At 65.9% G+C, this 115,343-nt stretch carries 100 protein-coding genes and 2 pseudogenes (2 of these 102 cut by a window edge); 41 read left to right on the plus strand and 61 right to left on the minus strand.

Annotation, left to right across the window (positions count from 1 at the left end):
• Positions 1–2,438: the 3' portion of a molybdopterin-dependent oxidoreductase gene (locus tag ARTB_RS12280; RefSeq protein WP_243180672.1), read on the plus strand. Its footprint begins 415 nt before the window's first position; 2,438 of the gene's 2,853 nt are visible here — the last part of the coding sequence; the start codon falls outside the window, past its left edge; it ends in the stop codon at positions 2,436–2,438.
• A gap of 26 nt (positions 2,439–2,464) precedes the next feature.
• Positions 2,465–3,448 (plus strand): aldo/keto reductase, encoded by a 984-nt coding sequence (locus ARTB_RS12285; protein WP_243180673.1) that lies wholly within the window; start codon positions 2,465–2,467, stop codon positions 3,446–3,448.
• A gap of 93 nt (positions 3,449–3,541) precedes the next feature.
• Here the strand turns inward: ARTB_RS12285 and ARTB_RS12290 are convergent, their stop codons facing one another.
• Entirely contained in the window at positions 3,542–4,066 is a 525-nt protein-coding gene (locus tag ARTB_RS12290) for a DUF488 domain-containing protein (RefSeq protein ID WP_243180674.1), read from the minus strand.
• Positions 4,067–4,157: 91 nt separating this feature from the next.
• On the opposite strand from ARTB_RS12290, the gene ARTB_RS12295 reads away from it, so the two are divergent.
• The gene (locus tag ARTB_RS12295; RefSeq protein ID WP_243180675.1) at positions 4,158–4,802 is read left to right on the plus strand and encodes a uracil-DNA glycosylase; all 645 of its coding nucleotides are present in this window, start codon (positions 4,158–4,160) and stop codon (positions 4,800–4,802) included.
• 8 nt (positions 4,803–4,810) lie between these two features.
• Here the strand turns inward: ARTB_RS12295 and nboR are convergent, their stop codons facing one another.
• The 20 genes from nboR to ARTB_RS12395 all read right to left on the minus strand — a co-directional run bounded on the left by nboR (position 4,811) and on the right by ARTB_RS12395 (position 28,891).
• Positions 4,811–5,434, minus strand: coding sequence for a nicotine blue oxidoreductase (nboR, locus tag ARTB_RS12300; protein WP_243180676.1), 624 nt, complete (start codon positions 5,432–5,434; stop codon positions 4,811–4,813).
• Positions 5,435–5,455: 21 nt separating this feature from the next.
• Positions 5,456–8,242 (minus strand): pyruvate dehydrogenase (acetyl-transferring), homodimeric type, encoded by a 2,787-nt coding sequence (gene aceE / locus ARTB_RS12305; RefSeq protein WP_243180677.1) that lies wholly within the window; start codon positions 8,240–8,242, stop codon positions 5,456–5,458.
• Positions 8,243–8,389: 147 nt separating this feature from the next.
• Positions 8,390–9,121: a maleate cis-trans isomerase family protein gene (locus ARTB_RS12310; protein ID WP_243180678.1), complete on the minus strand. Its 732-nt coding sequence runs from the start codon at positions 9,119–9,121 to the stop codon at positions 8,390–8,392.
• An 8-nt stretch (positions 9,122–9,129) separates the two neighbouring features.
• On the minus strand, positions 9,130–10,593 hold the full coding sequence (locus ARTB_RS12315; protein ID WP_243180679.1) for an amidohydrolase family protein: 1,464 nt from the start codon (positions 10,591–10,593) through the stop codon (positions 9,130–9,132).
• Positions 10,594–10,618: 25 nt separating this feature from the next.
• A complete protein-coding gene (locus tag ARTB_RS12320; RefSeq protein ID WP_243180680.1) occupies positions 10,619–11,404 on the minus strand; it encodes an aspartate/glutamate racemase family protein in 786 nt (261 codons plus the stop codon).
• Entirely contained in the window at positions 11,404–12,084 is a 681-nt protein-coding gene (locus ARTB_RS12325) for a GntR family transcriptional regulator (protein ID WP_028275851.1), read from the minus strand. The genes ARTB_RS12320 and ARTB_RS12325 overlap by 1 nt, the downstream gene beginning before the upstream one ends.
• Positions 12,085–12,153: 69 nt before the next feature.
• A complete protein-coding gene (locus ARTB_RS12330) occupies positions 12,154–13,494 on the minus strand; it encodes an MFS transporter (RefSeq protein ID WP_243180682.1) in 1,341 nt (446 codons plus the stop codon).
• Between the two features lie 442 nt (positions 13,495–13,936).
• Positions 13,937–14,278, minus strand: a complete 342-nt coding sequence (uraH, locus tag ARTB_RS12335) for a hydroxyisourate hydrolase (RefSeq protein WP_230010411.1) — start codon at positions 14,276–14,278, stop codon at positions 13,937–13,939.
• Positions 14,275–14,772 carry a 2-oxo-4-hydroxy-4-carboxy-5-ureidoimidazoline decarboxylase gene (gene uraD, locus ARTB_RS12340; RefSeq protein ID WP_243180683.1) on the minus strand — a complete coding sequence of 166 codons (498 nt, stop codon included), beginning with the start codon at positions 14,770–14,772 and terminating at the stop codon, positions 14,275–14,277. The genes uraH and uraD overlap by 4 nt, the downstream gene beginning before the upstream one ends.
• Before the next feature lie 154 nt (positions 14,773–14,926).
• Positions 14,927–15,763, minus strand: a complete 837-nt coding sequence (locus ARTB_RS12345) for an alpha/beta fold hydrolase (protein WP_243180684.1) — start codon at positions 15,761–15,763, stop codon at positions 14,927–14,929.
• 84 nt (positions 15,764–15,847) lie between these two features.
• Positions 15,848–16,975: a phosphotransferase gene (locus ARTB_RS12350; RefSeq protein WP_243180686.1), complete on the minus strand. Its 1,128-nt coding sequence runs from the start codon at positions 16,973–16,975 to the stop codon at positions 15,848–15,850.
• 5 nt (positions 16,976–16,980) lie between these two features.
• Positions 16,981–18,111: a phosphotransferase gene (locus ARTB_RS12355; protein WP_243180687.1), complete on the minus strand. Its 1,131-nt coding sequence runs from the start codon at positions 18,109–18,111 to the stop codon at positions 16,981–16,983.
• Positions 18,108–19,457, minus strand: coding sequence for a phosphotransferase family protein (locus ARTB_RS12360; protein WP_243180688.1), 1,350 nt, complete (start codon positions 19,455–19,457; stop codon positions 18,108–18,110). Before ARTB_RS12360 ends, ARTB_RS12355 begins: the two co-directional genes overlap by 4 nt.
• Positions 19,454–21,175, minus strand: a complete 1,722-nt coding sequence (locus tag ARTB_RS12365; protein ID WP_243180690.1) for an ABC transporter ATP-binding protein — start codon at positions 21,173–21,175, stop codon at positions 19,454–19,456. Before ARTB_RS12365 ends, ARTB_RS12360 begins: the two co-directional genes overlap by 4 nt.
• A gap of 161 nt (positions 21,176–21,336) precedes the next feature.
• The gene (locus tag ARTB_RS12370; RefSeq protein ID WP_243180697.1) at positions 21,337–22,512 is read right to left on the minus strand and encodes a glycosyltransferase; all 1,176 of its coding nucleotides are present in this window, start codon (positions 22,510–22,512) and stop codon (positions 21,337–21,339) included.
• Complete coding sequence (locus ARTB_RS12375) at positions 22,509–23,729, minus strand: glycosyltransferase (RefSeq protein WP_243180700.1); 1,221 nt, start codon at positions 23,727–23,729, stop codon at positions 22,509–22,511. Before ARTB_RS12375 ends, ARTB_RS12370 begins: the two co-directional genes overlap by 4 nt.
• Complete coding sequence (locus ARTB_RS12380; protein ID WP_243180701.1) at positions 23,716–24,948, minus strand: glycosyltransferase family protein; 1,233 nt, start codon at positions 24,946–24,948, stop codon at positions 23,716–23,718. The genes ARTB_RS12375 and ARTB_RS12380 overlap by 14 nt, the downstream gene beginning before the upstream one ends.
• A 304-nt stretch (positions 24,949–25,252) precedes the next feature.
• The gene (locus tag ARTB_RS21770) at positions 25,253–26,794 is read right to left on the minus strand and encodes a sensor histidine kinase (protein WP_243180703.1); all 1,542 of its coding nucleotides are present in this window, start codon (positions 26,792–26,794) and stop codon (positions 25,253–25,255) included.
• 35 nt (positions 26,795–26,829) lie between these two features.
• Positions 26,830–27,495, minus strand: a complete 666-nt coding sequence (locus tag ARTB_RS12390) for a response regulator transcription factor (RefSeq protein ID WP_028275840.1) — start codon at positions 27,493–27,495, stop codon at positions 26,830–26,832.
• A 463-nt stretch (positions 27,496–27,958) separates the two neighbouring features.
• Positions 27,959–28,891 carry a serine hydrolase gene (locus ARTB_RS12395; protein ID WP_243180708.1) on the minus strand — a complete coding sequence of 311 codons (933 nt, stop codon included), beginning with the start codon at positions 28,889–28,891 and terminating at the stop codon, positions 27,959–27,961.
• A 136-nt stretch (positions 28,892–29,027) separates the two neighbouring features.
• On the opposite strand from ARTB_RS12395, the gene ARTB_RS12400 reads away from it, so the two are divergent.
• A complete protein-coding gene (locus ARTB_RS12400; RefSeq protein ID WP_243180710.1) occupies positions 29,028–29,948 on the plus strand; it encodes a 2-hydroxyacid dehydrogenase in 921 nt (306 codons plus the stop codon).
• A gap of 35 nt (positions 29,949–29,983) precedes the next feature.
• Here the strand turns inward: ARTB_RS12400 and ARTB_RS12405 are convergent, their stop codons facing one another.
• Together ARTB_RS12405 and ARTB_RS12410 are read right to left on the minus strand one after the other, a co-directional pair.
• Positions 29,984–30,607: a dihydrofolate reductase family protein gene (locus ARTB_RS12405; RefSeq protein WP_028275838.1), complete on the minus strand. Its 624-nt coding sequence runs from the start codon at positions 30,605–30,607 to the stop codon at positions 29,984–29,986.
• 88 nt (positions 30,608–30,695) lie between these two features.
• Positions 30,696–31,058 (minus strand): VOC family protein, encoded by a 363-nt coding sequence (locus ARTB_RS12410; RefSeq protein WP_243180711.1) that lies wholly within the window; start codon positions 31,056–31,058, stop codon positions 30,696–30,698.
• Positions 31,059–31,257: 199 nt separating this feature from the next.
• Between ARTB_RS12410 and ARTB_RS12415 the strand changes: the two genes are divergently transcribed.
• Both ARTB_RS12415 and ARTB_RS12420 read left to right on the plus strand, forming a co-directional pair.
• A complete protein-coding gene (locus tag ARTB_RS12415; RefSeq protein WP_243180712.1) occupies positions 31,258–33,000 on the plus strand; it encodes an ABC transporter ATP-binding protein in 1,743 nt (580 codons plus the stop codon).
• Positions 32,997–35,024, plus strand: a complete 2,028-nt coding sequence (locus tag ARTB_RS12420) for an ABC transporter ATP-binding protein (protein ID WP_279294209.1) — start codon at positions 32,997–32,999, stop codon at positions 35,022–35,024. The genes ARTB_RS12415 and ARTB_RS12420 overlap by 4 nt, the downstream gene beginning before the upstream one ends.
• Before the next feature lie 185 nt (positions 35,025–35,209).
• Here ARTB_RS12420 and ARTB_RS12425 read toward each other — a convergent pair whose 3' ends face one another.
• The 3 genes from ARTB_RS12425 to ARTB_RS12435 are packed head-to-tail and all read right to left on the minus strand — an operon-like array spanning position 35,210 to position 37,098.
• Positions 35,210–35,743, minus strand: coding sequence for a gluconokinase (locus ARTB_RS12425; RefSeq protein WP_243180714.1), 534 nt, complete (start codon positions 35,741–35,743; stop codon positions 35,210–35,212).
• A complete protein-coding gene (locus ARTB_RS12430; protein WP_243180721.1) occupies positions 35,743–36,054 on the minus strand; it encodes a putative quinol monooxygenase in 312 nt (103 codons plus the stop codon). Before ARTB_RS12430 ends, ARTB_RS12425 begins: the two co-directional genes overlap by 1 nt.
• Positions 36,055–36,063: 9 nt before the next feature.
• A complete protein-coding gene (locus tag ARTB_RS12435) occupies positions 36,064–37,098 on the minus strand; it encodes a LacI family DNA-binding transcriptional regulator (protein WP_243180722.1) in 1,035 nt (344 codons plus the stop codon).
• Between the two features lie 246 nt (positions 37,099–37,344).
• On the opposite strand from ARTB_RS12435, the gene ARTB_RS12440 reads away from it, so the two are divergent.
• The 5 genes and pseudogenes from ARTB_RS12440 to ARTB_RS12460 form a co-directional block, all read left to right on the plus strand.
• Positions 37,345–38,697 (plus strand): NAD(P)H-dependent oxidoreductase, encoded by a 1,353-nt coding sequence (locus tag ARTB_RS12440; RefSeq protein WP_243180723.1) that lies wholly within the window; start codon positions 37,345–37,347, stop codon positions 38,695–38,697.
• Between the two features lie 94 nt (positions 38,698–38,791).
• Complete coding sequence (locus tag ARTB_RS12445) at positions 38,792–39,823, plus strand: DctP family TRAP transporter solute-binding subunit (protein ID WP_243180725.1); 1,032 nt, start codon at positions 38,792–38,794, stop codon at positions 39,821–39,823.
• Between the two features lie 80 nt (positions 39,824–39,903).
• Complete coding sequence (locus ARTB_RS12450; RefSeq protein ID WP_243180730.1) at positions 39,904–41,823, plus strand: TRAP transporter large permease; 1,920 nt, start codon at positions 39,904–39,906, stop codon at positions 41,821–41,823.
• Positions 41,824–41,840: 17 nt separating this feature from the next.
• Positions 41,841–42,731: an NAD(P)-dependent oxidoreductase gene (locus ARTB_RS12455; protein WP_243180733.1), complete on the plus strand. Its 891-nt coding sequence runs from the start codon at positions 41,841–41,843 to the stop codon at positions 42,729–42,731.
• Positions 42,732–42,949: 218 nt separating this feature from the next.
• Positions 42,950–43,127, plus strand: a pseudogene (locus ARTB_RS12460) (carbohydrate kinase); the annotation flags it as partial.
• Positions 43,128–43,458: 331 nt separating this feature from the next.
• On the opposite strand, the pseudogene ARTB_RS12465 reads toward ARTB_RS12460, so the two are convergent.
• From ARTB_RS12465 to ARTB_RS12505, 9 genes and pseudogenes are all read right to left on the minus strand, one after another.
• Positions 43,459–44,456: pseudogene (locus ARTB_RS12465) on the minus strand (aldo/keto reductase family protein).
• 72 nt (positions 44,457–44,528) lie between these two features.
• Positions 44,529–46,034 (minus strand): glycoside hydrolase family 32 protein, encoded by a 1,506-nt coding sequence (locus ARTB_RS12470; protein ID WP_243180735.1) that lies wholly within the window; start codon positions 46,032–46,034, stop codon positions 44,529–44,531.
• A 101-nt stretch (positions 46,035–46,135) separates the two neighbouring features.
• The gene (locus tag ARTB_RS12475) at positions 46,136–47,056 is read right to left on the minus strand and encodes a carbohydrate kinase family protein (protein WP_439954123.1); all 921 of its coding nucleotides are present in this window, start codon (positions 47,054–47,056) and stop codon (positions 46,136–46,138) included.
• 90 nt (positions 47,057–47,146) lie between these two features.
• Positions 47,147–48,097, minus strand: coding sequence for an ATP-binding cassette domain-containing protein (locus tag ARTB_RS12480; protein WP_243180737.1), 951 nt, complete (start codon positions 48,095–48,097; stop codon positions 47,147–47,149).
• Positions 48,094–49,131 carry an ABC transporter ATP-binding protein gene (locus ARTB_RS12485; RefSeq protein WP_243180738.1) on the minus strand — a complete coding sequence of 346 codons (1,038 nt, stop codon included), beginning with the start codon at positions 49,129–49,131 and terminating at the stop codon, positions 48,094–48,096. Before ARTB_RS12485 ends, ARTB_RS12480 begins: the two co-directional genes overlap by 4 nt.
• 3 nt (positions 49,132–49,134) lie before the next feature.
• Positions 49,135–50,073: an ABC transporter permease gene (locus tag ARTB_RS12490; protein ID WP_243180740.1), complete on the minus strand. Its 939-nt coding sequence runs from the start codon at positions 50,071–50,073 to the stop codon at positions 49,135–49,137.
• A gap of 13 nt (positions 50,074–50,086) precedes the next feature.
• The gene (locus tag ARTB_RS12495) at positions 50,087–51,064 is read right to left on the minus strand and encodes an ABC transporter permease (protein WP_243180747.1); all 978 of its coding nucleotides are present in this window, start codon (positions 51,062–51,064) and stop codon (positions 50,087–50,089) included.
• A 139-nt stretch (positions 51,065–51,203) separates the two neighbouring features.
• Positions 51,204–52,880 (minus strand): ABC transporter substrate-binding protein, encoded by a 1,677-nt coding sequence (locus ARTB_RS12500; RefSeq protein ID WP_243180755.1) that lies wholly within the window; start codon positions 52,878–52,880, stop codon positions 51,204–51,206.
• Between the two features lie 55 nt (positions 52,881–52,935).
• A complete protein-coding gene (locus ARTB_RS12505) occupies positions 52,936–53,976 on the minus strand; it encodes a LacI family DNA-binding transcriptional regulator (RefSeq protein WP_243180757.1) in 1,041 nt (346 codons plus the stop codon).
• 623 nt (positions 53,977–54,599) lie between these two features.
• Here ARTB_RS12505 and ARTB_RS12510 point away from each other — a divergent pair.
• The 6 genes from ARTB_RS12510 (at position 54,600) to ARTB_RS12535 (ending at position 61,913) form a co-directional block, all read left to right on the plus strand.
• On the plus strand, positions 54,600–54,767 hold the full coding sequence (locus tag ARTB_RS12510) for a hypothetical protein (protein ID WP_243180764.1): 168 nt from the start codon (positions 54,600–54,602) through the stop codon (positions 54,765–54,767).
• A 229-nt stretch (positions 54,768–54,996) separates the two neighbouring features.
• Positions 54,997–55,869, plus strand: coding sequence for an aminoglycoside phosphotransferase family protein (locus ARTB_RS12515; protein WP_243180766.1), 873 nt, complete (start codon positions 54,997–54,999; stop codon positions 55,867–55,869).
• A 77-nt stretch (positions 55,870–55,946) separates the two neighbouring features.
• Positions 55,947–57,407 carry an HNH endonuclease signature motif containing protein gene (locus ARTB_RS12520; protein ID WP_243180913.1) on the plus strand — a complete coding sequence of 487 codons (1,461 nt, stop codon included), beginning with the start codon at positions 55,947–55,949 and terminating at the stop codon, positions 57,405–57,407.
• A gap of 494 nt (positions 57,408–57,901) precedes the next feature.
• Positions 57,902–58,987, plus strand: a complete 1,086-nt coding sequence (locus tag ARTB_RS12525; protein WP_243180768.1) for a hypothetical protein — start codon at positions 57,902–57,904, stop codon at positions 58,985–58,987.
• Positions 58,988–59,110: 123 nt separating this feature from the next.
• Entirely contained in the window at positions 59,111–60,403 is a 1,293-nt protein-coding gene (locus ARTB_RS12530; protein WP_243180914.1) for a C-glycoside deglycosidase beta subunit domain-containing protein, read from the plus strand.
• A gap of 31 nt (positions 60,404–60,434) precedes the next feature.
• Entirely contained in the window at positions 60,435–61,913 is a 1,479-nt protein-coding gene (locus ARTB_RS12535) for a sugar phosphate isomerase/epimerase family protein (RefSeq protein ID WP_243180777.1), read from the plus strand.
• Positions 61,914–61,977: 64 nt separating this feature from the next.
• On the opposite strand, the gene ARTB_RS12540 is transcribed toward ARTB_RS12535, so the two are convergent.
• The gene (locus ARTB_RS12540; RefSeq protein ID WP_243180778.1) at positions 61,978–62,922 is read right to left on the minus strand and encodes a LysR family transcriptional regulator; all 945 of its coding nucleotides are present in this window, start codon (positions 62,920–62,922) and stop codon (positions 61,978–61,980) included.
• A 228-nt stretch (positions 62,923–63,150) separates the two neighbouring features.
• On the opposite strand from ARTB_RS12540, the gene ARTB_RS12545 reads away from it, so the two are divergent.
• The 12 genes from ARTB_RS12545 (at position 63,151) to ARTB_RS12600 (ending at position 74,334) form a co-directional block, all read left to right on the plus strand.
• On the plus strand, positions 63,151–64,440 hold the full coding sequence (locus ARTB_RS12545; RefSeq protein WP_028275822.1) for an ABC transporter substrate-binding protein: 1,290 nt from the start codon (positions 63,151–63,153) through the stop codon (positions 64,438–64,440).
• 54 nt (positions 64,441–64,494) lie between these two features.
• Positions 64,495–65,454, plus strand: a complete 960-nt coding sequence (locus ARTB_RS12550) for a carbohydrate ABC transporter permease (RefSeq protein ID WP_439954124.1) — start codon at positions 64,495–64,497, stop codon at positions 65,452–65,454.
• Between the two features lie 3 nt (positions 65,455–65,457).
• Positions 65,458–66,294, plus strand: coding sequence for a carbohydrate ABC transporter permease (locus ARTB_RS12555; protein ID WP_243180782.1), 837 nt, complete (start codon positions 65,458–65,460; stop codon positions 66,292–66,294).
• Positions 66,295–66,300: 6 nt separating this feature from the next.
• Positions 66,301–66,672 carry a nuclear transport factor 2 family protein gene (locus tag ARTB_RS12560; RefSeq protein WP_243180784.1) on the plus strand — a complete coding sequence of 124 codons (372 nt, stop codon included), beginning with the start codon at positions 66,301–66,303 and terminating at the stop codon, positions 66,670–66,672.
• A 30-nt stretch (positions 66,673–66,702) separates the two neighbouring features.
• Positions 66,703–67,479, plus strand: a complete 777-nt coding sequence (locus ARTB_RS12565) for a TIM barrel protein (protein ID WP_243180787.1) — start codon at positions 66,703–66,705, stop codon at positions 67,477–67,479.
• The gene (locus tag ARTB_RS12570) at positions 67,473–69,035 is read left to right on the plus strand and encodes a GMC oxidoreductase (protein WP_279294210.1); all 1,563 of its coding nucleotides are present in this window, start codon (positions 67,473–67,475) and stop codon (positions 69,033–69,035) included. The genes ARTB_RS12565 and ARTB_RS12570 overlap by 7 nt, the downstream gene beginning before the upstream one ends.
• A 73-nt stretch (positions 69,036–69,108) precedes the next feature.
• Entirely contained in the window at positions 69,109–69,504 is a 396-nt protein-coding gene (locus tag ARTB_RS12575; RefSeq protein WP_028275817.1) for a C-glycoside deglycosidase beta subunit domain-containing protein, read from the plus strand.
• On the plus strand, positions 69,501–70,604 hold the full coding sequence (locus ARTB_RS12580; RefSeq protein ID WP_243180789.1) for a sugar phosphate isomerase/epimerase family protein: 1,104 nt from the start codon (positions 69,501–69,503) through the stop codon (positions 70,602–70,604). The genes ARTB_RS12575 and ARTB_RS12580 overlap by 4 nt, the downstream gene beginning before the upstream one ends.
• A gap of 20 nt (positions 70,605–70,624) precedes the next feature.
• The gene (locus ARTB_RS12585; protein WP_243180790.1) at positions 70,625–71,689 is read left to right on the plus strand and encodes a sugar phosphate isomerase/epimerase family protein; all 1,065 of its coding nucleotides are present in this window, start codon (positions 70,625–70,627) and stop codon (positions 71,687–71,689) included.
• Positions 71,690–71,697: 8 nt separating this feature from the next.
• On the plus strand, positions 71,698–72,096 hold the full coding sequence (locus tag ARTB_RS12590; protein WP_028275814.1) for a C-glycoside deglycosidase beta subunit domain-containing protein: 399 nt from the start codon (positions 71,698–71,700) through the stop codon (positions 72,094–72,096).
• Positions 72,093–73,316: a Gfo/Idh/MocA family protein gene (locus tag ARTB_RS12595; RefSeq protein ID WP_243180792.1), complete on the plus strand. Its 1,224-nt coding sequence runs from the start codon at positions 72,093–72,095 to the stop codon at positions 73,314–73,316. The genes ARTB_RS12590 and ARTB_RS12595 overlap by 4 nt, the downstream gene beginning before the upstream one ends.
• A gap of 13 nt (positions 73,317–73,329) precedes the next feature.
• Positions 73,330–74,334: a sugar phosphate isomerase/epimerase family protein gene (locus ARTB_RS12600; protein ID WP_243180795.1), complete on the plus strand. Its 1,005-nt coding sequence runs from the start codon at positions 73,330–73,332 to the stop codon at positions 74,332–74,334.
• Positions 74,335–74,406: 72 nt separating this feature from the next.
• On the opposite strand, the gene ARTB_RS12605 is transcribed toward ARTB_RS12600, so the two are convergent.
• Positions 74,407–75,450, minus strand: a complete 1,044-nt coding sequence (locus tag ARTB_RS12605; RefSeq protein WP_243180798.1) for a restriction endonuclease subunit R — start codon at positions 75,448–75,450, stop codon at positions 74,407–74,409.
• Positions 75,451–75,518: 68 nt separating this feature from the next.
• Here ARTB_RS12605 and ARTB_RS12610 point away from each other — a divergent pair, with 68 nt between their 5' ends.
• The gene (locus ARTB_RS12610) at positions 75,519–75,935 is read left to right on the plus strand and encodes a C-glycoside deglycosidase beta subunit domain-containing protein (protein WP_243180800.1); all 417 of its coding nucleotides are present in this window, start codon (positions 75,519–75,521) and stop codon (positions 75,933–75,935) included.
• Between the two features lie 29 nt (positions 75,936–75,964).
• On the opposite strand, the gene ARTB_RS12615 is transcribed toward ARTB_RS12610, so the two are convergent.
• Positions 75,965–77,227: an ROK family protein gene (locus ARTB_RS12615; RefSeq protein WP_243180809.1), complete on the minus strand. Its 1,263-nt coding sequence runs from the start codon at positions 77,225–77,227 to the stop codon at positions 75,965–75,967.
• 105 nt (positions 77,228–77,332) lie between these two features.
• On the opposite strand from ARTB_RS12615, the gene ARTB_RS12620 reads away from it, so the two are divergent.
• The 6 genes from ARTB_RS12620 to ARTB_RS12645 all read left to right on the plus strand — a co-directional run bounded on the left by ARTB_RS12620 (position 77,333) and on the right by ARTB_RS12645 (position 84,322).
• Positions 77,333–78,373 (plus strand): Gfo/Idh/MocA family protein, encoded by a 1,041-nt coding sequence (locus ARTB_RS12620; protein ID WP_243180811.1) that lies wholly within the window; start codon positions 77,333–77,335, stop codon positions 78,371–78,373.
• Entirely contained in the window at positions 78,370–79,167 is a 798-nt protein-coding gene (locus ARTB_RS12625; RefSeq protein ID WP_243180819.1) for a hypothetical protein, read from the plus strand. The genes ARTB_RS12620 and ARTB_RS12625 overlap by 4 nt, the downstream gene beginning before the upstream one ends.
• A gap of 171 nt (positions 79,168–79,338) precedes the next feature.
• A complete protein-coding gene (locus ARTB_RS12630; protein WP_439954125.1) occupies positions 79,339–80,835 on the plus strand; it encodes an MFS transporter in 1,497 nt (498 codons plus the stop codon).
• A gap of 16 nt (positions 80,836–80,851) precedes the next feature.
• Positions 80,852–82,429 carry a GMC oxidoreductase gene (locus tag ARTB_RS12635; protein WP_243180841.1) on the plus strand — a complete coding sequence of 526 codons (1,578 nt, stop codon included), beginning with the start codon at positions 80,852–80,854 and terminating at the stop codon, positions 82,427–82,429.
• Between the two features lie 75 nt (positions 82,430–82,504).
• On the plus strand, positions 82,505–83,467 hold the full coding sequence (locus ARTB_RS12640) for a LysR family transcriptional regulator (protein WP_243180843.1): 963 nt from the start codon (positions 82,505–82,507) through the stop codon (positions 83,465–83,467).
• A gap of 72 nt (positions 83,468–83,539) precedes the next feature.
• Positions 83,540–84,322, plus strand: coding sequence for an SDR family NAD(P)-dependent oxidoreductase (locus tag ARTB_RS12645; RefSeq protein WP_243180845.1), 783 nt, complete (start codon positions 83,540–83,542; stop codon positions 84,320–84,322).
• A gap of 18 nt (positions 84,323–84,340) precedes the next feature.
• Here ARTB_RS12645 and ARTB_RS12650 read toward each other — a convergent pair whose 3' ends face one another.
• The 13 genes from ARTB_RS12650 to ARTB_RS12710 all read right to left on the minus strand — a co-directional run bounded on the left by ARTB_RS12650 (position 84,341) and on the right by ARTB_RS12710 (position 98,332).
• The gene (locus ARTB_RS12650) at positions 84,341–85,117 is read right to left on the minus strand and encodes an SDR family NAD(P)-dependent oxidoreductase (RefSeq protein WP_243180847.1); all 777 of its coding nucleotides are present in this window, start codon (positions 85,115–85,117) and stop codon (positions 84,341–84,343) included.
• A 1-nt stretch (position 85,118) separates the two neighbouring features.
• Complete coding sequence (locus ARTB_RS12655) at positions 85,119–86,117, minus strand: fumarylacetoacetate hydrolase family protein (protein ID WP_243180848.1); 999 nt, start codon at positions 86,115–86,117, stop codon at positions 85,119–85,121.
• 11 nt (positions 86,118–86,128) lie between these two features.
• The gene (locus ARTB_RS12660) at positions 86,129–87,202 is read right to left on the minus strand and encodes an amidohydrolase family protein (RefSeq protein ID WP_243180850.1); all 1,074 of its coding nucleotides are present in this window, start codon (positions 87,200–87,202) and stop codon (positions 86,129–86,131) included.
• Positions 87,199–88,323: an FAD-dependent monooxygenase gene (locus ARTB_RS12665; RefSeq protein WP_243180851.1), complete on the minus strand. Its 1,125-nt coding sequence runs from the start codon at positions 88,321–88,323 to the stop codon at positions 87,199–87,201. Before ARTB_RS12665 ends, ARTB_RS12660 begins: the two co-directional genes overlap by 4 nt.
• A gap of 61 nt (positions 88,324–88,384) precedes the next feature.
• Positions 88,385–89,428 carry a cyclase family protein gene (locus ARTB_RS12670; RefSeq protein WP_243180853.1) on the minus strand — a complete coding sequence of 348 codons (1,044 nt, stop codon included), beginning with the start codon at positions 89,426–89,428 and terminating at the stop codon, positions 88,385–88,387.
• The gene (locus ARTB_RS12675; RefSeq protein ID WP_243180855.1) at positions 89,425–90,387 is read right to left on the minus strand and encodes a fumarylacetoacetate hydrolase family protein; all 963 of its coding nucleotides are present in this window, start codon (positions 90,385–90,387) and stop codon (positions 89,425–89,427) included. The genes ARTB_RS12670 and ARTB_RS12675 overlap by 4 nt, the downstream gene beginning before the upstream one ends.
• 6 nt (positions 90,388–90,393) lie before the next feature.
• Entirely contained in the window at positions 90,394–91,413 is a 1,020-nt protein-coding gene (locus tag ARTB_RS12680; protein WP_028275796.1) for a VOC family protein, read from the minus strand.
• A 321-nt stretch (positions 91,414–91,734) separates the two neighbouring features.
• The gene (locus ARTB_RS12685; RefSeq protein WP_243180857.1) at positions 91,735–92,574 is read right to left on the minus strand and encodes a hypothetical protein; all 840 of its coding nucleotides are present in this window, start codon (positions 92,572–92,574) and stop codon (positions 91,735–91,737) included.
• A 214-nt stretch (positions 92,575–92,788) separates the two neighbouring features.
• Entirely contained in the window at positions 92,789–94,099 is a 1,311-nt protein-coding gene (locus ARTB_RS12690; RefSeq protein ID WP_243180859.1) for an MFS transporter, read from the minus strand.
• Positions 94,096–95,181 (minus strand): sugar phosphate isomerase/epimerase family protein, encoded by a 1,086-nt coding sequence (locus ARTB_RS12695; RefSeq protein ID WP_243180861.1) that lies wholly within the window; start codon positions 95,179–95,181, stop codon positions 94,096–94,098. Before ARTB_RS12695 ends, ARTB_RS12690 begins: the two co-directional genes overlap by 4 nt.
• 111 nt (positions 95,182–95,292) lie before the next feature.
• Entirely contained in the window at positions 95,293–96,783 is a 1,491-nt protein-coding gene (gene pdxR / locus ARTB_RS12700; protein ID WP_243180863.1) for a MocR-like pyridoxine biosynthesis transcription factor PdxR, read from the minus strand.
• Between the two features lie 150 nt (positions 96,784–96,933).
• Entirely contained in the window at positions 96,934–97,635 is a 702-nt protein-coding gene (locus tag ARTB_RS12705) for an SCO1664 family protein (protein ID WP_243180918.1), read from the minus strand.
• Between the two features lie 13 nt (positions 97,636–97,648).
• Positions 97,649–98,332, minus strand: coding sequence for an MSMEG_4193 family putative phosphomutase (locus ARTB_RS12710; protein ID WP_439954126.1), 684 nt, complete (start codon positions 98,330–98,332; stop codon positions 97,649–97,651).
• A 140-nt stretch (positions 98,333–98,472) separates the two neighbouring features.
• Here ARTB_RS12710 and ARTB_RS12715 point away from each other — a divergent pair, with 140 nt between their 5' ends.
• From ARTB_RS12715 to ARTB_RS12725, 3 genes are read left to right on the plus strand one after another with little or no spacing between them, the layout of a single operon-like run.
• Positions 98,473–99,861 (plus strand): sigma 54-interacting transcriptional regulator, encoded by a 1,389-nt coding sequence (locus ARTB_RS12715; RefSeq protein ID WP_243180868.1) that lies wholly within the window; start codon positions 98,473–98,475, stop codon positions 99,859–99,861.
• 25 nt (positions 99,862–99,886) lie between these two features.
• Entirely contained in the window at positions 99,887–101,890 is a 2,004-nt protein-coding gene (locus tag ARTB_RS12720; protein ID WP_243180870.1) for a vWA domain-containing protein, read from the plus strand.
• Between the two features lie 32 nt (positions 101,891–101,922).
• Complete coding sequence (locus ARTB_RS12725) at positions 101,923–103,380, plus strand: MFS transporter (protein WP_279294212.1); 1,458 nt, start codon at positions 101,923–101,925, stop codon at positions 103,378–103,380.
• A gap of 40 nt (positions 103,381–103,420) precedes the next feature.
• On the opposite strand, the gene ARTB_RS12730 is transcribed toward ARTB_RS12725, so the two are convergent.
• The 10 genes from ARTB_RS12730 to ARTB_RS12775 form a co-directional block, all read right to left on the minus strand.
• A complete protein-coding gene (locus ARTB_RS12730) occupies positions 103,421–104,026 on the minus strand; it encodes a hypothetical protein (RefSeq protein ID WP_243180874.1) in 606 nt (201 codons plus the stop codon).
• A complete protein-coding gene (locus tag ARTB_RS12735) occupies positions 104,023–104,418 on the minus strand; it encodes a PEP-utilizing enzyme (protein ID WP_243180876.1) in 396 nt (131 codons plus the stop codon). Before ARTB_RS12735 ends, ARTB_RS12730 begins: the two co-directional genes overlap by 4 nt.
• A gap of 1 nt (position 104,419) precedes the next feature.
• A complete protein-coding gene (locus tag ARTB_RS12740; RefSeq protein ID WP_243180877.1) occupies positions 104,420–104,833 on the minus strand; it encodes a hypothetical protein in 414 nt (137 codons plus the stop codon).
• Between the two features lie 204 nt (positions 104,834–105,037).
• A complete protein-coding gene (locus ARTB_RS12745; RefSeq protein ID WP_243180880.1) occupies positions 105,038–106,741 on the minus strand; it encodes a phospholipase C in 1,704 nt (567 codons plus the stop codon).
• Between the two features lie 80 nt (positions 106,742–106,821).
• Entirely contained in the window at positions 106,822–107,829 is a 1,008-nt protein-coding gene (locus ARTB_RS12750) for a DUF6454 family protein (RefSeq protein ID WP_243180881.1), read from the minus strand.
• Positions 107,830–108,003: 174 nt separating this feature from the next.
• Complete coding sequence (locus tag ARTB_RS12755) at positions 108,004–109,557, minus strand: glycoside hydrolase family 32 protein (protein ID WP_243180882.1); 1,554 nt, start codon at positions 109,555–109,557, stop codon at positions 108,004–108,006.
• A gap of 36 nt (positions 109,558–109,593) precedes the next feature.
• Positions 109,594–110,481: a carbohydrate ABC transporter permease gene (locus ARTB_RS12760; protein ID WP_439954127.1), complete on the minus strand. Its 888-nt coding sequence runs from the start codon at positions 110,479–110,481 to the stop codon at positions 109,594–109,596.
• Position 110,482: 1 nt separating this feature from the next.
• On the minus strand, positions 110,483–111,442 hold the full coding sequence (locus tag ARTB_RS12765; RefSeq protein ID WP_243180883.1) for a carbohydrate ABC transporter permease: 960 nt from the start codon (positions 111,440–111,442) through the stop codon (positions 110,483–110,485).
• A gap of 83 nt (positions 111,443–111,525) precedes the next feature.
• Positions 111,526–112,821: a sugar ABC transporter substrate-binding protein gene (locus tag ARTB_RS12770; protein WP_243180885.1), complete on the minus strand. Its 1,296-nt coding sequence runs from the start codon at positions 112,819–112,821 to the stop codon at positions 111,526–111,528.
• Positions 112,822–112,984: 163 nt separating this feature from the next.
• Positions 112,985–114,007, minus strand: a complete 1,023-nt coding sequence (locus tag ARTB_RS12775; protein ID WP_243180887.1) for a LacI family DNA-binding transcriptional regulator — start codon at positions 114,005–114,007, stop codon at positions 112,985–112,987.
• Positions 114,008–114,232: 225 nt separating this feature from the next.
• On the opposite strand from ARTB_RS12775, the gene ARTB_RS12780 reads away from it, so the two are divergent.
• Complete coding sequence (locus tag ARTB_RS12780; protein ID WP_243180888.1) at positions 114,233–115,009, plus strand: electron transfer flavoprotein subunit beta/FixA family protein; 777 nt, start codon at positions 114,233–114,235, stop codon at positions 115,007–115,009.
• An 11-nt stretch (positions 115,010–115,020) separates the two neighbouring features.
• Positions 115,021–115,343, plus strand: the 5' portion of a protein-coding gene (locus ARTB_RS12785) for an electron transfer flavoprotein subunit alpha/FixB family protein (protein ID WP_243180890.1). It continues 661 nt past the right edge of the window; 323 of the gene's 984 nt are visible here — the first part of the coding sequence; its start codon is at positions 115,021–115,023; its stop codon lies off the right edge, out of view.

Below are 115,343 nucleotides of genomic sequence, written 5' to 3' on the forward strand. Positions count from 1 at the left end.
GCACCGGGTACACGGCCATCGAGGACGCCGTCTGCGGGAGGGGGAGCCGCCCGGTCACCTCTGGAACGGACCCCTCTGGCCCGGACACGGCGGCCGCGGGGCCCGGCCGGCCGGAGCCGCGCCCCGGACAACTGGGCGACGACGCTCCTGCCCCCGCCGGCCTCGCCATCGTCACGGGGCAGGCCCGCTACACCCTGGACGTCCCGGCCGAAGAGCTGCCCGGGCTGCTGCACGCGAAACTGCTGCGCTCCCCGCATGCCCACGCCCGGATCCGATCCATCGACGCAGCAGCCGCGCTGGCGATTCCCGGCGTCGCGGCGGTCTTCACCCATGAGGACTCCCCGGCGCAGCTGTTTTCGACCGCGCAGCACGAGCTCTACACGGACGACCCGGACGACACCCGCGTCTTTGACGACGTCGTGCGGTTCACCGGCCAGCGCGTCGCCGCCGTCGTCGCCGGGACGGTGGCGGCGGCGGAGGCAGGCGTGCGGGCCCTGAAGGTCGACTACGAGGTGCTGGATGCGGTCTTTACCCCGGAGAACGCCATGCTCCCCGGCGCCCCCGCCCTCCACGGGGACAAGGACGCAACCACGGCCCGCATCAGCCGGCCGGAGCGGAACGTCGTCGCGGAACTGCATTCCGAGCTCGGCGATATGGCGGCCGGGTTCGCCGCGGCGGACTTCATCCACGAACACACCTACCGGACTCAACGGGTGCAGCACATGGCGCTCGAAACCCATGCCTCCATCGCCTCCATCGGCGGTGACGGGCGGCTGCTGATCCGCACCTCCAGCCAGGTCCCGTTCCTGGTGCGGCGCACCCTGGGGCGGGTGTTCGGCCTGCCGGAAGAGCAGATCCGGGTGGTTGCCGGACGGGTGGGCGGCGGTTTTGGCGGCAAACAAGAGGTGCTCACCGAGGACGTTGTCGCTCTGGCGGCCCTGAAGCTCAACCGCCCCGTGCAGCTTGAATTCACCCGGACCGAACAGTTCACCGCCGCCACCACCAAGCATCCCTTCACCATCCATCTCACGGCCGGCGCCAGCCGCGACGGGAGGCTGACCGCACTGAAGCTGGAGGTGCTCACCAACACCGGCGCCTATGGCAACCACGCCACCGGGGTCATGTTCCACGGCTGCGGCGAGTCGTTGGCGGTGTACAAGTGCGCCAACAAGAAAGTGGACGCCCACGCCGTGTACACCAACACCGTGCCGTCCGGTGCCTTCCGCGGCTACGGGCTCAGCCAGATGATCTTCGCGATCGAATCCGGCATCGACGAGCTCGCGGCAGCGATCGGCATGAACCCCCTGGAGTTCCGCCGCCGGAACATGGTCCGGGAAGGCGACGACATGCTGTCCATCCGCGACGAGCCCCAGGAAGATGTCCGCTACGGAAGCTACGGCCTGGACCAGTGCACGAAGCTGGTAGAGGACGCCCTGGCCCGTGGACGGGAACGCTGCCGCGCGGCCGGCCTCGACAGCCCGGGACCGGACTGGGTGGTCGGGGAGGGGACTGCCCTGTCCATGATCGACACCGTCCCGCCACGCGGCCACTATGCCCACTCCAGGCTCCGGCTCCTGCCCGACGGGACCTACGCCGCCGACGTCGGGACGGCAGAATTTGGCAACGGCACCACCACCGTCCACGCGCAGCTCGCGGCCACCGCGCTGTCCACCTCCGCCGCCCGCGTCACCCTCCGGCAGTCCGACACCGACCTCGTGGACCACGATTCGGGCGCGTTCGGATCTGCCGGCACCGTGGTGGCCGGCAAAGCGACGCTGGCCGCCGCAGAGGACCTCGCCCTCCGCATCCGCGCCTTCGCCGCCGGCCTCCGCCGCGTGCCGCCCTCCGGCTGCGTCCTGGACGGGGACGCCGTGGTCTGCGAGGGAACCCGGGTGCCCCTGACGGATATTTACGACGCCGCTGAGCAGGCCGGCGTCGAGCTCGCCGCCGAGGGGCGTTGCGGCGGGACGCCGCGCTCGGTGGCGTTCAATGTCCAGGGCTTCCGGGTGGCGGTGAACACCGGGACGGGGGAGCTGCGGATCCTGCAGAGCGTGCAGGCGGCCGATGCCGGCGTGGTGGTCAACCCGCGCCAGTGCCGCGGCCAGATCGAAGGCGGGATCGCGCAGGCCCTCGGCTCTGCGCTCTACGAGGAGGTCACAGTGGACGACGCCGGCCGCGTCACCACCGACGTCCTGCGGCAGTACCACGTCCCCTCCTTCGCCGACGTGCCGCGCAGCGAGGTGTACTTCGCCGACACCAGCGACAAGCTGGGCCCGCTGGGCGCGAAGTCGATGAGCGAGAGCCCGTTCAACCCGGTGGCGCCGGCGCTCGCGAACGCCATCCGGAACGCCACCGGCGTGAGGTTTTCCGAGCTGCCCATCTCCCGGGACAAGATTTACCTGGCCCTGAAGGAGGCGGGGCTGGTTCCCCCGCTTTGAGGCCGTTAACGGCCTATAGTCGGACGATGGAACAACGAATCTTGGGCAAAACCGGACGAAACGTCTCCACCGTCGGGCTGGGGACCTGGCAGCTCGGCGCGGACTGGGGCAACGTGGACCCCGCACAGGCGCAGGCCATCCTGGCGGCCTCCGCCGAAGCGGGCGTCACGTTCTTCGACACCGCGGACGTCTATGGCGACGGCCGCAGCGAGCAGGCCATCGGCGCGTTCCTCGCGGACAACCCCGGTCTGGACATCACGGTGGCCACCAAGATGGGCCGGCGGGTGGAGCAGCGGCCGGAGAACTACAACCTCGCCAACTTCCGCGAATGGACGGACCGGTCGCGGCGCAACCTGGGCGTCGAGCAGCTGGATCTGGTCCAGCTGCACTGCCCGCCCACCGCCGTGTACAGCAACGACGAGGTCTACGACGCGCTGGACACGCTCGTGGCCGAGGGCGCCATCCGGAACTACGGCGTCAGTGTGGAGCGGACCGAGGAAGCCCTCGAGGCCATGCGCCACGAAGGCACCGCCACCGTGCAGATCATCCTCAACGCCTTCCGGCTCAAGCCGCTGGACAAGGTGCTGCCCGCGGCTGAGGCCGCCGGCGTGGGCATCATCGCCCGCGTCCCGCTCGCCTCCGGGCTGCTCTCCGGAAAATACACTGCGGACACGACCTTCGCCGAGGACGACCACCGGAACTATAACCGCACCGGCTCAGCGTTCGACGTCGGGGAGACCTTCTCCGGCGTGGACTTCGGCCAGGGCCTCAAAGCGGTGGCCGAGTTCGAGGAACTGGTGCCCGACGGCGTTAGCACCGCCCAGGCGGCCATCGCCTGGATCGCGGCGCAGGACGGCGTCAGCACGGTGATCCCGGGCGCGCGGAACGTGGACCAGGCGCGCGCCAACGCCGCCGCGGCGGATGTCAGCGGCATTGACGCCACCTTCGACGTCGGCGTCCGCGAAATCTATGACCGCTACTTCCGCGAATCGATCCACCCCCGCTGGTAGACCCTCCTCAAACCAATGCAAGGTCAGAAACGGCCCATGGCGGCGTGGTTCAGGGCCGTAGCTGACCTCGCGTTGTGGTTGGCGTAGCCGACGTTAGGCCGGCGGGTACCACACCCGCTTCCCCTCAACGCGGGCGAAGGAAGTCAGGGTGTGGGGTTTCGCGGACTTTTCCGTCATGATGTCCAGCACCCCGACATTCCGGACCAGGAGCGCGTCACCGATCAGCGAGCGGTGGCAGCGCCACGGGACGGCTTCCGCGCACATGATTGCCGAATCGTTGGCCCGCCCGCGGTCCAGCAGCTGGTCGATGGCCGCGGAGAATTCTTCGGTCTGCATGTAGTCCGCATATCCCCGAAACGACGCGTTGCGCCAGGCGCCGTTGGGGCTGTCCTTCCGGGCGTGCCGCAGACCACCGAGGGATTCCATTCGCCGGTAGGTGATTCCGCTGGCCCGCACGCTCGCGGCCAGCGCGTCCCCGTTGAACTGTGGATTGTGGCGCGACTTCGGGACGGTGCGCACGTCGATCAGCTTCTTGACGCCGTGGGCCTGCAGGATGCCGATGAATTCGCCAATGGGATGAGTGGAGTGCCCCACCGTGAAGATGGTCATGTCCGTCATCCCCCCATGCTAAAGCGGCTCGCCTGCGCCGACGGTGTAGCGGCCCGGATATTCTGGAGGACCTACCGGCTGTCAACGAAACGGGTACGGAATGACTTCATCCTCCATCGATGGCTTTGTTGACCGTCTTGCGGCCGTGGCAACAGGACCCGGGTGCAACAACTTCTTCGATCACACCGCGCCGGGAAATGCGCAGCGCCGGCGGAACCTGGCCATCTACCTGCGGGAGATGCAGGACCGCGACCCAAAGGTTCTGCTCGTGGGGGAAGCCCCCGGTTATAGGGGCATGAGGATCACCGGGGTTCCCTTCACGAACCGCACCATGTTCGAGGGCCCAGCCAACGAGTTTGGGCTTTTCGGGCCGGGGAAGGGTTACGTGCTCCCGGCGGAAGCTGCGGGAATCGCTGCGGAGCCGACGGCCACGGTGATGTGGCAGGTGCTGGCCGAGCTGGAATTCCTGCCCCTGCTGTGGAGCGCCTGCCCGTGGCACACCCACGTGCCCGGGCGGCCGCTGTCCAACCGCACGCCAAAGGCTTCCGAGGCTGCGCTGGGAACTCCGTTTTGGCAGGCGCTCGCTGAGACGTTCCGCATCGATACCGTGGTGGCCGTGGGCAACGTGGCCTACCGCAGCCTGCAGCGCAGCGGCATGGACGTGCCGAAAATCAGGCACCCGGCGCACGGCGGCCGGTCCGGGTTCAAGCGTGGACTGCAGGAGTTTTTGGCTCACTCGCGCTAAAACCGGCGCTAGTCGAGGAGGTGGAGCTGTTCGGGGGAGTCGAGGTCCTCGCCGTTGGAGAGGTCGCTGCAATCCACCAGATCAACCAGGTCCGGGTGGGCCCGCAGGAAATGCCGGGCGCCGGCGTCGCCCGTAGCGGTTTCCGCGGCTTCGGTTCGAAGACCGGCATCGAGCAGCAGCGGGTGTCCCCGCTGCAGTTTCCCGTCCGCGTCGCGGTAGGCGGCCGCCGTCACCCGGCCTGGCCGGTGGGACCCCAGCAGCCGGGTGACGGTCTTTTTGGTCAGGCCGGGCTCGTCCACCAGCGCAATGAGCACATGGTCCTCCGGGGCCGCAGCGGTGATACCGGCCCGGAACGAGCTGCCCATCCCGCTGGCCCAGTGCGGGTTGTCGATGACCCGGTGCCGGCCGAGTTCGGTGGCGGCGCGGACCCTTGCCGCATCCGCGCCAAGCACCACCACCACCTCCCGGCAGCCGCCCGATAGCAGCACGTCAGCGAGCACTTCGACCAGCGTGCGGCCGCGGAGGGGGAGCAATGCCTTCGGCCCGAGCCCCAGCCGCGTCCCGGCTCCGGCGGCCAGCAGCACCGCCGTCGTGCCGCCGGATCCGGTGCCGTGCGCTCTGCTGTCGCTCATCTGCCCACCATAACGCGCTTCTCAGGCGTCGCCGCCCGCTCCGCCGGTGGTCCCGGCGGTGACGTCCAGGAGCTTGTAGCGGTCTATCGCGTAGGCGGGCACCCCGCCGTCGACCTCTCCGCGCGAGGCCAGCAGCTGGAGGGTCTTCACTACAATCGAGTGCGTGTCGTTCTTGAAGAAACGGCGGGCCGCGGCGCGGGTGTCGGAGAAGCCGAAGCCGTCCGCGCCGAGCGAGGCGAACTGGTGCGGCAGGAACTGCCGGATCTGGTCCGGCACGGCCTTCATGTAGTCGGTGACCGCCACGACCGGCCCGGTGGCACCGGCGAGCTGCTGGGCCACGAACGGGACGCGGGCGGGCTGGCCGGGGTTGAGGAAGGCCTCTTCCTCGGCGGCCATGGCGTCGCGGCGGAGTTCGGTCCAGGAGGTCACGGACCAGACGTCCGCCGAGACGCCCCAGTCCTCGGCGAGGATCCGCTGGGCTTCGAGGGCCCACGGAACGGACACGCCGGAGGCCAGGATCTGGCTTTTAGGCCCGTCAAAGTCCGACGCCGACACCCGGTAGATGCCTTTCAGGACACCGTTGACGTCGAGGTTTTCGGGTTCGGCCGGCTGCACGATCGGCTCGTTGTACACCGTGAGGTAGTACATCAGGTTCCGCGACGGATCGTTGCCGGCAATTTCTTTCCCGGCTTCGCCACGCCCATACATCCGCTCCAGGCCGTCCCGGATGATGTGGCCCATTTCGTACCCGAACGCCGGGTCGTAGGTGATGACGGCCGGGTTGGTTGCCGCCAGGATCGGGGAGTGCCCGTCGGCATGCTGCAGGCCTTCGCCGGTCAGCGTGGTGCGTCCTGCCGTGGCGCCGATGATGAACCCGCGGGTCATCTGGTCGGCGGCCGCCCAGAAGGAATCGCCGGTGCGCTGGAAGCCGAACATCGAGTAGAAGACGTAGACCGGCACGAGCGGTTCGCCGTGCGTGGCGTAGGACGTTCCGGCGGCGGTGAAGGCCGCCACCGCCCCGGCTTCATTGATGCCCGGGTGGATCAGCTGGCCCTGGGCCGATTCCTTATAGGCAAGGACGAGCTCCCGGTCCACGGAGAGGTAGCCCTGGCCGTCCGGGTTGTAGATCTTCGCCGTCGGGAAGAACGCGTCCATGCCGAATGTGCGGGATTCGTCCGGCACGATCGGGACAATGCGGTGTCCGAACTTTTTGTCCCGGAGCAGGTCCCTGAGCAGGCGCACAAAGGCCATGGTGGTGGCTGAACGCTGCTTGCCGGAGCCTCGCTTGGCGGCCCCATAGGATGCGGGATCGGGCAGTTCCACGGGCGCATGGTCCGGCCGCCGCTCGGGGACGAAGCCGCCGAGTTGCTTGCGGCGGTCCATCAGGTACTGGATCTCGGGGGAGTCCATGCCGGGGTGGTAGTACGGCGGCCGGTAGAGGTCCGCTTCGAGCTGGTCGTCCGTGATCGGGATGCGCAGGTGGTCGCGGAAGGCCTTGAGGTCCGCGAGGGTGAGCTTCTTCATCTGGTGGGTCGCGTTGCGGCCCTCGAAGTGGGTGCCCAGGCCGTAGCCCTTGACCGTGTGCGCCAGGATGACCGTGGGCTTGCCCTTGAACTCGGTCGCGGCCTTGTAGGCGGCGTAGACCTTGTTGTAGTCGTGACCGCCGCGCTTGAGGTTCCAGATCTGGTCGTCGGTCAGGTCCTGGACCATTTCCTTGGTCTGCGGGGTCTTGCCGAAGAAATGCTCGCGGACGAACGCGCCGGACTCGGCCTTGTACGTCTGGTAGTCCCCGTCGACGGTCTCGTTCATGATCTTCACGAGCGAGCCGTCCTCGTCCTTGGCCAGCAGGTCATCCCACTCCCGGCCCCAGACGACCTTGATGACGTTCCAGCCGGCACCGCGGAAGAACGCCTCGAGTTCCTGCATGATCTTGCCGTTGCCGCGGACGGGACCGTCGAGGCGCTGGAGGTTGCAGTTGATCACGAAGTTGAGGTTGTCGAGCTTGTCGTTGGCCGCGAGCTGGAGCAGGCCGCGGGACTCGGGCTCGTCCATTTCGCCGTCGCCCAGGAACGCCCAGACCTGCTGGTCCGAGGTGTCCTTGATGCCGCGGTTGTGCAGGTACCGGTTGGACTGGGCCTGGTAGATGGCGTTCATCGGGCCGATGCCCATCGAGACGGTCGGGAATTCCCAGAACTCCGGCATCAGGCGCGGGTGCGGATAGGAGGACAGGGCGTGCCCTTCCTTGGACTTCTCCTGGCGGAACCCGTCCAGGTCCTCCTCGGAGAGCCGGCCTTCCATGAAGGCACGGGCGTACATGCCGGGCGAGGCGTGGCCCTGGAAGAAAACCTGGTCGCCGCCGCCGGGGTGGTCCTTGCCGCGGAAGAAGTGGTTGAAGCCGACCTCGTACAGGGTCGCGGCACCGGCGTAGGTGGAGATGTGGCCGCCGACGCCGATGTCCGCCCGCTGCGCCCGGTGCACCATCACCGCGGCGTTCCAGCGCAGCCAGGCACGGTATTTGCGTTCGATCTCCTCATCCCCGGGGAATGCCGCTTCCTGGTCGACCGGGATGGTGTTGACGTAGTCCGTGGTGGTGACCATCGGAACACCCACGGACTGCGCGCCGGCCCGCTGGAGCAGGCTTCGCATAATGTACTGGGCACGTTCGGTGCCTTGTTCCTGAATCAGGGTATCCAGGGACTCCAGCCACTCGGCGGTCTCTTCCGGATCACGATCAGGCAGCTGGTTTGTCAACCCGCTGAGGATATGGGAGGTATCTTCTCCTGCAGCCACGTCCACCTCACTCTTCATCGTTGAATGGTGATCAATATTTTTCATTATGTGAAAAAACTTTCTTGCATTTCGAGATTATCGAGAGAGGCTGGGACGCGTCAACATCAGCGGCGCATCACCGCGGCCCGGCAGTCACAATCGGTTGAAAGGTCGGTGCCTTGGCGGTCAGGCTGAGGTGAGCAACCTGCCCCACCGCGGGGAGAGCAGCGGGGCGCCGGCCATTTTGAGGCAGTGCCACAGGGTCACGGCCACCGAATCGAGCACGGGAACGCCCATGGCCGCCTCGATTTCCTCCGCGATGTTGGCACCGTAGAGATTGGTGCAGAGGTACACGAGCGCGTCCGGGTTCTGTGCCGCGAGTTCCAGCGATCCGGGCCGCATCTCGGCGTCGGAGACCCGGGCGAATGATTCGTTGTCGCTCAGGCCGAGGAAACGGTGGTCAAGTGTTTTGATCCCGTCCCGTTCGTAGGACGCCACGATCCGTTCGTTGACGTCCTCCGTGTACGGGGTGAACAGCCCGATCCGCTCGGTGCCGAAGGACCGGAAGGCCTCCATGTAGGCCAGTGTGGAGGTGGTGGCGGGAATGCCGGTGGCGTCCTGTATTCCCCTGACGAGTTCGCGGTCGTGATCGGCGCCGAGCCACGATCCTGAAGTGCCGTTCCACGCGATGACGTCGACGTCGGCGGTCGCCAGGATCCCGGCGGCAGCCCGCATTGCCGGGGCATCAAATTGCCGGTCGGAGGAATCGTCGAGGGCGATCCGCGTGACCTGGATCCTGGCGAAGTGGATTGTCACGTCGTCGCGGTCGCCGAGGATCCGGTAGCTTTGCGGCTCGAGGCAGGTGTTGGAGGACGGCACGATCATGCCGATACGGGTGGGGCGGGTTGCGGAAGGCATGGGTGCTCCTAGCGGGCAGCGGGGTAGACAGCGGCGGGGGCGGGGGTGGCGCTGACGGGGGCGGTGGCCGCGGCCGCCTGGTGCTCGCGGAAACCGTTTCGGGCCACAAACTGGCCCACGGGGCCGGGGTCATGGAAGCCGCCGGCGTCCAGCACGACGCGTCCGGCGGACACCACGACGGCGGGCCAGCCGGTGAGCGTCCTGCCGTCAAAGGGCGAGAAGTCAGTCCCCATGTGCAGGCCCGCGCCGTCAACGGTGAGTTCCTGTGCGGGATCGAAGACGACGAGGTCGGCGTCGTACCCTGCTGCGATCGTTCCCTTGCCCGGCAGGGCGTTGATCCGGGCCGGACCGGCGGCGAACACTTCCACGAAATCCTCCACCCGGGCTGCCCCGCCGGTGGCGTCCATCATGGCGGTGAAGGTGACAGGCATGCGGGTTTCGACTCCCGGCAGGCCGTGCGGCATGGCGCGGATGTCATCGGACCGCTCGCGCTTTTGCGTGAGGTCGTAGCAGGAGTGGTCCGAGGCCACCGTGTGGATGGCTCCGGCGGCAAGCCGGTCCCGCAACGCGGCGACGGTCTCGGGGCTGCGCATCGGCGGGCAGCAGGCGTACCACTCGGGGAAGGACGTGCCGTAGACGGTGTCGTCCAGGGTGAGGTAGTGCGGGCACGTTTCCGAGAAGGCGTCCATTCCGTGGCTGCGGGCCCCGGCGACGAGGTCTACGGCCCCCGGCGTGGACTGGTGCACAAAGTAGACGGGAGCGTTGGTGTACTCGGCCATCGCCAGGGTCTCCTTGACCGAGATCTCCTCCGCGAGTTCGGGCCGGGTCCGGTGCAGGTGTTCGATGCCGATGCGGCCGTCGTCCGCATGCTGCTGGGTGCAGTCGGCAATGATGGGATCGTGTTCGGCGTGGATGTAGGTGAGGCCGTCGAGCCGGACCATCTCGCGCATGACCTTCAGGATGGTGTCCCCGTCGGCCATGGTGGTGCCCCGGTTCGTGGTGTACATCTTGACCGAACGGACACCTTCGGCGGCGAGCTGTTCGAGCTGCCACGGCACAGTCTCGTCCCACTGGACCACCGAGCCGTGCAGGGCGACGTCGCAGCGGGACTCGCGTGCCAGTTCCTTCTTGTGCAACACCGCGGCCAGCGGGGTCTCGCGGGCGTCGCGGGGGATGCCGAAGTCGATAATGGTGGTGGTGCCGCCCCAGAGGGCAGCGGTGGATGTGGTCCGGTAGTCGTCCAGGGTTCGGAACCGTCCGGTTACCTGGGCGACATGGCAGTGGCCGTCCACGCCACCCGGAATCACCAGCTGGCCGGCGGCGTCGATGGTCCTGGCGGCAGCGGGGACCGGCTCAGAAGCGTCCACGAGCTGGACGATCGTCCTGCCGTGCACCACGACGTGCACATTCTGGCGGCCGAAACTGTTGACCACGGTGCCGTTGGCAATGACAAGGTCTGGGGTGTGGGACATCGTTGTCCTCCTTCGAGAAAGAAAATTAGTGGGACGGTGCGGGCAGCCGGGTGGCGTGCTGCGCCGTCGTGAGGGCGGCATCGAGGTTTTTCGAAAGCCCCTTGCGGGCCTTGACCGGTGGCGGCGCGAAGGCGCTGGCCCGGTGCGGACCGGACTGGAGGTTGACTACGGACTGGGCCATCTGGATGCCAGCGGAAATGCCGTCCACCACGGGGACGGGGATCTGGCCTGCAAGCTCGCGGGCAAGTCCGGCGAGCGGCGCGCCGGCGAGGATCACGACGTCGGCCCCGTCCTCGGCGACGGCCTGGCGGCTGAGCGCCAGCAGGGTCTCCTTGAAGTCCTGCTGCACGGAACCGATGCCGTTGAGGCTCTCGTTGATGGAGCGGATCGAGGCCAGCCGGCCGGCGAGCCCGAACCGTTCAACGCAGTCCAGATACCAGGGCCGGATGCGGTCCGAGATGGCGATGATCGAGAACCGGTGCCCCTGCAGGGCGGCGGCGCAAAGTGCCGCCTCGGTAATTCCGATGACGGGGACGTCGGCGAGTTCCTTCAGCGCCGGCATCCCTGGGTCGCCGAATGCGGCGACCACCACGCCGTCGACGCTGGCGCCGTCGCGAGTGTACTCTGCGATGATTTCGGCGACGGCACCGGCGGCGATCAGCGATTCAAAGCGGGTTTCGATGTATTCGACGCCGTGGCCGGCGGTCCGGACTACCAGTTCGGTTCCGGGCGAGGCTGAACGCCGGGCTTCGGATTCGATCAGCGAAGTGACATCGTTGCTGATGTTGGGGTTGATGACAAGGAGTTTCATTACTTCTTCCGATGAAGGTCGGGTTCCGTCCGGCGGAAATTCTCCGGAAACTGTTCCCGGTATTTGTCGATGTGCGACGCCGACTGGGCAGCCGCCCGGTCAGGGTCACCGCTGGCGATCGCGGTGTAGAGCGCCCGATGTTCTTCGATGAGTTCGGGGAGGTCGCTCACATGCCGGAACAGCCAGTGCATCCGGCCCTGGAGGGGTTCGAGCGCCGATTTGAGGAAGCCGTTGTTGGCGATCCGGGTGATGGCATCGTGGAATTCGCTGTTGGCCCGGTGGGCGTCCATAATGGCGCCCTTGGCTAGAGAGAGCTCGGCCGCGTCCAACAAGGCTTCCAGCGCACTGAGGTCCTCCGGTGTGGCGCGGGCCGCGGCCAGTCTGCAGGCCAGCACTTCGAGCGACTGGCGGACGTCGAAGAGATCCTCCACGTCTTTGGGGCTGAGCGAGCTGACTTCGGCCCCGCGAGCGCCGCGGTCGCTGACCAGGCCTTCCTGGCGCAGCATTCGCAGCGCCTCGCGGACCGGGAGGCGGGAGACGTTGAATTCGGCGGCGAGGTCGCGCTCCACCAGCCTGGTGCCGGGAACGTAGTGCCCTTCAAAGATCCTGTTGCGGAGGGTGTCCCGGACAGCCTCCCGGAGGGGGCGTTCCTTGTCCTGGGTTTCTTCTGCGGTAAGCATGGTGCTCCATTTCGGGTTCTTTATGGCACTGCGTTCCCGGCTTCGGGAACTGGTGTTTCGTGGCCTAGCTTAGACAGGGAGCCGCTTGTTGTAGTTCAGGGTCAGCACGGATGCGCCCATGATGATCGCGGATCCCACGAAGTACAGCAGCGCCCAGGTGTATGAGCCGGTGGCACCGACGATCAGGCCGACCGCGATCGGGGTGACGAAGCCGGAGATATTGCCGCTGAAGTTCATCGCGCCGCCCAGGACGCCGGCGTTGGTCCGGCCACCCAGGATCGAGGGGATGCTCCAGAAGAGGCCCACCCAGCGAAGGAAGAACATGACGACGGAGAGCAGGACTACCGCCGTCGTCGGGTCGGCAACGACGGTGACACCGACAAGGCCGCCGATCACTACGACGCTGGAGGTGCCCAGTAGGGTGCGCATGACGCGGTTGGCCGAGGCGCCGGATGCCCGCCATTTGTCGGCGATGGTGCCGCCGAGGATTTCGCCGACGAAACCGGCGCCGAAGATCACGAACGTGGACCAGCCGATGGTCTTCAGGTCAAAGCCCTTGGCCTGGGCCAGGTAGAGCGGGCCCCAGGTGAGCAGGCCGTAGAAGACGCCGTTGAAGCCCAGCCAGCCGAAGCACATGGCCCAGAAGGAACGGAACTTCAGGTAGGGGAGCAGGGCGCGCTTGCCCTTGCTGCCGTCGAGCTCGGCTTCGGCGTCCTCGGCGGCGTGGGAGGCCTCGATGTACTCGGCTTCGGCGTCGTTGACTCCGCGATGCTGGCGGGGGTTGTCCCGGACGTACCACCAGACGGCGAGGCCCATGAGGACGGTGGCGGCGCCGGCGATGATGAAGGAGCTCCGCCAGCTGCCCGTCGAGGCGATCAGGCCTGCGATGAGGATGCCGCCGAGCCCGGCGCCCAAAGGGGCTCCGGCGTCAAGGATGGTGGCGCCGCGGCCGCGTTCCGATTTGTGCATCCAGATGGCGTTCAGCTTTCCGCCGGCCGGCATGACGCCGGCCTCGGTGACGCCGATGCCGAGGCGGGCGATGAACATGCTGACAAAGCCTCCGGCCAGGCCGGAGGCCGCCGTTGCGGCACCCCAGCCGACGCAGGACGCGGTCATCACCTTGCGGGGGCCGAACTTGTCGATCAGCCAGCCGACCGGGATCTGCATGAGGGCGTAGGTCCAGAAGAACGCCGAGAGCAGGAGGCCCACGAGCTCCGGGGCCATGTTGAATTCCTTCTGGATGATGGGCAGGGCGACAGAGATGGATCCCCGGTCGATGTAGTTCACGGACACGAGGACCAACAGGAGGAGGAACATTTTCCATCGGACATTCGTGCGCCGTTGCACGCCGTCCTTGGAGCCTGTGGGTTCAGCAGGCTGTATTGCTGTTTCGGTATTTGGAAGAGACACAACTTCTCCTTGATAGAGAGTAAACATGCCGGCAAGTGATGGGGGATTTGTTTGAGGGGCAGGATGCCGGAGTGTGGGGCGTCCTGTGCGCGGGCCCTGTGTCGATCGCAGCGGTTGATAGGGGGCTGATGTCAGCGCTGACATCAGGTTCGGATCAGGTGCAGAATCTGGGAGGGCGGGGCCCGGCAAAGCTTTCTTGTTTTGGGATCCCGTTTTGGGATCCCAAAATTCAGATTAGGAGTGACGTGGGCCACTGTCAAGGGTCATGGGCCGGCTGGGCCGGTTCGCCGCGAAAATGTCGTTTGTGACTGGCCCGGGGTGCATGGCTGCGCGGGACCATGGCTGCGCCGGCCACCAGGCAGGGAGGCCTGCTCCCGGAGCGGTGCCGGGGGCCGGTAGCGGTGTGACGTGGTGCTGGCAGCCGGTCTTGGCTGCTCCGGGCTTAGCTGCCCCGGTAGGTGGAGTAGGCGAAGGGGCTCAGCAGAAGCGGGACGTGGTAGTGGGCCTGCGCTTCGGACACCGCAAAGGTCAGTGTGACTTCGGGGAAGAAGGTCTCGGTCCCGGCGGCCGCGTAATAGGCTCCGGTGTCGAAGCCCAGGCGGTAGGTGCCGGAGCCCAGGCTGTCGGGGCCGAGCGACTTGACGCGGCCGTCATCGTCCGTGGCGCCGGCCGCGATCCTGACCCAGCGTTCGCCGTCGAGCATGTCCAAGGTGACTGCGACGCCTGCGGCGGGCTTGCCGGAACCCGTGTCCAGAACGTGGGTGGTGACGTGGGAAGTGCTCATGCGCCTATCAGTCCTTCGAGTCGGAGTACCGCGATTTCGCGCAGCTGCTGGCCGATGACCACTTGTTCTTCTTCGGGAGTGTGGGCGAGCCGGGCGTTGAGGGCCGCCAGGATCTCCTCGCGGCTCCGGCCGGCCGCGCGGATCAGGAAGACCTGGCCGAATTTCTCTTCATAGCTCCGGTTCCCTGCGGCGATGGCTGCGGCGACGGCCGGATCCGGAGCGCCCAGGCTCGCCTGCTCCGATTGGGAGAGCCGGGCCTCCGCGCTGTTTCCTGCGGCCCGTTCGCCGATGCGGGGATGGTGGGCCAGCGCGGCTTCCACCTCCGCGTCGGTGAACGGTTCCGCCGCGCGGCCGGCGGTTTGGAGGAGGATTTCCGGACTGTCGAAGGGCCTCGAGCCGACGATCTCCTCAATCCATCGCTCGATGTCCAGGCAGGGGCGCAGGGCGGCGGCGGCCTCCGCGCGTCCGGCGGCATTAAAGTCGTCCAACAGCATGTGCCAGATCCTTTGTGTCAATGCTGGCATCCACGGTGTAGGGCTATACGGACAAAATATTCGTATCGTGGAACTGTTATTTCAGCATATGCAAAAGATTGAACCGTACCCGTCTGAGCTGTGTCAACCAGGGGCGGCTCCGCGACAGCCCCGGCTAACTCGCCAGGAACCGCAGCAGAACCTCGTTGACCTCCGCCGCGTGGGTCCACAGCATGCCGTGCGGGGCGCCGTCGATCTCCACATACTCGGCGCTCGGCAGCGCCTTGGCGAACTGGCGGCCCGCGACATCGATCGGCAGGATGTTGTCCGCAGTGCCGTGCACAATGAGGGCCGGGACATCAATTTTGGGGATGTCGGCACGGAAGTCCGTGTACCAGGTCGGCTGCGCTGCCGCCGACGCCGTGGCCCCACCACTGGTGGCGAGGTTCCAGCCGGCGTTCATGACCTCCTGGCTGAGCCGGGGGGTGCCGAGGAGGGTTTCGCTGTTGTAGAAGTTCTTGAAGAATTCCGTGAAGAAAGCGTACCGGTCCGCCGTCACGGCCTCCATCAGCCCGTCGAACACCGACTGCGGGACCCCGCCCGGGTTGTCCTCGGCCTGAAGGAGGTATGGCTCAAGGGAGCTCAGGAACACGGCTTTCGCCACCCGGGCAGAGCCGTAGGTTCCAAGGTAGCGGCCCACCTCGCCGGTGCCCATGGAGAAGCCCACCAGCACGGCGTCGTTCAGGTCGAGGGTGGTCAGGATGGTGTTGAGGTCCGCCGCGAACGTGTCGTAGTCGTAGCCCTCGGTGGGCTTGCTGGACTGTCCGAAGCCGCGCCGGTCGTAGGTGATCACACGGTAGCCGGCACCGAGCAGCGCTGCGCTCTGCTTTTCCCACGACGAGCCGTCCAGTGGGTAGCCATGGATCAGGACCACGGCCTGGCCGGATCCGTGGTCCTCGTAGTAGAGCTCGACGTCTGTGCTGTTTTCGCTTCCAACCTTGATGTAAGCCATGCCAGCGGTCCTCCCGGTTCGGCGCAATGCGCGGTGGTTCGGTGTGGGCGGTTCGGTGTGGGGCGGTTTCGATCTGGTGTGCAGTCAGTACGTGGGCTCCACTTTAGCGGCCGGAACTCCCGCCGCCAGTGCCTGTTCACCATCCGGAATGAGGAAGTCCTCCGCCAGGTCCGCCCATTGGGGCCGGAAGGAATACAGGCAGCCGAGCCTCAGGCGGGTCGCGGCTGCGTAGGCGTCGAAGCGCGCCGGGGTGACATGCAGTTCCTCGGCGGTGGCAATGACGTGGCGGCGGGCGGTTTGGTACCTTTCGGCGGTCAGGCGTTGTTGGTGCAGGCGCAGCTGGAGGTGCACGGCGATGTTGCCGAGGTCGGCGGCGGCCTCGGCGCGGCAGGCTTCGTCGAAGTCCAGCAGACCCAGGGGAGCGCCCGGATCCACGGTGAAGACCTGCTTGTCGTGAAGGTCCCCGTGGGACCACACCAGCGGATCCGGATCGGTCCGGAGCAGCTTTTGGGCGGCCTGCCCTGCGGCCCCGCGGACGGCCGCGCGCTCGGCTTGCGCCGCCGGAATGTCCCCGGCGTGCACCAGCCACAGGTTCACCGTGTGTTGCAGTCTCGCCAGTTCGACGGCGGCCGTCCGGGGCGGGAGCGCCTCGAGGCTCGGGCGGTGCGCCGGAGTCCGGGCCACGGAATGCTGCCGGACCCAGGCCCGGGACCATTTTTGCCAGGCATTTTCAAAGACCACATCGCTGACCGCGGGGTCGATTCCCAGCTCGAACAGGGAACGGCCGGGCAGCGTCACGAGGGTGAGGCAGCCAGGGGCGGAGGAAACAATTTCCGGGGTGAGGAAGTCCCCTGCGCCGAGGAGCTCGTTCATCCGGGCGTGCCTGCCCACTGCTTCATCGGACTGGCGGGCCCGGAAGAGCTTGAGATGGTGCTCCCCGGCTCTGACCACGGCACGCTTGTGGGCCCGGTGCACCACCACCACCCCCAGCGGCGACGCGCGCTTCAGGGCGGGGAGACGCCGGTCGCGGCCGTCCCGCAGGAGCTCCAGCTGGCCCGCCCGGAGGTGGGCTGCCCGGACCCCTGCCCGGCCGGGAACCCCCAACTCCAGGACGTAGTCCTCCGCGGAGTCGTCGGGCCAGGACCGGATGACCTGCCATTCGGTGTTGTCAGCATCCAGGACGGCGGCCGGGACGGGCGGGTGCCAGCCCATGTGGATCAGCTCCGGGATCCGAGGGACCGGCTGGCGGCCAAGGCGGTGGATCCGAAGGACTCACGATGCTTTACCCGGTCCTCGAGAACGCGGGTCGCCAGCAATGAGCCCGAAGGGAACGAAGAACAGGCCAGTCGCATCCAGCGTGCGTCCGAATAGGCATCGAACCGATCCGGGCTGACCTGCAGTTGCTCGGCGACGGCCAGCACCTCCGTGTGGGCCGTGAGGTATCGCGCCGACGTCAGGTTGTTGCGCCGCATGCGCCGCTCCAGATGGAAATCCAGGTAGGCGAGGTCGCGGGCGGCCTCGGCCCGGGCAGCATCGTCGAAGTCCAGCAGCCCGAACGGGGGCCGGCCATCGCCGGCGATGATCTGCCGGTCGTGCAGGTCTCCGTGGGCCCATACCAGCGGGTCCGGTGCCGTGCCGAGCAGGTTCGCCGTGACGTAATCTGCCATGGCGATCAAGGTGCCGCGTTGGGTGGACAGTTCCGGAACATCCTCTGTGTGGCGCAGCCACAGTTTCAACCAACGGGCCACGGCCTGCACTTCCACCTCCGGTGAACGGACCGGCAGGGCGCCCAGAACGGTTTGCCTGCTGACGTCGGACGCCGCGCTCAGCTGGGCGAGCCACGCGCTGGACCAGTGTTCCCATGCGCCGGCAAACTCCTTCTCGCCGATCGTCGCGTAGTCCTCGCCGATTTCGCCCAGCGTCGGTCCGGAGAGGGCGCTCAAAACGAGGGTGTCCGGGGAGCTCTGAAGCACCTCGGGCGCCGTAAAGGCGCCGGCGTCCAGCAGGAGGTCCATCTGAGCGTACCGTTCGGCCGGGACCGCGGCCCTGCCTGGCCGGAAGACCTTGATGTAGCATCCCTCCGCCCGGATGATCGCCCGCGTGTAGGGCCAGTGGGAAATGATTTCCCCGCGCTGTCTTTCCGTCCGAAGGGCTGGCAGCTCGGGATCGTCCTCCGGCAGGATCTCAAAGTGGCCATGGCTCAGATGTGCTCCCCGAACGCCGGGCCGTTCTGCAGTCCCGACCTCCAACAGGTACTCTCCGGGTTCTTTATCGGGCCACGCGTTGTGGACGCGCCACGCCGTGCCGGCGTCGTCGGTGTATTTCCAAAGCGGCGGGTGCCAGATCATGCGATCAGCTCCAGGGCCCGGCGGATATGCCAGCTCGTGTCGGCCGGCCAGTCGCTGGCCCGGTTCCTGAACGGGTCGACGCTGTTCAGGAACAACCGGAAGGCCGCCCAAGTCTCCACCCTGGCCTGCGATACGTACCCGCCAGCCTCGCGGTAACCGTCGATCAGCTGGGCCGTCTTGCGGCCGCCGGCGACGGGCCCGACGCCGGCGGGGTCTGCGATGTCCTCCACCGCGGCAAAGGACCCAAGGTCCCTGGCCGGGTCGGAGGTCCTGACTCGGTCGAAATCGATGATGCGGACGGCCGGGCCGTCCACCAGGACCTGGTCCGCCGAGAAATCGCCATGGACCAACACCGGCTGTTGCCTTCGGGGGCCGGCGGCGCCGACAGCTGCCAGGAGCCGGCCGGTGAGCGCGTCCACCGAAGCCTCGAGCCCGGGGAGCAGACAGGTGATCATGGACCGCGTGGCCATGAGCTGGCGTACAAGGTCCTCCATGTCCGCCATCGGGTCCGCCCCGGGATCCGTGTCCATGCCATGGATCGCCGCCAGGGCTTGGCCGGCCCGGTAGGCGGCCGGATCGTTGCCGCCGCCGCCCAGGTCTCCCTGGCCCCAGCCCGGGGAGGCACTGATGCCGTGCGCGGCGCATTCCGGGTCCGCGAGTTCGGGCAGGACCGGGATGCCGTGGCTCTGAAGCCGCTGCCGCAGGCGGAGTCCCGCGGCAGCCTCGTCAGCTTGGACGGCGGTCTTGACGACGACGGGGACCGTCTCCGTGGGGACCCTGGCAACGAGCCTGCGCTCCGGGTTGTATCTCAGCACGCTGACCGGGGGGTCCAGGAAGCTCCCTGCCGAGGGGAGCGCTCCGAGCCGTCGGAGTCCGTGGTCCCGGAGCCACCGCAGGTTGGGGCGTAGCGGCCAGTCCTCCTGGACGGGACCGGCCGCCACGGCGACGTCGGGGTGGAGATGATCGGGCTGGATAAGCCGGATGCCGCCGCCGCGCTGTTGCGAACTGTCTGCCCGCTGCTGCAGTTTCCCGACGTGCTCCGGTGTTGTTGTCAGTGCCCAGCCGTAGCTGCCGGCACCGCCGGCATAACTGCCGCTGCCGTAACTGCCGCTGCCGGCCCGGCGGAAGGCAACGAGGGCGGAGGTGTGCGGTTTGTAGCGGGTCCTGAAGATCTGGACACTTTCGCCCAGGAGCTCGGAGAGCAGCTCGTCGTCGAGCACCCAGTTCAGGCCAGGGACCCGGACGTCACGGGCCGCCAGGGCACGGTCAGCGTCGCGCCGCTGCGCCTGCAGCCACTGTCCCTGCAGCCATCGTCCCTGCAGCCGCTGTCCCTGCGGGGTGCTCACGTCGGCACCTTGAACAGTTCACCCGGCTCGGGGGTCTGCTGCCGGTGGACCCAGCCGGCAAAGCGGGAATCCGGATCGGCCAGCAATGACTGCGGCGGCCCGTCTTCCAGGATTTGGCCGTCTTCGAGCCAGATCACCCGGTCGCACGATTGGGCCGAGTTGACGTCGTGGGTGATCGTGATGGAGGTCCGGCCCTCGGTGAGTGTGTCCAGGGCGCTGAGGACCGAATCCCGGGATGCCGGATCGAGGCCGGCGGTCGCCTCGTCCAGGATCACGATCGGGGCCTTGCGGAGCATGGCACGGGCGACGGCCAGCCGTTGACGCTGGCCCCCGGAAAGATCGTTGGCCGCCTCGCCAAGGACGGTTTCATAGCCCTGGGGCAGTGCGCGGATGAAACCGTCGGCCTGGGCGAGGGCCGCCACGGCTTCGATCTCCTCATCGGTGGCATCGAGGCGGCCGAACCTGATGTTCTCCCGGACGGAGGTTCCGAACAGCACGGAGTCCTGGAGCAGGATTGAGACATGGGAACGCACGGAAGCGATCTTCAGGGCCCGCAGGTCCTCGCCGCCGAGGCTGACACTTCCCTTCCACGGGTCCACCATCCGGAGGATCATGCTTGCCAGCGTGGACTTCCCGGCCCCGGAAGGCCCCAGCACGGCGCAGTGCTGACCCGCCGGTATGGTCAGAGTGATTCCCTTGAGCACCGCGGTTTCCTCGAAGTGGCCGGCCCAGACGTCCTCGAACACAATGTCCGGGTGCGGGTTCTTGAGGGCGACGGCGTGCGGTGACTCGGGCACGTCACTCTGGGCCTCAAGCAGGTCCGCAACCCGTTCCCCGGAGGCCGTCGCGCGTGCGATACGGCTGGTGTACCTGGCCACGTCCTTGAGTGGCCTCAGCCCGGTTTTCAGGTAAGTCAGGAAAACGACCAGATCTCCGGGTGTCATCGCGTGGTGCATCACCCTCCATCCACCGGCAGCCAGGACCACCGCCGTCGCGATTCCCGTCAGGACGTCGGTCTTCCGTTGCAGGCTGGCGGCCAGCCGCAGCGTGACCACCCCTGAGCCAAGTGCCGACTGGTTGCTCTTGCTGAAGCCCGAGCTGAGGGTGTCTTCGAGTCCGTACGCCTGGACTTCGCGCATTGCGCCCAACGTCTGGGCGGCGGTGGTGGCCAGGGCGCTTTCACCCTTGCGTGACTTGCGGGCCGCCGTAGTAATCGATCCCGAGTTCTTGCGGGACACCAACACGAATATCCCGATGGACACGAACGTCACCAGTGCGATCAAAGGATCGAGCCAGAGCATGATGATCATCATTGCTATCAGCGACACGAAATTGCCGATGAGGGGGAGCCCCGCCGTGACGGCCACATCCTGCAGCCGGGACACGTCTCCGACGAGCCGCTGGACAGTGTCGCCGGTGGAGGCGCGGCTGTGGTGGCGCATCGACAGGCCCTGGAGGTGGCGGAAGGTTCGGGCGCGCAATTCGGAGGAAATCCGGGTACCCACCAGGGCAAACGAAATCGCGGACACGTAGCCGGCCACGGCCCGGATCAGGCAGATGACAACCACCGCACCGGCGCAGAGGAGCAACACCTCCGCGCTCGCCTCCACGCTGAGCGGGGACCTGCGCAGAGTGGCGCCGAGTGAGTGTGAGACGGAGTCGAGGACGATTTTCACCGGCCACGGCTCAAGAAGCCGGAAGAGGATTTCCACGGCCATGGCAATGAATCCCCAAGTGATGAGCAGCCTGTGCCCGCGCAAATGCGGGCGGACGCACCGCAAGGTCCGCCGCAGCGGTGAGAGTTCAGCCGGTGCGCTGGTGCGGGTCCGTCGCCACAAGGTCCGCCAGCTGCGGGGGTGCGAATGTCTGGCAGTGGTGGTCATTGCCTGGCCAGTCTGCGTGCAGGCGGCAGCGCCCCGGTGATCCGGGACAGCACCCCGCTCCAGCTGAACCGCTGCACGGCGTCGTTGCGGGCCTCGAGCCCCAGCCTTTCCCGCAAATTCGGGTCTTGGCCGAGCCGGAGGAGGGCGTCCGCGAGCGCGGCAGGGTCCCCCGGCGGGACGAGGATCCCGGTGCGGCCGTCCTGGATGATGGACGGAATCTGGCCCACGGCGCTCGCGATCACAGGCAACCCGGCCGCCATGTACTCAAAAACCTTCAGTGGCGAGAAGTAATCGTCCTGGCCAGGTCCGTCCGGGGGATAGGGAGCGGCGGCGGCGTCGAATTCTGCCAGGAGGCCGGGCACCGCAGCTGGCGCGACGGCGCCTGAGAATACCGTCGGCACGCCGAGGGATTCGGCGAGGCGTTCGAGGTCCTGCCGGCCGGGGCCGTCACCCACCACATGGAGCTGCCAGCGCAGGCCCGGGTCGGCGGTCTGCTGGTTGGCCAGGGCGACACCGTGCAGCAGGCCGGGGACACCGTGCCAGGGCTTCAAGGTTCCGACGAACCCGACGGTGAGGTGGTCCGGATTCCGTCGGCCGGGGCGGCGGGCCGTGATCCGTTCGACGTTCACTCCGTTCGGCGCCAGCACAGTCCTGGCGGTCGGCACCCGCGCCCGCACCCAGCGGACCACGGGATCCGAGACGCAGGCCACGACGTCGGCCGTCGCGGCGTTGCGGCGGAACACCGTCTCAGCCTTCTTCACATCGAGCAGCTGGCGGTACCGCTGCTGCTCCTCGATCAGCGGAGCATTGACCTCAAGAACGGACGGCACGTCCAGGATGCGGGCCACCACCGACAGTGCCGGGCTAAACAGCGAATACCGCTCGTAGAACAGCCCGCAACCGTTGCGCAGGACCTCGTCCGCCAGGCCCAGCGCGGCGTCCTGGACCGCCCGTTCCCGCGCCGAGGCGGGGACGGATTCCGGCTTGACTTCGACGACGTCGAGATCGGCAAGATCGCTGGGCCGCTCCGTGCCGAGCAGGGTGCAGTAGACGGTGACGACGGCGCCGGTGCCACGCCACGCCCGGACGATTTCCTGGACATGGACGGAGGAGCCCTTGGTGCCGAAGACAGGAACGCCGGGGTCGGCGCAGAGATAGGCCACGCGGGTCATGCGACTCTCCTTTCAGAACGGGAGAGGGACCTCAGGAGCTCGGCCTGGCGGTGGACGTCGTAGTCCTCCTCGATCAGGGCGCGGGCGTTGCGGGACATGGCGAGCCTGTCCGTGGCAGGGGAGCCGAGCGTGCAGATGCCGCGGGCCAGGGCGTGCGGGTTGCCCGGCCGGACCAGGACCCCGGTGGAGCCGTTCCGGACTACTTCGGGGATCCCGGTGACGGACGTGCTGACGCAGGGGACGCCCGTGGCCATGGCCTCGAGCAAGACCGTGGGCATGCCGTCCGCGTTGCCGTCTGCGCCGACCACGCAGGGCGCCACGAAGACATCGGAGGAGTGGAGCAGTTCGTGGACCTGGTCCTGGGTCTGCGGGCCGAGGAGGCGGACATGGCTGCCGAGTCGGAGCTGGCCGATGCCGGTCTCCAGTTCCTCGGCCATGAGCCCGGTACCGGCGATCCGGAGGTCCAGTTTGACCCCCTGGTCCAGCAGTTCGGCGGCCGCGGGCAACAGATACTGGAAGCCTTTTTTCTCCACCAGGCGCCCGACGGCGGCGATCCGGAGGGTGGCTTCGAGCGGCCGGGGTTCCCGGTACGGGAAGCGCTCGAGCTCCAGGCCGTTGCGCACCAGATGGAGCCGGGCGGTCGAGGACGGGAAGCGGCGGCGCAGGTAGCGCATGTTGTACCGGCTGATGGTCACGGCGTGATGGGCCTGCTCGAGCTTGAGCCGCAGGTCCTCGTCCTGGACCGATTCATGGAAGATGTCCACCGCGTGCGCGGTGAACGAGAACGGGATGCCGGTGATGAGGGACGTCAGCCGGGCCACGGTGGTTGATCCCGAGGCGAAGTGGACGTGCATGTGCCGGATGTTGCGGTTCTGCAGCGCGGTGGCCAGGTTGATGGCCTGCACGGCGTCGTCTGCCGAGGCGGCGGCGAGTTCGCCCAAATTCCGGCCGACGGCGGCTGTGAGCCCGGCCGCGTCGGCCATCCGGAGGCTCTCCCACAGGGCCACAGTCTTGATGGGGCGGTCAATGTACGTCACCGGTGCCTGGACCCGGGCGAGCTCGGGGTGGAACCGGGGGTCGTCGGTGGGCCGGAGCGAGAAGATTTCGATCCGGTCCCCGGCGGCCTCGCGGGCCAGGATCTCCGAAACGATGAACGTTTCGGAGAACCGCGGGTACATCTTCAGGACGTACGCCGTCCCCGGTTCAAACGGCGACACGGCTGGCACCTTTCACGCTCACGGCGGCATCGCTTTCGTCCGCGTTGAATTGTTCGGCACTGGCCCGTTCGGCGGTGACCTGATCGGCACTGTCCCGCTCGGTATCGGCCAGCCCGGTGGTGGCCAGCGGCCGCAGCAGCTCGGCGGCCAGCTGCGGAACCCGGATCAGGCCGTCCAGCACGGCACGACGGCGGTCCACGGTGGTGCCGAACCGGGCGGCCAGCCAGGCCGCCAGGATCTCCGGCGTCAGCGTGCCAATCTCGTGTTGCTCCAGGTACCCGGCCGCGGCGAGGGAGGCGGCCCGGATCCGCTGCTCGGCGCGCGACTGCGTGCGGGGCACGATCAGGGCCGGGACAGGCGTGCTCATGATTTCGCACACCGTGTTGTAGCCGCCCATGGCCACGACTGCGCCGGCGTGCCGGATGTGGAACACGATGTCATCGACTGCGGCGACCACTTTGACGCCGGGGCGGGCCCGCTGCCGGAGGTCGTTGAGCTGCTCGGCGGGCATCTGCGGCCCGGCGACCACGAGGTGTCCCAGCCCGTCCGGGATCGGCGTGGCGACGGCGACGCGGGCCAGGGCATAGCCGTCCGAACCGCCGCCGACCGTCGTCATGCAGTACCGCCCGGGCATGCAGCTGGTGCCGGAGGCCGAAGGGCGCCCCTCGGCGAGGTAGCCCGTGTACCGGATGAGCTTTCGGAGGGCGAACGGTATTTCGCCGGCTGCTACGGGATCATGGACCGCGGGATCGCCGTAGACCCAAATGGCGTCGAACAGGTCCTTCACCACGCGGGGACCGCCCACCCTGGCCCATTCGGCGAGGGCCGCGGCGGGCGAGTCAAGGACCTCTCGGAGGCCCAGCACCACGCGCACGGGCCCGGCGGTGCGGGCGTGGCGCAAGGCTGTTTCGAGTTCGCCATGAACGCCCGTGGCGTGCCGGTCCACCACCACGAGGTGGGGGGAGAAACCGGCCAGCGTTGCCTGCAGCAGCCTGGCCCGCAATGGCACGAGCTCCCCCATGGGCAACGTCAGATTCCGCGGCAGGTAGCCCGCGGAACCCTTCGCCACACCGGGAAGGAGTACCCAGTCCCAGCCCTCGGGCAGCCGGAACGCCGGTGCGAGGGCTGTGCCGGTGATGAGGATTCCGGTGACGGGGCGGCCGATCAGGCCGGGAAGCTGATTGTTCAGCGCGTGGGCCAGTGCTAGATTCCGACGCACATGTCCCAGGCCCACTGAATCATGCGAGTACAGCACTATCCGCAATGGCTCCACAACAATCCTCCCCCGCCCCCGGTGCCCCCGGACACGGTCGCGAACGCGACTGTGTACGGGCAGGTGCTGTCTGATGTTATGCACCAGCGTGCGCCCCGAGAGTGAGGATGGGATGAGGGGATGATTAAGGATTCCTCATCCAAGGGCCCGCGTTTGCGGCGCCGCGCTTAGGCACGTACACCGGCAGGTGCGGGCCAGGCCAGACGGCGGGCAAGGTAAGGCGGCGGGCAAGGTAAGACGGCGGGCCAGGTCAGACGCGGACGCCGGAGGACTGCAGGGGGATCCGGATCAGGAAAGTGGCCCCGTGGCCGAATTCGGATTCCACCGTGGCCACGCCCCCATGCGCCTGGGCGATGGCCGCGACAATGGCAAGGCCCAGTCCCGAGCCCTCCACGCCGCGGCCCGTGTGCGCCCGGCCGAACCGTTCGAAGATCCGCCTCTGGTCCTCGGTGGCGATGCCGATCCCGTCATCGCGCACCCACAGCACGAGGGTGTCCTGCGGGGGCAGCGAGGTGCCGTCGTTCGCCGTCGGGCGCTCAATCCGGGAGCCGAGCGCGATGGTGGAGGACGGACCGGTGTACTTGACGGCGTTCGCGGCGAGCTGGACCAGTGCCTGGGTGAGGCGCTGCGGATCCGCCTCCACCACGTAGTCGGCTCTTTCATCGATCTGCCAGTGCCGGTCGGCCAGGACGTGCACTTTCTCCATGACCTGATCCAGGAGTTCCGGGACCCGGACGGGTTCACGCTGGATGAAGCCGATCTCGCCGGAGTTGGCGAGCAGCAGGAGGTCGTCCACCAGGCGCTGCATCCGGTCCACCTCGTCCAGCAGCACGTCCCTGGTGGCAATGACATCGTCCGGATCATCGACCGTCACGAGCTCGAGGTGCCCGCGGAGGATGGTCAGCGGGGTCCGCAGTTCATGGCCGGCGTCGTCCAGGAACTGCTGCTGTTGCTGGGCGCCCTCATCGAGTCTTTCCAGCATGGTGTTGAAGGTCTTGGCAAGCAGGGTGACGTCGTCCTCGCCCTTGCGCACCTGGACCCGCTGCGTGAGGTCCTCCGGACCCACCGCCCGGGAAGTCTCGCGCATGCGGCGGAGCGGATCGAGCAGCCGGCCGGCAACCACGCTGCCAATCACCGCGGCAGCCAGGAGCATGCCGAGGGCCACCAGCGAATACGTCCGGACCGAGCTGGCGTTGTGCTCGCGCTGGTCGCCCGCGTCCCGGCCGACCAGGAAGAATGTCCCGGGGGCGCCTTTCATGGGCACCACCACTGTTCTGAGCGGACGGCCGTCCGAGTTCAGCTCGCCGAAGGACGCGCCGGCCTGGTTACTGAGCTGGGCGGCATCGGCCAACATGCTGTTGTTCAGGAGGTTGCTGTCCCCGTTGCCCTCAACGGTCCATGCCACATGCCCATCCACTATCCCTGCCATGACCTCGTTGCTGCGCGGCTCGATATCCTCCGCGGCCTCGTGAAGTGCGCTGATGTACTTCCTGTTGGCGTAGTCTCCGGACGTTTTTTTGTTGGTCTGGACGAGCTTGACCACGGCGTTGGCCTTGTCCAGAACCGCCTGGTCTGTCCTGGCGTCAGCCTCCTGGAACTGCACCACGAACGTGACCATCCCGGCCGTGACCACTCCGGCGAGCATCATGCCCAGCATGGCGGCCACCACCCGGAAACGCACCGAGTGGAACTTTGCGCCCCAGCCGGACGGGTCCTGGGTTTCCGCCTCAGGGAAGGCAACCGCCGGCGCGGCCTGGCCGACTTCACTGGGATGTTCATCCGAGGTGGCCACTCTGTTCCCTTCCTGCGCGGATCAGCTTGCTGTGCCTAGCTGAGGCGGTACCCGGCGCCGCGGGTGGTGAGGATTCGGTCCGCGCCGAGTTTCATCCGCAACTGACGCACGTAAACATCCACCACGTTGGACGTGCCGTCGAAGTCGTAGCCCCAGACATGGCTGAGCAGTTGCTGCCGGCTCAGAACCTGCCCGGGGTGGAGCAGGAACATTTCCACCAACGCGAATTCGCGGGCGGAGAGTTCCACCATTCTGCCGTCGACGCTGACCGAGTGGGTGAGCAGGTTCAGTTCCAGGGGCCCGTAGCGCATGACGCTTCCCGCCAGCACGTCGCCGGTGTCCGACTTGCGGATCCGGGCCTTGATGCGGGCCACGAGTTCCTCGAAGTGGAAAGGCTTGACGATGTAGTCGTCGGCGCCGCCCTCCAGCGCTGCGACGGTGTCGCTGGATGATCCGCGGGCCGTGAGGAAGATGACCGGGATGCCCACCTGGCCGCGGCGCAGTGCCGCGAGGACGGCGTACCCGTCCAGGCGGGGGAGCCCGATGTCCAAAAGCAGGAGATCGAATTCGCCGCTGGAGGCGTAGTCCACGGCCGTGACGCCGTCGGCGACCACTGTGGGCACGTAGCCAGCCGCGCGCAGGCCCTTTTCGATGAAGCGGGAGATGCGTTCTTCGTCTTCTGCAATAAGGATGCGGGTCAAGGTGACTCCCTGGAAAAGCCCGGATCCGGAAGGCCCCCCTAGCCGCGCATCTGCACGGTCCTCTTCGCGGGATCCTAGGCCTGCTCCAATACTGCGGCGTCTCCTACATGTGACTGGGAGGAATTCCGGGGCCCCAGCAGCCTCGATCAGCCCGGAGTGCGGGCCGGACCCGTGCCCCGCTGTGTGGGGCCGGCGGTTGAGCTGGTGCGGACCCGTCAGGGCGGCGCGGCAGGACGTGCTGGACCGCGCGCTGGACAAGAGGCCCCTGCGTCGGGGCGACTGAACGTTCTTGATTCAGAAGGAATGGACATCTGGTGCTCCTCCAGAGGACGGCCCCACGGCGTGGGGTTCCATCGGGCAGCTGCGGCTGAGACTATTCCCGCTTCTTTCATCCTGCCCCCGTAATGGAGCCTGCGCCACCTTTGATCGGTTGATTTTCAGGCTATTAACAGGGACCTCACCATCACCGCCCAAAAAGCGCGCCGGTGAGCTGGCGGGTCAGGTCGTGGATGAGGTCCAGGCGGTCCGCACTGTCGGCGTCGTCCGGGCCCCACGTATAGATGACCACCGCGTAGGAGCGGTCCCCGGCGCTGAGCAGGGCGGCGTCGTGGACGTAGCCCTGCACCACGCCGTACTTGTGGTGGACCGTGATGCCGGGCGCAACGGCGGCCGGGACGAGGTCCTCGTCATTGGTGTGCTGCATGTAGCCGAGCAGCTCCGCGGTGTGATCGGCGTTGAGCAGCTTGCCCGTGGTGAGCTGCGCCAGGAGCCGCGCCATGTCCGGCGGGGCCACCAGGTTTTGCTCGGGATCGTAGGTGATGCCGAGGGTGGCGGCGTAGGCGGTGAGGTTGGGGTAGCCGATGTCCCGCATCAGCAGGAGCCATGAGTCGTCGCTGCTGGTATTGATCATGGCTTTGAGCTGGAACGCGGCATTAAACGCACCCAGGGGAGCATCGAGTGACTTATCGCCGGTTTCCACGAGGTGGTAGTAGGCGGCGGCCGTCAGGACCTTCGCGGTGCTCGCTGCGGTGTACGGTGCCACGTCGCCGTAGCTCTGCAGCTGGCCGTCGCGGGTGTCCAGCACGGCGACGCCGATCCGGTGATCGGGGTGCGCGCCGATGATCCGCTGCATCTCGGCGGGAAGGTCGACGGCGGCGGCGGGGGCTGCCGGTGCGGTCTCCGCCGGGCCCGGCTCCTGCTGCTGGGCGACGGTCAGGACGTCACCGGTCAGGAAGTCGCGGGTCAGGAAGTCACGGGTGTGGGAATCACTGCCGGGTGCGGTGCGGATCGCGCCGAGGACCACGACGGCGGCCAGCACCAGCACGGCGGCGGCCCAGACGAGCACCACGTTCCTGCGGTGGGTGGGAGCGGCCGGCCGGGGGCCCGGATTCGTCATGTGCGTGGGCCTTTCCGGACTCGACTGGGTGGTGCCTCCGACGTTAGGCCGGGCCGGGGGTGAAGTCCACGGAGCGCGCGGGGCGCGGCCCAAGTGGGACAAAAATCCCAGATGCGGTTCCACTACGCTGGCATTCATGACCCGGAAAATTACTGTCAGCCTGCCGGACGCCGCGTTGCGTGAGTACCTTCAGCCGCACCCGGACGTCACTGTCCTGGAGTGGGACCTCGCCGGTGAGCCGCCCCTGCCGCGGATCGACATCGTGGTCCCGCCGTACATGGGCGGGCCGGCGGTCCTGCGGAGCCTGGCAGCGGTGGACACGGCCCTGGTGCAGAGCCAATCGATCGGGTACGACGGCGTGGCGGAGTTCCTGCCGGCCGGGCGGGTCTTCGCCAACGCGTCCGGCGTGCACGAGACCTCCACCGCGGAGCTGGCGCTCGCCCTGATCCTCGCCAGCCAGCGCGAGCTGCCCCGCCTGATCCAGAACCAGCAGGACGGCCGGTGGGATGCCCGGCCCACGGCCAGCCTGGCCGACCGCCGTGTCCTGATTGTTGGCTACGGCGGGGTGGGCAAGGCGATCGAGGACCGGCTGCTTCCATTCGAGACCACCGTGACCCGGGTGGCCAGCACCGAACGGACGGATGACCGCGGCCGGATCCACGGCATCGCGGAGCTGCACACGCTCCTGCCGGAGCACGACATCGTGGTGGTGGGGGTTCCGCTCAGCGACTCCACCCGGCACCTGATTGATGACGCCTTCCTCGCGGCCATGCCGGACGGCGCCCTGGTGGTGAACGTGGCCCGCGGCCCGGTGGCGGACACGGAGGCACTGGTCCGGCACACCGCCTCCGGCCGGATCCGCGCCGCGCTGGACGTCACTGATCCCGAACCCCTGCCGCAGGACCACCCGCTCTGGCGGACCCCGGGCGTCATCATCAGCCCGCACGTGGGCGGCGCGAGCTCGGCGATGCGCCCGCGGATGGGCCGGCTGCTGCAGCGGCAGATCGAGATCATGCTGGCGGGCGAGCCGCCGGTGAATGTGGTGTTGAACGGCTAGTTGGGCGGCACGGGCCCCGGCCCGGGCGTGTCGCTTTAGCCCTCCTGGGTCACGGCCGACATATCGCCGACGCCAGGTGTGCCGTCGGCGAGCGCGTAGCGCTGCTGCACCGCGCCCTTCTGTGAGGCGACGACCGGCTCGATGAGCCTGAGGTTCGTCGGAACTACCCCGTCCGCGAAGACCTTCTTTCCACCGCCGAGGAGGATCGGATATACCCAGAGCGTAAGTCGGTCGAAGAGCCGCTCGGCAAACAGGGTCTGCACGAAGTCGAGGCTGCCGATCACGTGGATGTGCTCGTGCCGGTCGCGCAGTTCGCGTACGGCGGCGACGGTATCAGGACCGAGGAGCGTGGAGTCGGCCCATTCGAGGGCCGGCGACTGGCGCGAGGCCACATATTTCGGGATGCGGTTGAACAGCCGTGCGATGTCACCGTTGGCGTGCGGCCAGTAGGCGGCGAAAATGTCGTAGGTCCGGCGTCCGAGCAGAAGCGCGTCCATCCCTTCCATCCCGGAGACGACCTGCCCGCCGACGACCTCGTCGATGAGGGGTGCCTGCCAGCCGCCAAACGCGAAGCCGTCGGCAGGGTCCTCGTCGGGCCCGCCGGGCGCCTGCGCAACGCCGTCGAGAGTGGTGAACAGGTCGATATGGATGAGTCCCATGCCGTGCTCCTTCTCCGTCGCCCGTCGTCGCCGCGGCGACGGGATCACTTCGAGGCTGGCACACCGTTCCCCTGCGAAGCAACAGGTTTCAACGGCTCCCGGCGGTGTCCACCACGCAGAACCTGTTGCCCTCCGGATCGGCAAGGATCACGTAGTCGGCGTCCGAGGGCCGCTTGCTCCATTCGACCCGGGTGGCGCCCAGGGCCAGGAGGCGCTGCACCTCGGCATCCTGGGTGTCCGTGTAGAGGTCCAGGTGCAGGCGCGGGGGAATCTGGACGGCCGCGGGGACCCGGTCCAGGGAGACGCAGGTGCCCACGCCGCCCGGCGGCTGCAGGATCACGAAGTCCCCGTCGGGCTCGTACCGGGGCTCGTAGCCCAGGGTTGCCTGCCAGAAACTCATCTGGCGTTCGAGGTTGTCCACCCGGATGACGATTGAGCCGATGCGCAGCATCCGCCTCAAGCTACACCCGGGCCGCAGGCCCGGCAAGCAGTCCAGCCCGGCAAGCAGTCCAGCCCGGCAAGCAAACCGCGCATTTGAACATCGCCGCAGGCCCGCCCCCGATTCGCCCTGAGAGGAACCCAGCTATCTCCCGGCGGCCGGACGTAGACTGACCCACATCAGTGCCTGTGACGCGTGAAGTGGAGACCGGATGCTCTGGAAACTGCTCGTCGAATACCTGAGGCCGCAGCGGCGGCTGTTGCTCGCCGTCGTCGTCTTCCAGCTGGCGGCGTCCATTGCCTCGCTGTACCTGCCCACCTTGAACGCGGACATCATCGATCAGGGCGTGGCGACGGGGGACACGGACTACATCCTGCGCGTCGGCGGCCTGATGCTGGCGGTCACGCTGCTGCAGGTCATCTGCACCGTCGTGGCCGTGTACTTCGGGGCGAAGGCCGCGATGGCGCTGGGCCGGGACGTCCGGGGTGCTATCTTCAGCCGGGTCGCCGCGTTCTCCGAGCAGGAAGTCACCCGGTTCGGCCCGCCCAGCCTCATCACCCGCTCCACCAACGACGTCCAGCAGGTCCAGCAGCTGGTTCTGATGTCCGCCACGCTCATGGTTACGGCGCCCATGCTCTGCATCGGCGGGGTGATCATGGCCATCCGGCAGGACCTGCAGCTGTCCTGGCTGATCGCCGTCAGCGTCCCCGTGCTGCTGGCCGCGGTGGGTTCGATCATTTTGCGGATGGTGCCGCTGTTCCGGGTGATGCAGGCCCGGATCGACACCGTCAACCGGGTGCTGCGCGAACAGCTCACCGGCATCCGCGTGGTGCGGGCCTTCGTCCGGGAGAACGTGGAGACGGCCCGCTTTGCCCGCGCCAACGAGGACGTCACGGACACTGCGCTGCGCGCCGGCAGGCTCATGGCTCTCGCATTCCCCACCGTGATGCTGGTCCTCAACGTCTCCAGCACGGCCGTGATCTGGTTCGGCGCGTTCCGGATCGAGGACGGCTCCATGCAGGTGGGCACCATGATCGCGTTCCTGAGCTACCTGATGCAGATCCTGATGTCCGTAATGATGGCCACGTTCATGGCGATCATGATCCCGCGCGCCGCCGTCTCGGGGGACCGGATCGGCGAGGTCCTCGGGACCGAATCCAGCGTCCGGCCGCCGCTGCGCCCGGTGTCGCGCGCGGCCGGGCGGGCAGCCCGTGGCGAGCTGGAGATGCGCGACGTCGGGTTCGCCTACCCGGGTGCCGAGCAGCCGGTGCTGTCGGACGTGAACTTCACCGCCCGCGCGGGGCAGACGACGGCGATCATCGGCAGCACCGGTTCCGGCAAGACCACCCTGGTGAACCTGATGCCGCGGCTCTTCGACGCGACCTCCGGTTCAGTCCGGATTGACGGCGTGGACGTCCGTGAGCTGCACCCGGACCTGCTGTGGGGGCACATCGGCCTGGTCCCGCAAAAGCCCTACCTGTTCTCCGGCACGGTGCGCAGCAACCTGCTCTACGGCAAGCCGGACGCCACCGAGGACGAGCTCTGGCGGGCCCTGAGGATTGCCCAGGCGCAGGATTTTGTGGAGGATCTGGAGGGCGGGCTGGATGCACCGATCTCGCAGGGCGGCACCAACGTCTCCGGCGGCCAGCGGCAGCGGCTCGCGATCGCCCGGGCGCTGGTGAAACAGCCCGAGCTGTACATCTTTGACGACTCCTTCTCCTCGCTGGACACCGCCACGGACGCCCGGCTGCGGCAGGCACTCAAGCAGCACACCGCCGGCGCCACCATGGTGATCATCGCCCAGCGGGTCTCCAGCATTGTGGACGCGGACCAAATCCTGGTGCTCGAACGCGGCAGGATCGTCGCGCAGGGCACGCACGAGGAGCTGCTGGAGGCGTCGGAGACGTACCAGGAGATTGTGAACTCCCAGCTCGCAGCGGAGGAGGCAGCATGAGCCGCACCGACAAGGCGCCGACGCCGGCCCCCGCCGCCGCTCCTGCCGCCGGGGCCCCCGGGGCCCCCGCGGCTCCCGCGGCGAAAACCCCCATGCGGATTCCCCGTCCGGCGGGCGGTCCGTTTGCCGGGATGAACATCCCGGCCGAGAAGGCCATGAACTTCGGACCGTCTGCCCGGCGGCTGCTGGGGGAGCTGCGGCCCGAATGGCTGTGGCTGACGCTGGTCCTGGTGCTCGCCGTCGTCGGGGTGACGTTCTCGGTGATCGGACCCCGGCTGCTGGGCGAGGGCACCAACCTGATCTTCGCCGGCGTCGTGTCCAAGCAGCTGCCGCCCGGGGAGACCCAGGACCAGGTGATCGCCCAAATGCGCGCCGCCGGGCAGACCCAGCAGGCGGACATGCTCAGCGCCATGACGCTGACCCCCGGCGCCGGGATCGACTTCACCGCGCTGGCCACCGTGCTGCTGTGGGCGCTGGTGCTGTACGTGCTGGCGTCGGTGTTCGGCTGGATGCAGGCGTACATCCTCAACGGCGTCGTGCAGCGCACGGTCTTCCGGCTACGGGAACGGATAGAGGCGAAGATCAACCTGCTGCCGCTGCGCTACTTCGATTCCGTGCAGCGCGGCGAGCTGCTCAGCCGGGTGACCAACGACGTCGACAACATCTCCCAGAGCCTGCAGCAGTCCATCAGCCAGGCCGTGACCTCGGTGCTGACCGTGGCCGGGGTTCTGGTGATGATGGTCCTGCTCTCGCCCACGCTGGCGCTGATTGCGCTGGTGACCATTCCGCTGACGCTGGTGACGACGGCGGTGATCGCCAAGCGCTCCCAGAAGCTGTTCGTGGCGCAGTGGAGGCATACCGGGGAGCTGAACGGGCAGATTGAGGAGACCTACACGGGGCACGCCCTGGTGAAGGTGTTCGGCCGGCAGCGCGAGGTGGAGGAGCGGTTCCGGCAGAAGAACGCGGAGCTGTACCAGGCGAGCTTCGGCGCGCAGTTCATTTCCGGCCTGATCATGCCGGCCATGACGTTCATCGGGAACCTGGTCTACGTGGGGATCGCCGTGGTGGGCGGCCTGCAGGTGGCCTCCGGGGCGATGCAGCTGGGCGATGTGCAGGCGTTCATCCAGTACTCACGGCAGTTCACCCAGCCGCTGGCCCAGTTGGGGTCCATGGCGAACCTGCTGCAGTCCGGCGTGGCCTCGGCCGAGCGGGTGTTCGAGCTGCTGGACACGGACGAGCAGTCGCCCGATCCTTCGCCGTCCGAGGCGCCTACTGGTGGCCGGGGGCGGCTGGTGTTCGAGGACGTGTCCTTCTCCTATTCGCCGGACAAGCCGCTGATTTCCTCCCTCAGCCTGGTGGCGGAGCCGGGGCAGACGGTGGCCATTGTGGGCCCGACGGGTGCGGGCAAGACCACCCTGGTGAACCTGATGATGCGCTTCTACGAGCTCGACGCCGGCCGGATCACGCTGGACGGCGTGGACGTCACCGCGATGACCCGGGATGAGCTGCGCTCGCGGATGGGCATGGTGCTGCAGGACACCTGGCTGTTCGGCGGGACCATCCTGGACAACATCGCCTACGGCCGGCCCGGCGCTTCGGAGGACGAAATCCTGGAGGCCGCGAAGGCGACGTACGTGGACCGGTTCGTCCGGTCCCTACCTGAGGGCTACGACACCGTGCTCGACGACGAGGGTTCCAACGTCTCGGCCGGCGAGAAGCAGCTGCTGACGATCGCCCGGGCGTTCCTGGCTCGGCCGTCGGTGCTGATCCTGGACGAGGCCACCTCTTCCGTGGATACGCGGACCGAGGTGCTGGTGCAGAAGGCGATGAGTGCTTTGAGGAGCGACCGGACTTCGTTTGTCATTGCCCACCGGCTGTCCACCATCCGCGACGCCGACCTCATCCTGGTGATGGAGGCGGGGCAGATCGTGGAGCAGGGCACGCATGCTTCGTTGCTGGAGGCGGGCGGGGCGTATGCCGCGCTGTACGCGGCGCAGTTCGCGGCGCCTGTGGCGGAGGTCTAGAGAAAACAACAATTCGTCTGTCGGTCTCGAGACGGAGACGCTCAGCGTTTTTGCGCGCAATCAACTTTACGTAATATCCGCTATCGGCGGTGGCCCGCGGGACCTCAGGAGACAGTTAGGTGGCCCGACCAGGTCATCGTCTTGACAATCTGGGGATAGTCGGGCGGGACTCAGCGAGTCTTCATTTAGTCCGCAGGTGAGACCTCCTTTGCGGAAGCCGCGGCGGTTGTTGGAAGTTGAGCGAGGATCCGGTTGGCCATTGCCTCGATGCCGTCGTGGGTGGGTACGGTAAGTCCGGCTTCGTCTGCTTGTAGGGGTTCCAGTGTTTCCAGCTGGGATTGGAGGAGGGAAGGCGGCATGAAGTGTCCGGGGCGTTGGGCCACTCGGTTCTGCAGGACGGGCAGCTCGACGCTGAGTTGAATGAACACGGTTCCGGGTGCTTTGGCCCTGATGGCGTCTCGGTAGGCTCGTTTTAGTGCCGAACACGCCACGATGATCCCCTCCGGGTGGATGGACGCCAGTTCGGCGCCTACAAGTCCAAGCCAAGGCCATCGGTCCTGGTCATCCAGGGGGTTGCCGGCGGCCATTTTCTGCACATTTTCCTGCGGGTGCAGGGAGTCGGAATCGACGAAAGTGGCGCCCGTGCGTTGGGCCAGCGCTGCCCCGACGGTGGATTTTCCTGCTCCTGACACGCCCATCACGACAAGGACGGGTTTCATTACAGCGTCCCTTGGTGCTCGGTCCCCGCGGGAATCGGTGAGAGCCGGGTAACTTCGACAGGTTCCTGAAGGAGGCCGTCGAGCGAGGCATTGAGGCGTTTGACGGCCTCTCCCTCACCGTGGGCGTCGAGCAGTTCTGCGGTTTCCCACTTTTCAATCATGACGATCTGGCCGTTAGGCGCTTCGTGGATGGAGTACAGCAGGCATCCAGGTTCCTGGTGCACTTCGGCGATTGCGGGGGAAAGGGCGGCAGCTACCGCGCTCAAGGCCCCTTCTTTGGGTGTGAAAACGGCGGTAACAATGACGGTCATGGGATTTCCTTAGCTGATGGGGGAGAGAGTGAGGGGTGAGCAGCTGCTGCGTGGGACGAAGTCGGCCTTAACTTCAATCGTTCGGGGGGCTGGAGGGAGCCGGCCCTGCATCCTTCCCAGGACCAGCTCCAGGGAGTGCACCGCGAGCATGTCGATCGGCTGACGGATTACGCTCAATGGCGGGCTGGTCAGTTCCGTCCAGGGATTGTCGTCAAAGACTATGACCGAGAGCTCGTCGGGTATCCGCACGCCGATCTGGACGAGGCGTCGAACGGAGCTCTGAACCTGGGCGGTGTTGGCCACAATGAGCCCGGTCGGACGGTCTGGCAGAGCGAGAAGAGACCCGGCTGCATCGCCCCCGCCGTCTCCCCGAAACGGTACATCCCGGATCAGCTGGGGGTCGACACTTATCGAAAAGTTGTTGTGCGCGCTCTTGTAGCCCTCGATCCTGGACCGACCCGTCGAGGTGCTGACGGGCCCAGAGATCAGGCCAATACGCGTGTGTCCGAGACCGAGCATGTGTTCGGTGGCGCGTCGGGCCGAATCTACGTTTTCGATGCTCACTAGGTCGACGTCCGCGAGTTCCGGAATGCTGCGGTCGACGAAGACTACATTCACACCCAGAGACTGGAGGCGCGCCCACTTTTCAATGTTTGATCCGGTGGGCGTGGCAATGACGCCTCCCACGGAACGGTCGAGGAGTGTATCCAGGCTGTCGGCTTCGAGGTGGGGGTCTTCCTGGGTGGTCATCACCATCACTTGCACTCCGTGGCTACGGGCCTCCCAGACGACGCGGTCGGCTAGCTGCGCAAAAAAGGGGTTTGCCAGGTCTGCTACCACCAGGCCAATAGTGGGGGTATGGCCGATGCTGAGTTCACGGGCGGCGGCCCGGGGCCGGTACCCGAGTTCATCGATGACCCTCAACACGGTTTCGCGCTTGGCCGGCGCGACGGGGCCCGAGTCAGGGTTCAGGACCCGGGACACGACAGAGACTGAAACGCCGGCCGCGGACGCGACATCGCGAATAGTTGATGCCTTCTTCACTTCTCCTCCTCGTTGAGGGTCCTGTCTCGGCAGCTGATCACCACGAGCTGTTCGTCTGCCCTGGGATGCGTGCCTGAGGAACCTTCGATTGCGTTCCGGTGTGACCGTTGACACAGCCTAACACCAAATGGTACAAAAGTGGAACCGGTTCCACTCCGGTCCCAAAAACTCCCGTTGTGACGAAGAAGTTGCTCGCCTCTAAGGTGGCGGCCTCTCCGACGCGATATGTCAACCAGAGAGATCCCCATGAACCTGCACAAACTTCTTAGCGACCGCGAGCAAGAAGGCCGCCCCATCCGCGTTGGCCTCATCGGCGCGGGCCGCTACGGCACCATGTACCTGGCCCAGGCCAACAACATCCCCGGCATCCACGTCGTCGCCATCGCGGACATCAACGTCAAACGCGCGGAAGGCGCCTTCGCACTCGTCGGCTGGCCCACGGACCAGATCGCTCCGGACATCGCCACCGCCCTCAGGGAACGCTCCACGACGATCGTGGCCAACGCGGACGAGCTCTTTGATGTCGACATCGACGTCATCGTGGAAGCGACGGGCAACCCCATTGTGGGTGTGAAGCATGCACTGCGTGCCATTGAAACGAAGAAGCACATCATCATGGTCACCGTTGAGGCCGACGCCCTGGCAGGTCCCGCCCTGGCCAAGCGTGCGGAAGCCGCCGGTGTTGTCTACTCGATGGCTTATGGCGACCAGCCGGCCCTCATCATGGAACTCGTGGACTGGGCACGCACCAGTGGTTTCGACGTTGTCTGTGCCGGCAAGGGCGCGAAGTACCTTGAGCACTATCACGAGATGAACCCGGACAACGTCTGGGAGAACTGGGAGTTCTCCAAGGAACTCACCGACTCGGGGCAGCTGAACCCCAACATGCACACCTCGTTCCGTGACGGCACGAAGGCTTCCATCGAGATGGCCGCCGTCGCCAACGGCGCCGGACTGGTACCTTCTGACGCCGGGCTGTCGTTCACACCGGGGGATGTCGAGGAAATCGCCACGATCTGCCGGCCCGCCGACGTCGGGGGAGCCCTCGCCCACGAAGGCACGGTCGACGTCATGTCCAGCGTCAACCGCGACGGTTCCTGGATCCCTCACAACACCCAGGAAGGCGTCTTCGTCGTCGTCAAGGCCACGAACGACTACGTTTCCGGCTGCTTCAACGAGTACCCGTGGCACCCGGACCCCACCGGCCAGTACGCCGCCCTGTACCGCCCGTACCACTACGTGGGCCTGGAGCTGAACGTCTCCATCGCCAACGCCGCCCTCCGGGGGATCTCCACCGGCTCGCCCGTCGGTTTCTTCGGTGACGTCGTCGCGACGGCCAAGAAGGACCTCAAAGCCGGTGAATTCCTCGACGGCGAAGGCGGATACACGGTCTGGGGCAAGCTCGTGTCGGCCAGGCACTCAGTCGCAACCGGGGCCCTCCCGGTGGCGCTGGCCCACCACGTGGAACTGCGCAACGACGTCGCCAAGGGCGAGATCGTCGGCTGGGACGACGTCATTATCGACGACTCCCTGGCCCAGGCCCTTGAACTGCGCCGCGAAACCGAAGCACTCGTGACGGAACCCGCCCTCAGCGCCTAACGCTCCCCGCACTAAACCGGGCGCGGCCATGAACTTCATTCGATGTCGTTCACGCCTCCGGAACCAGACTCCTTCCAACGAAGAAAGGCATCACATGAAATCCAAAACCCGCGCCCTCACCGGTGTGCTGGCCTGCACCCTGGCCGCCACGCTCCTCGCCGGTTGCGCCTCCGGAGCGCCCGGCTCCTCCGGCGGCGCACCGGCGAAAATCCAGCTTTCCATTCCGGATCCGCTCACCTCGTCCGTGGGCGTTTCCGCCCAACACTTCGCCGATGAAGTCAAGAAATCCTCCAACGGGTCGGTGATTGTCACGGTGGTTCCGAACGGAACGAGCTTCAGCGGGGACCAGAACGCCGCCGTCACCCGTCTGCAGGGCGGCTCACTCGATGCCCTCATCCTCTCGACCTCCGTGTACGCCTCCGTGGTGCCGGAAATGAACGGCATCAGCATCCCCTACCTCTTCAAGGACACCACCGAGGAAGCTGCGTTCCTGGCAGGAAAGCCGGGCCAGGTGCTGAAGGAAAAGCTCGCATCCAAGGACACCGTAGCGTTGTCCTTCCTCACCCGGACCGGCCGCGAGATCACCAACTCGGTGCGCCCCATAGAGGAGCCTGCGGACCTCAAGGGCCTCAAGATCCGTGTCCCCGGCAACCCGCTCTGGACCGACTTCTTCGGGAAGCTGGGAGCAAGCCCGACCACCATGGCCTTCTCCGAGGTCTTCACGGGCCTGCAGACCGGAACGATTAACGGCCAGGAAAACCCGATCGAGGTGCCGTGGACCAATAAGTTCTCCGAGGTGCAGAAATATGTGTCACTGACCAACCACATCAACGACGCATGGGTGCTCGCCCTGTCGTCGAAGAAGTGGGAAGGACTTTCCGAGGCCCAGAAGAAAGCCCTCACCGACGCGTCGGCCGAAACGGCAACGTTCAAGACCGGCTACGACGAAGAGCAGTCCAAGAAGCAGCTGGATGAACTCGCTGCCAAGGGCATGGCGGTCAACGAGCTCAGCGCCGCCGGCCTGGAGGAATTCAAGGCCACGTCCAAGAGCCTCTACCCGCAGTTCTCCCAGCTGATTGGCAAGGAGTTCTTCGACGAGGCCATCGCTTTCACGGCCTCCAAGTAACCCCGCACGGGGCCGGGGCGCCAGCGGCGCCCCGGCCCTCCCACCACGTCCCGCTCTCAACGTCGACAGTCTGGAAGAACATGAAACACACGCTCGCTCCCGAGGAACTCGAGGAGGTCATTCCGTCCGACGCGGAAGAAATCCTGCACCACGGTCACGTCCCGCCAGGCTGGAGCGGCGCCGTCTGGCTCGACAAGGTCCTCGAATGGACCGTGGGCGCGGCGATCCTCGCCGAACTCGTCGTCATCCTGCTGAACATTGCGGTCAGGGTCGCCACGGGTGATTCAGTGCTCTGGACCCAGGAAGTGTCAGAAATCGCGCTCCTGACCATCGCCTTCATCGGCGGAGCCATCGCCTACCCCAAGGGTGCGCACATGTCGGTCCAGGCCCTCATCATGCGCCTGCCCGCAACATGGAAGCCCTACCTGGCCGCCCTGGTCGACTGGCTCGTCTTTGTCATGAGCGCAGGCGCATTTGCTCTCTTCGTGCCGACCCTGGCCCAGCAGATCGAAGAAAAGACGCCCATCCTGCAACTGCCCGTCTTCTGGGTCTCGATGCCATTCTCCGTCGGCATGGTGCTCATCGCATGGTTCGCCCTCGTCAAACTCCGGCGGCAGGAACGCCGGCCCGTCCTGACCGCCGCCGGCATCGCCGCGGCGATGGTCGCCGTCGTCATGCTTGCCCCGCCCCTGTTCTACTACGCGTCCCCTAACGTCCTCCTGGGCGTGGTGCTCGCGGTGCTGTTCCTGTTGCTCTTCCTTGGCCTCCCCATCGCCTTCGTCCTGGCCCTGGCCTCGGGGATCTACCTCTACCTGGGCGGCATTTCCGATGTCAGCGCCATCCCGATCGGCATGGCCTCGGGCGCCAAGGGGTTCGTGCTCCTGGCCATCCCGTTCTTCATCCTCGCCGGCACGGTTATGAACTCTGCCGGCCTCACCCTGCCCCTGGCCAAGCTCGTCGACGCCCTCATCGGCCACCTGCGCGGCGGTCTTCTGCAGGTGGTGGTGGTCACCATGTACATCTTCTCCGGCATTTCCGGATCCAAGGTTGCCGACGTCGCGGCCGTGGGCACCACCATGCGAGGCATGCTCGAAGAGCGCAAATACCCGCGCGGCGAGGTGGTGGCGGTCCTGTCGGCCTCGGCCATCATGGGTGAAACCATCCCGCCGAGCATCGTGCTGCTGATCCTCGGCTCCATCACGACCATCTCGACCACCACCCTGTTCCTGGCCGGCTTCGTTCCGGCGGCGTTCCTAGCCCTTGTCGTCATGGCGCTCGTCTTCCTGAGGGCCCGCAAGCAGGGCGGTGTCGCCAGCCCCAAGGCCACCTGGCGGACCCGCGGTTCGGCAACCTTCTTCGCCCTGCCCACCCTCCTCCTGCCGGTCGGCATGGTGGTGGGCATCATGAGCGGCTTCGCGACCCCGACGGAAGTCTCCTCGGTGGCCGTCGCCTACGCGTTCGTGCTGGCCGCCGCCTACCGGCGGGGCAGCAAGAAACTCCTCGGTGACACCCTGCGCGAAACGACGACGACGGCGGGCATGGTGCTCTTCATCATCGCCGCAGCCTCGCCTCTGGCCCAGACCCTCGCCCTCGCCGGCGTCTCGCAGCAGATCCACGACCTGATGTCCGGACTCGGAGACTCCCCGATCCTGTTCATGCTCTTCACCATCGTCCTGCTCATCATCATGGGCCAGCTGCTCGAGGGCCTGCCCGCCGTGCTCATCTTCGCCCCGCTGCTGCTGCCGATCGCCACCGACTTCGGCGTCAACCCGGTGCAGTACGCCATGGTGCTCATCATCGCCATGGGTATCGGCTCCTTCGCACCCCCGGCCGGCGTCGGCTTCTACGTCGCCTGCGCCACCGCCCGCGAAACCGTGGAAAACAGCCTGAAGCACTTCTGGCCGTACCTGATAGCAGTATTCATCGGGCTCCTCGTCCTGGCCGCGGTTCCCTGGTTCAGCACCTTCCTCCCCGCCCTGGCCGGGCTCATCCCCTTCTAACCAGGAGACAGCGAACAATGGAAGCTTCTTACGACGGACTGCCCGTATCAGTGTCGTTGCTGGGGACAGGTCCCATGGGCGCCCCGATCGCCCGCAACATCATCGCCGGCGGCGTGCCCCTGACCCTGTGGAACCGCACGCCGGAAAAGGCCCACGCGGTTGGCGGCGGCACGGTCGTGGCCTCCGCGGCCGGTGCCGCCAGCGAGGTTGTGCTAACCGTGTTGCCCGACCTGCCTCAGGTTGCGGCCCTGCTTCCCGGTGAGGACGGCCTGCTGGCGGGATGGAAGGCCGCCGGCATAGAGCGTCCGATCCTCGTGATTCACGGGACGGTGTCACCGGTGGCGGTAGCGGAGTTCGCCGACGACTGCTTGCGGACCCACGGGGTGACCGTCATCGACGCGCCGCTCAGCGGCGGCACGATCGGTGCGGAGGAGGGTCGGCTGAGCATCATGGTGGGCGGCCCCCGCGGCGCAGTGGACCGCATCACGCCGGTGTTCGAACTGTACGCCTCGACGCTCGTGTGGTTCGGCGAGACCGGTGCGGGCTCGACCGTGAAGGCATGCAACCAGATCGTTGTGGCTGCCACTGTAACGGCCCTTGCCGAGGCGATGGCCCTAGCAAGCACCACCGGTTTGGACCTCGAGAAAGTGCAGTCCGTGCTTTCCGGCGGTCTCGCAAATTCGGAAGTGCTGGCGCAAAAGGGACAGAGATGGATTGACGCCGACTTTGAGGGAGGTGGATCAGCCAAGAACCAGCTCAAGGACCTCAGATTCATCACCGAGACTGCCGGGCGTAAAGGACTGAAGCTTCCATTAGCCACGTGCCTCGAAGGCGCGTTCGAAAACATGATCGAAGCCGGCGACGGCGACATGGACCATACGGGTATCTACCGGACCATCCTCACTTAGCCTGCAAACCGGGAGCCCAGGCTATTCCCTTGATAAGCCTCTTGTTCAAGGGGCAGGCGGGGGCGTACCCATGGGGACGCTGGAGCCGACCAAATGGGTGTGCCCATGAGGCCAATGGTGCCGCTGAAGGCCATACGAAAGAATGGCAGGGCCAGCCCCCGACATAAAGGGCAGCCGGTACCGGTCTCCCCAGGTGGCCGGGACTTTTGATCGTAGGACTGATTCTGGGCTTTCTCACCCGAGGAACCGAAATGCTTCGCCCCAGCTGTCCTGGAGCAGTTCGGACACACCGCAGCTGCAGCCGCAGCCATTACCGTCCAGCGCCCGGGAGCGAACCCCCCAACCCTGGAAGAATTCAATATGGCAATCGGAGCCCTCCCGGGCGTGTCCGTATAGCGGTGGGTCCGGAGCGGATCTTGACGTGTAGCGGACGATGAAGGCCACCGCAGAGCCCGCAGCCGGTGATGCCACTCGGCCATCCCCCAATGACCTGGGAAGTCCGCTAAATAGTGTCCTTTGATGGCCTGGGCCGAACACCTCAGCGAAGTGCGCCGCGATTTCCCGGCCGTGAGAGCCTTTCGGACTCAGCGACAATTGGGATCTCGCCCGGCCCGATATCAGTCATCACGGTTTTGGAGCGGTCGCGGTTGCCGGATTTTCCCGGCGCGGGCTGACACATCGTGTTTGCCGTAACCGATGTGCTCGTCCGTCACAGCTACCCGCGATGTCATGGGCGGGCCGGGAATGACTCCACTTTTGCGGGGTCACGTTCAATGACCGGGTCCAAGACTTCGTCGACCTGTGCCAGCAGGGCGGGGGCCAGTTTCACTCCGGCTGCGGTTGCGGTGTCTTTGAGCTGGTCCGGGCGTGAGGCTCCGACGATGGCTGCTGAGACGTTGGGGTTTTGCAGTACCCAGGCGACGGCGAGTGCGGGCATGGAAAGGCCGGCGTCAGCGGCGAGCGGTTTGAGCTGCTGGATGCGGCTGAGGATGTCTTCGGTCAGGTAGCGGTTGTCTGACTTGATCTTGCCGTTCTCGCCTGTGAAGCGGGATGCTGCCGGGGCCTCTTGGCCGGGAACGTATTTTCCGGTCAGGACGCCTTGGGCCATGGGTGACCAGCAGATCTGTCCCAGGCCCAGCTCCTCGCAGGTGGGGACGACTTTCTTTTCGATGACCCGCCAGAGCAGGGAGTACTGGGGCTGGTTGGAGATCAGGTGGATGCCCAGTTCCCGGGCGAGGGCGGCGCCGGCGCGGATTTCGTCCACAGTCCATTCGGAGACGCCGATATACAGGGCTTTTCCTTGCCTGACGACGTCGGCGAAGGCCTGCATCGTCTCTTCCAGCGGCGTCTCGTAGTCATAGCGATGGGCCTGGTAGAGGTCCACGTAGTCGGTCTGCAGCCGCTTCAGGGAGCCGTTGATGGATTCCATGATGTGCTTGCGCGACAGCCCGCGGTCGTTCCGGCCCTCGCCGGTGGGGAAGTAGACCTTGGTGAAGATCTCGACGTTTTCGCGCCGCACACCGGCTAGCGCTTCACCGAGGGTGTGTTCCGCGCGGGTGCCGGCGTAGGCATCGGCGGTGTCGAACGTGGTAATGCCCAGGTCCAGCGCCTCCCGGACGCAGGCCGTGGCCTCGTCCTGGTCGATCTGCTCACCGTGGGTGACCCAGTTCCGTAGGCCAGTTCGCTGATGTACATCCCGGATGAACCAAGTTTGCGGTATTCCATGCTGGGGTGCCTTCCATATCTTGTTGCTAAGACCGTATTCCGGCGTGCGGCTGCGTCGTGTGGGATGCCGGCCTATACCAGGGGCGTGATCCTCAGGCTCTCGACTGTGGCCGAGCCGCCGCGGGCGTAAATGGAGACTCGGGTGCTTGTTTCGTCCGGGAAGATCAGGTCCGTAAGCACGAGTTCGCCGTGTTGGGCGAAGACCTCAACGGAGCAGTGGTCGACGTAGATCTTCAGGCCGTATCGGCCGTCCCGGGCGCTGATGGGGGCGGTATCGACGGAGGCGAATCCATCGTGGAAGCCGGTGTCGCCGGAGGCGGTCCGGTCGAGGATGAGTCGGCCCTGGGCGGGGTTGATGCTGATTCGGGTTCCTTCCGTGCCGCTCCCTCGAACGATGAGGCCGAATTCTTCGGCCGTCCCAGGCGTGAACTCGGCTTCGATGAGCTGAACCGTGCCCGTGGCGGCTGGGAGCGGGCGCGTTTCCTCTGCCAGATGGATGGGGCCGTCCTGAACTGCCGGCGCCTGATTGGGGCATACGGCTTCCTCGACGACGTTCTGGATTAGTCTGGTGCGGCCGCCAACGGTGGCCAGGGAGAGTTCCCGGGGCAGAGACATGGGGCTCCGCCAGGGTGAAGTCGGGATCTGATTGGCGTAGTCCCAGTTGTTCATCCAGCCGACCATGATCCGCCTGCCGTCGGGGGCGTCGCTGAAGGAGACGGCGGCATAATAGTCCCGTCCCCAGTCCAGCCAGTTGTACTCCTGTAGGCGGTCGGGGTCCTGCTCCCCGCTGGTGATGGTGGAGTCGGAGATGAATTGGACGCCATCGAAGTCTCCTGTGAAGTATTGCCCGGCTGAACCGCCGTTCGGGCCGCCGGGGTTCAGATTCACCGTCAGAACCCACTTCAGCTCCAGTGGATTGCCGTCCACCGGCAAAGCGAACAGGTCCGGGCACTCCCAGATTCCGCCGGTGGCGTTGGCGGGGCCGAAATCACTGAGGTGTTCCCACGTTTTCAGGTCTTCGGACTTGTAGAGGACTACTTTGTAGTCGTGGGCTTCGACGGCCGCCATTACCCAGTAGGAGCCGGCCCCGCCGTCGTAGCGGAAAACCTTGGGGTCACGGAAGTTGGCCGAGTTGCGGCTGAGTACGGGATTGCCAGCGTATTTTTTCCAGGTGAAGCCGCCGTCCAGACTGTAGGCCAGTGATTGCGCCTGGACGCCGTGCAGCGGAGAAGGCGCCTTGTAGGCGCTGGTGTAAATGGCCACCAGCGGTGGCGCCAATTCGGTGCCGAGTCCGCTGCTGTTTTGGCTGTCGAATACGATGCTGCCGGAGAAGATGTCCTCCCGCTCGTCGCAGGCAATCGCGACAGGCTGTTCGGTCCAGTCGGTGAGGTTCTCCGACGTCGCGTGGCCCCAGGACATGTTTCCCCAGGTGTCTCCAAACGGGTTGTTTTGGTAGTAGAGGTGGTAGAGGCCCTGATGGTAGATCAGTCCGTTGGGATCATTGAGCCAGGTGTTTCGGGCTGTGTAATGCAGGGCGGGCCGGAAGGCTTCCGGGTGTGTGGTGGTCACGGCCGTCATGGGAGGTGCACTCGTTTCAGGTTCGGAATGGGGCAAGGAAAGGGCCAGGATCTGACGGTGATCGTCAGATTGGCCGCGGTGTTGAAGACGGAAAGTGGTGGTCAGCTGACCAGGGCTTGCATTTCAGCCAAGGAGGGCAGGTCCGCCCCTGGACGGCCGACAGTTATGGCGGCTGCCATGGATGCCATGCGGGCGATCTTTTCAAGAACGGGCGGAGCCAGGCCCTCGCCTCCTCGGGTCAGCAGCCCCAGAATGAGGGCCGCCATGTAGGCATCTCCTGCCCCGATGGTGTCCGCGACAACGGTTTCCACGGAGGGGACACTGATTTCTGTGTCTGCGGTGAGCAGGAAGGATCCTTCTGATCCGCGGGTGACCACGACCAGGTCCGTGCCCAGTCCGCGTATGTGGCGGGCAGCCTCCTCCGGCGAATTGCGCGGATACAGCCATGCTGCGTCCTCGTCGCTGAGTTTCACGACGTCCGTGAGGGGAACGAGCTCTTCGAAGATGGTTCTGGCTTCGTGGTGGCTGCCGAGCAGTTCGGGTCGGATGTTCGGGTCATAGGTGACGGTGCTGGTTCCTGCGCAGTCCTGCAGGAGGGATTTCACCCCTGAGGCCCCCGGGGCGAGGAAGCTGGCGATCGACCCGGTGTGCAGGAGCGTGGGGAGGTACGCCGGGGCAACCGGTGGGAGGTCCCAGGCGAGGTCGAAAGTGTAGGTTGCGGACCCGTCGGCGGCCAGTGTTGCCGTGGCGGTCGATGTAGAGGCCGTGGACTGGCAGCCCGGAAGGATATAGACGCCTGCGCCGCTGAGATGGCTGCTGATGGCAACTCCCCGGCTATCGGTACCGATTGAGGTCAGGAACCCGGTTGAAACATCGAGACGGGCGAGTCCGTAGGCCACGTTGGCGGGGGAGCCCCCCGGGTGCTCGGTGGCGCCGTTCCCCGTGTGGACCACATCGATAAGTGCTTCGCCGACAACGATCACCTCGGGTAGGACGGACAGTGTGGCAGGGGGGTTCATCATGGATTCTTTCTGGGTTTTCGACAGCCAATGGAGCTGTGCGGGTCTGATTCCGCGGGGAAAGCGGCCTCTCGGACGGCGGATTTGGGGCCGTCAGTGGGCAGGGTCCGGTACTTTGAGCGCCCAATGGGATTTGCTCAGGGCGATCCGTTCGCCGGTGCCCCGGGGAGCGTTCCGCCCTGTGGCGTCCCTCTTCGGTGGGCGGACGGTCTGGGTTCTGCGGGCGTCGGGTACGGCGGAGAGCAGCAACTGTGTGTACGGGTGATGAGGGGCGGCCATCAGCTCGATGCTCTCGCCACCCTCGACCAGGTCCCCGGCGCACATCACCATGGTTGTGTCCGCGATGTAGCGTGCGGAGGCGAGGTCGTGGGTGATGTAAAGCATGGACACGCCCCGTTCATCACGGAGTTTGCGCATCAGATTGAGAATTCCGATGCGGACCGAGACGTCGAGCATCGAGGTGGGTTCGTCGGCCAGTATGATTTCCGGTTCCACGGCCAGGGCTCTGGCGATGGCGACGCGCTGCCGCTGTCCGCCGGACAGCTGATGGGGGTATCGGTCCAGCATCTGCTCGCCCAGACCGACTGTTGCCATTAGTTCACACAGCTTGAGTTTGAGGGCACGCGGGCTGTCGTTTTCTCCGTGAAGCTGCAGGGGACGCGTCAGGAAGTGCTCGATGCGGTGTGCCGGGTTGAGGGATCCGAAGGGGTCCTGGAAGACCATCTGGACCTTGCTGCGGTATCTCATTGACGCCCGGCGGCGTTCGGTGGCAAATATGTCTTGTCCGTCGAGGATGAGCTGGCCGCCTGTGGGCTGCTCGAGGCGGGCGAGGATCCGGGCGATGGTGCTCTTTCCGCTGCCGGATTCCCCGACGAGTGCCACAATCTCGCCGCGGTTGATGTCGAAGGAGACGTCGTTGACCGCACGTACGGTCGAACGGAACGGGAAACTTCCAAGCTGATAGTCCTTGCTCAGGTTGCGTACCTGAACCAGGGGCGCGGTCGCCGCTCCTGGGAGGGATGAGGTGCTGTATGCGGGGCTCATCGGCGTGACCTTTCGCGGGGGACGACATATCCGGGTACGAGCAGACAGGCTGCCTCGTGGTTTTCGGCTCCTGGAAGGAGCGGGGGTTCGATGGTGCGGCAGGAGTCGATAGCAAGCGGGCACCGGGGGTGGAAGCGGCACCCGGTGGGGGGATGGGCCATGTTCGGCGGGGCGTCCGGGATACCAATCAGCTCCACTCTCGGTCCGGTCAGCGGAGGGAACGCTCCCATCAGTGCGTTCGTGTAAGGGTGAAGCGGGTTGTCCAGCATCGTCTTGGAGGGAGCGACCTCGACCAGCTTTCCTGCATACATCACAGCCATGCGGTGGGAGAGTTCGACCATGAGTGAGATGTCGTGGGTGATGAACAGAATGGAAAAACCCAGCTGCTGCTGAAGTTCTTTGATCTGGTGCATGATTTCCTGCTGGACGACCACGTCCAGGGCAGTGGTGGGTTCGTCCATGATGAGGAGAGAGGGTTTAAGCGCCAGCGCTATCGCGATCACTGCCCGCTGACGCATTCCGCCGGAGAGCTGGTGCGGGTAGGACTTGAGGCGGTCCGGGCTGATGTCGACAAGTTTCAGCAGCTCCACGGCGCGTTCGCGGGCGGCTTGCTTGGACATTTTTTCGTGCGTGGTGAAGACATCGACGATCTGATCTCCGATGGTCATGACGGGGTTCAGGGAGTTCATCGCGCTTTGGAAGACCATGGCCACGTCGCGCCAGCGGGTACGTCGCAGTTCTTCCTCGCCCAGGTCCAGGAGATTCCTTCCGGCGAGCTCGATGGAGCCCCCTGTGATTTTTGCCGGGGTCTGCAGGAGCCGCATGATCGCGTTTGCGATGGTCGACTTGCCGCAGCCTGATTCACCGGCGAGGCCGAACACTTCTCCGGCGCCGATGTCGAAGCTGACACCATCCACGGCGGTGACGTTTCCGCTTTCCGCCGTGTATTGGACCTGCAGGTTCTTCACGCTCAGCACGGGGCCGGCGGCGGCAGGACCGATGTTTCCCCGTTCCAGTTCAGTCAGGGTTTCCATCTGTCAGCCTTTCTTTTCCACGCGCAGGCGAGGGTTGGTGATTTCATCAACGGCGTAGTTGATCATGGCCAAGGCAAATGCGACGACGGCGATGGCGCCGCCGGAGGGCAGGAGCACCCACCAGTCGCCGGTCATGAGCGCGCCGTCGTTGTTTGCCCAATAGAGGTTGGTTCCCCAGCTGACGGACCCCGTGTCGCCGAGCCCCAGGAACTCCAGGCCTGCCTGGGCGCCGATGCCGTAGATGACGCAGCCCAGCAGGGTGCTCATCACGATGGAGGCCATGTTGGGCAGGATCTCCCGGAACATGATGCGCCATGCTTTCTCGCCGGTCACGACGGCCGAAGCGACGAAGTCCTTGCTGCGCAGGGACAGGGCCTGGGAGCGGAGGACCCGGGCGCTGCCTGCCCAGCCCGTGATGATCAGGACGATGACGACGGTGACGGGCCCCGGCGGCAGGAATGCGGCGAGAACCACGAGGAGCGGAAGCCCGGGGATGAGCAGGAATATGTTGGTCAGCAGCGAGAGCAGTTCGTCGATGGCTTTGCCGAAGTACGCGGAGGCTATGCCGACGAGGCAGCCGATGAAGGTCGCCGCCAGACCTACGGTGAATCCGACGGCCAATGAGCTTCGCGATCCCCACAGGGTGAGGGCGAGCACGTCCTGGCCTTTGGAAGTGGTTCCGAGCAGGTGGTCCGCGGATGGTGCCAGGGATGCTTCGGGGCCGAAGTCGGAGGGGTTCCCCGGTGCCAGGAGAGGGGCCAGCAGCGCCAGGAGGGCAAATAGCACCAGGATGGCCAGTCCGAAGAGGGCCTTCTTGTTCGTGAGGATGCCGTGGACGAATCCTCCATGAACCAGGCGTCCGGGGGAAGGAGGTTCAGGTATCTGAACGGTGGGGTTGCCGGCCGCGGTGATTGTGGCGGGTGTTGAGTCTGTAAGTGACATGGGGGACCTGTTTCTAGCTGACCCGGACCCGGGGGTCCAGCCGTACGTAAATGATGTCGACCAGGAAGTTAGCTGCCAGCACGGCGGCGGTAATGGTGAGGAAGATGCCTTGGGTCAGCGGGTAGTCCAGCGCCTGGACGGAGGTCAGAAGCTGGTAGCCGATGCCCGGGTACGCGAATACGGTTTCGGTGAGGAGAGCGCCGCCGACGACGAATCCAAGGGACATGCCGAACGACGTCACGGAGGGCAGCATGGCGTTGCGGGCCGCGTACTGGAACATGATCCGTGCCGGACGGAGTCCCTTGGCCCGGGCCATCGTGATGTAGTCCTCAGCGGTGGTGGCGATCATCGTGTTGCGCATCCCCAGCATCCAGCCGCCGATGGAGACCAGGACGATGGTCAGGGCCGGAAGGATGAGGTGAGTGGCTACGTCGCTGATGTATTCGAGGGAGAACGAGGGGCTGAGGCCTGTGGAGAAGGCATGGCTCAGGGGCAGCCAGCCCAGGGTTATCCCGAACAGATATAGAGCGGCCATGGCCAGCCAAAAATAGGGAAATGATCCGACAAAGATCAGCAACGGGGGAAAGACCGAATCCAGGAACTTTCCGCGACGCCACGCTGCCAGAATGCCGAGGAAATTGCCCAGAATGACGGCAATAACCAGGGAGGTGCCGCCCAGCAGGAGGGTCCACCCGATTTGTGATGCGATCACCTCCGAAACGGGGGAAGGGAACCGGGAGAGCGAGATGCCCATGTCCCCGCGGAAGATGTTGCCGATGTAGGCGAGGTACTGCTCCCACAGGGGCCGGTCGTCCAGGCCGAAGAGCCGCCGGAGCGCATCCACCTGGTCCGGGCGCATCTGAGACTGCACTTGGGAAAACATTCGGCTGACAGGGTCCCCGGGCATCAGCCTGGGGAGGAAGAAATTCAAGGTGATGCAGGCCCAGAAGGCGATGATGTAGAACCCCAGGCGGCGGAGGAGGAATACCATGATTCCGCTTCTTTCTTGATGATTGTTGCGCCGCCCGGGGATCGGTCCGGGTCCGGCAGGTGGTAACGGTGCAGGTGCCGTGTGTGCGGCGGCCATGGTGGCTGTCCGGGGCCGGTTGCCCCGAACAGCCACCAGATGGCTACTGCGCAGGCTTGAGTGAGGTCAGGACCAGCACTGTGGTGGCGGAGCGTGCCGAGAGAGTGGCATACGGGTTGTCGTTGCTCGGCCAGCCCGTGAATCGCTGATCGGTGTAGGCGCCCCACGCCGGGCCGGAGAACAGCGGGATCACCGGGGCTACGTCATTGAAGCGTGCCTCCAGGGAATTGACGAGGGTCTTCTGCGCTGCCGGCTCTGCCGTTGCCGCCAACTTGTCCAGGGTCGCGGTCGCTTCCGCGTCGCCAAAGCGGTGGTAGTTTTCATTGGCCTTTGCACCGACCGGCACAACGACCTTCTGTGACATTACGCCGCGGTAGAATTCGTACGGCGTCGCGCCGGCGTTGCTCCAGACGATGCCGCTGTCGAAGGATCCGTCAGTGTAGCCGGACACGACCTGGGACCAGTCCGGGGAGTTGACCTCGACTTTCACGCCAAGTTTTTCCATGTTTTTAGAGATGATCTGGCCGACGGAAAGCCAGTCCGAAGATGCCGATCCTACAGAGAACTTAAACTGGAACGGTTTGCCGTCCTTGAGGGTGCGAATGCCGTCAGTTCCCTTCTTGTAGCCGGCGTCATCGAGCATCTGGTTGGCTTTGTCGACATTCAGCTTGGTCCAGTCGCAATTCTCAACGATGCCCTGGTCGCGCCAGCTGGCGTAGGTGTCGCTGAGGCCGGTGCAGTCGGCCGGATGCGTGTAGCCTGACATGCCCAGGCTGTCGACCTGGTCGCGGTCCACGGCCATGCTGAGTGCTTTGCGGACGACCGGATCGTTAAAGGGAGCCTTCGTGGTGTTCAGCTGCCAGTTGATCGTGCCACCGGTGGTGGGGTACCAGAAGTGGCGGTGTGCCGGATCCTTGTCGATATAGGTTTTCTGGATGTTGGGGATGAACTGGTCGCTCCAGTCCACGTCGCCGTTCTGCAGGGCGAGGTTGGCCCCGGAGTTGCCGGCGAAGGCCAGCATTCTGATGCCGGTGAGCTGCTGCTTTTCCGGCTGCCAGTAGTTGGGGTTCTTATCCAGTTCAAATGACTGTGTCTGGAAATGGGAGACCTGTGTGTAGGGGCCGGTGCCCACCGGGTTGTCGTTGGTGGCTTTTGCCGGGTCCGCGATCTTGGACCAGACATGCTTAGGGGCGATGACCTGCTGGCCGACTTCGTAAAGTCCGGGGGAGTAGGCCTTGTTGAAATCGAAGCGCACTGTGTGGGCATCTACGGCCGAGACTTTGGCCAGATAGTCGAGTCCTCCCTGGATCTTCTTCTGGAGGTCAAAGGTGTACACGACGTCGTCGGCGGTCAGTGGCTGTCCGTCTGACCACTTAACGCCGTCGCGGAGCGTGAAGGTCACGCCCTTGCCGTCTTCGTCTGCTTTCCACGAAGCCCCGAGCCAGGGGACCGGTTCCCCCTTGACAGGGTTGACGATCAGCAGGGGTTCGAAGACCGACTGCTGCGTCATCGGCAGTGCGTTCGGGGAGAACGGATTGAAGTTGCTGGTGAACGTTGCGGTGTCTTCCCGGGGGATTGTCAGGAGCCCGTTGGAGGCGCTCCCACCCTTTGCTGTGCTTCCAGATGTGTTTCCGGCGCCGCAGCCGGTGAGGGCCAGGGCGCCGATCGCCAGTGTGGCCGCAACAACGGTCAGTGACCTTTTGGGGTGGATTTTGGGCATGAGGGAGCTCGTTTCGTCAGTGAAATGGAGTGGGGAGGTTAGCGGGGAATGGAAGTCAGGACGCCGCGACCGGCAGGCGCACAGATGTACGCTCCACCAGAGGGCACTCGACAATGCGTTGGAGCGGGGCCAGATCACGGTTCGCTGCCAGTTTGGCCAGCATCGCGACGCCGGTTGCCCCCATTTGCTGGAACGGCAGTGCAACTGTCGTCAGGCTGGGCCGCAAATAGTTGGCGATGACTTCCTGGTTGTCGAAGCCAACCACGGAGATATCGTCACCAATACGGAGCCCTCGTTCTTTGATGGCGTCGTAAGCGCCCATGGCCATGCGGTCAGTGGCGCAAAAGATCGCGGTAGGTGGCCGGCTGCCATCCAGGAGGGCGACTGCCGCGCGGTAGCCCTGGTCTGCCTCGCCGTCTTCGTTGATCACCAAGCTCTCATCCAGGCCGATGCCTGCCTGTTCAAGTGCTCGGACATAACCAGCCCGGCGGCCGATGGCGGCCGGAATGACGGGATCAAGGTTGATGAGCCCTATCCGGTCATGTCCGGCCCCGATAAGCCTCATCGTGGCAACATAGCCACCCTGAGCCTCATCCGGAATGACGGAATGCAGTTTTGTTGCTTCGTCAAAGCAGTGAACCAAGACCGTCGGCACCTCCTCCGCAACAGCAGGCAACCGCACACCCCTATGCCAGCTTGTGGCGTAGATCAGACCCTCGACACGGTGCTCGAGCATCGTCTCGATGGCCCGCCGGTCGGCGTCACTGCTGCCGTCGGTGCTGGCTATAAGAAGCGTCTTACCCTCCCGCGCGGCCTGTTCCTCGGCGCCGCGGACAATGTTGGCGGCATAAGGAGCGATCACGATTTCCGTGATCAGCCCGTAGAGCTTGGTCTGCTTGGAAGCCAACGCGCGGGCTCCCGCATTCGGGCGGTAGCCCAGTTCGCTCACAGCCTGGTGGACGCGGTCACGGGTTTCTTCTGGAATTCCGTTCCCCGTTCCACCATTAAGGACAAAGGAAACAGTCGTCCGGGAAACTCCGACATGGTTCGCGACATCCTGCATCGTCACTTTGGCCTGCCGTGGGTTCGTCTCCATTGACCGTCCGATGTCTAGTAATAGGGGTGAATATTGGATGAGAGTCTAGCCGCACCTACTGATGCGCGTTACTAACGCGCGTTAGTGGATGTGAGATAGAACATATCCCGCATTGGGTTGGGGTGTCAAGGAGCGTATGAACGGCCGACTTGTAACGCGTCAGCCTGGAGTGGCTGCAGATAACCGCACCGTGATCGCGCCCGCGAGCCGGCGGGGCGATCCGGCCGCCTGGCTCTGGAACGGGGCTGGAGGGAGGTCTTTGCAGCTCATCCCACGCGCCAGCTTGAGGTAACGTCGATTATCGTAACGATTGGCAAGGGAATTTGGCCGGGCGTGCGGCGTCGTGCGCAGGAACGGCGAAGCAGCCAGCGCCGCGGTTAGCGGGACTCAGTCATCGCCCCAAGCAGTCCGCTCATTCTGATCGTATGTGCGAATGCCGCCGTTTCAGCGGTCCGACGTTTAGCTTGGCGCCGCCCGAGGGAAAGGGACGACGATGTTCACCCTGCAGATTAGCTATCTGGTCCGGGAAAACGAGGCTTTCAAGAAAGTCTTCGACCCGCAGCCCGCGCAGCCTCGGGCCCCCGGTCTGTTCGCTTGTTCGGGGTACCGAGGACCAGGACAGCGTGGCCGTGCTCCTTGACTTCGACACCAAGGACGCCGCGACGGTCTTTATGGAAAAGCTGCGCAGCCAGGTGTGGAACAAACCCGAGGTGATCGGGCAGCTGATGATGGCAGCGCCGACAGCCAGGATTCTGGAGGAGGTGGCCCGCGAGGAACAGGGCGCGGGCTGACCGCTGAGAATCCGGTGGTCCAGGCTGGGATGAGTTTCACGCAGCTTCATGCCGTCCCAGGAAGACGGCGGGACATCCCGCCGTCGTCCGATTCCATGTCCTCGTTCCGCGCCCCGTCCGCTCTTGGGGGTCTTGAACTATATGCGGACAAGGGAATGGACCGGACTGCATAACAGGCGCAAGGAAGGCGGATTTCTGAATGGCTCGAATGCCGCCAGCCACGGTGGACGTGAGTGACAGCGTTGTCCAGCGCCTCGTCCGGGACCAGCGGCCCGACCTTGGCGACTGTCGGATAGCGCGGGTTGCGAACGGCTGGGACAACGCGACCTTCCGGCTCGGTGACGATCTGGCCGTCCGGCTGCCCCGCAGGGCGGAGGCCGTTCCGCTGATACTGCATGAGCAGCGCTACCTTCCCGACATTGCTCGCCGCTCCCCGGTTGCCGTTCCTGTCCCCGTCCATGCCGGCAGGCCGACGTCGGACTTTCCATGGCCGTGGAGCATCGTGCGGTGGGTCCCCGGAGCCGCTGCGGCCGACGTCGGGCCGGCAGGCCGCGGGCCGGCGGCTAAGGGCCTGGCGGATTTCCTGCTGTCCCTTCACGTGCCCGCCGAAACGGGAGTCCCGGTCAACCCTTTCCGAGGCGTGCCGCTGACGGACCGTGACGCTGTGCTGGTGGAACGGCTCGGGGACCGCGAACGCTACCCCCAGGCGGCAGCGCTGAGAGCAGTGTGGGCGCAGGCCTGCGCCGCCAAAGCCTGGGATGGTCCGGCGATGATGCTCCACGGGGACCTCCACCCTGGCAACATCCTGCTGGCGGACAACGGCTCCCTGGCCGGCGTCATCGATTTCGGCGACGTCGGGGCAGGGGACCCGGCTGTCGATCTTGCGGTGGGGTGGCTGATGTTCGACGCCGGCACCCGCCACCGCTTCATGGGCGCCTTCGGCTCCGCAGTAGATGGAGACACCAGGATGAGGGCCCGCGGTTGGGCCCTCATCCTGTCCACCGCCATGCTGAGCAACTCCGACGATAATCCGCGGATGTTCGCCGTAGGAAAGTTTGGGATCAGGCAGATCCTGGATGACGGGCTTCGCCTGCAACTCTGACGCCAGCGTTAAATGTCAGTGGCGCCTCATATGCTGGGAGTGTGGAAGGCAAAGCAGCTGCGGAGACGTTGGAGGCCATGGAGGCCTCCCTTGCCAGGTTGTCTGCATTTGCCGGTCGCGGAGCCGGGAACGCGGCCTCGACTGGCGCCGACCCTGTTCGGGACGAAGCGGACGCGTGCCTGGACGGTATGGCTGAGGTCGCCAGCATGGAAGCCAGGCTGGCCGCCCTGAAAGTGCACTTCGCCGCCGGATATGCCCGCGCTGCCGTCGCCATGGCGGGCCCAGCCGTTTCCCCGCAGGAGCGCACCGCCCAGGAAATGGCCGTGACAGCAGAGGTGGCCTGTGTCCTGACCGTGAGTGAAAGATCGGCGGCGGCGCTCCTGGCAGAGTCGGCCACCCTGACCACTAAGTTGCCCCTGACGCTGTCTGCGCTGCAAGCAGGGAGCATTTCATGGCAACACGCGCGGGTGATGTGTGATGAAACGTCCGGTCTGGACCTCGCCGCGGCGGCTGCTTTGGAGGCGCATTTCCTGGACCCCGAAGCTCCCTTTGCCGCGCGTGGCTGCCCCGCGGGGGAGCTGGCGCCGGGCAGGTTCCGGGCCAAGGCGCGCAGATGGCGTGAGCTGCACCATCCCGTAAGCATCGAAGCCCGCCACCGCAAGGGTGTGGAGGACCGTCGGCTGGAATATGTGCCGGACCGGGACGGCATGGCCTGGCTCTCGGCCTATCTGACTGCGGATGTGGCGGTGGCTGCATGGTCCCGTGCCACGGAAGCGGCCCGTGCCCTGCAGGAGCCGAATGAATCCCGGACCCTGACCCAGCTCCGTGCGGACGTCGCCGCCGACTGGCTGCTGGCGGGGGTGGCGGAAGGAACTCCGTCACCCAAGGCGCAGGTCCTGGTGACCGTGCCGGTGCTGTCTCTTTTGGGCACCGAGTCGGAACCGGCCACGCTGGACGGGTATGGTCCCGTTCCGCCGAGCATGGCCCGCCGGCTTGTAGGGGATGGCGCCGGATCGTTCCTGCGTGTGCTGACCGATCCGCGCAACGGAGCGCCGCTGGAGATCGGACGGACCAGCTACCGGGTTCCGAAGGCGATGCGCCAATGGTTGCGGCTTCGGGACGGCCGGTGCCCTTTTCCGGGCTGCAACAACCATTCCCTGGATAACGAAGCGGATCATCTGTTGGCTTGGTCCGAGGGAGGCGGCACCGGCGTCACCAACCTGGGCCAGCCATGCCGGCGGCACCACCGGCTCAGACACACCACAGCATGGAGGCCGGTTGACGCGACCCGGGACCAGCCACCCGGCTGGATCTCACCTGCGGGACGCTCCTATCCAAGCGAACAACAAGACTGGGAACCACCACACTGGCCGCAGCACCTCGGCCACGCGGGTGAAGGCCGGGAGTTGGAACCGCCCGGCTGGCCGGACGTACTTGCCGGCGCCGTCGGACCCGGAGAGACCGTCGGACCCGGAGAGACCGGGCCGCCATTACCCGTGGATCCCTTTCCTGACTGGGCGCTGTTCATCGCGGCGTAGGATCGGCGCTCCACTTTCCCTCCCCGTCCAATTAAGGGTTCGAAGGATGTTCCGGCTATTGGCCTGCCCCCCTGCCTCCGCCGTGACCCTGAGCCGCGACCCTCCGCCGTGACCCTGAAAGGCCGGACCGGCCAGGACCAGCGCGATTCAGGCCACTGTCCCCATGCCCATCACGGTCCGGGTCAATCTCGACTCACCGGACGAGTTCGTCGGGTCTGCTTGCTACGGCGATCATGCGACGCATGACGCCGAATGGACGGGGAAGAAGGCCTTGATGAAAGTTTCTTCATGACCGTTTCATCCCTGCCTCATTGTTGAAGTTCACGCTGGACACACGAACGGCCTGCGCCGGAAGAGCCTGCGTATGGGGAACGGGGGGAATGGTGGACGGAGCATGGCTGTCTATTGTTAATGGGCACGGGACGCCTGGAACGCGTCACCCTACTGCGTCGCACCACTCGCTGGTATCTCCGCCGGTACATGGAATTGATTCCATGGATTGGCCCTCCGCCATTCCGGCGTCTGCCGACGACGATACCGGCACATCCTGGCTGGTTCAGCGGGCGTGGCCAGAGAAGACACCAGGAGAATTTGTACTGGAGGTCCGGACGCCGGGAGTGCCCGGCGTCCGGGGAGCTTATTTGCGTCGCGGGCAGTTCGAACTAATCCCTTTGGACGATCCGGGACTTCCCGCCTTACGGGGGGAAGCGCAGCAGGGGGAATTGATTTCGTATTGGCCGTACCACCAGGCTGTCGTCCGGGCGGAGGGCCGCTATATAAAGATCTTCGGACCCGGGGGCGCCGTCGTACCGGCCGAGCGCTGCGCGCAAATGGACGTCCTGCTGGACGCCGGCAACTTCACAACGCCCAGAATCCTTCGTCAGAGTTCCCAATCGGACGTCATCGTTTTCAGCGCCATGCCGGGACCGACTCTGAACGAGCTGGGCCGGGTGGAAGCGGCCGTCTGCGATGAAGCGTTCGCCAGGGCATGGGAGAAATGGTCGCGCGCCTGGGTCGCGGAACTGAACGGCTCCCATGGCCCAGCAGCACGAGGCGTTCTCGACAGCCTTCCGCTCCGTTCAGCAGAGTGGGAAGCCGCGAAGGTGTGTCGACGGGTGGACGACTGGTTGCAGCACAATGAAAACGTCCCCGAGTTGTCGTCTCAGCGCGCTGTCTTGCGCGCCGCTGTAGAGCACGTGGCCATGAACCTGATACGGACGGCACCGGATCCGGTGGTATGGGCCCACGGAGACCTCTACGACAAGCAAATCATCGTTCCTGACGGCGACATCCCGCCCGGACTGCTGGACTTCGACAGTACGGCCCGGCACGAGGCCGCCCGGGATCTGGCCGGCTTGGACGTCCATCTGGAGCTTCATCTACGAAATAACCGCATGACGCCCGCGCGATATCTGACCGCTCACACGCAGGTGCTGGCCGTGGCCGAGGAACTGCGCGTCAGTCCAGTCCGGTTCGATGCGTACTCGGACGCCATCTGGCTCCGTCTGGCACTTTCTCCGTTACCTGGCCGCTTCTCTCTGGCCATCGGCGTCCTCGCGGAACGGGCCGAAAGGAGCTGAGGCCCTCGAAGCGGCCAGCCCGGCGAGCCCCTGGCATGTTTTGCCGGTTAGGCGCTCACTTAGGTTCAAAAGCGACGGAATGATTGCTACTCTGGATTCTGCACCTAGAGAGAGTGAGCAATGATGCTTCTCGAAAGAGACCTCATCCAGTCCGTCGGCTTCCGCAACGTAACGGACGGCGGACGTGTAACCGGCTTTCAGTTCCGGGTCCGGATGCCTTCCTACCGGGGCATGGCCGCGTCCCTCATCGATGGCATCGCCGTTCGCGTTGGCGGCATCGTCGACGTCGGACCTGACGTTCCGCTGTGGACCTTCGGCGGGCGGACCTACACCCTGCAGCAGCTCTGGGAAAGTGATGGCGTGCGCTGGCCCCTTGAGGAAGCGGCAGTGGTCACCGTTCCCCTCGACGGCGGCCTGCCGCAGGGCGTCCACGAGCTCTCCATAGAGCTGCGGCTGCGGATGTCCTACATACCAGTCGAGCACCAGCCCACCACTCACCGGACCAGCCGCAAGGTGACGCTCGCGCCGGAAGGCGGCGAAGGTACCTTCCGCTACGGCGTTTCCCTCTACAGCTTTATGGGCGATTACGGCACGGTGATGGACCTTGAGACGGCGCTGGCCGCCGTCGCTGACGTGGGCGCCACCGGCGTCGAGATCCTCGGCGAGGGCCACGTTCCCAACTATCCGGAACCGTCCCCGGCCTGGATCGATAACTGGTTCGGCCTGCTGGAGAAGTATTCGCTGGAGCCGACGAACTACGGTTCCTGGATAGACACCCGTCTTCATTCGGGCCGCACCATGACGGTCGCCGAGGGTGCGGAGGCCCTGCAGCGGGACCTGCGGCTTGCCAACCAATTGGGTTTCGGCTTCGTGCGCCCCAAGATCGGCGTGGTGTCCAGCGATCTGGTCCCAGCCCCCATCTGGACCGAGTCCGTGGAACGCTCGCTTGATCTGGCCCACGAGCTGGGGATCATCATCTGCCCGGAGATTCATTCGCCGACGCCCATCAGGCACCCCGTCGTCGAGGACTACATCGGCCTCATCGAACGGACCGGAACCAAGAACTTCGGCCTGCTCATCGACACCGGAATCTTCCAGGACCGGCCCATTCCGCTGCGCGCAGGTGAGACCCGCGAGACCCGGCCCGCCTTCCTCGACGGCATCGGCGTCGACCCCGCCGACTTCGCCGATATCGCCCAGTATGTGGTGTTCGTCCAGGCGAAGTTCCACGACATCAACGAGCAGCTGGAAGACCAGCAGATTCCCTGGCTGCCCGTGCTCAAGGCCCTCAAGGACTCCGGCTACACCGGTTATCTCTCCAGTGAATACGAAGGCGAACGCACGCCATGGCGTGCCATTGAGCAAGTGCGGCGCCAACACGCCCTGATCCGCCGCATCACCGGCGAACTTACCTGACCCATCCCATTTCCCAGTAAAGAGAGCAACAATGCCAAACGGACTTCTTGACGATGCAAGCCTCCGCACCCATCCCGACGGTCTCGCGCTGGCCTTGACCCTGCCGTGGTACCGGAGTCTGTGGCTCTCCTCGGTCTCCAGCCTGCGGCTCACCGTCGACGGCCAGGATATCCCCGCCGGGAACCTGTCCCTGGAACTGGGTGGTGTCCGCTATGCGCTCCCGGACCTGCCCGCTCAAAGCGAAACTCTCTGGTACCTCCAGGAACATCCCTTGCTTATCGCCACAACGGAGACCCCTGTTGCCCTGGGCGAGCAGCACACCGTCCGGCTCATCGGTGAGCTGCGCCTGCCGTACATGCAGATTGCTCCCGGCCAGGACGGCGGTCCCGGCATGTACGTTCCCAACTTCGTGAACCAGACGATGGAGCTGACCGTCACGGACAGGGCTGCGGGGGCACCGGAACTGACGACGGCGGTCACGCCGCCCCCACCGAAAGCGGAGGATGATCCGTTCTCGCTGGGGCTCACCCTGTACTCGGCAAGCGCCGAATTCCGGGCCGGCTGGTACGACTTCGACGGTCTGCTGAACCGCGTGGCCGAGCTCGGCATCGGCCCCGGGATCGAAATTGTGGCATCGCAGGTCCTGCCTACCTATCCCAACGTGACTGACGACTTCGTGCGCTCGTGGCAGCGCGCCTTCGACAAGCACGGCTTCACCGCCAGCTCCTTCGGCGCCAATCTGGACATGGGACGCCGCCGTGACCGCGACATGACCCCGGACGAGGAGTACGAGTTCACGCAGACACTCTTCCACGGCGCCAAGAAGCTCGGTTTCCCGCTCGTCCGCATCCAGAGCGCGAAGCCGGAGCTGCTTCGCCGGCTGCTGCCGCTCGCCGAGGACCTCGAACTCAAACTTGCCTACGAGATCCATGCACCGCTGGGACCCAACTCGCCCGAGATCATGAAGGTCCGCGACGTCTACGCCGAGCTTGATTCACCGCTGCTGGGCTTCGTGGCTGACTTCTCCTCCACCATGCACAGCATGTCTCCCACGCTCCTGCGCGCGGTTCGCCGTGCCGGGCTGGACGATGACGCTGTGGAAAGGCTGCAGGCTATCTGGGGCACTGAGGCACCGATACGGGTGCGGCAGGAGGAGTTCATTGCGTACCTGCGGGGACGTGACTTCGATCCTGCCCGGCTTGGATCCTTCGCCCACCTGGCGTTCAACATGCACGGCCACGTCAGCCCGAAGGAGTGGGCTGACATCATGCCGCAAATCATGCACGTCCACGCGAAGTTCTACGACATTGATGAGCAGGGCAACGAGCCGGCCATCGACTATCCGGAACTGGTCCGCGTATTCGTCGAAGGCGGCTACCGCGGTTACTGGTCCAGCGAATGGGAAGGTCATGCCTTCGCCGAGCTCGGTGAGGTGGATCCGCTGCTGCTGGTGCGGAAGCAGCATGACCTTATCCGCAAGAGCATGCGGACGGCCCTGGCATCAGCCTGACCTGAAAGACCGACGTCCCATAGCCTCGATGCCCGTCCGTTTAGCCGGCCGGGCATCGAGGCGTTTAAGGGGCTTCCTTGGTTGCGGCGGCTGCCACGATGTCGGCAGCCTCTTTGAAGAGGCCCCGCATCCACTCATGCTCGGAGTCGCGGTTGTGCACGGGGTGCCACCACAAGGCATTAACCAGCGGCGTGGCATCGAAGGGCAGCGGCAGGATCCGAATCCCGCCCACGCGCAGGGCGAACGGCACCAGGGCCGCCTGGATGAGCGCGATCCGGTTGGTCCCAACCACAAAGTGCGGCAAGGACTGGAAACTTTCAACAACCACGTCCACGCGGGGCTCAACGCCCAGCTGCTGGATCTGCCGTTCCGCCGAGGTTGAGGCTGAGCGCGTCTGATAGGTCATCACCCAGGGAAGTTCAGCGATGTTTTCCATGGTGATTTGCTCGCCGACGGCTTCATTGGACGTGGAGACCACGGCCACCCACCCGTCCCTCCACAGGTCCAGGTAGGGCAGCCCGGTGAGGAATCCGTGGGGAATCACCATGCCGTCCACCGACCGAAGGCGGTTGGCTGCATCCTCCACCACCATCGGATTGTGGAGCATAAACCGGAACCGGACAGCTGGGGCGCGCTCGGCTGCAAGCTCGGAAACAACCCGGCCAATGGTCGTGAAGCCGTAATCCGAGCCGTAGATGGAGAACTCGCGCTCGGATTCTGTGGGCTCCCAGGTGGCCTGGCTTTCGAAGACGCGGCGTGCGGCCTCCAGTGCGGTGGTGGTGTGCTCCGCGAGCCGGAGGGCGAAGGGGGTGAGCTCGTAAGCATTGCCGCGGCGGGCCAGGATCGGGTCACCGAAGTGGGATCGGAGCCGGGCGAGCGAGGCGCTGAGCGCCGGCTGGCTGAGGTGGAGCCGCTCGGCCGCCCTGGTAACGCTTCGCTCGGTAATGAGGGCATCCAGCGAGATCAGCAGGTTGAGGTCGAGACGGGAAAGCAGGACATGTTTCGTCACGGCGCAGCGATCCTTTGGAAGTGGAACCGTTTCAAGGGAGTTTATCAGCGGGATCAATAACGTAGGCGAAGCCATCAGGGATCTGGATGGACCTTCCGCGGACCCCCGTTAAACTTATGTCCGTCATAGCAAAGACTTATGTGTCTTTTAGGCACATCTCCTGCATACTTGTGAGTGACCGGGGTCACGACACCCGGATTTTGGACAATGAAGTCAGAAAGGCTGGACATGACACAGCACCGTCGCTATTCAGGCCTGAAGGTCGGCGCCCTCGCCGTCCCCACCGTCGCAGCACTCATTCTTACCGGTTGCTCGGCCTCCACCGGCAGCAGCTCCTCTTCGGGTGGTTCCCAGGAATTTTCACTGTCCTTCGCGACATCCAACACCATCGAGAGCCCCTTCCAGGTGTTGGCAGAAAATTACATGAAGTCACACCCGAACGTGAAAATCACCTTCAATCCTCAGCCGAACGACTCCTACGACCAGACCCTGCGCACACAGCTCCAGGCCGGAAACGCCTCAGACGTCGTAGTGACCTCACCCGGCTCCGGCACCGGCCGCAGCATCCTGCCGCTCGTCCAGGCAGGTTTCCTTGAACCGCTTGACGATGCCGCGAAGCAACTGCTCCCCGAGGGAAGCGCCAGCACCTTTGGAACCGACGGCAAGGTGTACGGCCAGGCCACGGAAATTACGATCTCTGCCTTGGTGAGTAATGAGACGGCTGCAACTGCAGCCGGTGGCTTCCCTGCCGACTTTTCCTCCCTCCAGCAGCAGTGCAAGGCTCTGGAGTCCTCCGGTAAATCCCTCTTTGCCCTTGCCGGATCAGCCCCTCCCAACACAGGGCTGATGGCGATGTCCCTGGCAGCCTCGCGCGTCTACGCGGAAGACCCGAAATGGAACGATAAGCGCGCTGCGAAGGAAGCCACCTTCGCGGGCTCGGACGGTTGGAAGTCAGCCCTCGAAGCAGTTAATACCTTGAAGGACGCGGGCTGCTTCCAGAAGGGTGCTGCCGGCGGCGGCTTCGATGCCATCACCAAGGGGCTTGCCAGCGGAACGTCCGTGAGCGGCTTCATCCCGGCTCCAAGCTGGAAGCAGCTGCAGTCCGCCGCTGGGGGCTCCCAGTTCGCCGTTCGGCCGTTCCCGGCGGAACAGGGCTCAGGTAATAGCTACGTATTTGCCAGCGCAAACTACGCCTTCTCCATCAACGCGGCCTCCAAGAACAAGGACGCTGCCAAGGCCTTCCTCGACTGGGCCGCCCAGCCTGAGCAGACCAAGGCATTCGCAGAAATCGACGGTGCCCTGCCGGTCAGCGGACTCGACAAGTACGATTTCGACGGCGGCGCCTATAAGAACGTCGGCGGCCTGATGAAGGACGGCAAATACGGCCCCCTGCCCAACATCCAGTGGCCGAATTCCGCCGTCTACGACGCACTGGCCACGGGGGTCCAGGGCATCATCACCGGCCAGAAGAGCCCTGACCAGGTCCTGCAGGCCATGGACGCGGCCTGGGATCAGTAGCAGTTCTTGACCATCAACGTTCCGACGACTCAAAGGGACAAGCAAGGAATACCAATGACTGCGACGATGCAACCGAAAAGCGAAGCAGCTGAAGCACCCCGGCGAGGCAAGCGGACGCCGGGGGCGGGTGAGAACACCCGTCCCCGGCGCGGGCCCATGCAGTTCGGACACTGGTGGTGGGCGCTGCCCGGGATCGCCCTGGTGTTTGCCATCCACTACGTGGCAACTGGAATCGGCGGATTCTTCGCCTTTACCAACTGGACGGGCATCGGCTCGTTCAAAATCACGGGCTGGACAAACTTTGAGGCCATCTTCAAGGACCCCACGAAACTCGGAGCCCTCTCCAATACCCTCTTTCTGGCCTTTGGCTCGGTTCTCCTGGGCAACATCGCCGGGTTGGTTATTGCGCTGGGCCTGAACCGCGTCGTCAAGACGCGCTACATCCTCCGGACCCTCTTCTTCATGCCGGTGGTGCTCAGCCCGCTGGCCACGGCCTACATCTGGAAATACATCTTCGACTTCGACGGTCCGCTCAATGCCTTCCTTACGGCAATAGGCGCCGGCGACCAGGCCAAGCCGTGGCTGGCCGACCCGCAGTGGGCCATCTGGACCGTGCTTGTGGTGCTGGTCTGGTCTTCCACCGGCTTTGCCATGGTGATTTTTATGGCCGGCCTGGCCGGTGTCCCCGTGGAAGTGGAGGAGGCGGCGGCCATTGACGGTGCCAATCTGTGGCAGCGGTTCCGCAACGTTACCCTGCCCGCCATCCGCCCCGCCGTCGCCATCGCCACCACGCTGGGAATCGTCCAGGGGCTGCGCGTCTTCGATCCCATCATGGCGCTCACCGGCGGCGGACCGGCCGGAGCGACGGAAACGCTGGCCACGCTGGTTTACAAGCAGGCCTTTGCGCTCGGGAACTTCGGGGGCGGTGCCGCCCTGGCCCTGGTGCTCGCCGCCATCATCCTGATCTTCGCCGTTCTCCAGCAGCGGCTGACGCGTTCGAACCCTGAGGACTAAGCCATGTTCCGCTACACCAAACTCACCCTGCTCCGCGAAGTCGGCCTATGGGCGCTCGCCCTGGTGTTCCTCGCGCCGTTCTACTTCCTGGTGACAACTGCCCTGAAGCCGGACAGCGAGTTGTTCACCACCTCGGCCCTGGCTCCGCCAACAAACCCCGACTTCAGCAACTTTATCGACGTCCTCACTGCCACCGGCAACTCCAACGTGGTGATGGGCCTGGTCAACAGCGCCATCATCACCGCAGGCAGCATCGTGGGGCTGATCGCACTCGGCTCCATCACCGGATATGTCATCACCCGCAGCACCCGACGCTGGAGCAAGGGCGCGTATTACCTCTTCCTGATCGCCATCATCCTCCCCGGCCAGCTCGGCGCCGTCCCTCTCTACATGGGTGCACGGGCCCTTGGACTCACCGGATCCGCTTGGGGCCTGATCATCCTCTACACGGGCATGCTCCTGCCGTTGTCGATCTTCCTCTACGCAAACTTCTTCCGCGGCCTCGGCACGGACTACGAAGAAGCGGCCACCATCGACGGCGCCAGCAAATCCCAGATTTTCTCCAAGGTGGTGTTCCCCATGATGGCCCCAGCCACGGGAACGGTCACCATCTTCGCCGGGCTCATCGTGTGGAACGACTTCTTCACGTCGCTGATCTTCCTGGGCGGCTCCGCCAACCAGACGCTGCCGGTGGCCATGTACTACTACATCGGCTCCCTGGTTTCCCAGTGGAACTCGATCTTCGCGATAGTGATCGTTTCCATGATTCCCATCCTGGCGCTGTTCCTGTTCGCGCAGAAACGGTTCATCCAGGGCTTCTCCGGCGGCCTGAAGGGCTGACCCGCGATGGTTGACAACCGCGCAGCGTTCGAGCGCTTCGTGGAGATCTTCTACACCCAAAAACGGGTGCGTGAAGCCTTCGACTTCCTTGTGGCCGGCGACTACCGGCAGCACAACCCGGCCATTCCTGACGGGCCGGAGGCGGCAGTAAGTATGCTGACGCCGAAGTTCGACGGATCGCCAGACTCCCGGTTCGAGGTTCAGCGCATCCTGGTGGACGGTGACCTGGCGTTGGTGCATGTACGCGCTTCAGGTCCCGGGCGTCCCGACGCCGCCGTCGCAGACATTTACCGCTTTGAAAACGGGCGGATTGTTGAGCATTGGGACGTGCTTCAGACGGTTCCCGAGGACCCGGTCCACGACCACCCCATGTTTTAAACCACTACTTCAATTCTCTAGGAGACATCCATGTTCCAACTTTCGCCCAATATCGACCTTTTGTTCGCCGAAGCAGGCGAAAGTGCTGCTGACCGGGTTCGCGCGGCGGCAGCAGCCGGCTTCGACGCCGTCGAAATGTGGGGCCCGACGGGCAAAGACATTCCGGCCCTGAAGCACGCACTCGAGGAAACCGGAGTCCAGCTCACCTCCCAACTGGCGGAACCGCGTATGCAGTTCATGATCCCGCCCCGCAACCACGATGCTTTCTACACCGGGCTGGACGCCGGCGTCGAAGTGGCACAGCAGCTCGGCTGCCCCCGGTTGGTAGTGGGCAGCGGTACCGGATTCGGCGGGCGCAAGCGGCAGGACCAGCTGGACGAACTGATTGAGATCTTCACCCGAGGCGTCGCGCACATCGAGGGTTCCGGCATCACCCTGGTTCTCGAACCGGTCAACGTCAGGGTTGACCACCCGGGAGCCCTGCTGGACCGGACCTCGGAAGCCGTCTATGTCGCCAAGGGCGTCAACTCGCCCAACTTCGGCGTTCTCTACGACCTCTACCACTCCACGGTCGAGGGCGAGGACGTGGCCGCCGAGCTCGCCAACGCCGGCGACCTCATCAAGTATGTTCAGATCGCAGATGTGCCGGGGCGCGGCGAACCCGGTTCCGGTTCCATCGACTGGCACGCCCGGCTCACGGACCTGGGGAACAGCGGATATGCCGGCCCCATCGGGCTCGAGTACTACCCGACGATCGACTCGGCGAAGTCCGTCCGGCGCATCCAGGAACTGGTGGCGGGATGGTGAGCGGTAACCGGTATCCCGTTGCGGTCGACGTCGCCATCGTCGGCAGCGGCCCCACGGCAGCGGCATACGCACGGATCCTCAGCGAGGAAGCCCCTGGTGCCACCATCGCCATGTTCGAGGTGGGCCCCACGGTCAGCAGTCCACCCGGGGCGCACGTCAAGAACATTGAGGATCCTGAACGCCGCAGCCTCGCGCAGCGGGCATCGGAAGGCCCCGGCGCAGGTGCCGAAACGGTGAACTCACCCGGCGCGGTCAAGAGCGGGGAGCGACGGGCCAGGCCCGGAACCTACCTGCTGCAGGACGGCTACGCCTTCCCCGGCGAGGACGGGATGCCCGTCGCCGCCATGTCCAGCAACGTGGGCGGCATGGCCGCCCACTGGACCGCTGCCTGCCCCCGCCCGGGCGGCAAAGAGCGCATTCCGTTCCTGCCGGACCTTGAAGAGCTTCTTGACGACGCCGACCGACTGCTGGGGGTGACCACCCGCGCCTTCGACGGGGCTCCGTTCTCTGACCTCGTCCGGGAACGACTCGCCGCCGCCGTGGACGCGGGCCGTGACACCGCCTACCGCGTCCAGCCCATGCCTCTTGCTGTGCACCGGCGGGAGGACGGCGGCCTGGTCTGGTCAGGTTCCGACGTCGTGATGGGGGATGCGACCCGGGAAAATCCGCAGTTTGAACTCTATGATGAGTCGCTGGTAACGCGTGTGCTCCTGGAGGATGGCGCTGCTGCCGGCATCGAAGTCCAGGACCGCCGCAGCGGCGAAACCCATCAGGTGGCGGCCCGCTACGTTGTGGTGGGTGCAGATGCCCTGCGCACGCCGCAGCTGCTGTGGGCTTCCGGGATCCGGCCCGACGCCCTGGGCCGCTACCTCAACGACCAGGCGCAGGTAGTGTTCGCGAGCCGGCTGCGCGATGTCACCGCTCCGCAGGGCCGGGCAGCCGCCAGCGGCGCGCTCAGTGAGCAGAGCGGAGTTGCCTGGGTTCCCTACACGGACGGGGCGCCCTTCCACGGCCAGATCATGCAACTGGATGCGTCACCGGTTCCCTTGGCCGACGATGACCCCGTTGTCCCGGGCTCTATCGTGGGGCTTGGGCTGTTCTGCGCCAAGGATCTGCAGCGCGAGGACCGGGTGGCGTTCGACGACGGTGTCCGCGACTCGTACGGGATGCCCGCCATGCGCATCCACTACCGCCTCACGCGGCGGGATCACGAGGTACTGGACCGCGCCAAGCAGGAAATTGTCCGCCTGGGCAAGGCGGTGGGTGAGCCGCTCGACGAGCGTCCGTTCGTCATGCCGCCCGGCGCATCGCTTCACTACCAGGGCACAACCAGGATGGGCGCAAGGGACGACGGCCAGAGCGTGTGTTCGCCCGACAGCCAGGTGTGGCAGGTCCCCGGCCTCTTCGTGGCTGGCAACGGCGTCATTCCCACCGCCACGGCATGCAATCCCACGCTGACCGCTGTAGCGCTCGCAGTGCGCGGGGCCCGGAAACTCAAAGAAGAACTCAACAGCTCTTTACTTATGTCTGAATCAGACAATAGACTGACTAAATAATGAATAAGTGGTGCGATGCCGCTGCTATTTCGTTCAATCACAGGCAACGCATGCCGCAGACAAGGAGGTCTCGATGATCGCCGACCGCATAATCGAGCAGGGAACACTGATCACCCAAGACGGCCGTACCGCCGTCGAAGTCCGCATCCCCTGGTACCGGGCCCTGCCGGGTTCCTGCATCGCTGGAGCTGCATTGACAGTGGACGGCGTCAGCGCCCCCGAGGGCTCACTGCGCTGGACCATGAACAACCGCACTTTCAGCTTCGAGGAACTCGTGGACGAGACCGGCGAATGGTGGTTCCCGCTGGACTCGGCAGTCCTTTCGGGCGACCTTCCCGTCCCGGACAGCCGGACCGAGCACGAGGTCAGGGTGGACCTGAAGCTCTACATCCCCTACATCATCACCGACCACGGCGTGCTGCACATCGAAGAGCACGACACCAAGACCATGAAGGTGGCACAGCGATGACCAGCCTCGGCACGCCGATCCAGGGCGTCACCCTTTACAGCTTCACCCGGGCCGTCCACGCCCGGCAGTACGACCTCGATGGCCTGATCCGCAAAGTGGCGGCCGAAGGCTTCGGCCCGGGGCTCGAAGTCATCGGATTCTCCAGCCTGCGCGGCTTCCCGGACCGGATCGATGACAACTTCGTTGGCCAGTTCCGTGATCTTGTGGCCGAGGTTGACCTGGTCCCCACCTCCCTCGCAGTCAACGTTGACACCGGTATCCGCCGCGACCGGCTCATGAACCATGACGAGCTTGTCGAATACATGCGCAAGCAGATCGACGTAGCCGCCAGGCTCGGCTTCCCGATCGCCCGGGTGCAGATATCGCTGACTCCGGACGCCATGGAAAGCCTGCTGCCCGTGGCCGAGAAGTACGGCGTCACCCTGGCCCTCGAAGTCCACGCGGACCAGCACGGCGCCCACGAACGTGTCCTGGCCCTTCGCGACCGCTACGAGAAACTCGATTCCCCCTTGCTCGGCTTCACCGCGGACTGGGGTGCCACCGTTACCGGCTTTGCGCCCTCCCTGCTGGAGGCCTACCGCCGCCGTGGGGCTTCGGAGGCACTTCTCGGACAGGTGGTTGACCTGTGGAATGGGTTCTACGCCGACGGACCGCCAAACACGCAAAAGGTTCACGGTGAACGCTTCGGCGCCTTCATCGGCCTGGCGGCCCGCAACGGCCGGCCCGACCTTGGCATTGACTTCGCCATCAACGGAACAGGGCTTTTCGGTCCTGCACCGCTGGACACCTGGCTGGAGATCATGCCTTGGGTCCGCCACGTGCACGGCAAGTTCTTCGGCATCGACGAGACCGGCGAAGAGCCCTCGGTGCCGGTCCGGAGCCTTGTCCGGCAACTGGTTGAGAACGGCTACTCCGGCGCAATCTCCAGCGAATACGAAGGCTGGCACTGGAACAACTGGCAGGACCCGTTCGACATCATCCGCGGCGAGCAGGCCGTCCAGCGCTCAGCGGCCGCCAACGCCGGTTCGGCCATGATCACCGACGCTTCAGAAGCCCGCCGCATCCTCAACAGCCATCTCGCCCAGCCCGTCCGCGGCTGACAACGAAGGAACCAGAAATTATGTCAGAAGGCATCGCAGGCTCGGGCATCGAGCTTGGCATCACCCTCTATTCGCTCACCTCCGAGTTCGCCGCCGGGCTCTACACCCCTGAGACGCTGATCAAAGCTGTTGCAGATGAAGGCCTCGGCCCGGGGGTTGAGTTCAACATCGCCCAGATGCTGCGCACCTACCCGGACGTCGACGACGACTTCGTCCGCCTGTGGCGCGACAGCATGGACCGCTACGGCCTGACCCCCAGCGCAGTGGGCACCAACCTGGACATGGGCCGCCGCAAGGACCGGGACATGACACCCGATGAGGAGTACGACTTCTTCGCCGCGCAGCTGCACACGGCCAACAAGCTTGGTTTCCACCGCGTGGTGATCCGCTCCGCGGGCAAGGAATTGCTCCGCCGGCTGCTTCCCCTGGCCGAGAAGTACGACCAGAAGCTCGGCTACGAAATTCACGCGCCGCAGGGCCCGAACGATCCCAAGATCCTGCAGATCCGAGAAATGTACGAGGAACTGGGAAGCGACCGGCTCGGTTTCACCGCAGACTTCAGCTCGACGATGCACAGCCTTTCCCCGACCCTCTTCCGCACGTTGACGCAAATGGGGCTGCCCGAGGAGCACTTCGCCGTCATGCAGGAGATCTGGCGCAAACCGTCGCCCATGCATGAGCGCAACCAGGAGTTCGAGGACTACCTCAGTGCCAACAACTTTGATCCTGCCCGCCTGGGCCCGTTCACCCGGCTGGCATTCAACATGCATGGACTGGTTCCGCCGGAGGAGTGGCTGGATATCATGCCGCAGATCTTCCATGTCCACGCGAAGTTCTACGACATCGACGAACACGGCAATGAACCCGCGATGGACATTCCCCGCATTGTGCGCCAGTTCGTCAAGGGCGGCTACCAGGGCTACCTGTCCAGCGAGTGGGAGGGCCACGCGTTCGCCGACCTGGGCGAATCCGATCCGATCGACCTCGTCAAGAAGCAGCACACGCTGATGCGGCATGCCATCGAAGAGGCCGTTGATCCAAATGCATCCGACTCCCACGCGACCCTGGTCGAGACTGTTAAGTAAGGAAAGCCATGGCAACTCACAATTCCCTGTTCCAGGACACCGACGTCCGCAGGCACCCCGAGGGGATTGCCGTATCGGTGCAGCTGCCCTGGTACCGCAGCCTCTGGCTGTCCGCCGTTGACGACGTCGTTGCAACGGTCAACGGCGTGGAGATTCCCAAGGAGTCTCTCCGCTTCGAACTGCAGGACAAGTCCTACTCCATAGCTGAACTCCCGGAGCAATGGGAAACCCTGTGGTTCGTCGCAGACAAGCCCGACGTGATCATCCCGCTGGACCGCGTCCCCGACGCCGGCGAGGAGATCGACGTCGAGGTCATCCTCACCCTGCGCCTGCTGTATATGCAGATTGCGCCGATGCGTTACGTGGGCAACCGCGTCGCGGTTGACCGGACGGTGGTGCTCGCATGAAAACCCTGCGCGTGGCCATGATCGGTTATGGCTTCATGGGTGCTGCCCACTCCCAAGGCTGGCGGACGGCGCCGCGGGTATTCGACCTGCCTGCCGAGCCGGAAATGGCGGTTATTGTCGGCCGTAACGCTGAAGCGGTCGCCGCCGCTGCCAGCAAGTGGGGCTGGGCCGAGTCAGCAACAGACTGGCGGGACGTGATCGCCCGCGACGATATCGACGTCGTCGATATCGTCACCCCCGGCGACTCCCACGCCGAAATCGCGATCGCCGCGCTGGAGGCCGGGAAGCACGTTTTGTGCGAAAAACCACTCGCCAACACGGTGGCGGAAGCCGAAGCGATGGCCGAAGCCGCCGAACGGGCGGCTGCCCGGGGCATCCAGGCAATGGTCGGTTTCACCTACCGCCGCGTTCCGGCTGTCACCTTCCTCCGCAACCTCATCGCCGAAGGCGCCGTCGGCACGATCAACCAGGTGCGTGCCTCGTACCGGCAGGACTGGCTGGTGGACCCGGAGATGCCGCTGGCCTGGCGCCTGCAGAAGGAACACGCCGGCTCGGGGGCCCTGGGGGACATCGGCGCCCACGCCATCGACCTGGCCCAGTTCGTCACCGGCCTGAACCTGGAGAAGGTGTCCGGCGTTATCGACACCATCGTGAAGGAGCGGCCTCTTTTGAAGGGCTCCACTTCAGGCTCCGGACCTTCCGATACCGGGCTTTCCGGCGCTGCCGGTGTCGGCTCCGGCGTCGGCTCCGGCCAGGTGACGGTGGACGATATCGCCATCTTCACGGGCCGCTTCGAATCCGGCGCGCTGGCGTCGTTCGAGGCCACCCGGTTTGCCACCGGCCGGAAGAACGCGCTCCAGATTGAGGTTTCCGGGGACAAGGGCGCCCTGGCCTTCGACCTCGAGGACCTCAACAGCGTCCAGTTCTACGACCGCACGGCACCTGCGGACCGCCAGGGCTTCCGGAAGGTCCTGGTCACGGAAGCGGAGCATCCCTACGTTTCGGCGTGGTGGCCGGCAGGCCACATGCTCGGTTACGAGCACGGGTTCTCCCACCAGGTCAAGGACCTCGTGGAGGGCATCGTGGGCGGCTCCGCCCCGCATTCGTCGTTCGCCGACGGGCTGAGGGTGCAGCGGGTGCTCGACGCTGTCGAGCGCAGTTCCGAAAATGATTCCGCCTGGACACGTGTCGCTGCCGGCGTTCCCGTGCCGGCCAGTTGAGGAGGGGAAGCACGTGGCACGACCAATTACCTTGTTCACCGGCCAGTGGGCCGACCTGCCGTTCGAGGAGGTGGCCCGGCTCGCCGGCGAATGGGGCTACGACGGGCTGGAGATCGCCTGCTGGGGTGACCACCTGGACCCCTGGCGCTGGGACGACGACGCCTATGTGCAGGGCAAGCTGGACATTCTTGACCGCCACGGCCTCAAAGTGTGGACCATCTCCAACCACCTCAAGGGCCAGGCCGTCTGCGACGACCCGATCGACGAACGGCACCGCGGCATCCTGCCGGACGTCGTATGGGGCGACGGCGATCCTGAAGGGGTCCGCCGTCGTGCCGCCGAGGAACTGAAGAACACTGCACGGCTCGCCGCCAAGCTGGGGGTGAAAACAGTGACCGGCTTTACGGGATCGTCCATCTGGAAGTACGTGGCGATGTTCCCGCCCGCCTCCGAAAAGATGGTCGACGCCGGCTACCAGGACTTTGCCGACCGGTGGAACCCCATCCTCGATGTCTTTGACGAGGTGGGCGTCCGGTTCGCCCATGAGGTGCACCCATCAGAGATCGCCTACGACTACTGGACAACGCAGCGCGCCCTCGAGGCGATCGGGCACCGCGAGGCCTTTGGCCTGAACTGGGACCCGAGCCACATGGTGTGGCAGGACATCGACCCTGTGGGGTTCCTGTGGGACTTCAAGGACCGGATCTACCATGTGCACTGCAAGGACACGAAGAAGCGCCTGTCCAACGGGCGCAACGGCCGGCTCTCCTCCCATTTGCCCTGGGCTGATCCGCGCCGCGGCTGGGACTTCATCTCCACCGGCCACGGCGACGTGCCGTGGGAGGATGCGTTCCGGATGCTGAACGCCATCGACTACCGCGGGCCGCTGTCCGTGGAGTGGGAGGACGCCGGAATGGACCGGCTGGATGGCGCCCCCGAGGCGCTGGCCTTCGTGCGCCGGCTCTCCGCCTATGAACCCTCCGCCGCAGCTTTCGACGCCGCATTCAGCACGAAGTAATTCGCAAACAAGTGAGGCCGGCCCCGCGGGGCCGGCCTCACTTGTTTGTATGCCATTAGCTTCTGTATCCGGTCAGAGGGCAGCCCGGGCCGCTGGTGCCGGCTCCACCGCTGCCGACTCCACCGCTGCTGGCTCCGCGAGGGCTGCCCCCGCCAGGGCCAGGTGACTCCGCGTCATCTCCGTTGGGTCGTCCTGCAGCCACTCGTGGCCGCCCCATTCGCTGGTCAGCGTGCCCGTGAAGCCGGTCCCGCGCAGCAGGCTGCCAAGGTCATGCAGCGGCTGGGAAACCCGGCCGCCGTCGTCGTCCAGATCCCAGAACTTCAGATGGAAGGCGCCCACCAGGGGGAGGATGCCCTGCAGGTCTGCGGCGTCGCTGCGGCCGAAGCGGATGAGCAGGTTCATGAAGAGGGTGTGGATGCGCGGCGGAACCTTCCCTGCGCGGAGCAGGGCGATGACGGCATCGAGGGTGGCGGGATCGCGCCAGTCATTCTCCAGGCGCGCCAGAAGATCGGAAGGAACGCCGCCCTGCCGCAACTCATGAAGGTAGGTGACGGGAAGGGCCGGCATGAGCATGCTGATGTCGACGAGTACCCGCACGTGCTCGTCTGCCAGCCCGGCTATCGCATCCAGTGCTGGTGCCACAGAAGGGTTGTTTGGAGTCTGCTGCCCTTGGATTTCTTCGTACAGCACCAGATCGAGTTCATGCAGCAGCGGCTGCAGCAGCGTGAGCAGTTCCGTTCCCGCCTGTCCGATCGGTAGCCGGATCCCGCGGGCACCCACTCGGCTGGCGGCGCTGAGCTGGGGGACCAGGAAGTCCAAGCGCTCCTGCAACGAGCGGCGGTCGGTTGGGGACGTGAAGTCGTCGAGGCTGGCGCCAACGATGCTGACGCGGCCCCCTCTTGCCGCCAGCGAATCCCGCAGTTCGTCTACCTCGGCGTCCTGCGGAGCGGGGAAGGACCGCCACAGCAGCCCAGGTTCGAGCTCTATTGTCTTCGCCACGGAATCCGCGATGCCAATCACAACGTCAGTGGCTGTCCGCCGGGCTGCCGTGATCTCCGGAATCCAGTTGAACGAGCTGGCGCAGAGGGTCCAGTTGTCAGGAAGTGCGGGGGCCATGTGATGCCTTCCCATTTATGCTTGTTAATGACAAACTTATGTCACTTTTAGGATAAAGGATGGAAGCCATGTTGCAAACCGCTTTGCGCGAAGATGCGCTGACGGCCACGCCGGAAGGCTTTGAACTCCGGCTCGGCCTGTCATGGATCCGCTCCATGCCCCTTTCCACCGTGGCTGAGCTCGCAGTTGAGGTCGACGGCATCCCGGTGGCACCAGGGGAGTTGACGGTGGTGCTGGGGGCCCGGCGCGTGCGTGCGGACGCATTGCAGGCGGAGCCCGGGTGGTGGTTCGTGCAGGACAGGGTGGTCCTGGCCGGCCGGCGCGAGCTTTCCCGCGGGGTGCACGCCATCGCCGTCGACTTCCAGCTGCTGGTGCCCTACCTTCAGGCGCGTCCCGGTTCTCCGCTGGTCCTGCCGTTCCATCTGGAGGCCCGGCTGGAGCTTGACCGGGAACCGGTGCCCAGCGTCTCCCGCGATGTGGCCTGAGCGGCTCTGCCCAGGCCGTGCAGTGGACCCTATGCGGGGACAGCGGCCCGTTCCGGTGAGGGCCTGCCGTCAGCAAACCAGCGCGGGAAGGTGACATCGAACAGCTGCTCGCGCGCCAGCTCAGCTCCTCCGCGCAGGGGTTCGCGCTCATCGTTGACGGACAAGGTGATGGTGAGGTCGCGGGTGGCGAGCGGCAGGGACAGTTCGTAGACCCGCTGGCGCACTTCGGCCAGGAATACTTCGCCGGCCGATCCCATGGCCCCGCCGATGACGATGATTCCGGGGTTGAACATGTTCACCAGGGCTGCAATGGTCTCACCCGCTACCCGGGCCGACTTTTGAATCAGTGTGATGGCCAGCGGGTCCCCGGCCTGGGCCGCGAGGGTGATCTCCTCGAGGGTCAGTGTCCCCTTTTTTGCCAGCGGGGCCAGGGAGCTCCGGGTGCCTCCCTTGACAGCCTCTTCCGCGTCCCTGACCAGGGCCCAACCGCTGGCCACCGCTTCGAGACAGCCGATCTTGCCGCAGCGGCATTGGGCATGGGAGTCGGAAACCCGGACATGGCCGATGTCGCCGGCCGCGCCGTTGGCACCGCGGTGGATCCTGCCCTGGGACAGCAGGCCGGCACCGATTCCCGAACCGATCTTGCAATAGATGAGGTTCGCAAGGGATTCGCGACGCCGGGCGCGCTCACCAAGGGCCAGCAGGTTGACGTCGTTATCCACCCACACCGGTGCGTTGAAGCGGTCCTCGAAGGGCGTACGGACATCGAATCCATTCCACCCGGGCATGATCGGAGGTGCCACCGGTTGTCCCGTGGCGAAGTCAACCGGGCCGGGGAGGCCCACCACCACACCCCAGACGGGCACTTGGTGATCCTTTTTCAGCACGTCGTCAACGAGGGCCATCACGGCGTCAATGGTCTTCTCGGGGCCCTGGGCGATATCCCAGGTGCGGTGCGTGTGTGCCAGGATGTCGCCGTCAAGGGCAGTGACGCCAACCCTTATATGAGCGGCTCCGAGGGCACATATGACAATCCTTCCCTGCTCCGCGCGGAAGCGAAGGGTCCGGGGCGCGCGGCCACCGGAGGAGGCGCCGAATTCTCCATCCCCGAGAAAGCCGATCTCAATGGCCTGGTCCACACGCTGGCTGACAACGCCCCTGCCCAGCCCGGTGACCTTGCCGATTTCAGGGCGCGTTGTTGCCTCGCCCGTTCGCACCAGGTTGACGATCCTCAGCAGGCTCGTCACTTCATCCGTTTGTGCTCCAAAGCGGAGCGTGGACTCTGTCGTCATGATCACAATTCTCACACATAAGAGGGAACTAAGGTGGGGTTGAACGCGACTATAGCCGGATATTTCCGTACTTATGAATAATATGGACAAAAGAGGGAGGCGACGATGCCTTGGAATATAGGAGTTCTTGGGGCCGGGCCGGGCGTCGCGGCCCTGCTTCTGCCGGTGCTGGGGCGCCTGGCGGAGCTGTTCAAGGTGGTGCACATTGCCGATGCGGGAAGTGGGCGCGCCCAGGGCCTGGCCGAAAGGCTTGGTGCCCGGTGGTCAGTGGGGGAGGCGGACCTGCTTGCGGACCCGGCAGTCCACCTGGTGGCCATCTGCAGCCCGCCCGCTGAACATGCCCGCCAAATCCTGGCGGCTGTAGCCGCGGGGAAGCCTGCCATCTTTTGCGAGAAGCCATTGGCCACCAGCAGGGAGGAAGCCGACGAAGTCATCTCTGCCTGCCGGCTCGCGGGAACGGTCCTTCTGGTGGGGACGAACCACCTGTTTGACGCCGCGTGGGGGCGGGCCAGGCATCATCTCGTTGCCCTCGCGGGCCGGGTGCAGGCGATCTCCGTGACGCTGGCGCTTCCGCCGAATGACAGGTACCACCGGCTGGTCGCCGAGGGCGCCCCTTTCCAGGCCGCCCGGCGGGAACGCCTGGACCTCGACAGTCCCGCGGTTGCGGCCGGCGTTCTGCGGCAGCTGCTGACCGGTCTCGCGATCCATGATCTTCCGGCCGTGAGGGACATCGCGCCAGGCATCGACGAGGTTGTTTACGCCAGGGTCGCCCCGCCAGTCGGCTACCTTGTGGGGTATCGGGCCGGCGGAATCCTGGTCCAGTTGGCGCTTACCATGCTTCCGGAAGGACCGGATGCCCTCTGGAGGATGAATATCGCCACCTCCCACGACCGCATCGAGGTGAATTTCCCGCCCGCCTTTGTCCATGCCGGAAGCGCGGCCACCCGAGTGCGAAGCGCGGACGGGCAGTGGACGGAGTACAGGCGGGATCCGGAAGACGGCTATATGGCGCAGTGGCGCCTGCTTGCCTCACTCCTTGAAGGCGGGGTCCCAGTCGAGTACGACGAACTGCTGGCTGACTCGCACTTTGCAATCGACCTGGTCGATGCTGCCGCAGCGAAGGTTCTTGAAGGGGTGCCGCAATGAGTTCAGCAAGTCCAGGGATCGGCATCTTCACCGTGTTGCCTTCCTATCTCGCGGCTGTCGCCGAGCTTGCCGTCAGTGCTGCACTCACCAGAGACGTCAGTGGGGCGGTGGCTGTGGTGCCTGGATCCGGCGATTGGTGGCAGGGCATGCTGGACACCCGGGCCAGGGGAGCGGCAGCGGTGGTGATTGCGGACCCTGCTGCGCTCCCGCAGAAAGGACTCGGAGCCTACCCATGGCCCGGTGACATCCCGGTCATCGTTGAGCGTCCCCGGCTGCGCCCGGATGTGGTTGCCGACGCGGTCCGGGCAGGACGAGGCAGGCCGGCCCGGATCGTCACCGTTGAGTGCGCCGCCCCCGCGACAGGTCTTGAAGCGGTAATCCGCGACGGCTTGGGCTGGGCGCGGTCACTGGTCCGGGGCCCGTTGACGCTCCAGGTGTGCAGTGCGACGGCGCACGCCAGGATTGCTCTGCTGGATTCAGGGGGATCCGCGGGCGGGGCAATACCCGTCACCCTGGGGGCGACGGCGGCAGCGGGCCTTCACGCCGACGGCCTGCTCCAGGTGCTGGCCCTCGGCGAGGTGCGAACCGAAGTCACCGTGGACCAGCAGGCCGGGCTGACGCGGCTGGAGACGTCCACCGAGGACGGGACACTAAGGGCTCCGGAGCGCTATGAATCATCAGCCCGTCTGGCGCTGCGCCGGGCCATCGAGGCGCAGTCTTCGGGTCAGCCCGGAACGGACCTGGATGAGCTGCTCGAGGACATGTCCCTCACGCGCGCCGTGCTTGCTACATAAGGGATGGCCGCCACAGGTGTCTAATTCACGCATTCTTTTGTTGCTTTCAAACTAAAGTGAGGTAGCATGAGTAACGGCGCCGGGGTTCCTTCCGAACCCGTTCTCCGTCGTGATGGTGCGCCGGAGGCACAACACGTCGCGTCGACGGCCCGATCGTTCGGGTAGATCACTATGCCACTTACACCTTTGAGACTCCGTCTCCTTGTTATCTCCCTGCTCACGGTTTCGTTCCTCGGGGCCCTGGACCACACCGTGGTGTCCACATCCCTGGCCACGGTTGCGGGTGAGCTGGGCGCGCTGAAGCTCATGAGCTGGGTTGTTGTGGGATACACCCTCGCGAGCACAGTGCTGCTGCCGGTGCTCGGCAAACTAGGCGATGTCCTGGGAGCCCGCCGGATCTTCCTCAGTTCGCTAGTAATGTTCCTGGCGGCCTCCCTGGCCTGCGGCTTTTCGCAGGACATGGCATGGCTTATCGCCGCGCGCGTCCTGCAGGGGATGAGCTCCGCGGGCCTGCAGCTGATGTCGCAGACCATCATCGCCAGGGTCACCTCGCAGCGGGAACGTCCGCGCCACATGGCCATCATTGGCGCAGCTTTCCCCATCGCGGTCCTGGTTGGCCCCGTTCTCGGCGGCGCCATCACCGATTACTGGGGCTGGCAGTGGGTTTTCTGGATCAACATCCCGGTGGGCGCTGCAGCCCTGGCCCTTGCCCTGGTTGCCGTTCCCCACCTGGGGCCCGGCCCCATGCCCCGCCACTTCGATGTTGCCGGGGCGGCTGTATTTACCGCTGCACTGGTGGCCCTTGTCCTCGCCGCCACCTGGGCCGCAGAACGCAGCGCGGGCCCCGCCACCGCTGCCGCGCTCGCGGTCAGCATGCTGGGCTTCGTTGCCTTCTACTTTGTTGAGCGCCACGCACCCGAACCCATCGTCCCCCTGCATTTCTTCGCCAACCGGACCATCGCGGCAGGCACCGCACTCTCGGCGATTATCGGCGTCGGCCTCTTCTCCATCACCGCCTATTTGCCGACGTACGTCCAAATGGCGTACCAGACCACCGCCACCGTGTCCGGGCTCGTGCCCATCGCAACCGTGTTCGGCATGCTGACCAGCAACCTGCTCACCGGATGGCTGGCCAGCAGGACGGGGCGGTACCGGATCTTCCCCATCCTGGGAACATCATTGGGGGCCGCCGGACTATTTGTGATGGCGGTGCTGCCCGCCGGGCTTCCGCTGTGGGTTCCCATGATCGTTATGGCCGTTGTTGGGATGGGCACCGGCGCGTTCATGAGCCTGATCGTCACTGTGGTCCAGGGAGCTGCTCCGGCCAGCCAGACCGGCACCATCACCGCGACGATCAACCTGGTGCGGCAGGTGGGGTCAACAGTGGCGACGGCGATTATCGGCGGGGTGATCGGCTTCGGCGTGGCGGCCCTTTTGCCGGCGGGCCTGGACGCTTCCACCCTGACCCCGCAACTGGTCAAAGGGGCCGCCCCGGCAGTACAGGCCAGCGTGGCTCAGATCTACGCCTCAGTCTTCACCCCCATCTTTATTGCCTTGGCGGCCACGTACGCAGTGGGAATAGTCGCGGCGGTCCTGCTTCCGCACGGGCGCCTCTCCGACGAACCCGTTCCCGCCCCCCAAACAACTTCCGAATCCCTTTCGGCCTGATTTCAAAGGAGACATCATGTCCAACCCAACCATCGCCATCGTCGGCAGCGGGCCAATCGGCTCCACCTATGCGCGGGTGCTCCTCGAGCAGGTCCCGAACGCGCGGGTGGTGATGTTCGAAGCCGGCCCGCAGGTGACGGAGGTTCCCGGCGCAAGCGTCCGCAACATCGCCGACCCTGGCGAAAAGGCTCGTGCCCGCGAAATGTCGCAGGGGCCGCAGGCCGGCGCCTACCGTGAGTCGCTCGGCATCCCGGCAGCCACAGTCACCGAGGGAATGTTCACCGCCCGCCAGGGCACCCACCTTCTCGACTTCGGCGGCGCGGGCTCCGCCCACGCCTCGAGTTTTCCCGCGGCGGCTGCGGCCACCAACATCGGCGGCCAGGGTGCGCACTGGACCTGCGCGACGCCGTCGCCCGCCTTCAGTGAAAAAATCCCCTTCATAGCGGACGACGAATGGGACGGGCTGATTGAGGACGCGAAGCAGCTGCTGCACGTCCACAGCGCAGCGTTTGCCGACTCCGCCGTTGGTGAGGCCATTCGGACCCTCCTCGATGAAGAGTTCGGCGCGGAGCTGCCGGATGGGTACGGCGTGGGCACCCTTCCGGTTGCCGGGGACCCGCAGCCCGACGGCTCCGTGCGCTGGGCGGGGGCCGACGTCGTCCTCGGCCCGCTCGTCGACAAGGACAGCCCGCTCTCGAAGCAGTTCGAACTCCGTGACCTCACCCTGGTCCGCCGCGTGGAACTGGACGGACACCGGGTCACCGGTGTCACCGTCGAGGACCTCCGCACCGGGGAGAAGTCATTCGTGGCAGCGGACATCGTGGTGGTGGCCGCCGATGCCTTCCGCTCCCCGCAGCTCCTCTGGGCATCCGGTGTGCGGCCGCAGGCCCTCGGCCACTACCTGACCGAGCATCCCGTGGTCATCTCCACGGTGGCGCTGGACGCCGAAAGGATGGGGCGGTACGCCACCGAAGAGGACCTTAAGGCCGAGCTGGCCCGGCGCGCACTGAACCCGGCAGACCCCGTCGCGGCGGTCAACCGCATCCCGTTCTCAGAGCCGGAACACCCCTTCTCCGTCCAGGTGATGTACACCGAGACCACGCCGTTCCCGATGGAGCCGGGAACCCCCTACTCCGAGAACCGCTGGGGCTACGTCAACATGGGCTACGGCATGCGCAAGCACCCGCGCTACGAGGATGCCGTCACGTTCGACGACAATGAGCCGGACTACCGGGGATTCCCCAACATGAGAATCGAGTACGCGCTCACAGAACGGGAAAACGCGGAAATCGCCGAGGCAACCGAGCGGCTGCGGCGTGCCGGCAAGGCCCTTGGCGCCTTCGTGGCCGAGCCCAGGCTCATGCCGAACGGCTCGAGCCTGCACTACCAGGGCACCATGCGCATGGGTGAAACCGACGACGGCACCTCGGTGGCGGATCCGTGGTCACGCGTGTGGGGCTACAACAACCTGGTGGTGGGCGGAAATGCGCTCATTCCGACGGCAACGGCCATGAATCCCACGCTGATGAGCGTGGCCATCGCTGTCCGCGGCGCCCGGAAGGTTGCTGAGGAGCTTAGTTCGCAGAGTGCCTAGGTCAACTGTTCATAGGGGCGCAGACGCCCGCCAGCTGTGGCTGGGCTGACGTCGAGGCACGGATAACCTGTGGGTATGAAGAACCTGGACCTCAACCTGCTGCCCCAGCTGCAGGTCCTGTTGGAACTGCGCAACATCTCCCGGGCAGCCGAGAGGCTCCAGCTCAGCCAGCCGGCCACCAGCGCCGCAATGGCCAGGCTCCGGCGCCATTTCGACGACGAACTCCTGGTGCGGAACGGGCGCACCTATGACCTCACGCCGTTCGCACAGTCCCTGGTCCCGCTGGTTGATGAAGCCATGCTTCACATCCAGCGGGCCACGCGCGTGCGGTCCGGCTTCGACGCCGCCACGAGCGAGCGGGAGTTCATTATCGCCGCCTCGGACTACGCGGCGGCCCTGATCGTGGGGCCGCTACGGGGGATCCTGCGCGAGGAGGCCCCCGGAGTGTCGGTGGATTTCGTTCCCACAGCCAAGTCCGGGATCCAGGGCCAGATGGCCGACTACTCAAAAATCGACCTGCTCGTCGGGCCCACGGGGTACCAGATGCAGGGAGCCAGCAAGCAGCTGTTCCGGGACAGCTTTGTTGCTGTGGCTGACACCGGAAATCCCCTGCTCCAACAGCCCCGGCTCACTGTGGAGGACCTGGCCACTGTTCCCCACGCCGTCGGCTATTTCGGTGAGGGGATCAGCACCCCGGCGGACAAGCTGTTCGAATCGCGAGGTATTCAGCGCCGCGTGGCGGCTGTGGTGGCCGGGTTCCTGTCCCTGCCGCTCCTGGTGGAAGGGACAGACCTCGTGGCGCTCGTCCCCGGGATGCTGGCAGCACGGGCCCAGCGCGGCGCGGATATCGTTGTGCTGGCGTTCTCCGAAGACGCTGAAGCGTCCCTCGTGGAAGCGATGTACTGGCACCCGTCCCAGGCGGAGGACCCCGCCAGCGTCTGGCTGCGTTCCGTGGTCCAGCGGGCCTGTTCGCGGCTGCACGAACTCTTCCCCATCACCGCCCACCCGGTAACTATCCACGCGGCAGATACCACCTAGAACCAAAGCGCCGTTCCCGATCCGGACCATCCCTGCGAAAGTCGAAGAAACGCACTTCGAAAGGGATCCCCCATGCCTGTCTCCAGCCTGCGCCTGGCCGGCAAAACCGCCGTCATCACCGGAACGGCCAGCGGCCAAGGCAGGGCGGCGGCGCTCGCCTTCGCCGAGGCGGGCGCCGTGGTGGTGGGCTGTGACATGGACGACGACGGCGCCGCGGCCACCGTCCGCCAGGTCACCGCAGCCGGGGGCCGGATCAGCAGCAGCCGGGTCGACCTCACGGACGAGGCCGCTGTGGCGGCATGGGCGCAGGACGTAGCCGCAAACCACGGCCAGGTGCACATCCTGTATGCCAACGCGGCGGTCACCCGCTTCGCCCCGGTGGAGCAGCTCACGTTTGCCGACTGGAAGTGGAATGTCGAACACGAGATGGACGTGGTGTTCCTGCCGGTCAAATACTTCTGGCCACAACTGATCCAGGTGCGGGACGCCGCCATCGTGTTGGTGGGATCCACGGCAGGAGTTACCGGTTCCATGACCAACGGCCGGCTGGCCCACACCGCCACGAAAGGGGCCGTGGTGGCAATGACCAGGCAGCTCGCGGCCGAAGGGGCTCCGCATGGACTCCGCGTCAATACTGTCAGCCCCGGAATGATCCGCACCGCAGCGACCGAGGGCAACCTCCTGGCCGCCGACCACCCCATGCGGTCCATCGCCGGCAGCATCCCGTTGGGCCGGATCGGCACGCCGGAAGAAGTGGCCAAATGCGCGCTGTTCCTGGCCTCCGACGAAGCGTCATACGTGACGGGCGCCAACCTGATGGTCGACGGCGGCTGGTCGGCCGTGCTGCCGGGCTAGTTGGAATCGTGCACCGCGTCAGCGCATGGCGTCGGAGACAGACTTTGCTCCGCCGTGGCCCGACTGGCCGCCGTCCACCGGGATCTCGGCACCGGTCACGAAGGACGAGAGCGGGCTGAGGAGGAACAGCACGACGCCGGCCACTTCCTCCACGCTTCCAGTGCGGCCCAGCGGGGTCTCGGCCAGGGTGGCCTGCCTGAATTCGGGCTTAGCGCTCGCCGTCATGGGCGTTTCGATGAAACCCGGATGGACAGTATTAACGCGGATCCCCCGCGGGCCAAGTTCCATGGCTGCCACCTGGGAGAGGCCCCGCAGCGCCCACTTGCTGGCGGTGTAGGCCACCGGATAGTGCGCGGTCAGGCCTGCGACGGAACCGACATTGACGATGGATGCGGCACTGCCCATCAGCGGTGCGAGGGCCTGGATCCCCAGCAGGCTTCCGGCGACATTGACTTCATAGACGCGCTGCAGGTCAGCCACGGAGGCATCCAGCAACCGGCTCCGCTGGGTGATGCCTGCATTATTGACCAACCCGTCCACCTGCCACCCCTTGGTCTGAATCCAGTGCGCGAGATCGGACCAGCCGGAGGCATCGCAGACGTCCAGTTGGCGGTACACCAGCGCACCGGCCGAAGACGATGACACGGCGGCCAGCCCGGCTGGCATGTCCACTGCGAGGTCTGTGGCAATGACGCGGGCCCCGGCCTCCACCAGCATGCGAGCCTCGGCAGCGCCCTGGCCCTGGCCAGCGCCGGTGACCACCACGGTCCGGCCATCGAGCTGAAGGGAGACCACCCTACGTCCCGGAAGGAACCGTAGAGGCCACCCGGTTGCGCGGACGCTGTCGGGCACGCACGCGGGTCCCAGCGTTGCGGCGTTCACCAACCGTATTCACGATTGTCCCGATGCCTTCCACCGTCATGCGGACCACGTCTCCCGTCTTCAGCGGCGGGGGAGTCTTCGCGCCGTTCCGTCCCCAGAGCTCCGCGAGGCAACCGCTGCCGCAGGTGCCGGAGCCCAGCACATCGCCGGGCCGGACCACGGAGTCTTGCGAGGCGTAGGCGACGAGCTCGGCGAACGGCCAGCCCATGTTGGACAGCAGGTCCTGGCCGATGGCTTTCCCGTTGACTTCCACGGCCATGGAGATCGGCAGGAACCCCTCGGCGTCGTGCAGGTCCTCGAACTCATCCGCGGTGACAATCCAGGGCCCCAGGGTATTGGCGAAATCCTTTCCCTTGCACGGGCCGAGACTGACCTTCATCTCCCGGCGCTGCAGGTCCCGCGCCGACCAGTCGTTGAGAACGGTGTAGCCGAGGATGTGCCGGTGCGCCTCCGCTGCAGTCAGGTTCCGGCCGTCGCTTCCGGGGACGCGCCCGACGACGGCGGCGACTTCGGTTTCAAAGTCCAGATCCTCGCAGCCCGCCGGAATACCAATCACCTCACCGGTGCCGGTCACCGTATGCGGGTTGGTGAAGTAAAAGGTGGGCGCCTCGTACCATTCGGGCACCACGCCGGCCACGCCGTCGATGCTCTTCCGTACGCCTTCGACGTGTTCCTCGAACGCGACAAAATCCCGGATGGTGGCGGGCGCCAGTGGGGCGAGCAGCTGCACGTCCGCCAGCGGAACGGCCGGGCCAGACCCGATGATCCGCCGGGCCAAACCCAGCGTCTCTTCGAGCCCGGCATCCAAAAGGGTCTGGACACTCTGGCCTGCGGGCAGGGCGTAGCAGTTAACGCCGTCGACGAAGCCGAACTGCGTCCCGCCGTCGTGGTTCCAGCGAGCAATCTTGACCATGAAAGGGTTCCTTAGGCTGTGCGGCGGGCAGTGAGGATGGAGGCGGGCGTGATGCCCAGGGCAGCGGCGTTGCCGGCCAGCACCCTGGCTTCGTCCTCCACCGGAAGCCGCGCCTCGATGACCTCGGCCACGGGGCGGTCGGAGCCCATGTCGAACGGGTAGTCCGAGCCCAGCAGCACCTGCCCCGGGCCAGCGGCGGCCACGAGCGCCCGCAGTTCAGCCGGGCTGTGGACCAGGGAGTCGAAGAACAGCTTCTTCACATACGACGACGGCGGCTCAGCACAGCCGCGTGCCTCGGGCCGGACCCGCCAGGCGTGATCGGAGCGGCCAAGGCTGGTGGGCAGGTAGCCGCCGCCGTGCGCGGCCAGAACCCTCAGGTCCGGGTGCCGGTCCAGGACACCGCTGAAGATCAGGTGGGACAGGGCCACCGCATTTTCCGCGGGCTGGGAGACGGTGTTGGCGAGGTAGAAGCGGTCCAGCCGCTCGTCCAGCGAGCATCCGAAGGGGTGCAGGAAGACCAGGGCACCAAGCTCCTCGGCCCGGCTCCAGAACGGTTCCAGCCTGGGGTCGGAGAGCTCAACGGTGCTGCGCTCCGGGTCGGTGGGGGTGGCGGCGAACGAGCCGATTTCCACGCCGAGCAACCCGCACTCCAGCATGGCGTGTTCCAGGGCTTCGACCATCAAGGAAGGGTGCTGCAGCGGGACCAGGCCCAGGCCGTTCAGCCGTTCCGGGGCGCGGTCCACGAACTCCCGCACCGCCTGGTTGGCGGCCTTGGCAACCTGCAGGGCCAGTTCTTCCGCGGCGAAATAGTAGAAGTGCGACGGCGACGGCGAGACGAGCTGCACGTCCACGCCTTGGGCGTCCATGTCCGCAAGACGGCGGTCCAGGTCCGTCAGTTGCGGCCAGCGCTCCTTGATCATTTTTCCCGAAGCGGCCATCGACTCTGGTCCGTTGCGCCGGACTTCCAGAGCCTGTTGAGCGCCGAAGCCCTCGGGATCAGCTTCGGCCACCAATTGCTGCAGGGCCGGAAGCAGGATGTGGGCGTGGACGTCCACGGTCGGTTTTTCAGCAGGGCCGGTGCTCATGCGGGCTCACTAACCAAGCTGGAGACTGAATGCATGAGGCCCGGCACGTTGGCGTCCCGGACGCCGTCGAGCATCCACTGGCCCAGCTGGACGGAGGCGTCGACCACTGCTTTTGCCCGGTCCAGTCGGCGGTCGGTGAACTCTTTCCAGAGTGTCTCGGTGATGTCGTCGGCGCCGATCAGGAGATCGGCCAGCACGCCTGCGTCTTCCATTGCCATGGCAGCACCTTGCGCGATGGTTGGCGGGCAGCTGTGGGCGGCGTCGCCGATGATGACGGTGCGGCCGCGGTTCCACGGCCCGTCCACCAGGTGGGTAGTGAACCACGTGTAGTTGATGCGGGCGCTCTGGTCCAGGTTGGCGCGGATCTCGTTCCATGGGCCGCCGTAGGCTGCGGCGAGGTCGGCCATAATGCGGGGGCCGTCCTCGTGCTTGCGCTCCTGGGCCCTTTCCACGAGGTAGGCGTAGATGGTGTCAGGGCCGGTGGGGCAGTAGCCGGCGATGAAGCAGGGGCCGCCGTAGGTCAGGTCGGTGCGGACCACGTCCTGCGGCCGTTCCACGAACGCGCGCCAGATGCCCATGCCCGTGGACCGGGGTTCACTATCGATGCCGATGGCCTTGCGGACAGCTGAGTGCAGGCCGTCGGCGCCGATCAGGAGGTCGTAGCGGGCGGTGCCGCCGTCGGCGGTGCTCACGGTTACGGAACCGCCGTCGTCTGTTATTTCGGTGACCGTCTTGCCGTAGCTGATCCGTGCGCCTGCCTGCCCGGCACGCTCGCGGAGGATGGCGGTGAGGTCGGGGCGGTACATGCCCAGTGTGGCTGGGAGGTCGTCGCCGCCGGTCCGCATGTCATCCAACACGGCGATGACGGTGCCGGCGGGGTCCGGGGCGCGCAGGCCGAGGGTGCTGAACGCGTAGCCCTTCGCCTCGATTTGCTCCCAGACGCCCAGCTGGCGGAGGATCCGCAGGGCGTTCCCCTGCAATGTGATTCCAGAGCCAAGGGTTTGCGGGGCGTCGGCCTTCTCCAGGATTTCAACCTGGATTCCCGCGTCGGCCAGCAGGATGGCGGCGGTCAGTCCCGCGGCTCCCGCCCCGACGATTCCGACGTTCTGTACTGCTGCCATCGCTGACTCCTTTGTATTGACGGCGTGACTGATGATGGTTGTGGTGCTGTTGTACTGAAAGCTACCGGAGGGCGATCGGGTTGACGGGCGATCCGACGGCGCCGGTAATGGGCAGGGGCGCCGCGGTGAGCAGGAAGTCGTACCTGCCGTCTGCCGCGCAAGCCTGCGCGAGGCCGTCCGGGTCCCACATTTCGCCGAGGAACAGCCCGAGGTTGGGGATGGCGATCTGGTGGAGGGGCTGGAAGGCGCCGTCGAACTCGTTGGGCCGGACCTCGAAACCCCAGGTGTCCGTGGCGATCCCCGCGATTTCACTGCGGTGAAGCCAGGGTGCGGTGCTGAAGGACAGCCCCGGGGCCGAGCCGCCGGCGTAGTCGCCCCAGCCGTCGCGGCGCACCCGGGTGTGCTGTCCGGTGCGGATCACCAGGATGTCGCCCCGGCCAACCTTTGAGCTGGTGCCCTGCAGGTCGATGGTCCGCTGGAGGTGTTCGGGGGTGATGGCGAAACCGTCCGGCAGCTCGCCGTCGTTCCTTCCCAGTTCGGGTCCGAGCGCGCGGCCGACGTCCAGCAGGACGCCGCGGGTGACGATCTTGGCCGCGGCGGTTTCGATGCCGGTGACCAGGTCGCCTTCGGAGGTGACCACGTCCCCTGCGGCGCGGCCGTTCCAGGCCTTGCCCTGGTCGAAGATGTGGCCGAGGCCGTCCCACTGGGTGGAGCACTGCAGCGGCATGGCAATGACGTCGTCCGCGCCGCCGAAGCCGTGCGGGAAGCCCTGGTTGCCGCGTTCGGCGTCCACGCCGGTGTCGGTCATGGTGTGGACAGGGTTGGTGCGTCGCCGCCAGCCCTTCTGCGGCCCGTTGGTGTCGAACGGCTGGGACAGCGAGAAGGCCTCGCCCGTCTTTACCAGGGCTGCTGCTTCAATGCGCTTGTCCGCGTCGATGAAGTTCAGGGTCCCAAGGACGTCGTCCTGGCCCCAGCGGCCCCAGTTGTTGTGGGATTCGGCCATGGCGCGGATGCTGCCGAGCGGATCGTCACGCCGGATGACCGGGGAATCGGTGGCTGATTCCCCGGTGCCGGTGGTGACCGGTGCTGTGTCCTGGCTGGTCACTGCTGGCTGCCTTCAGTGACAACTTCGTCCTTGCAGTGGATGAGCTGGGTGCCCAGGCCCGTAATAGTGCCCTCCATGACGTCGCCGTCCTGGAGCAGCCTTCCCCAGTGCTGGCCGTTGCCGGCGGGGCTTCCGCTGAGCACCAGGTCTCCCGGGCGCAGCGGCATGATCTGGGAGGCCTCGCTGATCAGCTTGGCGACACCGAAGATCATGTCTGAGGTGGACTCGTCCTGCATGGCCTTGCCGTTGAGCTTCAGCGTGACCTGGACGTCCTGCGGGTCGCCGAAGAACTTGGCGGGTACCAGCAGCGGTCCGGTGGGCAGGAAGCCGGGGGCGTTCTTGGCGCGGTACCAGTCCGAGCCGATCGCCGGCATGTCCTTGCGGAACACGTACTCACGGGTTGTGATGTCGTTGACCATGGTGTAGCCGAAGACGTAGTCCAGGGCTTCCTCGGGGGTGACCCGGAACGCCGTCCTGCCGATCACCGCGGCCAGTTCAAGTTCCCAGTCGTGGGACTTGGAGTAGGCAGGCAGGGTGAGGTCGTCCGTGGCGGACGCGATCGCCGTCGGGAGCCCGATGAAGAAGTACGGCGTTCCCTGGCCCGCGCGCTTGTCCATCATCGCGGCGGTCCGGTCCCGGACTTCGTCCTCGTCCTCGCCGGGTTCGCGGTGGGCTGCAGCGAGGTCGATGACGTGCTTGCGGTAGTTGGCGCCGGTCTGAAGGACCTGGACAGGCTCTACCGGGGCGAGGACCTCGATGTCGGCCATGGCCAGGCCGGTGTCCTCGCCGGCCGATGCGGCGATGGCGTCCAGCTGGCTCTCGGTGGTGTCCCAGTGCCCGATCAGGGCGTTGATCTCCCCATCCAGCGGCAGGACGCGGTCGCCGACCAGCAGGCCCGCGCGGGCCTTGCTGTCACCGGTCTCCTGGAATCGGATGAGTGCATATTGTGTTTCGGCCATGGTGTCCTAGCCCCGTCCCTGCTTGGCGTAGGGGTTCAGGAGGGCTTCCTTCATTTCGGGGGAGGCGCCTTCTTCGGTGGCGGTGAAGCCTTCGGCGGGAGGGAAGGATTCGGTCATGGAGTGCGGCATGGCGCCGTTCTTGTAGAAGTTGTTGGATCCTTCGGAGGGCTTCCAGGTGTTGGCTTCCCAGTCCGGGACGTAGTTGCGGTAGCCGCCGGAGTTGAGCTCGACGCGCAGGCCTGACGGGTCGCGGAAGTAGAGGAAGTTTTGCTCGCCCACGCCGTGGATGGAGGGGCCGTATTCCATGGCGGTGCCGTTTTCCATCATGACGTCCGCGGTGCGGAGCAGGTCTTCGGTGGCGTCCACCCAGAAGGCGATGTGGTTGACGCGTCCGGCGCGGCTGGAGGTGTCCAGGACCACGCCCAGGTCGTGGGACTTTTCGTTGGTCGTGAGCACAGAGAAGACGGTGATGGGTGCCTCGTCCAGGTCCACGAAGGCCATGACGCGGAAGCCCAGGGCCTCGTTGTACCACTTGGCGAAGCCTCGGACATCGGAGGAGGCCACGGTGACGTGGTCCAGGAAGCGGGGCGCTGCGGCGTGGCTGCTGCGGCGCTCCGGCCGGTCCGGGTAGGTGGATTCAAAACCGGGCTCAGCCACGAACTTCTCAACGTCGAAGAAGAGGCGCATGGGGTGGCCATAGGGGCCGGTGAATTCGTAGGCCTTGCCGTAGCCGTGGCCGCCGGCGGTCCAGCTGCCCTGGACGCCGGTTGCTTCGACGCGCTGGGCTGCGGCTTCCAGGGCGGCCTGGGAGTTGGCGCGCCAGGCCATCCGGCCCAGGGAAGCTTCCGGACCTTCGGTGAGGACCAGGCTGTAGCGGTAGTAGTCACCCCAGCAGCGCAGGTAGACGTTGCCGTCCACCCGGTCGACGATGCGCATGCCGAACTTTTCCTCGTAGAACCGTGCCGAGGCTTCGACGTCGGGGGTGGTGATCTCGAGGTGGGCAAGATGGGAGAGGGGAGTTTCCACGTTGAATTCCTTCTAAGTACTGATTGCCGTGAGTGGGGTCGCTGCAGGTCTAGTAACCAGACTGAGGCAAAAGAAGTATTCGGTGAAGAGGCATTTCCTGATGCCACCTATTTGTATGGCAGATACCTGGCCTGAGTGCAGGCCCAACGTAACGAGCTGTCCGATCAGCGTCCGGCCACCGTGCAGCCGAAGGAAAGGAACGACGATGTTCACCCTGCAAATTAGCTATCCGGTCCGGATTGCCTTTAAGAACGTCTTTGACAGCGATCCCGCAGGCCGCGCTGACAGGTTCCTAGCGGTACCTGATCCCTATCATCGCCATTACGGTGCGGGCTGCTCGGCCGATCCCGAATCCGAGGACACCTCGGGCTGCGGGGTCGGTTCGGTTGCGGGGGCGGGCTCCGGGCTCTGGCCGGTTTCCGGGGCGACGTCCGCTGGGGTGCTGTCGCCTGGTGCGCCGGCTCCCGGCACTGCGGTTCCGGCCGAGCCACTGTCCGCGCCACTGGGGCTACCGTCCGTGGTCAGGCCATCTACTTTGTTGGCGCCTTCCTCGACTTTCGCAGGCACTTGCTCAACTTGCCCAGGTCTTTCCTTCACGTCCTTGGTGGATGCGTCCGTTTTGTCCGGGGCGGTCGGAGTGCCGCTCAGTGCTGTGCCCAGCGTCGTCGTGGGTCCGGTCGCACCGCCCTCGATGCTCGACGCCGACGAGACAAGGCTGGAGATGGGCTTGTTGGTTCCGAATTCGACCGCAGTGACACCGACCATCGCGATAACGAATGCGGCAGCGCTGACTGCCCCGATCTTGATCCAGGTCTTTGGGGTGAACTGCCTCTTCAGCCGTTTGGCTCGAGGTTCGTCGCTCTCGGCCGGAGCGTTGGCGGCCAGTACTTCGCCGTCGTCAGCGGGCAGTCCGCCCCTGCGTCGCTTTGGGATTTTCGTCAATGCCACGTTGGCGGCCGAACTGAGTGTTCGGGCATAGAGAGCGGCGCCCACCGTGGCAACGATAGAACCGAGTGCGGCGCCGATAAGGGTCCCGGCTACGCCTAGAAAGGACCCCACCAAGGCAGAGGTCACCGCGGCCAACGCCGAGCCAATAGTCTGGGCGCCACTTAGCCCCAGGAGCTGTTTCGGCTTGTCTTCGATAGTCGAGTCTGCAGGCATCTTCAAACACATTTCAGTCAGATAATGTTACGAACTGATAACTTTACCTGCCCTGACTGGCTCCCGGCTGTCGCCGTAATAATTTGAGACGCTTCTCACGGTAGATGTTTGGCGCCACCCATGCCTCCGACGGCGGCTGGCCCGCGCTGTCCAGCACCTCACCAAAACGGAAGCGGACGACGGCGGGAAGTCCCCGCCGTCGTCCGGTAAACGATCAGACCTCGGCCGCAGCCCGTCGGGCCCGGGCGGCTCGCACGAGCCCACTGGACACGGCCGCTCCCACGAGGGCGAGCACCGCGAGCACGAGGAACACGATGTGGTAACCGCCGGCTCCCGGATTTGCGTCGAGGATTGTCCCGTAGACGATGAAAGCGAACATCCCTGGTGCATAGCCGACCAGGCATGCGATTCCGAAAGCCGTGCCGCTGGTCTCCTCCGGAATCCCGACCTCGTCCATCGGCGCCCAGAACACACCCCGCATGGTGAAGACGATAAGCGAGAACAGCAGGGTCACGATCATCGCCGGGATCTGGCTGCCCGGATCGGCCGGGAGGATCAGCAGCACCGCCACCACCGGGATCAGGCACAGGAACGCCAGCCGGATGTACCGGCTCGCACCCTTGACCACCTTGTCCGCGAGGACTCCGCCGATCGGGCCACCGATGATTTTCAGGCCGTACTGGTTGATGATGCCGTAGGCGCCGACCAGCGCGACAGGCAGCCCGTACACGTAGGTCAAATACGGGATGAAATAGGTGAGGCCGCAGTACACGACGTACACCATGAACACGGTGAAGCTCACCCACCACAGCTGCGGCTGCTTCGCGGCACGCCAGATTTCGCCGAGGCCGGCCTTCTGCTTCTTCGCCACGGGCTGCTCGCGCGCCGGCTCGCTTGTCTGATTGCTTGGCTGACTGCGAAGCAGCAGGAACAACAGCACGCCGACGACGACGTCAATGATGGCGTAGAAGGCAATGGCCGCACGGAATCCGCCGGTACCCGAACCGAGCAGGACGAAAATTCCCAGCGCGGAGAACGCCACGGCAGTGTCGACGACACCGCGACCGCCCTCGAGGAGGCCGAAGAGCCGCCCCTGTTCCTTCGAGCCGCCAAGCTGACGGATGCTCTTCAGCAACGCGGGCCAGACCAGGCAGTCCGAGCACACGGCGAGCAGCGCGAACAGGAGCAGGAGTGTGCTGAAGCCGGGGAACGTGCTGAGGAACAGGCCCAGCGCTCCCGTGCCCACGAGTCCGAGCGGGATGAGGATCCGCGTGGAGAAGCGATCGGCGAGGTAGCCGCCGACGATGAAGAGCGCCGTCGCGACCATCGAGTTGACGCTCAGGAGGGTGCCGATCTCAGTGTGGCTGAGGCCCATTGCCTCCTGCATGGGGACGTAGAACGCGTCCTTGAGGTTGGCGAGCTTGTAGATGGTGCCGCCCGCCATGACGAGCAGAGCGAAGCGGATCCACTTGCTCCAGTCGACGCGGTTCGTAGACTTCCCGGGGGTCTGAGTCAATGTGGTCATCGTGCACCTGCCAGGGAGTTCGTTGTGTCGAGCTGTGCGACGGCGATGTCGCGCAGCGAGGCGAGCAGCTCCTTCACATGGGCCACCTGGTGGTCGGCCCAGCCGGGTTCTGCAGCGAGCAGTTCATCCCGGGTCCATCCGGGCGGGATGCCGGTAGTGCTCAGATCGCGGTACGGGATGAAAGGGTCCGCGCCTTCGCCGGCGCGGCGGAAGGCGGGAGCGTAGTAAAGATTTTCCTGTTCGAGGGCCAGGGCGATGACCTGGGGCTCGTCCTCGCCGAGCATCAGGAGCTCGAAGAGCATCCGCGCACCGGGCAAGTCGTCCTCAGGGCTTCCCTGCAGCACACCGCGGTGACCGTAGCCGTCCCCCTCGGGAAGAACATGGACCCCTTTCAGGTGCACCTGCAGGATGTGCGGCGCGAGCGCGGAGAGGGCATCCATGGGACGCTCGCAGGCATTGATCATATTCCCGAAATCGAACATGGCGTGCAGGCGCGGATGGGAGACCCGGCGCAGCAACTCAGCGATCTCGGTGGAGCGCAGTTCCTCGTGCTGCTCGAAGGAGAAGTGCAGATCGTGCGCGTCTGCGAGCACGGCGAGCCGGCGCAGGTCCTGCTCGATCAGTGTCATCACCTGCGAGAGCGTGCCCTCGAAGCGCGAGTAGACGCGGATGTGCCGGACGCCGAGGACCCCCGCGATGCGGACTACCTCGTCCACGTCCGCGCGCAGGGTGGTGCTGATTTCGAGGTGGATCCCCAGACCCAGGTGGCGCGCGCGGTCGGCGAACTCGCGAAGCCTGTTCTCGCTCATCCGGCCCAGGCTCCGCTCCTCGCCGTCGAGGAGGTGGATGCAGGCGCCGGCCAGGCCGTGCCGATGCGCGAAGTCGAGCACATCATCGGGCCCGTACCCGCCGTAGGTCAGGTTGCCAAGGAGGGCGTAGGCGTGGGCGAACAGAGGGGCGCGGTCGATCCGTTCGATCAGGGTCCGGGCCAGCTCGTCGGTCAGGCGGGGCAGGGACTCGATCTCCTCTTGGTTGAGGCGGGATCTTAGGAGCGCCTGAAATTGGGCATCGGCAGGGGGCATCGTTGGCTCCTCGGGAGGCGGGTCAGGGGTGGTGGCGAATGTCACTCATCATTTGTACGCCGGTAATGGATCGCAAAAAAGATCCATTAAGGCCACAGTCGTTAAGTCCATTCAGGAACCTGGGGCGATGCGCTCCCATCGGTCCCACGCGGCGGCCATCCTGCCGACAGCCTGCGGCATGTGCTCCTCCGCGGTGCCGGCGAACCCGATCAGCAGCGCCGGGGGGAGCTGCCGGGTGAGCCGGTACTCGCCGAGAGGGTAGGTGTACACCCGGCCCGCGGCCAGTCCCCTGGCTACCTCGATATCGTCGACCGGTTCACGGAGCCAACCCATGACGTGCAGGCCGGCGTCGACCGGGGCGGCTTCAATCCTGTGGCTCAACTGGTGATCGATTGCTTCGAGCAGGGCGTCCTGCCGTGCCGCGTAGAGACGCCGGGTGCGGCGAAGGTGGGCGTGCAGATGCCCTTCCGACAGGAAGTCCGTGAGGGCCATCTGGAGCACCATCGCGGGCGGGCGTCCAATGACCGATGATGCGGATGCGAACGGCTTCACCAGGTCCTCCGGCAGCACGCAGTATCCGAGGCGGATCGACGGCGCGAGCACCTTGCTGAAGGAGCCCACAGTGATCACCTGCCTGCTCAAATCGAGCCCGAACAGGGTTGGGAGGAATTTCCCGCGGTAGCGCAGCTCGCTGTCGCAGTCGTCCTCGACGATCCAGCTCCCGTTTCGTTGCGCCCACGCGATCCACTCCGCCCTTCGCCCCGGGCTCATCGCAATGCCGAGCGGATGCTGCCGCGCGGGGGTCAGGCAGGCCAGGCGTGCCGGAGCCGCGTCGTCGTCCGGGAGGACTGCTCCCTCGTCGTCGACGGGGACGCCTCGGACAGGACAGCCCTGGGACTGGAAGGCGAGCCGTCCGGAGATGTGCCCCGGGTCCTCGACGACGACGGGGTCGCCGGCGTCGAGCAGGAGAACCGCCAGCACGTTGAAGGCCTGCTGCGCACCGGAGGTGACGACCACCTGGTCCGCCGTGCACCCCAGGGCTCTCACATCGTTGACGTATTCCGCGATCGCTTCCCGCAGTGGGCGGTAGCCGTGGGGATCGCTGTACCCGATCGCAAGCGGATCGGTGCGCCCGGCATGGCGCCCCAACAGGCGCTTCCAGGTCGCCGCGGGGAAAGCCGAGGACGCAACCTGGCTGGCAACGAACGATTCGGTCTCTGCCGGCGCCCACGTGTGCGGCGCCTCGCTGAACAGGTCGGTGCCCCGCGAAGAGGTGGCGGCTCCGCGTTCGGACAGCGGCGGCCGGGACATCGGCCTGTGCGGGGCGGCATCGCTCCACAGGGTGTCGACGTACGTGCCGTCACCCGCACGTGAGCGCAGGAAGCCCTCAGCAGTGAGTTGCTCGAACGCAGACACGACAGTAATCCGCGATACTCCCAGCTCGGTGACGAGCGTGCGGGTCGAGGGCAAGCGGGTTCCGCTCGGCATTGAACCCGTCAGGATCTGGGTGCGCAACTGCGCATACAGCTGCTGGTGCAAAGGCTCAGCCGCTGCGCGGTCGAGCTCAAGTCCGGCCAGCAGTCGGCCGCCAGCGCTCTTCATCCCGCGAACCGCGGAGCTGATTTCACCATGGCCCCATTTTACGGGCCCGATTCCAGCGGCCGTCGGTCCGGACGTTGCGCCAGATGGCGGGATCGTTGGACAGGCCGCGGTTCCCGGCGGCATATCCGAGCCACCCGGACGGGCGGGTGCCTAAACCAGCGGCCACGGGTAGCGCATGCCGGTGCGGTCAACCGGCAGGACCCGTGCGTGCAGCAGGCGCTGGACGCGGCGCTGCAGGGCGGTGACCTCGTCGTCGTCGAGGAGCTCGGCCACCTCGGGAGGAGCGGCCTCGGCGAGCGGGGCGATGTCCTCGAGCAGGGCATCGGGGATGGGGTCGCCGGCGAAGTCCCAGATCACGGTGCGGAGTTTGAAACTCGCGGAGAAGCAGAGCCCGTGGTCGATGCCCCAGACCCGTCCGTCGTCGCCGCGCAGCACGTGCCCGCTTTTGCGGTCCGTGTTGTTGGCGACGTAATCGAACAGGGCGATGCGGGCCAGGTCGCGGTGCGTCTCTGGGGCGTCCTCGAACAGCGTGAAGTAGTGCTCTCCGAAGTCGCACTCGATGAACCACTGCAGCGACCCGACCCCCAACGGGGCTTCCTCGCGGATCACGGTCGGCGGCACGAGGCCCCACGACAGGGACTCGCTGAGCAGGTAGGCGGCGCGTTCGCGCTTGTAGAGTCCGGGCTCGAAATCGGACAACGGCCGTTCGCCGGCCTCCGGCTTGTAGACCGCGTACCCCTCGTCTTCGCCGCAGGAGACCTGGACCAGGAACGTCTCGTTGCTGCTGCGCGGGATGCGCCCGAGCAACTCGACGCGGCCCTCGGCGAGCAGGGTCAGCTCCCGGCCGGACACCGGCTGCCCCAATTCATGACGCCCTCAGCCCGCTGAGCGGTTCCGACGTCGAATTCACCATCAACACGGCCGGGTCCTGCCCCTCCACAAACGAGATGGCCGACACCGAGCCCGGGCTGATAACGATCCTTTGGAAAAGGTCCAGCGGCGTCCCCAGAGCGTGGGCGACGGCGGCCTTGATGGGATCGGCGTGGGAGAAGCAGACCACGACACCCCCGGCGTGGGCCGCGCACAGGGGCTCTAGTGCTCCGATGATCCGCGCCTGCATCTCCAGAAAGCTCTCACCGTTCGGGAAACGGAAGGCGGATGGGCTGTGCTGCACGGTCTGCCACTCGGGCAGGGCCGCCAGGTCCGCGATCGCGGCACCGGTCCATTCGCCGAAATCGCACTCCAGCAGCCCGTCGTCGTGCGCCACCGCCAGTCCCGTGCGGGCCGCCGTCGGCTCTGCCGTTTCGCAGGCGCGCTCCAGCGGGGAGGAATAGAGGGCGTCGACGGACAAGCCCGCGAGCCGTTCTGCGACCCGTTCCGCCTGGGCCCGGCCCCGGTCGGACAGATGCAGTCCGGGGGCGTGCCCTGGGAGCACCATGCCCGTGGTCGGCGTTTCCCCGTGGCGCACCAGAAGCAGGAGCGTGCCCTGCCGCTCGGGTGAGGTCGCGGGGGCCGGAGGTGCCGGCGCGGTTGATGCAGCCATCAGCATTAAGCGTAGCGGCAAGGGGTCCCCGCCCGAGCTTGCGAGGGTGGGGGAGCTGCAGAGCGGTATTCCGCACTTCACGCCAACGCGCAGGAATCTGCAAGAATCCCTCGATTCCCCGCACGGGAGAGGTCTACGGTGGAGGAGTGAGTGATCGCCCCGATATCTTCACTGTTGGTGAACTGCGTGCCGCCGGCCACGTCCACAAAGACCTGCGCCGCGAAATCCGCGACAACCTGCTCGCGGCCCTTGCTGCCGGTCGGGATCCCTGGCCCGGGATGTTCGGGTTCAGCCGGACCGTCCTGCCCCAGCTCGAGCGGGCCCTGCTCGCCGGCCACGACGTCGTCCTGCTCGGCGAACGCGGACAGGGCAAGACGCGGCTCCTGCGCACCCTGGCCGGGCTGCTGGACGAGTGGTCGCCGGTGATCGAGGACTCGGAACTGAACGAACACCCGTACGAACCCATCACGGAGCACTCCCGCGCCCTGGCCCTCACCGAGGGGGACCGGCTTCGGGTGGCGTGGCGGCACCGCTCGGAACGGTACGTCGAAAAGCTCGCGACGCCGGACACGTCCGTCGCGGACCTGATCGGCGACGTCGACCCGATGCGGGTGGCCGAGGGACGCCGTCTCGGGGACCCGGAAACCATCCACTACGGCCTGGTCCCGCGCTCCAACCGCGGAATCATCGCCATCAACGAGCTGCCCGACCTGGCCGAGCGGATCCAGGTCTCGATGCTCAACGTGATGGAGGAACGCGACATCCAGATCCGCGGCTACGTACTGCGGCTGCCGCTGGACGTCCTGGTGGTCGCGTCCGCCAACCCGGAGGACTACACGAACCGCGGCCGCATCATCACGCCCCTGCGGGACCGGTTCGGCGCCGAGATCCGCACCCACTACCCGATCGAGCTCGACGACGAGGTCGCCGTCATCCGGCAGGAGGGGCAGCTGGTGGCCGGCGTCCCGCCCGTCATCCTCGAGATTCTGGCCCGCTACACCCGGGCCCTGCGGCAGTCGCCGGCGGTGAACCAGACCTCCGGGGTTTCCGCCAGGTTCGCCATCGCCGGCGCCGAAACCGTCGCCGCGGCGGCCCTGCGCCGGGCCAGCGTGCGCGGCGAGGACGAGGCCGTCGCCCGGATCATCGACCTGGACGCCGCCGTGGACGTCCTCGCCGGAAAGATCGAGTTCGAATCCGGTGAGGAAGGGCGGGAACAGGACGTCCTGGACCACCTCCTGCGCATGGCCACCGCGGAAGCCGTCCGGGCCCACTTCCACGGCCTGGACATGGGCCCGCTCGTGGCCGCGCTCGACGGCCACGCCACGGTTACCACCGGGGAACTGGTCACCGCGCGGGAGTTCCTCCACAACCTCCCGTCCCTCAACGGATCCAGCCTCTATGACGACATCAGTGAGCGCCTGGGCGCGACAAACGACGGGCAGCGCGCCGCCGCCGTCGAACTTGCGCTGGAAGGGCTCTACCTCGCCCGGCGGATCTCCAAGGAGTCCGACGACGAGGAGACGATCTACGGGTAGGCAGCTTTACGGCTAAGGAGGCCTCATGACCGCTCACAACCGGTCCAGGTACGGCCGGTACACGGGAGGACCGGATCCGCTCGCCCCGCCGGTGGACCTGGCGGAGGCGCTGGACGCCGTCGCCGAGGACGTCATGGCCGGCTACTCGCCCCGGCACGCCCTCCGGGAATTCCTGCGCCGCGGCGGCCGGAACCGGGAAGGCCTCGACGACCTCGCCGGTCGTGTCCAGCAGCGGCGCAGTGAACTGCTGGGCCGGCACAACCTGGACGGCACCCTCAGCGAAGTCCAGAAGCTGCTTGAGACTGCGGTGCTGGAGGAGCGCAAACAACTAGCCCGCGACGCCATGATGGACAACACCGACCGCGCCTTCCGGGAGATGCAACTGCAGAACCTGCCGCGCTCCACGGCGGCGGCGGTCAACGAGCTCGCCTCCTATGACTGGCAGTCCAGCACCGCGCGGGAGGCCTACGAGCGGATCAAGGACCTGCTCGGCCGCGAACTCCTGGACCAGCGGTTCGCGGGTATGAAGGAGGCGCTCGAGGGCGCCACCGAGGAGGACCGCGCGGCCGTGGCCGAGATGCTGCAGGACCTCAACGGGCTCCTCGACAAACACCGCCGCAGCGAGGACACCGACGCGGACTTCCAGGCATTCATGGCCAAACACGGCCAGTTCTTCCCGGAGAACCCGCAGTCGGTCGAGGAACTGGTGGACGCGCTCGCCCAGCGCGCGGCCGCCGCGCAGCGGCTCCTGCAATCCATGTCCGCCGAGCAGCGCGAGGAGCTGATGCGACTCTCCGCCCAGGCGTTCGGCTCGCCCGAGCTTATGGCACAGCTGGGCCAACTCGATTCCAACCTGCAGGCTTTGCGCCCCGGCGAGGACTGGTCCGGCTCCGAACGCTTCGAGGGCGAGGAAGGACTCGGACTCGGCGACGGCACCGGCGTGCTCCAGGACATCGCCGAACTGGACGAGCTGGCCGAACAGCTTTCCCAGGCCTACAGCGGGTCACGCCTTGATGACCTGGACCTGGACGCCCTCGCCCGCCAGCTCGGACAGAATGCCGCCGTGTCGGCCAGCACCCTCGCGGAGATCGAGCGGGCCATGCAGGATGGCGGCTTCCTCCAGCGCGGCGCCGACGGTGATCTCCGGCTGTCCCCGCAGGCCATGCGGCGGCTCGGCAGGTCGCTGTTGCGGGACACCGCCAAGCAGCTCTCCGGCCGGCAGGGCCGCCGGGACACGCGGGTTGCCGGGGCGGCCGGGGAGCAGACCGGCTCCAGCCGCCAATGGGAGTTCGGCGACGCCGAGCCGTGGGACGTCACCCGCACCATCACCAACGCGATCCGCCGCACGATCGCCGACGGCGGTGACCCGGGCCGCGGACTGCGGCTCGCCGTGGGCGACATCGAAGTCACGGAGACGGAGGCGCGGACACAGGCCGCCGTCGTCCTGCTTGCGGACGTGTCCTTCTCGATGGCCGCCGAGGGACGCTGGGTGCCTATGAAACGCACCGCACTCGCCCTGCACCACCTCGTCTCAACCCGGTTCCGCGGCGACCGGCTGCAGCTGATCACGTTCGGCCGCTACGCGCAGACCATGGACATTGGCGAGCTCACGGCCCTGCCGGCCCTGCGGGAGCAGGGAACCAACCTGCACCACGGCCTGCTGCTGGCCGGCCGGTTCTTCCGCCAGCACCCGTCGATGCAGCCCGTCCTCCTCGTGGTGACCGACGGCGAACCCACCGCGCACCTGCTGGCCGACGGCGAGTCCTGGTTCTGCTGGCCGCCGGACCCGGAGACCATCCGCGTGACGGTCGCCGAACTGGACCGCCTGGCCCGTGCCGGCACGCAGGCGACGTTCTTCCGGCTCGGCGACGACCCTTCATTGGAACGTTTCGTCCAGCGGATGGCCCGCCGCATCGACGGCCGCGTGGTGGCGCCCGAGGCCGGGGACCTGGGCGCGGCCGTGGTGGGCGAATACCTCCGCGCCCACTTCCGCGGACGCCCCTACGACGACGCCGACTGGGCCCAATAGACGCTGCTCAATAGACGACCGCACCGGGAGTGATGCACGTGACCACCATGCCTGCCGAGGGAGTCGGGTTCCGCTCCAAACGCGGACCCGTCCTCATTGCCCTGATGCTCTCCACCGGCCTGGTGGCGATCGACGCGACCGTGGTGGCGACAGCCGTGCCCGCGATCGTGCACGACATTGGCGGGTTCACGTCGTTCCCCTGGCTGTTCTCCGCCTATCTGCTGGCGCAGGCCGTGTCCGTCCCGGTCTACGCAAAGCTTTCCGACACCATCGGCCGCAAGCCGATCATGCTGATCGGAATCGGCCTGTTCTTGCTCGGCTCGATCCTGTGCGGAGCCGCCTGGAGCATGCCGGCCCTCATCGCCTTCCGCGTCGTGCAGGGCCTGGGCGCCGGCGCGGTCCAGCCGATGGCCATCACCATCGCCGGCGATATCTACACCCTGGCCGAGCGGGCAAAAGTGCAGGGCTACCTGGCGAGCGTGTGGGCTGTCTCCTCAGTGGTGGGCCCGACGCTCGGGGGAGTGTTTGCCTCGCTCGGGATCTGGCGCGGCATTTTCCTCGTGAACATCCCTCTCTGCCTGGTGGCCGGATGGATGCTGGTCCGGTCGTTCCACGAGAACATCGAGCCCGTGAAGCACCGGGTCGACTATCTGGGCTCGGGGCTGCTCACTGTCTCGCTCACGCTGCTTATTCTCGGGGCCCTCGAGGGCGGCCAGGCCTGGGCCTGGGACTCCGGCATCAGCGACGCAGTGTTCGCCGGCGGTGCCCTCCTGTTCGTCGCGTTTATCCTTGTCGAACGGCGGGCGGCGGAGCCGGTCCTGCCTTCGTGGGTGGTGTCCCGGCGGCTGCTGGCGACGACGGCGTTGGTCGCTTTCGGCGTGGGAGCGGTCATGCTGGGCATCACATCGTACGTTCCGACGTTCCTCGTAGGAGCCCTCTCGACCTCCCCGATCGTGGCCGGGCTCGCCCTGGCGGCGCTGACCATCGGCTGGCCGATCAGTGCGTCCCAGTCAGGGCGCCTGTACCTGCGCATCGGGTTCCGGAACACTGCCCTGATCGGCATCACGGTCACCGTCATCGGCACGGGAGTCCTGGCCGTCACCGCCTCCGTCCCCAACGTTGCGCTCGTCGCCGTCAGCTGCTTCATCGTCGGGCTCGGACTCGGGCTGGTCGCGACACCGACCCTGATCGCCGCCCAGACGAGCGTCGAATGGAACGAGCGCGGCGTGGTCACCGGCACCAACCTTTTCGCCCGGTCGATCGGCAGCTCCATCGGCGTCGCCGTCTTCGGCGCGATAGCGAACGCTGTCTACGCCGGCACCCCGCACGGCGACACGGATCCCCACACAATCGTGGCGGCCTCATCCGCCGTGTTCCTGGCCGTTATGATCGCCGCCGTCCTCACCGTCGTCGCCGTCATCGGCATGCCCGCGACGAAACCCGTCAAGCAGACCCAGGCCGCCGCGCGAGGATCATCCAGCAGCGGATGACCGCGGTTCCGCTGTCACTTTTGGGGTCTTGCTGGGGCCTTCATCGCCGGATGCCGAGGGTGGCGATGAGATCTTCGTGCAATTCGAACCAGATGCGGTGGAAGGAGTCGCGGTCTGTGGCGGTGAGCCACGCCGGCTCCGTGGCTGCGTTTTCCACCGCCAGCTCGAGGCGTTCCGCGTATCCGCTGAACCGCGGCAACACAGCGGTCAGGCGGACTTCCAGACCGCTGAAGGACGCCAACGCCTGGGTGAAGGTTTGCTGTGTTGGCTCGTCGATCCCATCGTGCCGCTGACTTCCCTCGGCGAGCCAGCGGAGCTGGAGTTTGCTGCAGGCGGCCACGACTCCTGCGTTCAGTGGTGCAAACTTCGCGTGCACGGCGGCGACTGCTGCCTGGCCGCCCACGCTGTCCAGCTCCTCGGCCAGGAGCCGTTCGTTTTCAGTCCTGCCGGCCACGGTCAGGGACCAGCCCCGGGTTCCGCCGAATGAGGAGCGCGACGCCCACCCGTTCGCCCCGGCGTCAATGAGGAGCCGTTCGACGTCGTGCGGATCCTGGCCAAACCGGGCGGCAACCGACTCAGTGTCAGCGAAGCCGAGCAGCCTCAGGGCGTGGAGGGTGAGGAGCATGGATGGCTGCTGCGGGCTCATGGACCCGCTCCGGGACCGGCCGGTTTCGCGCGGACGGTTCCGTGGGTTCCGTCGACCACGAGCGTCGTTCCGTCCGTGATGCGGGTCAGGGCGCCGGCCACCCCCAGAACAGCGGGGATGCCCTGTTCGCGGGCCACAATGGCGGCGTGCGAGAGCATCCCGCCCGTTTCCGTGATGACGGCGGCGGCGATCCCGAACAGTGGCGTCCAGGCGGGGTCAGTGGTGCGGCAGACCAGGACGTCGCCGGGGGTCAGTGCGGGGAATTCGTCGACGCTGTGAACGGTCCGGGTGGTCCCGCAGGCGGTGCCAGGGCTGGCGCCGATGCCTGTGAGAAACGCGCCAGCGGGATCCCTGCCTTCTGCTCCGGCACTGGCCTCAGGGGTGAATTCCACGTCAGCCCACCAGGCCCGTGTCGGGCCTGCCGGACAGCCGATCCAGTCGCTGCTGCGCGGCCTGCGCCGAGCGGAGGCCCAGGCTCTGGGCAATCTGGGGCCAGGTCAGCCCCTCGGCCCGCGCCAGGAACAGGAGTGCCGTTTCCAGGCCATCCGTCTCTGCCCGCGCGGCAGACACAAGGGTGAGGGCGGCCCGCACGTCCAGACCATCCACCGGCTCTCCGCGGTCTGTCCCGTTGGACCGCCACAGGACGTGCTGGATGAGGTCACTCGCTGAAGGGGGCTGCCGCTCACCCAGCCAGGGCCGGTGCGGAAGTTCGGCGGCGCCCCGGTCCAGCAACATCCGCGTGGCCTCGCTTTGGCGCTGAGCCTCCGCAGCGTCGCCGCCCGGACGGGTCCCGTCGGTCTCGTTCATTCCAGACCCTCTTTCCCGTTGGTTCGGCGCCCCTCGACTCCACCAGCTTCTGGCATCAACATCCTGTTGTCAACAATCTGTTGATGCTTCGGGGGGACGAGTCGTTGAAGCGGCGCGGACAGGAACGCCACCCGGCCAACTGCCGGGTGGCGTTCCAAAGGGGGCTGTTTTGCCGGCGGTCCACGACCGGGCTGTTGCAGGAGGTTACTTTCCGGTGTTGCTGTTGCTGTTGCCGTGCTCGGTGGAGGCGACGGCGCCGGTCTGTTCGTTGAGCAGGACCTGGTCTTTGCGTTGTTTGTCGAAGTTGAACATGGCGTTCACCGATCCGGCGGTGGCGTCGGCGGAGGCGTCGCCGATCCGGCCGGTGTGCCAGTTGTCCTCGATGAAGCGCAGGATCGAGGCCTGGTCGGTCTGGGTGTGGTCCACGTGGTTCTTCTTCGCGTAGGGGGAAATGACTACCAGCGGCTGGCGCGGCCCGGGGCCGCAGCGGTCAGCGTAACTGCCGGCCATTGGGACGCCGCTGGCTGCGGCGTGCTGGCACCAGACGGCGTCGTCGGCGGTGTTGGAGGAGTTCTTTGCCGTGGCGGCGACGTGGTCGTACCAGCCGTCCGAGTCGTCGTAGGCGAGCACCACGGCAGTGTTGTCCCAGTTCCGGGATTTCTGGATCTGGTTCACGGTGCTGGTGATGAAGTTCTGCTCGTCGATCGGGTCAGAGTAGGCGGCGTGGCCGTCCTGGAACATTCCGGCTTTCAGGAAGGACACGGCGGGCATGTTGTCGGTGTTGACCACCTTGTTGAACGCGGTGAGGTCGTACTGGTGGTTCGCCTGTCCGTTGTGGCCGATTTCCGCGTCGGACGCCGGTGCCAGGTGGTGCGGGTTGGCGGTGGAGGCGTAGTACTGGAACGGCTGGTGGTGAGGGGAGTAGTCAACCACGCTGGCGCCGGCGGCGTTCGTGTGGCTGGACAAGCACGACGCCGGGGAGTCCGCGGTCGCGGCGGTGGTCGGCGTGAAACCGCCCTGGAACCAGCCCCAGGACGTGCCCTTGGCGTTGAGCAGGTCGCCGATGTTCCTGCCGCTCATGCCGGCCAGGTTTTCGGTTTTGGCGTGGCTGCTGTTCGAGCAGTCGTCGTGGACCGGGTCCGGGTCGTTGATGACGGTGCCGACGCCGTTCGCATCCGGCAGGCTGACAGCACTGCTGCCGGCCGCCGGGGTGGCCACAGGTTGTCCTGCGGCGGTGTACTCGGTGGCCCCGTGGGTCTGGCCGGATACCAGATTCAGCGCCCCGGGTGTGGAGGGTCCGAAGACAGTGCTGAAGTGGTTGTCGCTCATGGAGTAGTTCTGGGCGTAGTTCCAGATGCCGGTGACGGTGTTGCCGTCGTAGTAGTCCATGGTGAGGCCGGCGCGGCCGTACTGGTTGGTGCCGCACGCGTCGCGGCTGGTGAACTCGACGAACTTGTCCATCGCCCCGCCGTTGTATGCCTTCTGCTCAGCGGTGTATCCGTGGTCCTGGTCGCAGGTGACGGCCTGCGCCGGTGAGAGCCGGGCAGGCTGCGCCGAGTTGGGGTTGTTCGGTGCCAGGAGGCCGGCGGTGGCCAGAGTGTTGATGTCCTTGGGGGTGTTTTTCGCGGCGGTGAAGGCGGCCGTCGCGGTGCCGGTACCCTGCTGGGTTTCACCCGGGAGATTGGCAGCCTTGGGGTAGGTGGCGAAGTAGTGGTCGAAGGAGACGTTCTCCTGGAAGATCACCACCACGTGCTTGATTGGCGTCGCGGTACCGATGTGGTTTTCGCTGGCGGAGGCGGGACCTGCGCCGATACCGAAAATTCCGGCTGTCAGTGCCGAGGCGGCCAGGGCTGCCGCGCCCGTGGCGGCGACCCGCTTCCGGGTGAATCGTTGTGCTGGATGAGGCATGGGGGAGCCAATCGTTGGTGTTCAGGGATGCCGGCGGCTGATGGCAGGCATTCGTATGCTGCTTTGGTGGCCGGCCTGCGTTACTTGGCCGGCGTGACCGTGGCCTCGTAGGTGAGGATTTCGGTGCCGTTGCCTTCCTCGCCGTTGTCGGGGGCCACCTTCATGGTGAGGTGCCCGCCGTCGGCCGTCATTTTGAACGGGTTGCGCGTGGCCACATGGCCTGCGGTGGACCACTGCTGGAAGGGGACATCGCGGATTACGCTGTGGGATTTGAGGTCGATCATCGCCATGCCGCCGAGTTCGTGGATGGCGCCGGTGCCGCCGGCCGCCGGGGTCTGCGGGAGGTTGGTGATCCCGCTGCAGAGCATCCGGGAGTTGGGCACGTACTGGCAGTCCTGGTAGTCGATGAAGTAGTTCGGGTTCTGCCAGGTCGAGAGCTGCTTGCCCTGCAGATCCCATTCGGCGAAGCGGCGCGAGCCCCAGGTGTTGCCGACCAGGTGGCCGGTCTGCTTGTCCATCACGATCCCGCCGAAGTGGTCCTTCACCTCGAACTGCTTGTGCACGTCCAGGGTGGCCGCGTCGACCCGGTAGATGATGGCGCTGCTGTCCGGCCGGTACTGGGCCACGGGGATCCAGACGTTGGTGCCGTCGAAGTCGATGCCGCCGGGGTGGTACATGTCGCCTTCTCCCAGGACGATGTCCTTTTGCAGGGCGCCGGCCTTGTCCATGACGAACAGGTGGCCGACGCCCTTGCCGGGGGTGCGGTCGAAGCCGTTTTGCGGGGTCGGGAACTTCACGGTCGGTTCGATGATCTGAACGGCCGAGAGGAAGATGTGGTCCTGGCTGTAGGCGATTCCCTCCGTGTGATAGGTCGGGAAGTTCAGCTTCAGCTTGGACGTCTGCTGCCAGTTCGTGTTCCGGTCAACGCCGTTGAAGGCGTCGGCCAGGGCCGTGTTCCTGTCACCGTGGTTGCCGGCGCCGGTGGGGTTGTCTGCGGCTTGGGCGGCCGCGGTGATGCTAATTGCGGACGCGGCCAGGACGATTGCTGCGGCGGCCGTGAGGATGCCTCGGGTGTGAGTCGTGCTCATTCGGGAGCCTCTCAAAGGTTGGATCTCAACAAGAGATCGCAACGTTACTTCCCGGTAATTAATCCCCGATACGGGCAGGTGAACGGCAGATGTCCGGCAGCGGTCCGGTGGACCGGCTTCGTTTCAACGCGGATCTGATCCCCCACCACTGCTGGCGTGGACCCCTTCAGCCGCTCAGGCGAGGACGGCGAGGCCCGCCAGGGTGCCGCCCTCGCCTTCGGCCAGCAGCCCGACGGCGGTGCCGGAGTTCGCGGGAAAGACCAGATCGGTGATGGTGGCCAGGCCGTCCTGCGCGAAGACCTCGACCGAGCAGCGGTCCAGGAAGACCCGGAGCCGTAGCCGGCCGTCCTCCAAGGAGACGGCAACGCGCTCCACCGACGGGAACGACTCGTGGAACCCCACATTCCCGGATTCGGTCCGGTCCAGGCTGAGCTCGGCCGTGCGGCAGTCGTAGGCCAGGACAGTGCGCGCCCCGGCTCCGGGCCCGGACGTGGAGCCGGATTCCCCGCCCGTTTCGCTGCCAGTGTCCCCGCCGGCCCGGAGCACCAGACCTACCCTGCCGGCGGCGCCGGGCTCGAAGTCCGCATCGATGCGCAGCACATCACCAAAGACCTCGGCCGGAAGCCAAGTCACCCCGTCCGCCAACGGCTGCCGGTCCAGCGCGAACAACTCAGTACCGTGGCTGTGGAACGGGTCCACCGCCTCCTGCACCAGCACCGGGCGCCCGCCGCGGCACACCAGCCTGACCTCGCGGACCAGGGACATCGCGCTGCGCCAGCCGTCCGAAGGCGTTGAGGCGGCGTACTGCCAGTTGTTCATCCAGCCGATCATGAGCCGCCGTCCGTCCGGGACGTTGCTGAACGACACGGCCGCGTAGTAGTCCCGGCCCCAGTCGAGCCACCCGTAGTCGGCCATCCGGCTGTCGTCGGCCTGCACGCCGTCGGTGACGGTGGTTTCGGAACGGAACGTCACGCCGTCGAAGGTTCCGATGAAGTACTGGCCGCCCGAGCCGCCGGCGATGCCGCCGGGGCTCAGGTTGACCACCAGGACCCACCGGGTGTTGGTGGCGTCGCCGTCCACCGGCAGTTCGAACAGGTCCGGGCATTCCCACACACCTTCCGTGGCGTTCGCCGGGCCGAAGGTGCTCAGGTACTCCCAGGTCAACAGGTCCGCCGACTTGTAGAGGACCACCTCGTGGTGGACCGCCTCGACGGCGACCATCACCCAGTAGCTGCCGGCGGCGCCGTCGTGCCAAAAGACCTTGGGGTCGCGGAAGTCCGCGGAGGCGCGGTCCAGTACCGGGTTCCCGGCGTACTTGGTCCAGGTGGCGCCGTCGTCCGTGCTGAAGGCGAGGGACTGAGCCTGCCGTCCGGCTAGCGGTGAGGCGGGCGAGTACGCGCTGGTGTAGATGGCCACGAGCGGGGGCACGCCTCCAACGCCGAAGCCGCTGGTGTTGTGGACATCGACCACCGCGGAGCCGGAAAAGATGGCCTCCTGCTCATCGCATGCGATGGCCACGGGTTGTTCGTCCCAGTGCTGCAGGTCTGTGGAGGTGGCGTGGCCCCAGGACATGTTGCCCCACTCCTCGCCGTGCGGGTTGTGCTGGTAGAAGAGGTGGTAGGTGCCGTTGGCGTAGACCAGCCCGTTGGGGTCGTTGAGCCAGTTGCGCTCCGCCGAGTAGTGCCACTTTGGCCGGTACTGGCAGTCGAGTTCTGTGAGTGTTTTCATGAGGGTTCTTTGCAGGCTTTCGCGTGAGGAGGCTGGTCAGCCCTTGACGCCGCTGGAGGCGATGCTGTTGATGAAGGATCGCTGGAACGCGATGAAAAGGACCACCACGGGAATGGTGATGAGGGACGCGTAAGCCATCACCTCGCCCCAGGAGACGTTGAGCTGGAAGAAGTACTGGATGCCGATCATCACCGGGCGGAGTTCCTCGGACTGGACCACCATGAGCGGCCACAGGTAGGAGTTCCAGGCGGGCAGGAAGGTCAGGATGGCCACGGTGGCGGTCGCCGGTCCCGCGAGCGGCATCACCACCTTGCGGTAGATGGTGAACCAGCCCGCGCCGTCGATCCGGGCAGCCTCGTCCAGTTCCTTCGGGATGGACTCGAAGTACTGGTGGAACAGGTAGATGGAGAACGCGTTCGCGATGAACGGGATGATCTGGACCTGGTAGGTGTCCAGCCAGCCCTTCGAGATCTCGAGGCTGAACCCGTTGAGCTCAAAGTACGGCAGCTGGTTGACCCACCACACCAGCGGCAGCGCCAGCGTCTGGAAGGGCACGATGAGGGTGGCGAGGATCGCGGTGAACACCACGCGCTTGCCGCGGACCTCCATGCGGGACAGGGCAAACGCGCAGAGGCTGTTGATGAAGATGCCGAGCACCACCGTGACCGCGGAAATGCCTATGGAGTTCATCAGGAAGCGGGCGGCCGGGACCCGGTCGAACACGGCCGCGTAGTTGTCCAGCGAAATGTTGCCGACCGGCAGGAACGCCGCCACCGAGGACATGTCGCCGAAGATCTGCTGGTCCGGCTTGAGCGAGGACACCATCATGAACACGATGGGGAAGGCGGCGACGGCGGCGAACAGGAGGCGGACCGCCGTGGTCGCGGCATTGCCGAGACCCTTGGAAATGAGTGTCTGTTTCACGTCAGTCCTTCTCTCGGGTCAGGTAGCGCTGCACTGCGGAGATCAGCAGGACGAGCACGAAGAACACGAGCGAGATGGCCGAGGCGTAGGAGGTCTCCTGCTGCTTGAAGCCGGAGCGCACCGCCTCGTAGATGATGGTGGTGGTGGAATCGAGGGGCCCGCCCTGGGTCATGACGCTGACCTGGTCGAAGAGCCCGAGCGCCTGGATCGTGATGGTCACCAGGACCAGGGTGCGGGTGTGGGTGAGGCCGGGCCAGGTCACGTAGCGGAACTGGTGCCAGCGGCTGGCCCCGTCGAGTTGGGCGGCCTCGTACAGTTCCCCGGAGATGCTTTGCAGGCCTGCGAGCCAGATGATCATGTGGAATCCTGCGGCCTGCCAGATGGACAGGGCGATGATGGCCGGCATGGCGGTGGCGGGATCGTTGAGCCAGTCCGGGCCGTTGATGAGGCCGAAACTGGCCGCCGACAGCAACTCATTGATCAGGCCGTCCTTGCGGTACATGAACATCCACAGCAGGGACACCACCACCATGGACGTCACCACGGGAAGGAAGTAGATGGTGCGGAAGAAGTTCACGCCGCGGAACTTCTTGTTGATCAGGAGGGCCATCGCCAGGGCGAGTCCGGACTGAACGGGCACCACCACGACGGCGAAGTAGCTGACGTTCAGCAGTGAGCGCCAGAACACGGGATCCGCGAAGAGCCGCGCGAAGTTGTCCGCGCCGACAAACTCGACGGGCCGCGGGGAAACAAGCCTGGCGTTCGTGAATGCCAGGCCGAAGCCCAGGATCGCCGGGAGGAAGACGAAGGCGAGCAGGAGGACCGCGGCCGGGGCGATCATGCCCCACCCGCTGATCTGTTCGCGAATGTGGCGCGGCCGGCGGCGCGGTTTGCTGGGCGGTGCGGCCGGGGCCGGGTCCGCCAGACGGCGGCCGGGGGAGGGGAGTTGGGTGGTTGTCATGGTTTTCTCCGTCGACAGTCAGGGCCTGAGGTACTTTCGACGGCGGTTGCGCACCGCCGTCGAAAGTACCGTTTGGCAGCCGGCTAGTTCTTGTAGCCGCCGTTGGACTTGATGTTGGCGTCGATGGCCTTGACCGACTTGTCCAGCGCCGTCTTGGGGTCGGCGCCGGCCAGGATGTCCTGGACAGCCTTGCCGTATTCGGTGGCGATGAAGGGATAAGCCGGGGTTTCGGGGCGCATCACCGCGTAGTTGCGGGAAAGTTCCATGAAGATCCGGTTTGTGCCGCCTTTGGCGAACGCGGGGATCAGGGCAGCGGCCTCGTCGGTGGCCGGGATGGTGCCCGTTGCCTTCGCCACCGCGGCCAGGTTTTCCGGCTTCAGCGAGTAGGACAGGTAGTCCATGGCTGCCGCGGAGTTGGTGCAGCCGCTGGTCACGCCCCACTGCCAGGAGGCGCCGCCGATCTTGGGGCCGTTCCCGAGGTCCACGGACGGCATGACCACGAGGTCCTTACCTACCGCTGCGCGTGCCTTGTCCGCGGCCCAGGAGCCGGTGTAGAGAAGGCCGCTCTTGTTGTTGAGGAAGTCCTGGGTGGAGTCCTTGCCGCTCTTCTTCGCCATGAAGCCCTGGTCGGCAAGGCCGCGGAACCACTGGGCCCATTCGACGGCCTTGTCGCCATTGAGGACGCCGTCTGCCGACTGGAATCCGTCGCGGTTGATCAGGTCCCCACCGAAGGACTGCAGGAACGGGGAGTAGGCGTAGGGCAGCCATTCGCCGGTTCCGGCGGTACCCATGTCCAGCGGGTATTCCCACTTGCCCAGGGCCTTGAGCTTGGTCAGCGCGTCCTGGAACTCGTCCTTGGTCCACGGCTTCTCGACCGTGGCGACGCGGACACCGGCTGCCTTGAGGTCGGAGGCGCGGGCGAGCATCGCCAGTGCGACGTCATAGGTGCCAACGGCGTAGGTCTCGCCCTCCCATTTGGCCACAGTGCTCGGCAGGTTCTTGGAAACATCCGCGTCGAGTTTCAGGGGTGTCAGGTACTTCGCCCAGGCCCAGTTGGGAACATTGGGGCCATCGATGTCAACAATGCAGGGGAGCTTCCCGGCGGCCGCGGCCGAGACCACGGAGTCGTTGTAGGAGTCCTGCGGGAACGCCTGGACCTTGATCTTGGCCTTGGCGCCGGCGCTCTTGTTGTAGGAATCGACGATGTTTTCAACCGCCTTGAGTTCTTCGGCGTTGCCCGCGTTGTGGGTCCACATGGTGATCTCATTGGAGCCGGCGGACGGGGCAGAGGCGCTGCCCTTGCCGCAGGCGCCCAGGGAGCCGACAAGTGCCACCGCAGCTACACTGGTGGCGAGGATCCGGGTGAATCGCTTGTTCATGATGGTCAATCTTTCTGCTGAATTTGGGCGTGGGAGATTGCCCCGGGTCCTTCGGGACGCGGCCGGTGCAACGGCTGCGTCCCTTCTTATTGCGGTCCCCCGGGCGGCGGAGCAGTGGAACGGTGGAACAGTGTGGTGATGCCGGCTTGGTGCCGGCAATCGGCTAACTTGGCGGCGGGCCGAGCGACCCCCGCTCAATCAGGGGGCAGTCCAGTTGCGTCTGGACTGCGGGTGCGCCGGGATTTTCGATGTCGTCCAGGAGCCGGTGGACCGCCCAACTGCCCATTTCGTAGTGGGGAAGGGCGACGGTGGTGAGCCCCGGCCACAGGGCGTCCGCGATGATTTCGAGATTGTCGATCCCCACAATGGACACGTCTTCCGGAATGCGCAGCCCCAATGCGGTGGCCGCCTGGTAGGCGCCCATGGCAACCCTGTCACTGAAGCAGAACAGGGCTGTGGGGCGGTCGGGCTGACCGAGCAGGCCCAGGGCGGCCTCGCGGCCTCCCGCGGTTTCGGGTTGGCCGATCACGAGCTGGCGGGGGTCGTGCTGCAGGCCGTGCCGCCGGAGAGCATTGAGGAAACCTTCCCTGCGGCCGTGCGTGGCTGGGATGTCGTCGATGTTGTTGAGCATCCCGATCCGGGTGTGGCCCGCTTGGATGATTGCTTCAACGGCCGTCTCGGCGGCGCCCACCTCGTCGGGGGTAACCGAGGAGATGGAACTGTCGCGAGTGACGGAATCCAGCAGCACGGTGGGAAGGCCCTCCAGTTCTGCGGGGACCTGCACGCTCTGGTGGTACATCCTGGCATAGACCACCCCGTCCACCTGATGCTGCCGCAGCATGTTGATTTCACGGGTTTCCAGCTCGCTGTCCAGGCCCGAGTTGACCACCATCACCACGTAGCCGCGGTCATAGGCTGCGTCCTGCGCCCCGCGGATCATGGCCCCTGCAAAGGGGGTGGTGGTGATTTCGTCACTGACCAGGCCAAGGATCTGGGAGCGCTGGTTGCGCAGGCCGCTGGCCATCTTGTTCGGGGCATACCCAAGATCCCTGGCCACGTCCCGGACGAGTTGCTGCGTCGCTGCCTTCACCCGGAAGCTCGTGGCGTCGTTGAGGGCATGCGACACCGTGGTGACGGAGACCCCGGCAGCCTTGGCTACGTCGCGTATTCCCACTCTTGTCGTCATTGACTTCCTTTTGCAAAACGTTTTGTATCTGGTGTGAGACACGTTACACAAAACGTTTTGCACTTGTCAACGGGACGTCCGCCTTTACCTTGATCCCGGTCCCATGGCGAGGACTTCACGTCACGACACGGGCTCTGTCAGCCGGAAGGGGCCCCGGTTTCGTAGACTCGATGGGTTCGACAATGTCTCCGCTCCAGGGACAAGCCGCCACAGGAAGAGCCATCGATGAAGATTATCGTCCTAGTAAAGGAGGTCCCCGACACGTACGGGGACCGAAAACTGAACCTTGAAACCGGCCTCGCCGATCGAGGAGCAAGTGAGGCAGTCATTGATGAGATCGGTGAGCGGGCCCTGGAGTTGGCCCTGACGTACGCAGACTCGAACGAGGGCACTGAGGTCGCAATCCTTTCCCTCGCCCCGGAGAGTGCGACGGCAACCATCCGCAAGGGGCTTGCGATGGGCGCGGGAAGCGCCACCCACGTCGCTGATGAGGCGCTCCGGGGTGCGGATCTTGGACTTACCGCTGAAACCCTCGCCGCAGCGATCCGTCGCATGGGGTTTGACCTGGTGATCACCGGCAACGTCTCCACTGACGGATCCGGCGGCATGATTCCCGCGATGCTTGCAGAATTGCTTGACGTGCCGCATGCCACCGGCCTCAGCTCCGTCGAAATCGGCGACGGTGCGGTGTCTGGCTCCAGGGCCGTTGACTCCGGCGTGCAGAAGGTCTCAGCGAACCTGCCCGCGGTGATCTCCATTACCGAGGCACTTCCCGAGGCGCGCTTCCCGAACTTCAAAGGCATTATGGCCGCGAAGAAGAAGCCCCTTGAGGTCCTGACCCTGGCGGACCTCGGGGTCACGGCCGACAATCCGGAGGCGGCGCGTTCGATCATGCTGACCGTTGCGGAGAGGCCCCCGCGCGCGGCAGGCGTGAAGATCATCGACGAGGGTGATGCCGGCGAGAAGCTCGCTGAGTTCCTGATCGAAAACCGACTGGCCTAAGGATCAACGACATGACTGAATTCCCTCGTGACGCAATCCTCGTTGTCGTGGAAGCCCGGGCATCCGGTGAACTCGAGAAGGCTGCGGCCGGGCTCTTCGGTGCGGCCGCTGCCGTTGGCACCCCGGTTGCATTGGTACTTACCTCACCCGGCGCCGGGAGCGCCGCCGCCGCGGAGGCCGCGGCCCTTGGTGCCGCGCGCGCACTCATCGCGGAGACTCCGGATCCTTCCGTGCTTGGGGTGCCGGGCGTTGACGCGCTTGCCGCTGCCGCGGAGCAGGTGCAGCCGGACGCGATCCTGATTTCGCATTCCCTGAACGGTCGCGACCTCGCCGG

This window comes from Arthrobacter humicola (assembly GCF_022803015.1).
Classification (GTDB): Bacteria; Actinomycetota; Actinomycetes; order Actinomycetales; family Micrococcaceae; genus Arthrobacter; species Arthrobacter humicola_A.

Bases quoted from the DNA above. Each gene is read 5' to 3' on its own strand.
- ARTB_RS12285 (WP_243180673.1), top strand. From the start codon at position 2,465: ATGGAACAACGAATCTTGGGCAAAACCGGACGAAACGTCTCCACCGTC.
- ARTB_RS12290 (WP_243180674.1), bottom strand. From the start codon at position 4,066: ATGACGGACATGACCATCTTCACGGTGGGGCACTCCACTCATCCCATT.
- ARTB_RS12295 (WP_243180675.1), top strand. From the start codon at position 4,158: ATGACTTCATCCTCCATCGATGGCTTTGTTGACCGTCTTGCGGCCGTG.
- nboR (WP_243180676.1), bottom strand. From the start codon at position 5,434: ATGAGCGACAGCAGAGCGCACGGCACCGGATCCGGCGGCACGACGGCG.
- aceE (WP_243180677.1), bottom strand. From the start codon at position 8,242: ATGAAGAGTGAGGTGGACGTGGCTGCAGGAGAAGATACCTCCCATATC.
- ARTB_RS12310 (WP_243180678.1), bottom strand. From the start codon at position 9,121: ATGCCTTCCGCAACCCGCCCCACCCGTATCGGCATGATCGTGCCGTCC.
- ARTB_RS12315 (WP_243180679.1), bottom strand. From the start codon at position 10,593: ATGTCCCACACCCCAGACCTTGTCATTGCCAACGGCACCGTGGTCAAC.
- ARTB_RS12320 (WP_243180680.1), bottom strand. From the start codon at position 11,404: ATGAAACTCCTTGTCATCAACCCCAACATCAGCAACGATGTCACTTCG.
- ARTB_RS12325 (WP_028275851.1), bottom strand. From the start codon at position 12,084: ATGCTTACCGCAGAAGAAACCCAGGACAAGGAACGCCCCCTCCGGGAG.
- uraH (WP_230010411.1), bottom strand. From the start codon at position 14,278: ATGAGCACTTCCCACGTCACCACCCACGTTCTGGACACGGGTTCCGGC.
- uraD (WP_243180683.1), bottom strand. From the start codon at position 14,772: ATGCTGTTGGACGACTTTAATGCCGCCGGACGCGCGGAGGCCGCCGCC.
- ARTB_RS12345 (WP_243180684.1), bottom strand. From the start codon at position 15,763: ATGGCTTACATCAAGGTTGGAAGCGAAAACAGCACAGACGTCGAGCTC.
- ARTB_RS12350 (WP_243180686.1), bottom strand. From the start codon at position 16,975: ATGGGCTGGCACCCGCCCGTCCCGGCCGCCGTCCTGGATGCTGACAAC.
- ARTB_RS12355 (WP_243180687.1), bottom strand. From the start codon at position 18,111: ATGATCTGGCACCCGCCGCTTTGGAAATACACCGACGACGCCGGCACG.
- ARTB_RS12365 (WP_243180690.1), bottom strand. From the start codon at position 21,175: ATGGCCGTGGAAATCCTCTTCCGGCTTCTTGAGCCGTGGCCGGTGAAA.
- ARTB_RS12370 (WP_243180697.1), bottom strand. From the start codon at position 22,512: ATGACCCGCGTGGCCTATCTCTGCGCCGACCCCGGCGTTCCTGTCTTC.
- ARTB_RS12395 (WP_243180708.1), bottom strand. From the start codon at position 28,891: ATGACGAATCCGGGCCCCCGGCCGGCCGCTCCCACCCACCGCAGGAAC.
- ARTB_RS12400 (WP_243180710.1), top strand. From the start codon at position 29,028: ATGACCCGGAAAATTACTGTCAGCCTGCCGGACGCCGCGTTGCGTGAG.
- ARTB_RS12405 (WP_028275838.1), bottom strand. From the start codon at position 30,607: ATGGGACTCATCCATATCGACCTGTTCACCACTCTCGACGGCGTTGCG.
- ARTB_RS12410 (WP_243180711.1), bottom strand. From the start codon at position 31,058: ATGCTGCGCATCGGCTCAATCGTCATCCGGGTGGACAACCTCGAACGC.
- ARTB_RS12415 (WP_243180712.1), top strand. From the start codon at position 31,258: ATGCTCTGGAAACTGCTCGTCGAATACCTGAGGCCGCAGCGGCGGCTG.
- ARTB_RS12420 (WP_279294209.1), top strand. From the start codon at position 32,997: ATGAGCCGCACCGACAAGGCGCCGACGCCGGCCCCCGCCGCCGCTCCT.
- ARTB_RS12425 (WP_243180714.1), bottom strand. From the start codon at position 35,743: ATGAAACCCGTCCTTGTCGTGATGGGCGTGTCAGGAGCAGGAAAATCC.
- ARTB_RS12430 (WP_243180721.1), bottom strand. From the start codon at position 36,054: ATGACCGTCATTGTTACCGCCGTTTTCACACCCAAAGAAGGGGCCTTG.
- ARTB_RS12440 (WP_243180723.1), top strand. From the start codon at position 37,345: ATGAACCTGCACAAACTTCTTAGCGACCGCGAGCAAGAAGGCCGCCCC.
- ARTB_RS12445 (WP_243180725.1), top strand. From the start codon at position 38,792: ATGAAATCCAAAACCCGCGCCCTCACCGGTGTGCTGGCCTGCACCCTG.
- ARTB_RS12450 (WP_243180730.1), top strand. From the start codon at position 39,904: ATGAAACACACGCTCGCTCCCGAGGAACTCGAGGAGGTCATTCCGTCC.
- ARTB_RS12455 (WP_243180733.1), top strand. From the start codon at position 41,841: ATGGAAGCTTCTTACGACGGACTGCCCGTATCAGTGTCGTTGCTGGGG.
- ARTB_RS12470 (WP_243180735.1), bottom strand. From the start codon at position 46,034: ATGACGGCCGTGACCACCACACACCCGGAAGCCTTCCGGCCCGCCCTG.
- ARTB_RS12475 (WP_439954123.1), bottom strand. From the start codon at position 47,056: ATGATGAACCCCCCTGCCACACTGTCCGTCCTACCCGAGGTGATCGTT.
- ARTB_RS12480 (WP_243180737.1), bottom strand. From the start codon at position 48,097: ATGAGCCCCGCATACAGCACCTCATCCCTCCCAGGAGCGGCGACCGCG.
- ARTB_RS12485 (WP_243180738.1), bottom strand. From the start codon at position 49,131: ATGGAAACCCTGACTGAACTGGAACGGGGAAACATCGGTCCTGCCGCC.
- ARTB_RS12490 (WP_243180740.1), bottom strand. From the start codon at position 50,073: ATGTCACTTACAGACTCAACACCCGCCACAATCACCGCGGCCGGCAAC.
- ARTB_RS12495 (WP_243180747.1), bottom strand. From the start codon at position 51,064: ATGGTATTCCTCCTCCGCCGCCTGGGGTTCTACATCATCGCCTTCTGG.
- ARTB_RS12500 (WP_243180755.1), bottom strand. From the start codon at position 52,880: ATGCCCAAAATCCACCCCAAAAGGTCACTGACCGTTGTTGCGGCCACA.
- ARTB_RS12505 (WP_243180757.1), bottom strand. From the start codon at position 53,976: ATGGAGACGAACCCACGGCAGGCCAAAGTGACGATGCAGGATGTCGCG.
- ARTB_RS12520 (WP_243180913.1), top strand. From the start codon at position 55,947: ATGGAGGCCTCCCTTGCCAGGTTGTCTGCATTTGCCGGTCGCGGAGCC.
- ARTB_RS12525 (WP_243180768.1), top strand. From the start codon at position 57,902: ATGGATTGGCCCTCCGCCATTCCGGCGTCTGCCGACGACGATACCGGC.
- ARTB_RS12530 (WP_243180914.1), top strand. From the start codon at position 59,111: ATGCTTCTCGAAAGAGACCTCATCCAGTCCGTCGGCTTCCGCAACGTA.
- ARTB_RS12535 (WP_243180777.1), top strand. From the start codon at position 60,435: ATGCCAAACGGACTTCTTGACGATGCAAGCCTCCGCACCCATCCCGAC.
- ARTB_RS12545 (WP_028275822.1), top strand. From the start codon at position 63,151: ATGACACAGCACCGTCGCTATTCAGGCCTGAAGGTCGGCGCCCTCGCC.
- ARTB_RS12550 (WP_439954124.1), top strand. From the start codon at position 64,495: ATGACTGCGACGATGCAACCGAAAAGCGAAGCAGCTGAAGCACCCCGG.
- ARTB_RS12555 (WP_243180782.1), top strand. From the start codon at position 65,458: ATGTTCCGCTACACCAAACTCACCCTGCTCCGCGAAGTCGGCCTATGG.
- ARTB_RS12560 (WP_243180784.1), top strand. From the start codon at position 66,301: ATGGTTGACAACCGCGCAGCGTTCGAGCGCTTCGTGGAGATCTTCTAC.
- ARTB_RS12565 (WP_243180787.1), top strand. From the start codon at position 66,703: ATGTTCCAACTTTCGCCCAATATCGACCTTTTGTTCGCCGAAGCAGGC.
- ARTB_RS12570 (WP_279294210.1), top strand. From the start codon at position 67,473: ATGGTGAGCGGTAACCGGTATCCCGTTGCGGTCGACGTCGCCATCGTC.
- ARTB_RS12575 (WP_028275817.1), top strand. From the start codon at position 69,109: ATGATCGCCGACCGCATAATCGAGCAGGGAACACTGATCACCCAAGAC.
- ARTB_RS12580 (WP_243180789.1), top strand. From the start codon at position 69,501: ATGACCAGCCTCGGCACGCCGATCCAGGGCGTCACCCTTTACAGCTTC.
- ARTB_RS12585 (WP_243180790.1), top strand. From the start codon at position 70,625: ATGTCAGAAGGCATCGCAGGCTCGGGCATCGAGCTTGGCATCACCCTC.
- ARTB_RS12590 (WP_028275814.1), top strand. From the start codon at position 71,698: ATGGCAACTCACAATTCCCTGTTCCAGGACACCGACGTCCGCAGGCAC.
- ARTB_RS12595 (WP_243180792.1), top strand. From the start codon at position 72,093: ATGAAAACCCTGCGCGTGGCCATGATCGGTTATGGCTTCATGGGTGCT.
- ARTB_RS12605 (WP_243180798.1), bottom strand. From the start codon at position 75,450: ATGGCCCCCGCACTTCCTGACAACTGGACCCTCTGCGCCAGCTCGTTC.
- ARTB_RS12610 (WP_243180800.1), top strand. From the start codon at position 75,519: ATGTTGCAAACCGCTTTGCGCGAAGATGCGCTGACGGCCACGCCGGAA.
- ARTB_RS12615 (WP_243180809.1), bottom strand. From the start codon at position 77,227: ATGACGACAGAGTCCACGCTCCGCTTTGGAGCACAAACGGATGAAGTG.
- ARTB_RS12620 (WP_243180811.1), top strand. From the start codon at position 77,333: ATGCCTTGGAATATAGGAGTTCTTGGGGCCGGGCCGGGCGTCGCGGCC.
- ARTB_RS12625 (WP_243180819.1), top strand. From the start codon at position 78,370: ATGAGTTCAGCAAGTCCAGGGATCGGCATCTTCACCGTGTTGCCTTCC.
- ARTB_RS12630 (WP_439954125.1), top strand. From the start codon at position 79,339: ATGCCACTTACACCTTTGAGACTCCGTCTCCTTGTTATCTCCCTGCTC.
- ARTB_RS12635 (WP_243180841.1), top strand. From the start codon at position 80,852: ATGTCCAACCCAACCATCGCCATCGTCGGCAGCGGGCCAATCGGCTCC.
- ARTB_RS12640 (WP_243180843.1), top strand. From the start codon at position 82,505: ATGAAGAACCTGGACCTCAACCTGCTGCCCCAGCTGCAGGTCCTGTTG.
- ARTB_RS12645 (WP_243180845.1), top strand. From the start codon at position 83,540: ATGCCTGTCTCCAGCCTGCGCCTGGCCGGCAAAACCGCCGTCATCACC.
- ARTB_RS12655 (WP_243180848.1), bottom strand. From the start codon at position 86,117: ATGGTCAAGATTGCTCGCTGGAACCACGACGGCGGGACGCAGTTCGGC.
- ARTB_RS12660 (WP_243180850.1), bottom strand. From the start codon at position 87,202: ATGAGCACCGGCCCTGCTGAAAAACCGACCGTGGACGTCCACGCCCAC.
- ARTB_RS12665 (WP_243180851.1), bottom strand. From the start codon at position 88,323: ATGGCAGCAGTACAGAACGTCGGAATCGTCGGGGCGGGAGCCGCGGGA.
- ARTB_RS12675 (WP_243180855.1), bottom strand. From the start codon at position 90,387: ATGGCCGAAACACAATATGCACTCATCCGATTCCAGGAGACCGGTGAC.
- ARTB_RS12685 (WP_243180857.1), bottom strand. From the start codon at position 92,574: ATGCCTGCAGACTCGACTATCGAAGACAAGCCGAAACAGCTCCTGGGG.
- ARTB_RS12690 (WP_243180859.1), bottom strand. From the start codon at position 94,099: ATGACCACATTGACTCAGACCCCCGGGAAGTCTACGAACCGCGTCGAC.
- ARTB_RS12695 (WP_243180861.1), bottom strand. From the start codon at position 95,181: ATGCCCCCTGCCGATGCCCAATTTCAGGCGCTCCTAAGATCCCGCCTC.
- pdxR (WP_243180863.1), bottom strand. From the start codon at position 96,783: ATGAAGAGCGCTGGCGGCCGACTGCTGGCCGGACTTGAGCTCGACCGC.
- ARTB_RS12710 (WP_439954126.1), bottom strand. From the start codon at position 98,332: ATGCTGATGGCTGCATCAACCGCGCCGGCACCTCCGGCCCCCGCGACC.
- ARTB_RS12720 (WP_243180870.1), top strand. From the start codon at position 99,887: ATGACCGCTCACAACCGGTCCAGGTACGGCCGGTACACGGGAGGACCG.
- ARTB_RS12725 (WP_279294212.1), top strand. From the start codon at position 101,923: ATGCACGTGACCACCATGCCTGCCGAGGGAGTCGGGTTCCGCTCCAAA.
- ARTB_RS12730 (WP_243180874.1), bottom strand. From the start codon at position 104,026: ATGAGCCCGCAGCAGCCATCCATGCTCCTCACCCTCCACGCCCTGAGG.
- ARTB_RS12740 (WP_243180877.1), bottom strand. From the start codon at position 104,833: ATGAACGAGACCGACGGGACCCGTCCGGGCGGCGACGCTGCGGAGGCT.
- ARTB_RS12745 (WP_243180880.1), bottom strand. From the start codon at position 106,741: ATGCCTCATCCAGCACAACGATTCACCCGGAAGCGGGTCGCCGCCACG.
- ARTB_RS12750 (WP_243180881.1), bottom strand. From the start codon at position 107,829: ATGAGCACGACTCACACCCGAGGCATCCTCACGGCCGCCGCAGCAATC.
- ARTB_RS12755 (WP_243180882.1), bottom strand. From the start codon at position 109,557: ATGAAAACACTCACAGAACTCGACTGCCAGTACCGGCCAAAGTGGCAC.
- ARTB_RS12765 (WP_243180883.1), bottom strand. From the start codon at position 111,442: ATGACAACCACCCAACTCCCCTCCCCCGGCCGCCGTCTGGCGGACCCG.
- ARTB_RS12770 (WP_243180885.1), bottom strand. From the start codon at position 112,821: ATGAACAAGCGATTCACCCGGATCCTCGCCACCAGTGTAGCTGCGGTG.
- ARTB_RS12775 (WP_243180887.1), bottom strand. From the start codon at position 114,007: ATGACGACAAGAGTGGGAATACGCGACGTAGCCAAGGCTGCCGGGGTC.
- ARTB_RS12780 (WP_243180888.1), top strand. From the start codon at position 114,233: ATGAAGATTATCGTCCTAGTAAAGGAGGTCCCCGACACGTACGGGGAC.